General features: G+C 72.1%; 92 protein-coding genes, 2 tRNA genes and 4 pseudogenes (2 of these 98 only partly in view). 39 read left to right on the top strand and 59 right to left on the bottom strand.

Annotation, left to right across the window (positions count from 1 at the left end; genetic code table 11):
• On the top strand, window positions 1-667 hold the 3' portion of the coding sequence (locus AC02VZ_RS07105) for an acyl-CoA desaturase (RefSeq protein WP_476474858.1). Its footprint begins 347 nt before the window's first position; the window shows 667 of its 1,014 coding nt (coding positions 348-1,014); the start codon falls outside the window, past its left edge; its stop codon occupies window positions 665-667.
• A complete protein-coding gene (locus AC02VZ_RS07100) occupies window positions 664-1,338 on the top strand; it encodes a TetR/AcrR family transcriptional regulator (RefSeq protein WP_476474857.1) in 675 nt (224 codons plus the stop codon). Before AC02VZ_RS07105 ends, AC02VZ_RS07100 begins: the two co-directional genes overlap by 4 nt.
• A 16-nt stretch (window positions 1,339-1,354) precedes the next feature.
• Here the strand turns inward: AC02VZ_RS07100 and AC02VZ_RS07095 are convergent.
• Window positions 1,355-1,714: pseudogene (locus AC02VZ_RS07095) on the bottom strand (VOC family protein); the annotation flags it as partial.
• A gap of 4 nt (window positions 1,715-1,718) precedes the next feature.
• Complete coding sequence (locus AC02VZ_RS07090) at window positions 1,719-2,537, bottom strand: trans-aconitate 2-methyltransferase (protein ID WP_476474856.1); 819 nt, start codon at window positions 2,535-2,537, stop codon at window positions 1,719-1,721.
• Between the two features lie 114 nt (window positions 2,538-2,651).
• Here AC02VZ_RS07090 and tamR point away from each other — a divergent pair, with 114 nt between their 5' ends.
• Complete coding sequence (gene tamR, locus AC02VZ_RS07085) at window positions 2,652-3,149, top strand: MarR family transcriptional regulator TamR (protein ID WP_432057459.1); 498 nt, start codon at window positions 2,652-2,654, stop codon at window positions 3,147-3,149.
• Window positions 3,150-3,181: 32 nt separating this feature from the next.
• Here tamR and AC02VZ_RS07080 read toward each other — a convergent pair whose 3' ends face one another.
• On the bottom strand, window positions 3,182-3,952 hold the full coding sequence (locus AC02VZ_RS07080; protein ID WP_432057458.1) for a LuxR C-terminal-related transcriptional regulator: 771 nt from the start codon (window positions 3,950-3,952) through the stop codon (window positions 3,182-3,184).
• Window positions 3,953-4,242: 290 nt separating this feature from the next.
• Between AC02VZ_RS07080 and AC02VZ_RS07075 the strand changes: the two genes are divergently transcribed.
• Window positions 4,243-4,698, top strand: coding sequence for a GNAT family N-acetyltransferase (locus AC02VZ_RS07075; protein WP_362100818.1), 456 nt, complete (start codon window positions 4,243-4,245; stop codon window positions 4,696-4,698).
• A 7-nt stretch (window positions 4,699-4,705) separates the two neighbouring features.
• Here AC02VZ_RS07075 and galK read toward each other — a convergent pair whose 3' ends face one another.
• The 3 genes from galK to galT are packed head-to-tail and all read right to left on the bottom strand — an operon-like array spanning window position 4,706 to window position 7,886.
• The gene (gene galK / locus AC02VZ_RS07070; protein WP_476474855.1) at window positions 4,706-5,860 is read right to left on the bottom strand and encodes a galactokinase; all 1,155 of its coding nucleotides are present in this window, start codon (window positions 5,858-5,860) and stop codon (window positions 4,706-4,708) included.
• Window positions 5,860-6,828 carry a UDP-glucose 4-epimerase GalE gene (galE, locus tag AC02VZ_RS07065; RefSeq protein ID WP_432057455.1) on the bottom strand — a complete coding sequence of 323 codons (969 nt, stop codon included), beginning with the start codon at window positions 6,826-6,828 and terminating at the stop codon, window positions 5,860-5,862. Before galE ends, galK begins: the two co-directional genes overlap by 1 nt.
• The gene (gene galT, locus AC02VZ_RS07060; RefSeq protein ID WP_476474854.1) at window positions 6,825-7,886 is read right to left on the bottom strand and encodes a galactose-1-phosphate uridylyltransferase; all 1,062 of its coding nucleotides are present in this window, start codon (window positions 7,884-7,886) and stop codon (window positions 6,825-6,827) included. Before galT ends, galE begins: the two co-directional genes overlap by 4 nt.
• A gap of 201 nt (window positions 7,887-8,087) precedes the next feature.
• Between galT and AC02VZ_RS07055 the strand changes: the two genes are divergently transcribed.
• Window positions 8,088-9,776, top strand: coding sequence for a sodium:solute symporter family protein (locus AC02VZ_RS07055; protein ID WP_432057453.1), 1,689 nt, complete (start codon window positions 8,088-8,090; stop codon window positions 9,774-9,776).
• Between the two features lie 52 nt (window positions 9,777-9,828).
• On the top strand, window positions 9,829-10,218 hold the full coding sequence (locus tag AC02VZ_RS07050) for a hypothetical protein (RefSeq protein WP_476474853.1): 390 nt from the start codon (window positions 9,829-9,831) through the stop codon (window positions 10,216-10,218).
• A 275-nt stretch (window positions 10,219-10,493) separates the two neighbouring features.
• On the opposite strand, the gene AC02VZ_RS07045 is transcribed toward AC02VZ_RS07050, so the two are convergent.
• From AC02VZ_RS07045 to rsmI, 10 genes are all read right to left on the bottom strand, one after another.
• Window positions 10,494-11,192 (bottom strand): helix-turn-helix transcriptional regulator, encoded by a 699-nt coding sequence (locus AC02VZ_RS07045; RefSeq protein WP_476474852.1) that lies wholly within the window; start codon window positions 11,190-11,192, stop codon window positions 10,494-10,496.
• A 241-nt stretch (window positions 11,193-11,433) separates the two neighbouring features.
• The gene (locus AC02VZ_RS07040) at window positions 11,434-13,431 is read right to left on the bottom strand and encodes an outer membrane protein assembly factor BamB family protein (RefSeq protein ID WP_476474851.1); all 1,998 of its coding nucleotides are present in this window, start codon (window positions 13,429-13,431) and stop codon (window positions 11,434-11,436) included.
• 103 nt (window positions 13,432-13,534) lie between these two features.
• The gene (locus tag AC02VZ_RS07035; RefSeq protein ID WP_476474850.1) at window positions 13,535-15,328 is read right to left on the bottom strand and encodes an outer membrane protein assembly factor BamB family protein; all 1,794 of its coding nucleotides are present in this window, start codon (window positions 15,326-15,328) and stop codon (window positions 13,535-13,537) included.
• Window positions 15,329-15,561: 233 nt separating this feature from the next.
• A complete protein-coding gene (locus AC02VZ_RS07030; protein WP_476474849.1) occupies window positions 15,562-17,379 on the bottom strand; it encodes an ABC-F family ATP-binding cassette domain-containing protein in 1,818 nt (605 codons plus the stop codon).
• Window positions 17,380-17,588: 209 nt separating this feature from the next.
• Complete coding sequence (locus tag AC02VZ_RS07025) at window positions 17,589-18,491, bottom strand: 4-(cytidine 5'-diphospho)-2-C-methyl-D-erythritol kinase (protein WP_432057447.1); 903 nt, start codon at window positions 18,489-18,491, stop codon at window positions 17,589-17,591.
• Window positions 18,488-19,366, bottom strand: coding sequence for a 16S rRNA (adenine(1518)-N(6)/adenine(1519)-N(6))-dimethyltransferase RsmA (gene rsmA, locus AC02VZ_RS07020; RefSeq protein ID WP_432057446.1), 879 nt, complete (start codon window positions 19,364-19,366; stop codon window positions 18,488-18,490). Before rsmA ends, AC02VZ_RS07025 begins: the two co-directional genes overlap by 4 nt.
• Before the next feature lie 197 nt (window positions 19,367-19,563).
• Window positions 19,564-21,018, bottom strand: a complete 1,455-nt coding sequence (locus tag AC02VZ_RS07015; RefSeq protein WP_476474848.1) for a ubiquitin-like domain-containing protein — start codon at window positions 21,016-21,018, stop codon at window positions 19,564-19,566.
• A 123-nt stretch (window positions 21,019-21,141) separates the two neighbouring features.
• A complete protein-coding gene (locus tag AC02VZ_RS07010) occupies window positions 21,142-22,023 on the bottom strand; it encodes a TatD family hydrolase (RefSeq protein ID WP_476474847.1) in 882 nt (293 codons plus the stop codon).
• Window positions 22,024-22,157: 134 nt separating this feature from the next.
• The gene (locus AC02VZ_RS07005; RefSeq protein WP_476474846.1) at window positions 22,158-22,595 is read right to left on the bottom strand and encodes a hypothetical protein; all 438 of its coding nucleotides are present in this window, start codon (window positions 22,593-22,595) and stop codon (window positions 22,158-22,160) included.
• A 470-nt stretch (window positions 22,596-23,065) separates the two neighbouring features.
• Window positions 23,066-23,914, bottom strand: a complete 849-nt coding sequence (gene rsmI / locus AC02VZ_RS07000) for a 16S rRNA (cytidine(1402)-2'-O)-methyltransferase (RefSeq protein WP_476474845.1) — start codon at window positions 23,912-23,914, stop codon at window positions 23,066-23,068.
• A gap of 78 nt (window positions 23,915-23,992) precedes the next feature.
• Between rsmI and AC02VZ_RS06995 the strand changes: the two genes are divergently transcribed.
• From AC02VZ_RS06995 to AC02VZ_RS06985, 3 genes are all read left to right on the top strand, one after another.
• Window positions 23,993-25,738, top strand: coding sequence for a dolichyl-phosphate-mannose--protein mannosyltransferase (locus AC02VZ_RS06995; RefSeq protein WP_476474844.1), 1,746 nt, complete (start codon window positions 23,993-23,995; stop codon window positions 25,736-25,738).
• A gap of 625 nt (window positions 25,739-26,363) precedes the next feature.
• On the top strand, window positions 26,364-28,007 hold the full coding sequence (locus AC02VZ_RS06990; RefSeq protein WP_476474843.1) for a penicillin-binding transpeptidase domain-containing protein: 1,644 nt from the start codon (window positions 26,364-26,366) through the stop codon (window positions 28,005-28,007).
• A gap of 183 nt (window positions 28,008-28,190) precedes the next feature.
• Window positions 28,191-29,864, top strand: a complete 1,674-nt coding sequence (locus AC02VZ_RS06985) for a penicillin-binding transpeptidase domain-containing protein (RefSeq protein WP_432058814.1) — start codon at window positions 28,191-28,193, stop codon at window positions 29,862-29,864.
• Window positions 29,865-30,115: 251 nt separating this feature from the next.
• Here the strand turns inward: AC02VZ_RS06985 and AC02VZ_RS06980 are convergent, their stop codons facing one another.
• Window positions 30,116-30,478: an SsgA family sporulation/cell division regulator gene (locus AC02VZ_RS06980; RefSeq protein WP_432058813.1), complete on the bottom strand. Its 363-nt coding sequence runs from the start codon at window positions 30,476-30,478 to the stop codon at window positions 30,116-30,118.
• Window positions 30,479-30,828: 350 nt separating this feature from the next.
• Between AC02VZ_RS06980 and AC02VZ_RS06975 the strand changes: the two genes are divergently transcribed.
• A complete protein-coding gene (locus tag AC02VZ_RS06975) occupies window positions 30,829-31,989 on the top strand; it encodes a serine hydrolase domain-containing protein (RefSeq protein WP_432058824.1) in 1,161 nt (386 codons plus the stop codon).
• Between the two features lie 66 nt (window positions 31,990-32,055).
• Here the strand turns inward: AC02VZ_RS06975 and AC02VZ_RS06970 are convergent, their stop codons facing one another.
• The 5 genes from AC02VZ_RS06970 to AC02VZ_RS06950 form a co-directional block, all read right to left on the bottom strand.
• The gene (locus tag AC02VZ_RS06970; protein ID WP_432058812.1) at window positions 32,056-32,331 is read right to left on the bottom strand and encodes a DUF1876 domain-containing protein; all 276 of its coding nucleotides are present in this window, start codon (window positions 32,329-32,331) and stop codon (window positions 32,056-32,058) included.
• Between the two features lie 101 nt (window positions 32,332-32,432).
• Window positions 32,433-33,278: an EamA family transporter gene (locus tag AC02VZ_RS06965; RefSeq protein WP_476474842.1), complete on the bottom strand. Its 846-nt coding sequence runs from the start codon at window positions 33,276-33,278 to the stop codon at window positions 32,433-32,435.
• Window positions 33,275-33,796 carry a YbaK/EbsC family protein gene (locus AC02VZ_RS06960; protein WP_476474841.1) on the bottom strand — a complete coding sequence of 174 codons (522 nt, stop codon included), beginning with the start codon at window positions 33,794-33,796 and terminating at the stop codon, window positions 33,275-33,277. Before AC02VZ_RS06960 ends, AC02VZ_RS06965 begins: the two co-directional genes overlap by 4 nt.
• A 157-nt stretch (window positions 33,797-33,953) precedes the next feature.
• Complete coding sequence (locus AC02VZ_RS06955) at window positions 33,954-36,167, bottom strand: MMPL family transporter (RefSeq protein ID WP_476474840.1); 2,214 nt, start codon at window positions 36,165-36,167, stop codon at window positions 33,954-33,956.
• Between the two features lie 134 nt (window positions 36,168-36,301).
• A complete protein-coding gene (locus tag AC02VZ_RS06950) occupies window positions 36,302-36,901 on the bottom strand; it encodes a TetR/AcrR family transcriptional regulator (protein ID WP_432058392.1) in 600 nt (199 codons plus the stop codon).
• 213 nt (window positions 36,902-37,114) lie between these two features.
• Between AC02VZ_RS06950 and AC02VZ_RS06945 the strand changes: the two genes are divergently transcribed.
• On the top strand, window positions 37,115-40,411 hold the full coding sequence (locus AC02VZ_RS06945) for a S41 family peptidase (RefSeq protein ID WP_476474839.1): 3,297 nt from the start codon (window positions 37,115-37,117) through the stop codon (window positions 40,409-40,411).
• Between the two features lie 135 nt (window positions 40,412-40,546).
• Here the strand turns inward: AC02VZ_RS06945 and AC02VZ_RS06940 are convergent, their stop codons facing one another.
• From AC02VZ_RS06940 to AC02VZ_RS06925, 4 genes are all read right to left on the bottom strand, one after another.
• Complete coding sequence (locus AC02VZ_RS06940; protein WP_362100718.1) at window positions 40,547-40,726, bottom strand: hypothetical protein; 180 nt, start codon at window positions 40,724-40,726, stop codon at window positions 40,547-40,549.
• A 76-nt stretch (window positions 40,727-40,802) separates the two neighbouring features.
• Window positions 40,803-41,687 (bottom strand): SDR family oxidoreductase, encoded by an 885-nt coding sequence (locus AC02VZ_RS06935; protein WP_476474838.1) that lies wholly within the window; start codon window positions 41,685-41,687, stop codon window positions 40,803-40,805.
• On the bottom strand, window positions 41,684-42,790 hold the full coding sequence (locus AC02VZ_RS06930) for an alpha/beta fold hydrolase (RefSeq protein ID WP_476474837.1): 1,107 nt from the start codon (window positions 42,788-42,790) through the stop codon (window positions 41,684-41,686). The genes AC02VZ_RS06935 and AC02VZ_RS06930 overlap by 4 nt, the downstream gene beginning before the upstream one ends.
• The gene (locus AC02VZ_RS06925) at window positions 42,787-44,373 is read right to left on the bottom strand and encodes a flavin-containing monooxygenase (protein WP_476474836.1); all 1,587 of its coding nucleotides are present in this window, start codon (window positions 44,371-44,373) and stop codon (window positions 42,787-42,789) included. The genes AC02VZ_RS06930 and AC02VZ_RS06925 overlap by 4 nt, the downstream gene beginning before the upstream one ends.
• A gap of 311 nt (window positions 44,374-44,684) precedes the next feature.
• Here AC02VZ_RS06925 and AC02VZ_RS06920 point away from each other — a divergent pair, with 311 nt between their 5' ends.
• A complete protein-coding gene (locus AC02VZ_RS06920) occupies window positions 44,685-45,338 on the top strand; it encodes a MerR family transcriptional regulator (protein ID WP_432058419.1) in 654 nt (217 codons plus the stop codon).
• 151 nt (window positions 45,339-45,489) lie between these two features.
• Here AC02VZ_RS06920 and AC02VZ_RS06915 read toward each other — a convergent pair whose 3' ends face one another.
• Complete coding sequence (locus tag AC02VZ_RS06915) at window positions 45,490-46,293, bottom strand: exodeoxyribonuclease III (protein WP_432058397.1); 804 nt, start codon at window positions 46,291-46,293, stop codon at window positions 45,490-45,492.
• Window positions 46,294-46,384: 91 nt separating this feature from the next.
• Here AC02VZ_RS06915 and AC02VZ_RS06910 point away from each other — a divergent pair, with 91 nt between their 5' ends.
• The gene (locus tag AC02VZ_RS06910; RefSeq protein WP_432058398.1) at window positions 46,385-46,873 is read left to right on the top strand and encodes a GNAT family N-acetyltransferase; all 489 of its coding nucleotides are present in this window, start codon (window positions 46,385-46,387) and stop codon (window positions 46,871-46,873) included.
• Window positions 46,870-47,226 carry a hypothetical protein gene (locus AC02VZ_RS06905; protein WP_432058399.1) on the top strand — a complete coding sequence of 119 codons (357 nt, stop codon included), beginning with the start codon at window positions 46,870-46,872 and terminating at the stop codon, window positions 47,224-47,226. The genes AC02VZ_RS06910 and AC02VZ_RS06905 overlap by 4 nt, the downstream gene beginning before the upstream one ends.
• A gap of 132 nt (window positions 47,227-47,358) precedes the next feature.
• Here AC02VZ_RS06905 and AC02VZ_RS06900 read toward each other — a convergent pair whose 3' ends face one another.
• The 8 genes from AC02VZ_RS06900 to galU all read right to left on the bottom strand — a co-directional run bounded on the left by AC02VZ_RS06900 (window position 47,359) and on the right by galU (window position 53,742).
• Entirely contained in the window at window positions 47,359-47,658 is a 300-nt protein-coding gene (locus AC02VZ_RS06900) for a putative quinol monooxygenase (protein ID WP_476474835.1), read from the bottom strand.
• Between the two features lie 221 nt (window positions 47,659-47,879).
• Window positions 47,880-47,953, bottom strand: a tRNA-Ala gene (locus AC02VZ_RS06895).
• A gap of 82 nt (window positions 47,954-48,035) precedes the next feature.
• Window positions 48,036-49,436, bottom strand: coding sequence for a divisome protein SepX/GlpR (sepX, locus tag AC02VZ_RS06890; RefSeq protein WP_476474834.1), 1,401 nt, complete (start codon window positions 49,434-49,436; stop codon window positions 48,036-48,038).
• A 172-nt stretch (window positions 49,437-49,608) separates the two neighbouring features.
• On the bottom strand, window positions 49,609-50,292 hold the full coding sequence (locus AC02VZ_RS06885) for a GNAT family N-acetyltransferase (RefSeq protein ID WP_476474833.1): 684 nt from the start codon (window positions 50,290-50,292) through the stop codon (window positions 49,609-49,611).
• A 17-nt stretch (window positions 50,293-50,309) separates the two neighbouring features.
• A complete protein-coding gene (locus tag AC02VZ_RS06880) occupies window positions 50,310-50,852 on the bottom strand; it encodes a MogA/MoaB family molybdenum cofactor biosynthesis protein (protein ID WP_476474832.1) in 543 nt (180 codons plus the stop codon).
• Window positions 50,849-51,361, bottom strand: a complete 513-nt coding sequence (gene moaC / locus AC02VZ_RS06875; protein ID WP_432058404.1) for a cyclic pyranopterin monophosphate synthase MoaC — start codon at window positions 51,359-51,361, stop codon at window positions 50,849-50,851. Before moaC ends, AC02VZ_RS06880 begins: the two co-directional genes overlap by 4 nt.
• Window positions 51,362-51,511: 150 nt before the next feature.
• Entirely contained in the window at window positions 51,512-52,834 is a 1,323-nt protein-coding gene (gene glp, locus AC02VZ_RS06870) for a molybdotransferase-like divisome protein Glp (protein WP_476474831.1), read from the bottom strand.
• Window positions 52,831-53,742, bottom strand: coding sequence for a UTP--glucose-1-phosphate uridylyltransferase GalU (galU, locus tag AC02VZ_RS06865; RefSeq protein ID WP_432058406.1), 912 nt, complete (start codon window positions 53,740-53,742; stop codon window positions 52,831-52,833). The genes glp and galU overlap by 4 nt, the downstream gene beginning before the upstream one ends.
• A 92-nt stretch (window positions 53,743-53,834) precedes the next feature.
• Between galU and AC02VZ_RS06860 the strand changes: the two genes are divergently transcribed.
• On the top strand, window positions 53,835-54,449 hold the full coding sequence (locus AC02VZ_RS06860; protein ID WP_476474830.1) for a 5-formyltetrahydrofolate cyclo-ligase: 615 nt from the start codon (window positions 53,835-53,837) through the stop codon (window positions 54,447-54,449).
• 439 nt (window positions 54,450-54,888) lie between these two features.
• Here the strand turns inward: AC02VZ_RS06860 and AC02VZ_RS06855 are convergent, their stop codons facing one another.
• Window positions 54,889-57,789: a penicillin acylase family protein gene (locus AC02VZ_RS06855; RefSeq protein WP_476474829.1), complete on the bottom strand. Its 2,901-nt coding sequence runs from the start codon at window positions 57,787-57,789 to the stop codon at window positions 54,889-54,891.
• A gap of 253 nt (window positions 57,790-58,042) precedes the next feature.
• Here AC02VZ_RS06855 and AC02VZ_RS06850 point away from each other — a divergent pair, with 253 nt between their 5' ends.
• The 6 genes from AC02VZ_RS06850 to mscL all read left to right on the top strand — a co-directional run bounded on the left by AC02VZ_RS06850 (window position 58,043) and on the right by mscL (window position 64,660).
• Window positions 58,043-59,578 carry a potassium/proton antiporter gene (locus tag AC02VZ_RS06850; RefSeq protein WP_476474828.1) on the top strand — a complete coding sequence of 512 codons (1,536 nt, stop codon included), beginning with the start codon at window positions 58,043-58,045 and terminating at the stop codon, window positions 59,576-59,578.
• Between the two features lie 423 nt (window positions 59,579-60,001).
• Window positions 60,002-61,288: an MFS transporter gene (locus AC02VZ_RS06845; protein ID WP_476474827.1), complete on the top strand. Its 1,287-nt coding sequence runs from the start codon at window positions 60,002-60,004 to the stop codon at window positions 61,286-61,288.
• A gap of 67 nt (window positions 61,289-61,355) precedes the next feature.
• The gene (locus AC02VZ_RS06840) at window positions 61,356-61,691 is read left to right on the top strand and encodes an FmdB family zinc ribbon protein (protein ID WP_476474826.1); all 336 of its coding nucleotides are present in this window, start codon (window positions 61,356-61,358) and stop codon (window positions 61,689-61,691) included.
• A gap of 303 nt (window positions 61,692-61,994) precedes the next feature.
• Window positions 61,995-62,870 carry an S-methyl-5'-thioadenosine phosphorylase gene (locus AC02VZ_RS06835; RefSeq protein WP_476474825.1) on the top strand — a complete coding sequence of 292 codons (876 nt, stop codon included), beginning with the start codon at window positions 61,995-61,997 and terminating at the stop codon, window positions 62,868-62,870.
• 512 nt (window positions 62,871-63,382) lie between these two features.
• On the top strand, window positions 63,383-64,033 hold the full coding sequence (locus AC02VZ_RS06830) for an RcpC/CpaB family pilus assembly protein (protein ID WP_476474824.1): 651 nt from the start codon (window positions 63,383-63,385) through the stop codon (window positions 64,031-64,033).
• Between the two features lie 132 nt (window positions 64,034-64,165).
• Window positions 64,166-64,660 (top strand): large conductance mechanosensitive channel protein MscL, encoded by a 495-nt coding sequence (gene mscL / locus AC02VZ_RS06825; RefSeq protein WP_476474823.1) that lies wholly within the window; start codon window positions 64,166-64,168, stop codon window positions 64,658-64,660.
• A 40-nt stretch (window positions 64,661-64,700) separates the two neighbouring features.
• Here mscL and AC02VZ_RS06820 read toward each other — a convergent pair whose 3' ends face one another.
• On the bottom strand, window positions 64,701-64,883 hold the full coding sequence (locus AC02VZ_RS06820) for a hypothetical protein (protein WP_432058415.1): 183 nt from the start codon (window positions 64,881-64,883) through the stop codon (window positions 64,701-64,703).
• A 410-nt stretch (window positions 64,884-65,293) separates the two neighbouring features.
• Here AC02VZ_RS06820 and AC02VZ_RS06815 point away from each other — a divergent pair, with 410 nt between their 5' ends.
• From AC02VZ_RS06815 to AC02VZ_RS06805, 3 genes and pseudogenes are all read left to right on the top strand, one after another.
• The gene (locus AC02VZ_RS06815) at window positions 65,294-66,373 is read left to right on the top strand and encodes a P1 family peptidase (RefSeq protein ID WP_476474822.1); all 1,080 of its coding nucleotides are present in this window, start codon (window positions 65,294-65,296) and stop codon (window positions 66,371-66,373) included.
• A gap of 356 nt (window positions 66,374-66,729) precedes the next feature.
• Window positions 66,730-67,011 (top strand): annotated as a pseudogene (locus tag AC02VZ_RS06810) (hypothetical protein); the annotation flags it as partial.
• Between the two features lie 143 nt (window positions 67,012-67,154).
• Window positions 67,155-67,901 (top strand): DUF6227 family protein, encoded by a 747-nt coding sequence (locus tag AC02VZ_RS06805; RefSeq protein WP_476474821.1) that lies wholly within the window; start codon window positions 67,155-67,157, stop codon window positions 67,899-67,901.
• A 1,043-nt stretch (window positions 67,902-68,944) separates the two neighbouring features.
• Here AC02VZ_RS06805 and AC02VZ_RS06800 read toward each other — a convergent pair.
• From AC02VZ_RS06800 to AC02VZ_RS06785, 4 genes are all read right to left on the bottom strand, one after another.
• Window positions 68,945-71,200: a PTS fructose transporter subunit IIABC gene (locus tag AC02VZ_RS06800; RefSeq protein WP_476474820.1), complete on the bottom strand. Its 2,256-nt coding sequence runs from the start codon at window positions 71,198-71,200 to the stop codon at window positions 68,945-68,947.
• 229 nt (window positions 71,201-71,429) lie between these two features.
• Complete coding sequence (gene pfkB / locus AC02VZ_RS06795) at window positions 71,430-72,383, bottom strand: 1-phosphofructokinase (protein WP_476474819.1); 954 nt, start codon at window positions 72,381-72,383, stop codon at window positions 71,430-71,432.
• Entirely contained in the window at window positions 72,380-73,141 is a 762-nt protein-coding gene (locus AC02VZ_RS06790; protein ID WP_476474818.1) for a DeoR/GlpR family DNA-binding transcription regulator, read from the bottom strand. The genes pfkB and AC02VZ_RS06790 overlap by 4 nt, the downstream gene beginning before the upstream one ends.
• Window positions 73,142-73,805: 664 nt before the next feature.
• On the bottom strand, window positions 73,806-75,326 hold the full coding sequence (locus tag AC02VZ_RS06785; RefSeq protein ID WP_476474908.1) for an MFS transporter: 1,521 nt from the start codon (window positions 75,324-75,326) through the stop codon (window positions 73,806-73,808).
• A 494-nt stretch (window positions 75,327-75,820) separates the two neighbouring features.
• Here AC02VZ_RS06785 and AC02VZ_RS06780 point away from each other — a divergent pair, with 494 nt between their 5' ends.
• On the top strand, window positions 75,821-76,789 hold the full coding sequence (locus AC02VZ_RS06780) for a helix-turn-helix transcriptional regulator (protein ID WP_476474817.1): 969 nt from the start codon (window positions 75,821-75,823) through the stop codon (window positions 76,787-76,789).
• Window positions 76,790-77,106: 317 nt separating this feature from the next.
• Here the strand turns inward: AC02VZ_RS06780 and AC02VZ_RS06775 are convergent, their stop codons facing one another.
• Window positions 77,107-77,748: a TetR/AcrR family transcriptional regulator gene (locus AC02VZ_RS06775; RefSeq protein ID WP_476474907.1), complete on the bottom strand. Its 642-nt coding sequence runs from the start codon at window positions 77,746-77,748 to the stop codon at window positions 77,107-77,109.
• 1,137 nt (window positions 77,749-78,885) lie between these two features.
• Window positions 78,886-79,884, bottom strand: coding sequence for a sigma-70 family RNA polymerase sigma factor (locus tag AC02VZ_RS06770; protein ID WP_432056892.1), 999 nt, complete (start codon window positions 79,882-79,884; stop codon window positions 78,886-78,888).
• A gap of 202 nt (window positions 79,885-80,086) precedes the next feature.
• Between AC02VZ_RS06770 and AC02VZ_RS06765 the strand changes: the two are divergent.
• Window positions 80,087-80,293: pseudogene (locus tag AC02VZ_RS06765) on the top strand (N-acetyltransferase family protein); the annotation flags it as partial.
• A 395-nt stretch (window positions 80,294-80,688) separates the two neighbouring features.
• Here AC02VZ_RS06765 and AC02VZ_RS06760 read toward each other — a convergent pair.
• A complete protein-coding gene (locus AC02VZ_RS06760) occupies window positions 80,689-81,450 on the bottom strand; it encodes a dioxygenase family protein (RefSeq protein WP_432056901.1) in 762 nt (253 codons plus the stop codon).
• A 182-nt stretch (window positions 81,451-81,632) separates the two neighbouring features.
• Here AC02VZ_RS06760 and AC02VZ_RS06755 point away from each other — a divergent pair, with 182 nt between their 5' ends.
• Window positions 81,633-82,148 (top strand): MarR family winged helix-turn-helix transcriptional regulator, encoded by a 516-nt coding sequence (locus AC02VZ_RS06755; RefSeq protein ID WP_476474816.1) that lies wholly within the window; start codon window positions 81,633-81,635, stop codon window positions 82,146-82,148.
• Between the two features lie 261 nt (window positions 82,149-82,409).
• On the opposite strand, the gene AC02VZ_RS06750 is transcribed toward AC02VZ_RS06755, so the two are convergent.
• Together AC02VZ_RS06750 and AC02VZ_RS06745 are read right to left on the bottom strand one after the other, a co-directional pair.
• Window positions 82,410-83,948 (bottom strand): MFS transporter, encoded by a 1,539-nt coding sequence (locus tag AC02VZ_RS06750; protein ID WP_476474906.1) that lies wholly within the window; start codon window positions 83,946-83,948, stop codon window positions 82,410-82,412.
• Window positions 83,949-84,527: 579 nt separating this feature from the next.
• The gene (locus tag AC02VZ_RS06745; RefSeq protein ID WP_476474815.1) at window positions 84,528-85,172 is read right to left on the bottom strand and encodes a TetR/AcrR family transcriptional regulator; all 645 of its coding nucleotides are present in this window, start codon (window positions 85,170-85,172) and stop codon (window positions 84,528-84,530) included.
• Window positions 85,173-85,498: 326 nt separating this feature from the next.
• Between AC02VZ_RS06745 and AC02VZ_RS06740 the strand changes: the two genes are divergently transcribed.
• Entirely contained in the window at window positions 85,499-86,815 is a 1,317-nt protein-coding gene (locus AC02VZ_RS06740; protein ID WP_432056888.1) for a M6 family metalloprotease domain-containing protein, read from the top strand.
• 100 nt (window positions 86,816-86,915) lie between these two features.
• Window positions 86,916-86,991 (top strand) — tRNA-Arg (locus AC02VZ_RS06735).
• Between the two features lie 44 nt (window positions 86,992-87,035).
• Here AC02VZ_RS06735 and AC02VZ_RS06730 read toward each other — a convergent pair.
• Together AC02VZ_RS06730 and AC02VZ_RS06725 are read right to left on the bottom strand one after the other, a co-directional pair.
• Window positions 87,036-88,649, bottom strand: coding sequence for a site-specific integrase (locus AC02VZ_RS06730; RefSeq protein ID WP_476474814.1), 1,614 nt, complete (start codon window positions 88,647-88,649; stop codon window positions 87,036-87,038).
• Window positions 88,646-89,329 (bottom strand): helix-turn-helix domain-containing protein, encoded by a 684-nt coding sequence (locus AC02VZ_RS06725; protein ID WP_476474813.1) that lies wholly within the window; start codon window positions 89,327-89,329, stop codon window positions 88,646-88,648. The genes AC02VZ_RS06730 and AC02VZ_RS06725 overlap by 4 nt, the downstream gene beginning before the upstream one ends.
• 109 nt (window positions 89,330-89,438) lie before the next feature.
• On the opposite strand from AC02VZ_RS06725, the gene AC02VZ_RS06720 reads away from it, so the two are divergent.
• From AC02VZ_RS06720 to AC02VZ_RS06695, 6 genes are all read left to right on the top strand, one after another.
• Entirely contained in the window at window positions 89,439-89,654 is a 216-nt protein-coding gene (locus AC02VZ_RS06720) for a hypothetical protein (protein ID WP_241775932.1), read from the top strand.
• 233 nt (window positions 89,655-89,887) lie between these two features.
• A complete protein-coding gene (locus AC02VZ_RS06715; protein WP_476474812.1) occupies window positions 89,888-91,174 on the top strand; it encodes a DUF3631 domain-containing protein in 1,287 nt (428 codons plus the stop codon).
• A gap of 422 nt (window positions 91,175-91,596) precedes the next feature.
• On the top strand, window positions 91,597-92,448 hold the full coding sequence (locus tag AC02VZ_RS06710; protein ID WP_476474811.1) for a DUF2637 domain-containing protein: 852 nt from the start codon (window positions 91,597-91,599) through the stop codon (window positions 92,446-92,448).
• A gap of 406 nt (window positions 92,449-92,854) precedes the next feature.
• The gene (locus AC02VZ_RS06705) at window positions 92,855-93,415 is read left to right on the top strand and encodes a MobC family plasmid mobilization relaxosome protein (RefSeq protein ID WP_476474810.1); all 561 of its coding nucleotides are present in this window, start codon (window positions 92,855-92,857) and stop codon (window positions 93,413-93,415) included.
• Entirely contained in the window at window positions 93,412-95,127 is a 1,716-nt protein-coding gene (locus AC02VZ_RS06700) for a relaxase/mobilization nuclease domain-containing protein (RefSeq protein WP_476474809.1), read from the top strand. Before AC02VZ_RS06705 ends, AC02VZ_RS06700 begins: the two co-directional genes overlap by 4 nt.
• 240 nt (window positions 95,128-95,367) lie before the next feature.
• A complete protein-coding gene (locus tag AC02VZ_RS06695; RefSeq protein ID WP_476474808.1) occupies window positions 95,368-96,018 on the top strand; it encodes a DCL family protein in 651 nt (216 codons plus the stop codon).
• Between the two features lie 77 nt (window positions 96,019-96,095).
• Here AC02VZ_RS06695 and AC02VZ_RS06690 read toward each other — a convergent pair whose 3' ends face one another.
• The 6 genes from AC02VZ_RS06690 to AC02VZ_RS06665 all read right to left on the bottom strand — a co-directional run bounded on the left by AC02VZ_RS06690 (window position 96,096) and on the right by AC02VZ_RS06665 (window position 101,691).
• Window positions 96,096-97,268 (bottom strand): serine hydrolase domain-containing protein, encoded by a 1,173-nt coding sequence (locus AC02VZ_RS06690; protein ID WP_476474807.1) that lies wholly within the window; start codon window positions 97,266-97,268, stop codon window positions 96,096-96,098.
• Window positions 97,269-97,322: 54 nt separating this feature from the next.
• A complete protein-coding gene (locus tag AC02VZ_RS06685) occupies window positions 97,323-97,892 on the bottom strand; it encodes a 2OG-Fe(II) oxygenase (RefSeq protein ID WP_476474806.1) in 570 nt (189 codons plus the stop codon).
• On the bottom strand, window positions 97,889-99,268 hold the full coding sequence (gene cysS, locus AC02VZ_RS06680) for a cysteine--tRNA ligase (RefSeq protein ID WP_476474805.1): 1,380 nt from the start codon (window positions 99,266-99,268) through the stop codon (window positions 97,889-97,891). The genes AC02VZ_RS06685 and cysS overlap by 4 nt, the downstream gene beginning before the upstream one ends.
• A gap of 51 nt (window positions 99,269-99,319) precedes the next feature.
• Window positions 99,320-100,249: a hypothetical protein gene (locus tag AC02VZ_RS06675; RefSeq protein ID WP_476474804.1), complete on the bottom strand. Its 930-nt coding sequence runs from the start codon at window positions 100,247-100,249 to the stop codon at window positions 99,320-99,322.
• Window positions 100,250-100,262: 13 nt separating this feature from the next.
• Window positions 100,263-101,384: a sugar-transfer associated ATP-grasp domain-containing protein gene (locus AC02VZ_RS06670; RefSeq protein WP_476474803.1), complete on the bottom strand. Its 1,122-nt coding sequence runs from the start codon at window positions 101,382-101,384 to the stop codon at window positions 100,263-100,265.
• A 103-nt stretch (window positions 101,385-101,487) separates the two neighbouring features.
• Window positions 101,488-101,691, bottom strand: coding sequence for a hypothetical protein (locus tag AC02VZ_RS06665; RefSeq protein WP_476474802.1), 204 nt, complete (start codon window positions 101,689-101,691; stop codon window positions 101,488-101,490).
• Between the two features lie 431 nt (window positions 101,692-102,122).
• On the opposite strand from AC02VZ_RS06665, the gene AC02VZ_RS06660 reads away from it, so the two are divergent.
• A complete protein-coding gene (locus AC02VZ_RS06660) occupies window positions 102,123-103,451 on the top strand; it encodes a helix-turn-helix domain-containing protein (RefSeq protein WP_476474801.1) in 1,329 nt (442 codons plus the stop codon).
• A 186-nt stretch (window positions 103,452-103,637) separates the two neighbouring features.
• Here the strand turns inward: AC02VZ_RS06660 and AC02VZ_RS06655 are convergent, their stop codons facing one another.
• From AC02VZ_RS06655 to AC02VZ_RS06645, 3 genes and pseudogenes are all read right to left on the bottom strand, one after another.
• A complete protein-coding gene (locus AC02VZ_RS06655; RefSeq protein WP_476474800.1) occupies window positions 103,638-108,521 on the bottom strand; it encodes a hypothetical protein in 4,884 nt (1,627 codons plus the stop codon).
• Window positions 108,522-109,024: 503 nt separating this feature from the next.
• Window positions 109,025-109,350: pseudogene (locus tag AC02VZ_RS06650) on the bottom strand (helix-turn-helix domain-containing protein).
• Between the two features lie 385 nt (window positions 109,351-109,735).
• Window positions 109,736-110,023 (bottom strand): ScoMcrA-related endonuclease, encoded by a 288-nt coding sequence (locus tag AC02VZ_RS06645; RefSeq protein WP_432056878.1) that lies wholly within the window; start codon window positions 110,021-110,023, stop codon window positions 109,736-109,738.
• A 379-nt stretch (window positions 110,024-110,402) separates the two neighbouring features.
• Between AC02VZ_RS06645 and AC02VZ_RS06640 the strand changes: the two genes are divergently transcribed.
• Window positions 110,403-110,669 carry a hypothetical protein gene (locus tag AC02VZ_RS06640; protein WP_109381275.1) on the top strand — a complete coding sequence of 89 codons (267 nt, stop codon included), beginning with the start codon at window positions 110,403-110,405 and terminating at the stop codon, window positions 110,667-110,669.
• The gene (locus AC02VZ_RS06635; RefSeq protein WP_432056877.1) at window positions 110,666-111,112 is read left to right on the top strand and encodes a hypothetical protein; all 447 of its coding nucleotides are present in this window, start codon (window positions 110,666-110,668) and stop codon (window positions 111,110-111,112) included. The genes AC02VZ_RS06640 and AC02VZ_RS06635 overlap by 4 nt, the downstream gene beginning before the upstream one ends.
• A 266-nt stretch (window positions 111,113-111,378) precedes the next feature.
• Here AC02VZ_RS06635 and AC02VZ_RS06630 read toward each other — a convergent pair whose 3' ends face one another.
• Complete coding sequence (locus tag AC02VZ_RS06630) at window positions 111,379-112,002, bottom strand: DUF6000 family protein (RefSeq protein ID WP_476474799.1); 624 nt, start codon at window positions 112,000-112,002, stop codon at window positions 111,379-111,381.
• A gap of 560 nt (window positions 112,003-112,562) precedes the next feature.
• The gene (locus AC02VZ_RS06625; protein ID WP_432056875.1) at window positions 112,563-113,258 is read right to left on the bottom strand and encodes a DUF4190 domain-containing protein; all 696 of its coding nucleotides are present in this window, start codon (window positions 113,256-113,258) and stop codon (window positions 112,563-112,565) included.
• 658 nt (window positions 113,259-113,916) lie between these two features.
• On the opposite strand from AC02VZ_RS06625, the gene AC02VZ_RS06620 reads away from it, so the two are divergent.
• Window positions 113,917-115,343, top strand: the beginning of a protein-coding gene (locus AC02VZ_RS06620) for a helix-turn-helix transcriptional regulator (protein ID WP_476474798.1). Its footprint extends 1,543 nt past the window's final position; the window shows 1,427 of its 2,970 coding nt (coding positions 1-1,427); it begins with the start codon at window positions 113,917-113,919; its stop codon lies off the right edge, out of view.

Below are 115,343 nucleotides of genomic sequence, written 5' to 3'. Positions count from 1 at the left end.
GGTGCGGTGGGTGGCCGACCACCGCAAGCACCACAAGTTCTCCGACGCCGAGGGGGACCCGCACTCGCCGTGGAAGTACGGCGAGACGGTGCCGGCCCTGCTGAAGGGCCTGTGGTGGGCGCACATCGGCTGGATGTTCGACGAGGAGCAGACGCCGCAGGAGAAGTACGCGCCCGACCTGATCAAGGACCCGGCGCTGCGGGCGATCTCGCGGCAGTTCATCCTGTGGACGGCGGTGTCGCTGGCGCTGCCGGCGCTGATCGGCGGTCTGGTGACGATGTCGTGGTGGGGGGCGTTCACCGGGTTCTTCTGGGGGTCGCTCGTCCGGGTGGCGTTGCTGCACCACGTGACGTGGTCGATCAACTCGATCTGTCACGCGGTCGGCAAGCGGCCGTTCAGGTCGCGGGACCGTTCGGGCAACGTGTGGTGGCTGGCGGTGCTGTCGTGCGGTGAGTCCTGGCACAACCTGCACCACGCGGACCCGACGTCGGCACGGCACGGGGTGGAGCGGGGTCAGCTGGACTCCTCGGCCCGGCTGATCCGCTGGTTCGAGCTGGCGGGCTGGGCGTACGACGTGCGGTGGCCGTCACGCTCGCGTATCGATTCGCGCCGCACCAGTGCGGAAGGCGGCTCCCGGCGCGGGAAGGAGCCCGCCGAGGCGGCATGATGGTCGCTGTGGCCACCGACTCGAGCACTCCCAGCAATGACAAGCCGCGGCGGACGCGTCGCACCCGGATGACCGGTGCCGAGCGCCGCCAGCAGCTGCTGGAGATCGGCCGCACGCTGTTCGCGACGAAGGGCTTCGAGGGCACGTCGGTGGAGGAGATCGCGGCGAAGGCCGGGGTCTCCAAGCCGGTGGTGTACGAGCACTTCGGCGGCAAGGAGGGCCTGTACGCGGTGGTCGTGGACCGCGAGATGCGGCGCCTGCTGGACATGGTGACCGGTTCGCTGACGGCGGGGCATCCGCGGGAGCTGTGCGAGCAGGCGGCGTTCGCGCTGCTGGACTACATCGAGGAGTACACGGACGGGTTCCGCATCCTGGTGCGGGACTCCCCGATCCCGCAGTCCACGGGGTCGTTCGCCTCGCTGATCTCGGACATCGCCACCCAGGTGGAGGACATCCTGGGCCGCGAGTTCAAGAGCCGCGGGTTCGATCCGAAGCTGGCGCCGCTGTACGCGCAGGCGCTGGTGGGGATGGTGGCGCTGACGGGCCAGTGGTGGCTGGACGTGCGCCGGCCGAAGAAGGCGGAGGTGGCCGCGCACCTGGTGAACCTGGCGTGGCACGGGCTGGACGGCCTGGAGCCGAAGCCGCGGCTGATAGGTCACCGCAAGAGCTGAGGGGCGCCGGCGGTCGGCCGGCGCCTTCCAGGAATTCCAGCCTGTTGCCGACCGGCTCCTCGGAGGAGAAGCGGCGGTGGCCCGGGAGGCCGTCGTCCCAGGTGACCGTCGCGCCGTGGGCGGCCGGCCGGGCCGCGTAGGCGTGGATGGCCGTCACCCGCAGACCGGGGTGGGCCTTCCGCGCGGGCCGGAAGTCCTCCTCGATGCCCAGGTGGAGGCGGACGGCCCCCGCCTCGAACCAGCAGCCGCCGCGTGCCGCCGGGCCGGGCGGCTTCGGCGTCTCGGTCATCTCCAGGACGCCGGTGGAGAAGGCGCGCAGCAGGTTTTCGGAGCCGGGCGGGGCGGCGGGCTGCACGGGGTCGACGGCGGTGAGCATCTCGTCAGACCTCCTTCACGGCGACCGCGAAGATCCGGCGGAAGGGGAACGGGGTGCCGTGGGGGCCGGCCGGGTAGGCGGTCCGCAGGGCCGCCGCGTACTCGGCGACGAAGGCGTCGCGGGCCTGCGGGTCGTCGTCGAGGGCGGTGAGCACGGGCCGCAGGCCGGTGCCCTCGACCCAGTCGAGGACGGGGTCCTCGCCCCGGAGCAGGTGCAGGTACGTCGTCTCCCACACGTCGGCGGTGCAGCCGAGGCCGGTCAGGCGTTCCAGGTAGGCCTCGGGGCGGAGCACTGCGTCGTCGTGGCGCAGGACGCCGGACAGGCGGTCGTGCCACCGCGGGGATGCGGCGAGGGCGCGCATGAGGGCGTGGCTGGGGGCGTCGAAGTTGCCGGGCACCTGGAAGGCGAAGGTGCCGCCGGGGGTGAGGCCGTCGATCCAGTCGCCGAACCGGTCGGCGTGGCCGGGGACCCATTGCAGGGCGGCGTTGCTGACGATGAGGTCGCAGGGTTCCGCGGGGGTCCAGGCCCGGGCGTCGGCGTGGGCGAAGTCGAGGCGGCCGCCGCCCGGGGTGGGGCCGGCGTGGTCGGCACGGGCGCGGGCGAGCATCTCGGGCGAGGTGTCGTAGCCGGTGATGCGGGCGGCGGGCCGGCGGTCGGCGAGGAGTGCGGTGACGTTGCCGGGGCCGCAGCCGAGGTCGGCGATGCGGGGCGGGTCGGACGGGAGGTCCGGGACGCGGGCGAGGAGGTCGGTGAAGGGGCGGCTGCGGTGGCCGGCGTGGCGCAGGTACGGGTCGGGGTCCCAGGCGGGGGTCGTCGGGGTCACGGTGCCTCCCGGTGGCCGGTGGTCGGGTTCCCACCGTCCCCCACCCTACCTTTCGGCGTCAAGAAACTTGATATCAAGAGACTTCACGTCGACAGAACCACTACACTGATCGTCATGGAGGACGAGGTCGATCGGCTGGTCGCAGCGTGGCGCCGGGAGCGCCCGGACCTCGACGTGGAACCGCTCGAAGTGCTCAGCCGGGTGAGCAGGCTCGCCCGGCACCTGGACCGTGCCCGGCGGCTGGCGTTCGCCGAGCACGGCCTGGAGCCCTGGGAGTTCGACGTGCTGACCGCGCTGCGCCGCGCGGGGACCCCCTACCAGCTCTCCCCCGGGCAGCTCCTCACCCAGACCCTCGTCACCTCGGGCACCATGACCAACCGCATCGACCGGCTGGCCAAGAAGAGCCTGGTGGAGCGTCTGCCGGATCCGAGCGACCGGCGGGGTGTGCTGGTCCGGCTCACCGACGTGGGCCGTGACCGCGCCGATCAGGCCCTGGCGGGACTGCTGGCCCAGGAGCGTGCCATCCTCGCGGAGCTGTCCACCGCCCAGCGCGCCGAACTGGCGGCCCTGCTGCGGCAGCTGACCGCCCCGTTCGACAACATCCCCGGCTGACGGCGGCCCGTCGCGCGACCGGGGGTGCCCCGTCAGGCGCTGCTGCTCTCCTCCGGGACGCGGGCCGGCGGGCCCAGGTCGGCCGGGCCGACGCCCGCGCGGCGGGCCAGGGCGACGGCGGCGAGGGTGGAGTGGACGCCCAGTTTGCCGAGGACGTTCTGCATGTGGGTGCGCACGGTGTGCGGGGACAGGTACAGGCGCTCGGCGACCGCCTTGCGCCCCAGGCCGGCGACCATGCACCGCAGGACCTCCCGCTCGCGCGGGGTGAGGGACTCCACCAGCCGTTCGCTCTCGGTGCGGTGCTTGCGGGCCGCGGTCAGCTCGCGCAGCACGCCGGTGAGCAGCGCGGGCGGCAGGTGCGTCTCGTCGCGCAGCACGCCCCGCACCACGGTGAGCAGTCTGCTCAGCGAGCAGTCCTTGGCCACCCAGCCGGAGGCCCCGGCCTGGAGGGCGAGGGCGGCCCGGCGCGGGTCGTCCCTGTCGGCGAGGACGACGGTGCGGACCTGCGGGTGGGCCGCGCGCACGCCGCCGACCAGCGCGATGCCGTCCACGAGGCCGTCCTCGTCGCCGTCCTGCACGGGCACGGCGGGACGGCCGCCCGGTGCTCGGCCGCCCAGGTCGGCGTCGACGAGCAGCACGTCGAACCGGCGGCCCTCGGCGGCGGCGCGTTCCAGACAGCGCAGGGCGGCGGGACCGCTGCCCGCGGCGGACACGTCGACGTCGGGTTCCGCCGCCAGGGCCGCGGCGAGCGACTCGGCGAAGATGCGGTGGTCGTCGACGACCAGGACTCGGATGCGAACCACGAAACCCCCTTCCCCTGCCTCTCCGTAGAGCAGGGGATTACCCCGGCATCGGGAGACGACACCACCGGCACACGACGGGAAGCCCTCGCTTCCGTCGCGCGGGGACGCCGGACGGACCGCCGCGGGACCCGCCCGGCCGCTGCCGCGCGGTGACCGCACTGCCGCCCGGGCGTCCTGCCCGGCTGTCCCGCTCTCCGACCGGCACCGGCCCCCACCGGCGCTGTGCTTCAGAGTACGGGCGGGCGCCGGGAGCGGAAGGAGATTTGCAGAACTGGCGCTCCCGCGCGTTTATGGTGAGCCCCATGTTTCGTCTGGAGACAGAAGTCGACAAGGCACGACGTGATCTGCTCCGCAGACGGCTCAGGGACACCAACACGGCGGCCTCCCCGGTGCTGCGCGCGCTGCGCGGGACCCCCGGCGAACGCGCGTCGGCTTTGCACGTGTGGGTGATCGACTCCGACGACGCGCTGGCCGGCGGTCTGGTCGGCCACACCTGGGCGACGTGGCTGCACGTGACGTACCTCTGGGTCGACGCCCGGCACCGCGGGGCGGGCATCGGGTCCCGGATCCTGGCCGAGGCGGAACGCCTCGCGGTCACCGAACGGGGGGCCCGGCACGCGCGGGTGGAGACCTGGGACTTCCAGGCGCCGGACTTCTACCGCCGGCGCGGCTACGAGGTGGTGTGCGCGATCCCCGACTACCCGCCGGGAATCACCGAGTACACGCTGACCAAGCCCCTGCGCTGAGCGGGGGTCACCGCAGGCGGCGGGCCCCCTCGGAGGGGACCGCCTCGAAGGTGCGCGGCGCGGTGAAGCGGGCCGCGGCGAAGGCCTCCTCGACCGCCTTGGTGACGGCGGGGACGGTGTCCTCGTCGGTGAGGACGATGGCCGAGCCGCCGAAGCCGCCGCCGGTCATCCGGGCGCCGAGGGCGCCGGCGGACAGGGCGGTCTCGACGGTCAGGTCGAGTTCCGGGCTGGAGACGCGGAAGTCGTCGCGCAGCGAGGCGTGCCCCTCCACCAGGACGGGCCCGATGGCCCGGGTGTCGCCCGCCCGGAGCAGTTCCACCACGCGCCGCACCCGCTCGTTCTCCGTCACGACGTGGCGGACCAGCCGGCGCACCTCCTCCTCGTCGCCGAGGCGGGCGAGCGCCGCGTCCAGCTCGGCGTGCGGGATGTCGCGCAGCGCGTCGACGCCCAGCAGGGCGGCGCCCCGCTCGCAGCCCTCGCGGCGCCGGCCGTACTCGCCCTGGCTGTGGCTGTGCTCGACGCGGGTGTCGACGACGAGCAGGCGCATGCCCTCGGCGGCCAGGTCGAAGGGGATCTGCCGCCGGGTCAGGTCGCGGGTGTCGAGGAACAGCGCGTGGCCGGCCTCGCAGCAGGCGGACGCGGTCTGGTCCATGATGCCGACGGGGGCGCCGACGTAGGCGTTCTCCGCGCGCCGGCACAGCAGGGCGAGTTCGCCGCCGTCCAGGCCGAGGCCGTACAGGTCGTTCAGGGCGAGGGCGACGGACACCTCCAGGGCCGCCGAGGAGGACAGTCCGGCGCCCGGGGGGACCGTGGAGGACAGGTGGACGTCGGCGCCGGTGACCGGGTGGCCGGCCTCGCGCAGCGCCCAGACCACGCCGGCCGGGTAGGCGGTCCAGGCGCGGTCGGTGCCGGGGGCGAGGTCGTCGACGGCGATCTCGGTGACGGGTGCGCCGATGTCGGCCGAGTGCAGGCGCAGCAGGCCGTCGGTGCGGGGGGAGACGGCCGCCGTGGTGCGGTGGGGCAGGGCGAACGGCATGACGAAGCCGTCGTTGTAGTCGGTGTGCTCGCCGATCAGGTTGACCCGGCCGGGCGCCGCCCAGACGCCGTCCGGCTCGGCTCCGTACAGCTCGGTGAAGCGCTGCGTGACCTGCTCTGTCGCCATCACTGCTCCCTCGTCAGGTGCTGTGCGAACTCCCACGCGTCCCGGACGATCGCGGCGAGGTCGGTGCGGGTGGGGGTCCAGCCCAGCCGGGCGCGGGCGGTGTCGGCGGAGGCGACGAGGACCGCGGGGTCGCCGGGCCGGCGGGGGGCGACGACCTCGGGGACGGGGTGGCCGGTGACGCGGCGGACGGTCTCGACGACCTCGCGGACGGAGAAGCCGTTGCCGTTGCCGAGGTTGCACACCAGGTGCTCGCCGGGGACGGCGGCGTCCAGGGCGAGCAGGTGGGCCTCGGCGAGGTCGGCGACGTGGATGTAGTCGCGGACGCAGGTGCCGTCGGGGGTGGGGTAGTCGTCGCCGTAGACGGAGACGGCCTCGCGGCGGCCCTGGGCGACCTGGAGGACGAGGGGGATCAGGTGGGTCTCCGGCTGGTGCCGCTCGCCGTACGCGCCGTGGGCGCCGGCGACGTTGAAGTAGCGCAGCGAGACGGCGCCCAGGCCGTGGGCGGCGGCCTCGCCGGCGATCATGTGGTCGACGGCCAGCTTGGAGGCGCCGTAGGGGTTGGTGGGGCGGGTGGGCGCGGACTCGGTGAGGGGGAGCCGGTCGGGTTCGCCGTAGGTGGCCGCGGTGGAGGAGAACACCAGCCGCCGCACGCCCGCCTCGCGCATCGCGCCGAGCAGGGCCAGGGTGCCGCCGACGTTGTTGTCCCAGTACTTCTCGGGGCGGGTGACCGACTCGCCGACCTGGGAGAAGGCGGCGAAGTGCAGGACGGCGTCGTAGGAGGGGTCCAGCCACTTGGCGGCGTCGCGGATGTCGCCCTCGATGAAGGCCGCCCCCGCGGGGACCCCGGCGCGGAAGCCGGTGGAGAGGTCGTCGAGCACGACGACCTCGTGACCGGCCGTCAGCAGGTGGTCGGCGACGACGCTGCCGACGTATCCGGCGCCCCCGGTGACCAGGTACTTGCCGCTCATGAACTCGCTACCTCCCGCAGTCGCTGGGCCGCCCGTTCCGGCGGCACGTCGTTGATGAACACGTTCATGCCGGATTCGGAACCCGCGAGGAACTTCAGCTTGCCGGAGGTGCGGCGGACGGTGAAAAGCTCGAGGTGCAGGGCGAAGTCGTCGCGGGTGAGCCCGTCGGACTCCACCGGTCCGCGGAACGGCGCCTGGTGCCAGGCCGCGATGTACGGGGTGGGCGGTTCCGCCTCGCCAAAGATGCGGTCGAAGCGCCCCAGCAGTTCCAGGTAGAGGCGGGGGAATTCGGCGCGGGCGGCCTCGTCCAGGGCGAGCAGGTCGGGCACCCGGCGCTTGGGGTAGAGGTGCACCTCGTAGGGCCAGTGCGCGGCGTACGGCACGAAGGCGGCCCAGTGTTCACCCTCCAGGGCGACCCGCTCGCCGGCGAGTTCGCGGCGGAGCACCACGTCGAAGAGGTTCTCCCCGCCGGACGCCCGTTTGTGTGCGGCCACCTGGCGGAGCATCAGGGCGGTGCGGGGGGTGGTGAAGGGGTAGGCGTAGATCTGCCCGTGCGGGTGCTGGAGCGTGACCCCGATCTCGGCGCCCCGGTTCTCGAAGCAGAAGACCTGTTCGACGGAGGGCAGGTGCGACAGCTCGGCGGTCCGGTCGGTCCAGGCGTCCAGGACGAGCCGGGCCTGCCGCTCGCTCAGGTCGGCGAAGGAGGCGTCGTGGTCGGAGGTGAAGCAGACGACCTCGCAGCGCCCCGAGTCGCCGGCCAGGGACGGGAAGCGGTTCTCGAAGACGACCACGTCGTAGGAGCTGTCGGGGATCTCGCTGAGCCGGTCCCCGCGGGAGGGGCACAGGGGGCACTGGTCGGCGGGCGGGTGGTAGGTGCGGGCCTGGCGGTGGGAGGCGATGGCGACCCGGTCGCCGAGCAGGGGGTCGTGGCGGATCTCGGAGGTGGTGACGGTGGGGGCGAGGGGGCGGCGGTCGGGCGCGTCGCGCACGGTGGCGTCGCTGAGGTCGTAGTAGATGAGCTCACGACCGTCGGCCAGTCGGGTCGAGGTCTTCTTCACGCCGGACGCTCCATTCGGGCCGCTCGGATCAGGACGCCAGTCTCACCGTCTCTTCCAACAGAACCCAACGTACCAAAACACAACCCCTCAGACCTGCTCAACATCACAATCAAACAAAGACCACCATCAGAAGTGTTCATTTTCTGAACGCAGAGGCGTAGGTTCCGCCCCGTATCGGTTCGCGCAACGAAGCGAGTACTCATGCACACCCCCACATCCCCCGCCCTGCTCGCCGCCGAGCTGCGGCTGCCGACGAACTGGCTCGACTACACGATCCTCGGGATCTACTTCGTGGTCGTCCTCGGCATCGGCTTCGCCGCCCGCCACTCGGTGAAGACCAGCCTGGACTTCTTCCTCTCCGGACGGTCCCTGCCCGCCTGGATCACCGGCCTGGCGTTCATCGCCGCCAACCTGGGCGCCACCGAGATCCTCGGCATGGCCGCCAACAGCGCGCAGTACGGCGTCTACACCACGCACTGGTACTGGATCGGCGCCATCCCCGCCATGGTCTTCCTGGGCCTGGTGATGATGCCCTTCTACTACGGCAGCAAGGTCCGCTCGGTCCCCGAGTTCCTGCTGCTGCGCTTCGACAAGGGCGCCCACCTGCTCAGCGCGATCCTCTTCGCGGCCGCCGCGATCCTGATCGCCGGGGTGAACCTCTACGCCCTCGCCATCGTCGTGGAGGCCCTGCTGGGCTGGCCCCAGTGGGTGTCCATCGTCGTCGCCGGGTTCTTCGTGCTCGCCTACATCACCCTCGGCGGCCTCTCCTCGGCCATCTACAACGAGGTGCTGCAGTTCTTCGTCATCCTCGCCGCGCTCATCCCGATCACCGTGCTCGGACTGAAGAGCGTCGGCGGCTGGGACGGCCTGTCCGACTCCCTCACCGCGGCACGCGGCGACAACTTCATGACCGCCTGGGGCGGCACCGGCATCGGCAGCGACAACCCGCTGGGCGCCAACTGGCTGACCATCGTGCTCGGCCTCGGCTTCGTCCTCTCCTTCGGCTACTGGACGACCAACTTCGCCGAGGTGCAGCGCGCGCTGTCCGCGAAGAACCTCTCGGCGGCCCAGCGCACCCCGCTCATCGCCGCCTTCCCGAAGATCTTCATCGTCTTCCTGGTGATGATCCCGGGCCTGGTCGCCGCCGTCCTGGTCCCGAAGATCGGCACCGCCGGGTCGGACCTGCAGTACAACGACGCGATCCCCTACCTGATGCAGCAACTCCTGCCCAACGGCGTGCTCGGCATCGCGGTGACCGGTCTGCTGGCCGCGTTCATGGCGGGCATGGCGGCGAACGTGTCCTCGTTCAACACCGTCTTCACCGCCGACATCTGGCACCGGTACGTGGTCAAGGACCGCGAGGACGCCTACTACGTCCGCTTCGGCCGCCTGATCACCGCCATCGGGGTGCTCGCGTCCATCGGCACGGCCTTCCTGGCGTCCTCGTTCTCCAACATCATGGCCTACCTCCAGACGCTGTTCTCCTTCTTCAACGTGCCGATGTTCGTGGTGTTCATCATCGGCATGTTCTGGAAGCGCGCGTCGATGAAGTCCGGCTTCTGGGGACTGCTCGCCGGCACCACCGCCGCGATGGTGAACTACTTCGTGTTCTACAAGCAGGGCGTCATCGGCATCCCCACCGACCAGGGGGCCAACTTCGTCTCCGCGATCGCCGGCTTCGTCGCCGGCGGCGTGGTCATGGTGGCGGTGTCCCTCTTCACCGCGCCGAAGCCGGCCGCGGACCTGGAGGGCCTCGTCTACGGCACCCGTTCCCCGGGCATGGCGGAACCGCCGGCCGAGGGCGACGACGCCTGGTACCGCAAGCCCGCCCTGCTCGGCTGGGGCGCGGTGATCCTGGCCGCCGCCTGCTACATCCCGTTCTCGTTCTGATCACGTCCCGGCCGGGAAGGCGATCACGCCCGACCGGGGAGATGGAGAGACCATGTCCGAGCACTACTCCGACCGTGACCTGCAGCGGGAGATCTCCGAGCTGGAGGCCAAATCCACCACGGCCGCCCGCCTCTTCGACATCCGCCGCATCATCGGCGTCCTGTTCGTCGTGTACGGGATCATCGTCACGATCGCGGGCATCGTGGCGTCCGACGAGGACATCGACAAGGCGGAGGGCGTCAACATCAACCTGTGGACGGGGCTGGGGATGCTCGTCCTGGGCCTGCTGTTCCTGCTCTGGCTGAAGCTGCGGCCCACCGCCCCGCCCCCGCCGGACGTCCTGACGGACGACGACGGCACGCCCGACGGGACACCCGGCGGTGACCGGGGGGCCGGTGGGGCCGGCGGCCCCGGTGGACCCGGCGACTCCGGGAAGGGCTGAGCCGGCTCGTCGCGAGGGCGGGGCCGGCGGCGGACACGCCGGACCGGGCCCCGCCGTCGCCCTGCGGGGCCCGCCTCGCCGCGCGAGTCCCGCCTCACGGTGCGGGTCCCGCCTCGCCGTACGGGTCCCATATCGCGGTGCGCGTACCGCCTCGCCGTACGGGTCCCATATCGCGGTGCGCGTACCGCCTCGCCGTACGACTCCCGCCTCACGGTGGGAGTCCCGCCTCGCCGCGCGGGCCGACGGCCCGCCCCCGGCCGGTCGGCGGTGGCCGCTCACGGCTCCCGGGTCGGTGGGACGGCGGGACGCAGCGGTCCGGCCCGGTCCAGCAGGCCGGTGCGGGCCGCCAGTGCCGCCGCCTCCAGCCGGGAGCCCACCCCCAGCTTCATCAGGACCCGCTGGACGTGCGTCCGGGCCGTCGACGGGGCGATGCCCATGCCCGCCGCGATCTGCCGGGTGTCCTCGCCCTCCGCGACCCGGACCAGCACCTCCACCTCGCGCGGGGTCAGCATCCGCAGCAGCCGCTGCCCCTCGTCGTCCGGCTGCGCCGCCGGGTGGAGCAGTTCCCCGAACGCCCCCTGGAGCAGTTGCGGCGCCACCGCGGCCTCCCCGGCGCGCGCCTTCATGATCGCGCGCTCGACCGTCTCGATGCGCTCGTCGTGCCGCACGTAGCCGGACGCCCCGGACGCGAACGCCGCCGCGATCCCGCGCGGACTGGGCACCGGGCCCAGCACCAGCACCGCCACCTGCGGCCGTTCCCGCTTGATCTTCACCACCGGGTCGAAGATGCCCGGCTCGGCCGGTGCCGCCGTGCCCAGCACGCACACCTCCGGCGCCCGGCTGATCACCAGGTCCGCGGCCCCCGCCACGGGCGCCGCCGCGGCCAGCACCCGGTGCCCCCGCAGCTTCAGCGCCGAGGCCAGCGCCTCCGCCAGCAAGCGGTGGTCGTCGACCACCATCAGCCGCACTGCCATCCCACAACCCCCCACGTCCCCCACCGGACACCCACGCACACCCGCGACGCCCCCGCGCCCATCCCCTGGATGCCCCCGGAAGCTACACGCTTGTTCGACGTCGCGCTCCCCCTACCGGCGAGAATCGCCCCGGATCACCGAAATTCTCTCATTCGCAGGCGAAGGGCACCGGATGCGCGGTACGCGCACGGCCCCGCCCCTGAGCGGGGACGGGGCCGTGGGGGCGGAGGACCGGAACCGATCAGCCGGTTCCGAACGCGACCACCAGGTATTCCTTCCTGCTGCTCTCGTAGTCACTGGCGAACACGGCCGACATGTAGAGCCGTCCGTCCGCGAACAGGATCTCCGAGTACTCGGGCAGCATGCCCGTCTCGGCGTCGCGCACCGCCTTGTCCGCCGGGTTGCGCAGTAGCGTCGTCGACTTGAAGGAGCCGCCGTCGATGCTGACGATCTCGCCGCCCTTGTCGTACGGGGGCCGCTTGTAGGCGATGATGTTGGCGCCGTCCATGCGCAGCGGGGTCAGCGTGTAGCCGTCGCCCGCGTCGGCCCGCTCGCCGGTCTGCTTGCCGGTGGCCAGGTCGAAGGCGACGACCTCGTTGGTGTCGCTGTACTCGCCGCTTCCCTCGTGCTCCTCGGTCGCGATGTACAGCTTGTCCTTGCCGACGGCGAGCCCGGAGCACTTCTCGATCTTGGTGATGCCGTCGCAGCGGGCCGCGTAGTCGTCGCCGGGGGCGGAGATGCGGGCGCGCAGCTTGCCGGTCTTGTTGTCGACGGAGAAGAAGTCCGAGATGCCGCTGCCGTCGCCGGCCGAGTCGCCGACGTCGGCGGCCACGACCAGCGGGTCGGTGGACACCACGCTCGCGTACTCGATGCCCTCGCTCATCTTGTACTCGGTGACCACCTTGCCGGACTTGGGGTCGATGGTCTGGATGTGCAGCTGGCGCTGCGAGTACGGGCCGCACTTGCGCACGGCGACGAGCTTCGGGCCGCCTCCGTAGCCGGAGTCGTAGCAGGAGTCGGACGGCTTGGGCGCCCACCGCTGCTTGCCGTCGCTGATGTCCCAGGCGGCGCCGCCGCTGGTGCTGCCCGCGGCGACGGTGTCACCGCTGACGGTGACGTTGTTGAAGCTGATCGGCCGGGTGCCCGCCTTGGCGGTCTTGCTCCACAGCTCCTTGCCCTCGTCCAGGTCGATCGCCGCGACCTCGGTGCAGGACTGCGGCTCGGACTTGGTGGGCATCTCGGGCTTGTAGACGATCGCCGTCCTGTTGTCCTCGGTGGCGTGCTTGCTGGCCTCGCACACCGGACCGGGCAGCTCGATGGTCCACAGCTTGGTGCCCTTGTCGCGGTCGTAGCCGACGATCTCGGCGATGCCGCTCTTGGCGTACACCGTGTCGGTGAGCCAGGAGCCGGCGGTGACGATGGTGCTGCTGTCCTTGGGCGGCTTCGGCGACGGCACCTGGAACAGGACCTTGGAGGCGGGGTCGTCCGGGGCCTTCTCGGCGGAACCGGAGGTGCCGCCGCTCGTGCCGCCGGTGTCGCCGCCCTTGTCGTCCTCGCCGGCCTTGCCGTCCCGGTCGCCGCCGTCGTCCGCGGTGGTCTGCTTGTCGTCGTCCTTGACGTTCGCGTAGAGCACGCCGCCGCCGATGATCAGGGCGATGGCCGTGACCGCTGCGACGATGATCGCCAGCTGGGCGTTGACCTTGCGGCCGCCGCCCGGCGGCTGGGCCTGCGGCTGCATCGGCACGGTGGCGTGCGGGTAGCCGTAGCCGGGCTGACCGTACGGGCCGGGCTGCTGCGGCTGGCCGTAGGGCGTGGTCTGGCCGTAGCCGGCCGGCGGGGTCGGGTGCCCGTACGGGTTCGGCTGCCCGCCCGGGTAGCCGTAACCGGCCGGGGGCTGCTGCGGGTAGCCGTAACCGGGGCCCTGCGGAGGCGTCGGCGGGCCGGCCGGGGGCGGGGCCTGCGGGTAGCCGTAGCCGGGCTCGGGGGCCTGGGCCTTGGTGAGGTCCGGGCCGGCCGGGGCGGCGGGCGGCTGCGCCGGCGGGGCGGGCCGGGCGGCCGACTGGTCCGGCTGCTGCGGGGGCTGTGCCTGCTCCGGCTGCTCCGGCTGCGGGGCGTCCGCGGACGCTTCCGGTCGCGCCTGCGCGGAGGGCTGCTGGTCCGGCTGCGGCGCGGGGTCCTGCGGCGGGCCGAATCCCGGCTGCTGCGGGGGCTCGTTGGGCGGCTGGGGCGGCTGGGTCATGACGGGAACACCTCGGTGACGGGGACGGGCGACGGGGAAGTGACCGGACGGAGCGAGGGCGCCGGCCGCCGTCGGCCGACGCTCCTCACCGCTGTCACGCGCCTCACTTGCCGTAGGCGAGCATCAGCTTCTCCTTCGCGTCGTCATTGCCGGACAGCCGCGTGGTCGAGATGTAGAAGCGCCCGTCGACCCAGTCGACGGTCTTGTTGAAGAAGCCGTTCTCGATCCGTGCGACGCCCTGCGGGTTCTGCATCAGCTTGACCGGCTTGTGGCTGCTGCCGGTCAGGGGGATGGACACGACCTGGCCGCCCGCGTCGTAGGACGGGTCCACGTAGGCGATGAGCTTGCCGCCCTCGACCTTGACGGGCCGCATGGGCTCGGCCACGGGGGACTTCACCCGCCACTTCTCCTTGCCGGTGGCCAGGCTGACGGCGACGATCTCGTTGGCCCCGGTGCGGGCCTCGGTGGGCAGGTAGAGCGTGTCGGCGTCGGCGGCGACGCCCTCGCAGCCCTCCAGGTTCCGGGCGAGGATGGCCCAGCCGCACTGGGGGGCGAAGTCCTCGTCGAAGCCGACCTGGGAACGGAACTTCCCGGTGGACGTGAAGGTGGAGATGTTCCACGCCTTCTTGTCGTTGTTGGTGCTGTAGATGACCACCGGGTCGACGGAGTAGGCGCGCGAGATGCGCCAGCCCTTGTCGAACTTCTGGGTCCACTTCACCTTGCCGGTCTTCGGGTCCAGCTCGCGCAGCTGGTCGTGCGCGTTCTTGCCGCCGGCGCCGCACGAGGCGACCTGGAGCAGCTTCTCGCCGCCCGCGAAGGCGGTCGGGAAGCAGGCGTCGCCGTACTTCTTGCTGTCGAACAGCTTCTTGCCGCTGTTGACGTCGTACGCGGTGCCGGACTGCGAGCGGCCCACCATGAGGGTGTCGCCCGCCAGGGACATCTCGATGGAGGTGGCGCTGTCGAACAGGGCGCCGTCGGCGACCTCCTCGGACCAGCCCTTCTTGCCGGTCCTCAGGTCGACCTGCTGGAGCTGGTTGCACTTGGCGCGGCTGCTGCTGCCGCTCATGGAGGCCACGACGATCTTGTCGTCGTCCGTGGTGCCCTTGGTGACGGCGCAGATCTTCTCCGGGAAGGTCAGCGCCTCCCAGGCGGGGCTGCCGTCGGCGACCTTGTACGCGAACAGCTGCTTGTAGGCGGCCTTCACCGCCGTGTCGCCGGTGATCCACATGCCGGGGGCCTCGGCGCCGGAACCGGGGGCGTCGGGCGCCTCCTTGTACCAGAGCACCTTGGACTCGCCCGCCTGGCGGCCCTCGTTGAGATCCTCGGGGTCGGAGCCGCCGTCGCCGCTGCCGTCGCCGGGGTTGACCGGGTCGTCGGAGGCGGTGGGCTTCGGGTCGTCGCTCTTGCCGGCGACGGGCTTCTTGTCCTTGCCGCCGTCGTCACCGCCGACCAGGGCCCAGGTGGTGCCGCCGGCGACGAGCAGCGCCGCCACCGCGGCGGCGACGATCATGGCCGGTTTTCCCTTGAACGGGTTGCGCGAACCGCCCCCGCCGGGCGGGGTGCCGGGCGCCCCGGGGAACTGCGGCTGCGGGTAGCCGTAGCCGGGCTGGCCGTAGGGGCCGGGCTGCTGCGGCTGGCCGTAGGGGCCCTGCTGGTAGGGCCCGGGGGCGTAGGGACCGGGCTGCTGCCCGTAGGGGCCCGCCTGCTGCGGGGGCTGCTGCGGGTAGCCGTACCCGGGCTGCGGCGCACCGGACGGCGGTCCCTGCGGGGGCGGCGGCGTGGCGGGCTGCCCCGGCGGGGGCGGCGGCGTCCCGGGCGGGCCGAAGCCCCCTGCGGACTGCGGATCCTGCGGCGCTCCGAAGCCACCCTGCGGCGGCTGGTTGGGCGGCTGAGACATCAGCGCGTTCCCCCTTACTCACTGATTTTTAGCCACGCCCTGAGGTAGCGATGAACCCAGAGTCGTATTCAGACGTTTCTCAGACGGGCCCTTTCTATCACCCGGCACCGACACGTCACCGGGCCGCGTCCGCCCCTGTTCCCAAGGGAGGACCGGCCCGTGATGCCCCCGTTACGCGCCTTCACCGCCCCTTCACGACTCGCGCGCCCGTGCGCGCGCCCCGGGGCGCGCGGTCAGGCGTCCTCGGCGAGTTCCAGCCACCGCAGCTCCAGCTCCTCGCGCTGACCAGTCAGTTCCCGCAGCTCGGCGTCGAGTTCGGCCACTTTCGCGAAGTCGGTGGCGTGCTCGGCGATGGCCGCGTGCAGCGCGGTCTCCCGCTCGGACACCTTGTCCAGCCGGCGTTCGATCTTCTGCAGTTCCTTCTTGGCGGCGCGCTGGTCGGCGGCGCTGCGCTCCGGCGCCGTGGCCGGGGTCACGGCGGCCGGGGCGGCCGGCGCCGAGGCGGCGGCGGCCTCCTCCATCCGCCTGCGGCGCTCCAGGTACTCGTCGATGCCGCGCGGCAGCATCCGCAGGGTGCCGTCACCGAGGAGGGCGAAGACGCGGTCGGTGGTGCGCTCGATGAAGAACCGGTCGTGGGAGATGACGATCATCGAGCCGGGCCAGCCGTCGAGGAGGTCCTCCAGCTGGGTGAGGGTCTCGATGTCGAGGTCGTTGGTGGGCTCGTCGAGGAAGAGCACGTTGGGCTCGTCCATGAGCAGCCGCAGCAGCTGCAGGCGGCGCCGCTCACCGCCGGACAGGTCCCCGACGGGCGTCCACTGCTTCTCCTTGCCGAAGCCGAAGGTCTCGCACAGCTGCCCGGCGGTCATCTCGCGCCCCTTGCCGAGGTCGACGCGCTCGCGCACCTGCTGCACGGCCTGCAGGACCCGCCAGGTGGGGTCGAGTTCGGCGACCTCCTGGGAGAGGTAGGCCAGCTTGACGGTCCTGCCGACGCGGATGCTGCCGCCGGCGGGCTGCACGGTGCCCTCGCTGCGGGCGGCCTCGGTGAGCGCGCGCAGCAGGGACGTCTTGCCGGCGCCGTTGACGCCGACCAGGCCGACGCGGTCGCCGGGGCCGAGCTGCCAGGTGACGTGCTGGAGAAGCACCTTCGGTCCGGCCTGGACGGTGACGTCCTCCAGGTCGAAGACCGTCTTTCCCAGCCGTGAGGAGGCGAACTTCATCAGCTCGCCGGTGTCCCGGGGCGGGGGCACGTCCTTGATCAGCTCGTTGGCGGCCTCCACCCGGAAGCGCGGCTTCGACGTCCGCGCGGGGGCGCCACGGCGCAGCCAGGCCAGCTCCTTGCGGACCAGGTTCTGCCGCTTGGCCTCCTCGGTGGCGGCGATGCGCTCGCGTTCGGCGCGCGCGAAGACGTAGTCGGAGTAGCCGCCCTCGTACTCGTACACGTCGCCGCGCTGCACGTCCCACATGCGGGTGCAGACCTGGTCGAGGAACCAGCGGTCGTGGGTGACGCAGACGAGCGCGGAGCGGCGGGCGCGCAGGTGCTCGGCGAGCCAGGCGATGCCCTCCACGTCGAGGTGGTTGGTGGGCTCGTCGAGGACGATCAGATCCTGCTCCTCGATGAGCAGCTTGGCCAGCGCGATGCGCCGCCGCTCGCCGCCGGACAGCGGGCCGATGACGGTGTCCAGGCCCTTGGGGAAGCCGGGCAGGTCCAGCCCGCCGAACAGTCCGGTCAGCACGTCCCGGACCTTGGCGTTGCCGGCCCACTCGTGGTCGGCCAGGTCGCCGATGACCTCGTGGCGGACGGTGGCGGCGGGGTCGAGGGAGTCGTACTGGGTGAGCACGCCGATGCGCAGCCCGCCGGAGTGCGTCACCCGGCCGGTGTCGGCCTCCTCCAGCTTGGCGAGCATCCGGATGAGGGTGGTCTTGCCGTCTCCGTTGCGTCCGACGACCCCGATCCGGTCCCCTTCGGAGACGCCGAGCGACACCCCGTCGAGCAGCGCACGGGTGCCGTACACCTTGCTCACGTTCTCGACATTGACCAGGTTGACGGCCATTTCTCTCCTGCCCGGTGGATCGATCAGCTTTCCAGCGTAGGGCCTGGCGGGGGACGCTCCGCGCACGAGGTGACCGTCACTCGGTGTCATGACGTGATCGGAAAGAGGCGACTGCCTGGCGACTGCCTTGGTATCGGCAGCAGGACCCCGTCCAGGGGAGGAACCATGATCGACCTGACCGCCATGGACGCGCTCTGAGCCGCTCCCTCTCAGAGAACCGTCGCCCCGGGTACCGGTCCCGCCGCCGTGCGCACCGTGCGGCAGGTGTCCGAAGTGCGCAGCGCGTCGGCGATCGACTCCGCCGTGTCCGCGTCCCGCGCCAGGAACGCCGTGGTCGGCCCCGACCCCGAGACCAGCGAGGCCGCCGCTCCCGCCGCGTGCCCGGCCGCCAGCGTGTCGGCCAGTTCCGGGAACAGCGACAGCGCGGCCGGCTGGAGGTCGTTGGAGACGGCGGCGGCGAGCGCGTCGACGTCCCCCTTGGCGAGGGCGGCGAGCAGGTCCTGCGAGGCGGTGGGCTCGGGGATGTCCCGGCCCTCCGCCAGGCGGTCGAACTCGCGGAACACCGCCGGGGTGGACAGCCCGCGCGGGGCCATCGCGAACACCCAGTGGAAGGTGCCCCCGACCTCCAACTCCGTCAGCCGCTCGCCCCGCCCGGTCCCGAGGGCGGCCCCGCCGACCAGGCTGAACGGCACGTCGCTGCCCAACTCGGCGCAGATGCCGAGGAGTTCCTCGCGCGAGGCGCCCGTGCCCCACAGCGCGTCGCAGGCGAGCAGCGCGCCCGCGCCGTCCGCGCTGCCGCCCGCCATGCCGCCGGCGACGGGGATGTCCTTGGCGATGTGCAGGTGCACGTCGGCCGGGCGGCCGTAGCGCTCGGCGAGGGCGAGGGCGGCCCGGGCGGCCAGGTTGGTGCGGTCCAGGGGGACCTCGCCGGCGTCGGTGCCGGCGCAGGTCACGCGCGGGCCGCCGGGCGACTCGGTGGCGGTGACCTCGTCGTACAGGCCGACGGCGAGGAAGACGTTGGCCAGGTCGTGGAAGCCGTCGGGCCGGGCCGCGCCGACCGCGAGCTGGACGTTGACCTTGGCGGGGACACGGACGGTGACGCCTGCGCTCACGCGGCGGACTCCTTGCTCGGGGCGTGTTCGGCGATCCGCGCGAACTCCTCGACGGTCAGCGACTCCCCGCGCGCCTGCGGGGACACCCCGGCCGCGACCAGGGCGGCCTCGGCCGCCGCGGCAGAACCGGCCCACCCGGCGAGCGCGGCCCGCAGGGTCTTGCGGCGCTGCGCGAAGGCCGCGTCGACGACGGCGAAGACCTCGCGCCGGGAGGCGGTGGTCCTCGGCGGCTCGGCGCGGCGGACCAGGGACACCAGCCCGCTGTCGACGTTGGGCGCGGGCCAGAAGACGGTCCGCCCGATGGCGCCCGCCCGCTTGACCTCCGCGTACCAGTTGGCCTTGACCGAGGGCACGCCGTACACCTTCGAGCCGGGCGCGGCGGCGAGCCGGTCGGCGACCTCGGACTGGACCATGACGAGGGTGCGCTCGATGCTCGGGAACGTCTCCAGCATGTGCAGCAGCACCGGCACGGCGACGTTGTAGGGGAGGTTGGCGACCAGCGCCGTCGGAGCGGGACCGGGCAGCTCGGTGACGTGCATCGCGTCGGAGTGGACCAGCGCGAACCGGTCGGCGCGCTCGGGCATCCGGGCCTCGACGGTGGCGGGCAGGGCGGCGGCCAGGACGTCGTCGATCTCGACGGCGGTGACCCGGTCGGCGGCCTCCAGCAGCGCCAGGGTGAGCGAACCGAGCCCCGGGCCGACCTCGACGACCACGTCGTCGGGGCGCACCTCGGCGGTGCGGACGATGCGGCGGACGGTGTTGGCGTCGATGACGAAGTTCTGGCCGCGCTGCTTGGTCGGCCGTACACCGAGGGCCGCCGCGAGGTCGCGGACGTCGGCGGGGCCCAGGAGGGCGTCGGGGGTGGGGCTGGTCACGGGACAAGGGTACGGGGCGCCGGGACCGCCCCGGTCACGCGCGGGGACCGGGGCGGCGGCGGGGACGGGGGCGGGCCGGGGGTGCGCGGCGCACGGCACGGGGCGGGGGTGCGCGGCGGTGGCCGGGTGTGCGCGGCGCGGGAGGCCGACGGCCCACGGCCGGCTGTCGGCTGTCGGCTGTCGGGGCCCGCGGGCGTTCAGTCGAGCAGCCGGGGGCCGCAGTGCGGCCACGGGCTGGTGCCGCTGCGGGCGTACAGCTGCTGCGCGCGGTACGTCTGCTCCTCGGCCGGCGCGTCCTGGGGCCGGCCCCGGCCGCCCAGGCTCTGCCAGGTCCGGGTGTCGAACTGGTACAGCCCGCCGTACGTCCCGGAGGCGTCCACCGCGTCGGGCCGGCCGCCGGACTCGCAGAGCGCCAGCCTGTGCCAGGCGAGCCGTCCGGCCGGGGCGGGTGCCGGGCCGGTGCCGACCCGCACCTGCTGCGGGCGGGGTGCGCGGACCACCTCGGCGTGCAGCCTGCGCGGCTTCTGCCGGACCCCGTTGACCGTGCGGAGCGCGTACGTGACCCGGCGGACGCCCGGCCGGCCGGGCCGGTCGACGACCTCGGTGCCGCGCGGCAGGGAGCGGTCCTCGACCCGCACCTCGTCGAACGGGACGAGTTCGTCGCGGACCTCCCGGCCGTCGGTGATCCGCAGCACGGTGACCGTCTGGCCGTCGCGCGGGAAGCTGTCGGGGTCGACCGAGAGGGTGTCCTGGCCGCGCAGCCCGACCCCGGCCCGGTCGACGGCCTCGCGCACCGTCGCCGCGTCGGTGCGGATGGTGCGGGCCCGCCCGTCCGCCATGACCGTCACGGTCCGTTCGGTGCGCACCTCCAGGGCGAGGCCCTCCCGCCCGATCCGGCGGGAGCGCGAGGTGGACAGGCGGGCGCCCTCCGCGCGCACCCCGAGCTCGCGCAGCGCCCCCTCGACGGTGTCGGCGGTGGTCCACACCTCCCGGCGGCGGCCGTCCAGGGTGAGCACCAGGGGCCGGCCGTGGCGGACCTCGACCTCGTCGCCGTGGCCGAGTCCGGTGCCGGGCCCGGGGGTCACCACGTCGTGCGGGCCGACCCGTACGCCTTCCTCGGCGAGGAGTTCGGTGACGTCGTCGGCGAAGGTGTGCAGGGTGCGGGTCCGGCCGTCGACGTCGAGCCGGACCGCCTTGTCCTCGGCGACGAAGGCGGCCGTGCCCCCGGCCAGGAACGCGACGACGAGCGCCCGCGGCAACAGGCGGCGCAGGCTGTCCGCCCGGTCGGCGCAGCGGGCGCGGCGCCGGTGCGAGGAGCGGGGGCCGGGGGTGGGGCCGGGACTGCGAAGGGGGCCGGGGCCGGGGTTCGTGTCGGGTGCGGCACCGGGGCCGGGGGCGGTGTCGGCACCGGCGTCGGGCACGGTCTCGGACCAGGCGCCGGCAGCGGCCCCGGCTCCCGTGTCGGGAACGGTCCCGGACCAGGCGCCGGCGGCGGCCCCCGCCCCGGAGTCGAGCACGGTGGGCGGGCCGAACGGCGGCGGCCCGCCGGGGAGGCCGTACCCGACGGTCTCCGCGAGGTGCAGGGCGTCCCCGGGGATCGTCCGAGGGGCCGCGCCGTGCGCGGGGTGCGTCTCGAACCGCGCGTTGCTCACGCCGACACGCTCCAGGGTCAGAGGGCTCCGGTCGAACTCCCGCAACGTAGCCGAGCGCCGGTCACTCTCCCAAGCGACGCGACCACGGAACGTGTGCGCGAGGGCCGCTCCTCGATCGCCCGGTCAGTAGTCGAACGCGCGTGCCGTGTTGGCGCCGAGCGCGGCCGCCATCGTGTCCTCGTCGATCCCCCGTACGGCCGCCATGGCCCGCACGGTCACCGGCACCAGGTAGGGGGCGTTGGGCCGCCCCCGGTGGGGCACCGGGGTGAGGAAGGGGGCGTCGGTCTCGACCAGCACCAGGTCTAGCGGGGCGACGGCGAGGGCGTCGCGCAGGTTCTGGGCGTTCTTGAAGGTGACGTTGCCGGCGAAGGACATGAAGTACCCCGCGCGGGCGCAGATCCGCGCCATCTCCGCGTCCCCCGAGTAGCAGTGGAAGACGGTGCGCTCGGGGGCGCCCTCCTCCTTCAGCACGCGCAGGACGTCGGCGTGGGCGTCACGGTCGTGGATCACCAGGGTCTTGCCGTGCCGCTTGGCGATCTCGATGTGGGCGCGGAAGGACCGCTCCTGGGCCTCCTTGCCCTCCGGTCCGGTCCTGAAGTGGTCCAGCCCCGTCTCGCCGACGCCCTTGACCTGCGGCAGCGCGGCCAGCCGGTCGATCTCGGCGAGCGCCTCGTCCAGCGCCGCGTCGCCGCCGGGTGACCGCGCGCCCTGCCGGGACCAGCCGTCGGGGTCGCCGTGGACGATGCGCGGTGCCTCGTTGGGGTGGAGGGCCACGGTGGCGTGCACCGCGTCGTGCGCCGCCGCCGTCTCCGCCGCCCAGCGGGAGCCGTTGACGTCGCAGCCGACCTGCACGACCGTCTCCACGCCCACCGAGGCGGCCTTGGCGAGCGCCTCGTCCACGGTCCCGGACTGCATGTCGAGGTGGGTGTGGGAGTCCGCGACCGGCACCCGCAGCGGTTCGGGGAGCGGCGGGGCGGCGTTCTTGTCGGTGGCGTCGGCAGGCATGCCCCGATCCTACGGAAGGGCGCGCAGGTGCCGTCCGGGCCTCAGTCGGCGCCCCGGCTCGTCCGCAGTCGGCTCCCCGGCCGGGGTCTCAGTGGGCGCCCTGGCTCGGCCTCAGTGGGCGCTCCGGCCCGGCCTCAGTGAGCGCCCCGCAGGGAGCGCAGCAGGCCGGCCAGGTGCCAGGAGTGCTGCAGGTGCTCCCGGCGACGGGGTCCGGTGTCCGGCACCTCGGCGGGGCCGTCGGCCGGCGTCCGGGGGCCGACGGGGGCGGTCGTCCGGGGGCCGGTGCTCCGGGCGGAGGCGACGCGGGCGGACGCGACCCGGCCGGGGGGCAGGATCCGCACCAGGTGACCACCGCAGTTGCCGCACGTCGGCCGCCTCAGCGGAGAGGGCACGACGGCGCCGTTCGCGACGTAGACGAGCAGGTCCGCGCCGTCGGCCCGGGTGTGGTGCTCGATCTCGTACGTCTCCTCCCAGCCGAACCCGCACCGCATGCAGGCGAAGGAGTACGACTCGTTGACGACGGCGGTGGCACCTGCGCGCAGCCCGTGCGGCTGCCCTGCGTTCCCTGTCATGCCCGCTCCTGTCGGTCCGCTCGAGGGCCGGATCCGTTCCTGTCTCCAGTGGACTCCTCGGCGGCCCCGGAGGCACCCGGCCTGTGAACTGTTGGGAGCGATTTGGGCGTTCCTTGCCGGAACGACCGGTCCCCTTGGCCCGTCCGTGGGGCGACGGGGAGAAAACCGTGGGACGGGCGGCCCACCGGGCTGCCGGGGGTCATCGTCGGCTGCGGCCGGCCGCGAGTCACGGTCGGCCGCGGGCGGCCCGGGAGTCACCGCCGTTCGCGGACGGCCCGGGAGTCACGAGCGGCCCCGGGGTCACCGCTGTCCGCGGGCAGCCCGAAGGCACCGTCGTTCGCGGGCGGCCCCCCGGGCAGCCGGGAGTCACCGTCGGCTGCGGGCGGCCGCGAGTCACGGTCGGCCGCGGGCAGCCGGGAGTCACCGCCGTCCGCGCGCGGCCCCGCACCCCTGGGACGGACGACCGGCGGTCACCCGTCCGCCCGCTTGGCCGCCACCACCGCGTCGAACACCTCGCGCTTCGGCAGGCCCGCCTCCACCGCCACCGCCGCGATCGCCTCCTTGCGCCGCTCGCCGGCCTCCTCCCGCACCCGCACCCGGCGCACCAGCTCGTCGGCGTCCACGTCCCCGGGCCCCGGCTCGGGCGCCCCCTCCACGACGACGGTGATCTCGCCGCGCACGCCCTCGGCGGCCCACGCGGCCAGTTCGGCCAGCGGGCCGCGCCGGACCTCCTCGTAGGTCTTGGTCAGCTCGCGGCAGACGGCGGCCCGGCGGTCCGCGCCGAACACCTCGGCCATCGCGGCGAGGGTGTCGTCGAGGCGGTGCGGGGCCTCGAAGTAGACGAGGGTGCGCCGCTCCCCGGCGGCCTCCCGCAGCCGGCCCAGCCGCTCGCCGGCCTTGCGCGGCAGGAACCCCTCGAAGCAGAACCGGTCGACCGGCAGCCCCGACAGGGCGAGCGCGGTCAGCACGGCCGACGGCCCGGGCACCGCGGTGACCCGCACGTCCCGCTCGACGGCCGCGGCGACCAGCCGGTAGCCGGGGTCGGACACCGACGGCATGCCCGCGTCCGTCACCAGCAGCACGCGCGCCCCGCCCGTCAGCTCCTCGACCAGCTCGGGCGTGCGGGCGGACTCGTTGCCCTCGAAGTACGACACGACGCGCCCCCGGGGCGTGACGCCGAGCGCCTGGGTCAGCCGCCGCAGCCGCCGGGTGTCCTCGGCGGCGACGACGTCGGCGGCGGCGAGCTCCTCGGCGAGCCGGGGCGGGGCGTCGGAGACGTCGCCGATGGGAGTGCCTGCGAGTACGAGGGTTCCGGTCACTCCCCCATCCTCCCAGGGCCCGGCGCGGCCGGAGCCGGGCGACGGGACTCGCACCGCACGGTTCCCTACGATGGCGCGGTGACCAGTACCGCGTCCTCCACGGACACCCGGCAGGAGCAGGCGCCGCACGAGCAGCGGCCGTCGTGGCAGCACCGGCTGCGCCGTTTCGGCTACACGGCGTCGGGGCCCAGAGGCGACGTCCGCGACCAACTGGTCCCGCCGTACACCGAGCCCTCCGGGCGGCTCTGGTCGTCGCTGGGCGTGCCGCCGGACCGGGCACAGCGCCTCGTGCGCTGGTCGGGATGGGGCGGCCCGCTGCTGGTCACGCTGCTGGCGGGCGTCCTGCGGTTCTGGAACCTGGGCAGCCCCCGGGGCGTGATATTCGACGAGACGTACTACGCCAAGGACGCGTGGGCGCTGGTCCACCGCGGCTTCGAGGTCAACTGGGCGAAGAACGCCAACAGCCAGGTCCTGTCGTCCGGCGGGGACCTGCCCATCCCGACCGACGCGTCCTACGTGGTGCATCCGCCGGTCGGCAAGTACGTCATCGGGCTCGGCGAACTGATCTTCGGCTTCGACCCGTTCGGCTGGCGGTTCATGACCGCGCTGCTCGGCACGCTGTCGGTGCTGATGCTCTGCCGGATCGGGCGCCGGCTGTTCCGGTCCACGTTCCTGGGCTGCCTCGCGGGCGCGCTGATGGCCGTGGACGGGCTGCACTTCGTGATGAGCCGGACCGCGCTGCTCGACGGCGTGCTGATGTTCTTCGTGCTGGCCGCGTTCGGCTGCCTGCTCCTCGACCGGGACCGGGCCCGGGCGAAGCTCGCCGCCGCACTGCCCGTCGACGGGGACGGCCGGGTCCGCCCGAACGCCCGGATCGCCGAGGACACCCGGATCGGCTTCCGGCCGTGGCGGCTGGCGGCGGGGCTGATGCTGGGCCTCGCGATCGGCACGAAGTGGAACGGCCTGTACGTGATGGCCGCGTTCTGCGTGATGGCGGTGCTGTGGGACGTCGGCATGCGCAAGGTCGGGGGCGCCCACCACCCCTACCGGGCGGTGGTCCGCCGCGACCTGGGCTGGGCCTTCCTGTCGACGGTGCCGGTCGCCGTCGTCACCTACGTCGTCTCCTGGACCGGCTGGATCCTCTCCCCGTCCGACGGCACCGGCGGCTACTACCGCGACTGGGCGGTCAAGGACGGCCGCGACAGCGACTGGTCCTGGCTGTTCCCCGACTGGTGGCGCAGCCTGTGGCACTACGAGGCCCAGGTCTACGAGTTCCACGTCGGCCTGTCCTCGCCGCACACCTACGAGTCCAACCCGTGGAGCTGGCTGGTCACCGGCCGCCCGGTCTCCTACTTCTACGAGTCCCCGGCCCCCGGCACCGACGGCTGCCCGGCCGACGCGGCCGAGAAGTGCGCCCGCGAGGTCCTGGCGATCGGCACCCCGGTGCTGTGGTGGGTGGCCTGCCTGGCCCTCCTCTACGTCCTGTGGCGCTGGTTCTTCCGCCGCGACTGGCGCGCGGGCGCCATCGCCTGCGGCGTCGCCGCCGGCTACCTGCCCTGGTTCCTCTACCAGGAGCGCACCATCTTCTACTTCTACGCCATCGTCTTCCTGCCCTTCCTGTGCCTGGCCGTCGCCATGCTCCTGGGCGCCCTCGTCGGCCCACCCCGCTCCACCGACACCCGCCGCGTCGCGGGCGCCACGGCGGCGGGCGTGCTGACACTGCTGATCGCCTGGAATTTCATCTACTTCTGGCCCCTCTACACCGGCCAGGCCATCCCCATCGACGACTGGCGGGCACGGATGTGGCTGGACACGTGGGTGTGACTGCACCGGTGACCGGGCCGCTCCGACCCGTGCATCCCGCGGCGGCTGCCCGTGCCGGCGCGTCGTTCCGCGGCCTCGGCCTCTGCGACGAGGTGTGCCAGGCCGTCAGAACCCTTTCCGGTCCACTCGGTTCCGGGTGAGCCGCGTCGCGGTTGTGTGGAGGTGCTGCTGTGACAGCGCGTGCGCCCATGCCGGATCCGTCGGACAAGGACGCCGTCCGCGAGTGGATGAGGCGGATCCGGAACAGCCGCACCCACGGCGGACAGGAAGGACCGTCGACGCCGGAGGAGTTCTCCGCGCTCCAGCGCCGTCGGCTCCTGAGCGCCCTCGGGGAACCGCCGGAACCCGACCGGTGCCGGCACGACGTGGCCCGGGCGGTGAGCCCGCCGGACATCTGCGCACGCTGCTCGACGAGGCGGTGAACAAGGTCCGCGACATCGTCGACCTCTCGGATGGCACCGGCACGTCCGACGACCTGACGGCCCGCGAACCACCCCTTCCTCTTCGGCCACCGAACGGAAACAGTGGCGCCCCCGTCACGCACCGTGCGTAGAGTGCCAGGGCAGCGGGCCTCATGGACATGCCCACACGGCGTGGGGGGACCGGTGGGGAGGGGAGTCGCCCGATGGGCAAGGGGGTCAAGGTCGCCGTCGTCGGTGGGGTGTTCACGGCGATGGTCGGCGCGGCCGGGTACGGCGCGTACACCTTCGTGTCGGCGGTCGGCGGTGACGGCGGGCCGGGGACGTCGGCGGCGGCGCCGAGGTCGGGGCCGCCGGACGGGGCCGAGGTGAAGAAGGCGTCCGGCGCGTTCTTCGCGGCCTGGGAGAAGGGCGAGGCGGCGCAGGCGGCGGCGCTGACCGACAACGCGCAGGAGGCCGGCGCGCTGCTGGAGGCGTACGGGGAGGACGCCCGGATATCCGGGGTGAGGATCTCCCCGGGGAAGCCCGCCGGGACCACCGTGCCCTTCCGGGTCCGGGCGACCGTGACGTTCGAGGGAAGGTCGGCACCGCTGGAGTACGCGAGCGAACTGACGGTGGTGCGGGGGAAGTCGACCGGGCGGGCGCTGGTGGACTGGGAGCCGTCGGTGGTCCATCCGGACCTGCAGGAGGGCGACACCCTGATCACCGGGGAGTCGGAGCAGCCGCCCATCGAGGCGGTGGGCCGGAACGGCACGGTGCTCACGAAGGCCGACCACCCGTCGCTGGGCCCGATCCTCGCCACCCTGCGCGAGAAGTACGGCGACAAGGCGGGCGGCACCCCCGGTGTCGAGCTGGTGATCCGGCACGCCGGGGACGCCTCGGGCGGGACGCCCGCCGACACCCCGCTGGTGACCCTGAGGAAGGGCACGGCGGGCAAGCTCCGTACGACGCTCAGCGCGGCGGTGCAGGCGGCGGCGGAGAAGGCGGTGAAGCAGCACGCCGACGCCTCCGTGGTGGCCGTACGGCCGAGCACCGGCGAGGTGCTGGCCGTGGCCAACCACCGCGCGGACGGGTTCAACGCGGCCTTCCAGGGCCAGGTCGCCCCCGGCTCCACCATGAAGATCATCACGGCGGCCATGCTCATCGACCACGGCGTGACCACGATGAACGGCCCGGCGCCCTGCCCCGCCACCGCGACCTGGCAGAGCCAGACCTTCAAGAACATCACCGGGCTGCGGCCGAACGAGAACGCCACGCTCGCCGACAGCTTCCTGCGCTCCTGCAACACCGCCTTCATCAAGCTGATCGACGAGAAGCCGCTCACCGACGCCTCCCTCACCCGGGAGGCGCAGAACCGGTTCGGGCTGGGCCGGGACGACTGGACGACCGGCATCGCCTCCTTCGACGGCCGGGTCCCGGCGTCGGGCGGCCCGGACCGGGCGGCGAACGCCATCGGTCAGGGCCAGGTGCAGATGAACCCGCTGACCATGGCCTCGGTGACGGCCACCGCCATCACCGGCACCTTCCGGCAGCCGTACCTGGTCTCCCCCCGGCTGGACGGGCGCCGACTGGCGCGGGCCGAGGGCCTGTCGGCCGGGACCGCCGCCCAGCTCAAGCAGATGATGCGGCTCACCGCCACGCAGGGCACCGGGCAGAAGGCGATGGCCGGGCTCAGCGGTGACATCGGGGCGAAGACGGGCTCCGCGGAAGTCGACGGCAACGCCACGTCCGACAGCTGGTTCACCGGTTTCCGGGGCGACGTCGCGGCGGCGGCCATGGCCCAGCAGGGCGGGAACGGCGGCGACGCGGCCGGTCCGATTGTCGCAGCCGTGCTACGAGCGGCGGGCTGAGCGGGCCGGTCCCGCGCGGGGACTCTAGGGTGGGGCCGTCGTGTGTGCACTGGTCCGTCACGACGGCCACCAGGAGACGTCCTGGCGCACCCGAGCCCGGGCGGCGCGATGCCACGGGCCGGTGCCGGACACACACCCCAGGGGCTGCGGGGGGCCCGGCGAGCAGCGGAGGAACGGACAGCAGTGGGCAACAGGAAGCGCGTCGTCGAGCGACGGAAGACAAGACCCGCCGTGCTCGGCGGGATGATCGCCGTGGTGGTCGGTGGCGCCGGGGTCGGCGCCTACGCGCTGTTCGGGGGCGGTGCCGCCGCCGAGGACGGCACCCGCTCGGCGTCCGCGCAGCAGGCGGAGAAGGTGAAGACGGGCCCGCTGACCGCCGCCGAGATCACCGGGACGGCCGAGCGGTTCCTCACCGCCTGGCAGCAGGGCGAGGTAAGCGAGGCCGCCGCCCTCACCGACGACCCGGAGGCCGCCGCCGCCCTGCTCACCGGTTACGCCAAGGACGCCCGGGTCGGGGACGTCGTCCTCACCCCGTCCAAGCCGACCGGGGACAAGGTCCCCTTCTCCGTCAAGGGCACGGTGGAGCACGGGGACATCAGCAAGCCGCTCGCCTACGCGAGCGTGCTGACCGTCGTCCGCGGGGCCGCGGACGGCGAACCGCGGGTCGCCTGGCGGTCGTCGGTGGTGCACCCCGACCTCAAGGACGGCGACCGGCTGGTCACCGGCGAGTCGGGCACCCCGCCGGTCAAGGCGCTGGACCGGGACGGCGGCGAGCTGACCACCGCGAAGTACCCGAGCCTCGGCCTGGTGCTGGACGGGCTGCGCGAGAAGTACGGCAAGACGGCCGGCGGCACGGCGGGGATCGAACTGCGGGTGGTGCGCGGCAAGGCGTCCGAGAAGGCGGAACTGTCCGACAAGACGCTGCTGGCGCTGAGCGAGGGCACCCCGGGCACGGTGCAGACCACGCTGGATCCGAGGCTCCAGGCCGCCGCCGAGGAACAGGTCGCCGAGAAGCGCCGGGCGTCGGTGGTGCTGGTGCGCCCGTCGACCGGGGAGATCCTCGCGGCGGCGAACTCCTCACGGGGCTTCAACACCGCGTTCCAGGGCTCGCTGGCCCCCGGCTCGACGATGAAGGTCGTCACGGCCTCGATGCTGCTGGAGAAGAACCTGGCGGGCGTCGACGACAAGCACCCCTGCCCGAAGTACTTCAGCTACGGCGGCTGGAAGTTCCAGAACCTCGACAAGTTCCAGATCAAGGACGGCACGTTCCGGGCCAGCTTCGCCCGTTCCTGCAACACCGCGTTCATCAGCCAGGCGCCGGAGTTGAAGAACGACGACCTGACGAAGCAGGCCCAGCAGGTCTTCGGGCTGTCGAAGAACGACTGGCAGGTGGGGGTCGCCACCTTCGACGGCTCGGTGCCGGTGCAGTCGCAGGCGTCGATGGCGGCCTCCCTGATCGGCCAGGGCGGGGTCCGGATGAACCCGCTGAACATGGCGTCGGTGTCGGCCACGGTCAAGGCGGGCGTGTTCCGTCAGCCGTACCTGGTCTCGCCGGAGGTGGACGGCCGGACGCTGGCGAAGGCGGCGCGCACCATGTCGCCGGGGACGGCGGCACAGTTGAGGGACCTGATGGCGTACACGGCGACCTCCGGCACGGCGGCGGAGGCGATGGCCGGCGTTCCCGGTGACAAGGGCGCCAAGACCGGGTCGGCGGAAGTGGACGGGCAGAAGAAGCCCAACGGCTGGTTCACCGCGTACCGCGGGGACGTGGCGGGCGCGGCGGTCGTCCAGCAGGGCGGGCACGGCGGGTCGTCGGCGGGGCCGATCGTGGCGTCGCTGCTGAAGCTGGGCGGCTGATCCGGAAGGGGGCGGGACGGGCCGACCCGGTGAGCGCCGGGCGCGGGGCGCGGGACGCATGTCCCGCCGCTCGCCGCCCGGCGCGGTGTTCGGCCGCCCCCTTCCCTCCCGCGGAGTCTCGCGGGTTCTGAAGGGTTCTGACGGGTTCTGGCGGGCTGCCGCGGGGCAGCCGGGCACAGCTGCCGGCCCTCGTGGCGTCGGCCCTCGTGGCGTCGGACCTCATGGCGCCTCGCGGCGTCGGCCCTCGTGGCTCAGTGCGGGACCGGTTCCGCCGCGGTGGCGCGCGTGCGGTGCAGGAACCGGGCCAGGACCTTGTTCTCGAACTGCACCACCGACACCCCGCGCGCGGTGTGGAACTCGACCACGGTCTGCACCCGCCCGCAGGGCCACACCTGCACCTCGCCGTGGCTCACCGGCATCCGCAGACCCTGCTCCAACAGGTCCCGGGGCACCACGAACTCGCGCGGCCCGGACCCCGGGAGCACCACGCGGACGGAACGGGGGTCGGTCGCGGGGTCGTACCTGAGCACCACGGGGACGGCACCGCGGTCGCCCAGCAGGGGGTCCGCGTCCGTGACGATCTGGGCTCGCGCGTACTGCTCGACTACGGACATCGTGGGCCCTTTCGCCGTGCGGTTCCTCAGCTGTGCCGTGTGAACCCGTGTACCCACCCCCGTCCACTGTCCCACCAAAGAGTGGAATATGCCCGCCCGGTCCCGTTCCGTCCCCCTCCGGTTGCGGCCCGCCCCGCTCGGGGTCCCGGCCCGGTGCGTGAGGGGGCAGCGCCGGGGGGCCGTGCACGGGCCGTGCACATCGGGCCCGGCTCCGGGGCAACGGCGACGTAACGATCGCGGGGGACGGCGCCGGCCCTGGAATCGCAGGCGGGCGGCGGCCGTTGCACCCACTGTCACAGGTGAGCGAAGGGACGTCGGACGTGGACGCGGAACGGGACCCGGGCGCGGGTGTGGACGTGCACGGCACGGTGGCCGAGGGCTTCGAGCGGGTCGCCGAGGCGTTCGCCCGCAACGTCACCGCGCTGGGGGAACGGGGCGCCGCGCTCGCCGTGTACCGCGACGGGCACCGGATCGTCGACCTGTGGGCCGGGACGAAGGACGTCGACGGGACGGTTCCCCGGCAGCGGGACACGGCCCAGGTGGTGCGCTCGGCGACCAAGGGCGTCGCCGCGGCCGTCCTGCTGATGCTGCACGAACGCGGTGCCCTGGACCTGGACGCCCCGGTCGCCCACTACTGGCCGGAGTTCAAGGCCCACGGCAAGGAGGGCGTCCTCGTCCGGCACGTGCTGAACCACCGGGCCGGTCTCCCGGTCCTGGACCGGCCCCTCACCCCGGACGAGGCGTCCGACCCGTTCCGGGCCGACGAGGCCCTGGCCGCGCAGGCACCCGCCTGGGAGCCGGGCACCGACCACGGCTACCACGCGCTGACCTACGGCTGGCTGGCCGACGCCCTGGTCCGGCGGGTGACCGGCGGGGACACCGGCCGGTGGGTCGCCGCCGAGATCGCCGGCCCGCTCGGCGCGGACCTCTGGGTGGGGCTGCCCGCGGCACAGGCCCACCGGGTGGGCCGGGTCGGCCGGATCGAGGGACCCGAACCGGCCGGTGGGCTCCGCGCCCGCCCGAAGCCGGCGGTGACCGCGGCCCACGCCGACCCGTCCTCCCTCACCCGCCGGGCCTTCGCCGCCGTCACCCCGTCCCCCGACCAGAACGACCCGGCCTTCCACGCGGCCGTCCTGCCCGCCGCCAACGGCATCGCCACGGCGGACGGGCTGGCCCGCTTCCACGCCGCGCTGATCGGTCCCGTCGAGGGGACCCGCCTCCTCGGACCGGCCACGGTCGACCGGGCCCGCACGGAGGAGTCGGCGGGCCTCGACCGCGTGCTCCTCGTCGGCACCCGCTTCGGCCTCGGCTTCATGCTGCACGGCAGCGCCTCGCCGCTCCTCGGCCCCGGCTCCTTCGGCCACCCCGGCCGCGGCGGCCCGCTCGGCTTCGCCGACCCCGACTCCGGCATCGCGTTCGGCTACGTCACCAACGGCTTCCGCCGGTCGGTCACCGCCGACCCGAGGGCGCAGTCCCTCATCCGTGCGCTGCGCGCCTGCCTCGGCGCCTGAGCACCGCGCGACCGCCGTCCGTCCCGCGGCGGCGGACGGCGGCCGGACGCGTCGACGCGTCGCGGGTCAGACGTGGATCGGGTGCGAGATGCGTCCCGACGCCTCGTCGATCTCCCCGTGCGCCTTGGTCAGCAGTTGCATCGCCAGCTCGTTCAACGCCCGGGCACCGGCGATCTCCTCCCCCACCCGTGGCTGATTCGCGTCCGTGTGGTGCCGGATCGCGTGGCCGCGCGCCCGGACCTCCGAGCCGTCGGGCAGCCGGACCATCGCGACCGCGCGGGTGTGCTGGTCGTCCTCGCTGAACTCGAGCTCGACATGCCAGCCGACAACGGTGTGCGTCATGACGATCACCTCCGGAATCCCTAGTTCCAGGGTGCGCCCGCCACCGGGCACGCGCACCCGCCCGCGCCGGGCGTTCCCGGGACCGCGTCCCCGCCTCCGGACTACCCGGCCCGCAGCATCAGGCCGATCCCGGCCACCACCAGCGCGGCGGCGGCGATGCGCGGCGCCCCGAAACGCTCCTTGAAGACCACGGCGGCGATGGCCGCGCCGGCCAGGATCGACGACTCCCGCAACGCCGCCACCGGGGCGAGGGGGGCGCGGGTCTGTGCCCACAGGACGAGGCCGTACGCGGTGACCGACATCGCGGCGCCGAGGAGTCCGAGGGCGGCGTGCGGGCGCAGCCGGGCGGCGGTGGAGCCGCGCCACCGCCACAGCGCGTACGCGGGGATGACCGCGCCCTGGACCGTCATCAGCCAGGTCACGTAGCCGAGGGAGGAGCCGGAGGCGCGGACGCCGAGGCCGTCGACGACCGTGTAGAGGGCGATGGCCAGGCCGGTCGCCAGGGCCGCCCCGATCGCCGCCCGGTCCGGGGTGTGTCCGCGCAGTCCCCACAGGGCGACGCCGGTGAGCCCGGCGCAGGACAGGGCGATGCCGGCGGCGGCCCAGCCGTCGGGCACCTCGTGCGCGAACAGGGCCGCGAGGACGGTGACGACCAGCGGCGCGCTGCCCCGCGCGAGGGGGTAGGCCTGCCCGAAGTCGCCGAGTTCGAAGGACTTCATCAGCAGCGCGTAGTACACGATGTGGAGGACGGCGGAGCCCAGCAGCCACGGCCAGGCCCCGGCCGCCGGGACGGGCACGAAGGGCAGCAGCGCGAGGCCGATCAGCAGCCCGCCGCCGGAGATGAGGGCGAAGCCGACCAGCTTGTCGGTGATGCGGTGGGCGATGGCGTTCCAGCCGGCGTGGGTGACCGCGGCGACCAGGACGGCCGCCGCGACCAGGGGCGTCACGCGGTCCGCTCGCGCACGTCCACCAGGGTGCCGCCGGCGTGGGCGACGAGCGTCTCGGGTTCCATCGGGAAGACGGTGTACGGGGTGCCGGCCGCCGCCCAGACGACGTCGTGCTCCAGGAGGGAGCGGTCGGCGAGGACGCGGGTGCCGGACGTGCGGTGGCCGAAGGGCGGGACGCCGCCGATGGCGTAGCCGGTGGCCTCGCGGACGGCGTCCGCCGTGGCGCGGGTGACCTTTCCCGCGCCGAGTTCCCGCCGTACCGCGTCGAGGTCGACGCGGGAGGCGCCGTCCATGAGGACGAGCACGGGGACGCCGTCCGCGGCGAAGATCAGGGACTTGCAGATCTGGCTCAGTTCGCACCCGACGGCCGCCGCGGCCTCGGCGGCGGTGCGGGTGGCGTCGGGGAAGCGGCGGACCTCGCCGATCAGCTGCTCCAGGCCGCGGTCCCGCAGCGCCTGCGCGAAGCGGGGGTGGGCCACGGAGCCGGCGGGGGCGGGGCCGGTGGCGTCGGTGGTCATGCCGGGCACGGTAGCGGCCGGCGGGCCGGGCGGGCGACCGGGGGTCGCCGTGCCCGGCCCGCCGGCCGGTGGGAGCCGGTGAGGGCGCCCCCGTCCCCACGGGAACCCTCACCGGCTGGTGTGCGGCGGCCGTCGTGACGGCCGCGCGGAGGGGTGGTCAGGTCCTGACCAGCTCCTGGTCCTCGTCGCCCTTCTCCTTCTCGGAGCCGGTGCGCAGCCCGTCGCCCTCGACGTCGACGTTGGGCAGGATCCGGTCCAGCCAGGCCGGCAGCCACCAGGCGCGCTTGCCGAGCAGGGCCAGGACGGCCGGGACGATCGCCATGCGGACGACGAAGGCGTCGAAGAGGACGGCGATCGCGAGGCCGAAGCCGATCATCTTGACCATGGACTCGGTGGAGCCGATGAAACCGGAGAACACCGCGATCATGATCACCGCGGCGGCGGTGACCACCCGGGCGCCGTGCCGGAAGCCGGTGACGACGGCCTGGCCGGGCTCCTCCCCGTGGACGTACGCCTCGCGCATGCGGGTCACGAGGAAGACCTCGTAGTCCATGGCCAGGCCGAAGACCACGCCGACCATGAAGATCGGCATCATCGACATGACCGGGCCGGTCTCCTCCACGCCCATCAGGCCGGACAGCCAGCCCCACTGGAAGACCGCGACGACGGCGCCGAGTGCGGCCATCACCGACAGCAGGAAGCCGAGGGCCGCCTTCAGCGGGACGAGGATCGAGCGGAAGACCACGATCAGCAGGAGGAAGGCCAGGCCGACGACCAGGATCAGGTAGGGCACGAGGGCGTCGTTGAGCTTCTCCGACACGTCGATGTTCATCGCCGTGGCGCCGGTGACCAGGACCTCGGCGTCGGTGTCGGACCGCAGGTCCTTCCCGGCGTCCCGGATGTCGTGGACCAGGTCCTCGGTGGTCACGGAGGACGGCTTGGACTCGGGGATGACGGTGATGGTGGCGGTGTCGCCGGCCTTGTTGGGGGCGGCGGGGGCCACGGCCACGACGTTGTCGAGTGCCTCGATCCGCTTGCCGGTCTGCTCGAAGACGTCCTGGGCGTCGTCGCTGGCCTCGGCGTCGACCACGACCACGAGCGGGCCGTTGAAGCCGGGGCCGAAGCCCTCGGAGAGCAGGTCGTAGGCGCGGCGCTGGGTGGTGGACGTCGGCTGGGAGCCGTCGTCGGGCAGGCCCAGCTCCAGGGAGCCGGCGGGCACGGCGGCGGCGCCGAGGCCGACGACGCCGAGCAGCAGCACGGCGACGGGCCGGCGGATCACGAACCGCGCCCAGCGGGTGCCCATGTTCTCGCGCTGCGGCTTGTCGTCCGAGCGGCCTCCGCCGAGCAGCCGGCTCTTGGCGCCGGCCGGGCGGACCCGGCGTCCGGCGTAGCCGAGCAGGGCGGGGATCATGGTGAGGGCGATCAGCACGGCGATGGCGACCGTGCCGGCGGCGGCCACACCCATCTTGGTCAGCATCGGGATGTTGACCACGGACAGGCCGACCAGGGCGATGATCACGGTGAGGCCGGCGAAGACGACCGCGGAGCCCGCGGTGCCGACGGCCCGGCCGGCCGCCTCCTCGCGGTCGCGTCCGTCGGCGAGTTCGCCGCGGTAGCGGGAGACGATGAACAGGGCGTAGTCGATGCCGACCGCGAGGCCGATCATCGTGGCCAGGATGGACGTGGTGGAGCCCAGGTCGAGGGTGACGGCCAGCGCGGTGATGGCGGCGACGCCGATGCCGACGCCGATCAGCGCGGTGAGCAGCGGCAGTCCGGCCGCGAGCAGGGAGCCGAAGGTGATGACGAGGACGACCGCGGCGACACCGATGCCGATGACCTCGGCGGCCCCGGTCTCCGGGATCGCCTGGAGGGCGTCACCGCCGATCTCCACGGTCAGTCCGGCGTCGCGGGCGTCCTCGGCGGCGGCCAGCAGGGCGTCGCGGGAGGAGTCCTCCAGCTCGATGCCGGACACCTTGTAGGTGACCGAGGTGTAGGCGACGCTGCCGTCCTGGCTGACGCCGCCGCCCTGGTAGGGGTCGGTGACGCGGGCGACCTCGGAGCCGCCGGACAGCTCCTCGACGGTGTCCCCGACGGTCGCCTTGTGGGCGGCGTCGGTCACCTTCTCGCCGTCGGGCGCCTTGAAGACGACGCGTGCGGTCGCTCCGTCGGCACTGGTGCCGGGGAAGCGTTCCTCGAGCAGGTCGAACGCCTTCTGGGCCTCGGTGCCGGGGATGGAGAACGAACTGTTCCCGGCCACCGGCGCGCCGGCCGCGCCGACGCCGGCGAGGGCGAGCAGGGCGACCCAGATCAGGGCGACGAAGTGCCGTCGCCGGAAGGACAGTCGACCGAGTCGATAGAGGAATGTGGCCACGAGGGGGGTCTCCCGGTCAGTCGTGGTTCTTTCAGGGCAGGGAGGTACGGCCCGACGACGAGAGCGGAGGCGTCAGGTACTGGCTGACCGGGGGTGCGGTCAGTGAAGGGGACGGCGGCCTGGGCGACCGCCGGTCAGCGTGGGGAGACGCCGAGGGCGGGCAGGACCACGGCGTCGATGTACGAGGCCAGGAACTCCCGCGTGGGGGGCAGGTCGTCGATGAGCGTCCGCGTGGCGAACGCGCCGACCATCATGTGCACCATGTACGACAGGGCCGGGTTGTCGGATCTGATCTCACCCCGGTCGATCGCCCGCCGGACGATCCGCCGGAACTCCTCGACCTCGGGCTCCACCAGCAGTTCCTTGAACGCCTGGCGCAGGTCCTCGTTCGCCTGGACGGCCATGGACAGCGCCCGCATCAGGGCGGCGTTCTGTTCCATGGCGCAGTCGTCCTCGCGGGCGAGGATCGCGTGCAGGTCGCCCCGGAGGGAGCCGGTGTCGACGTCCGCCAGGCCCGCCGGCTTCTGCGCCCGCATCGCCCTCACGACCAGCTCGGGCTTGCCGCCCCACTGGCGGTAGAGCGTGGCCTTGCTGGACCGGGTGCGGGCGGCGACGGCGTCCATGGTGAGGGCGTCGTATCCGACCTCACGGAGCAGGTCGAGCACGGCCGCGTACAGCTCGGCCTCGCGCTCGGGCGTGATCCGGCTGCGACGCGGGGCCGTCGTCTCGGTCATCCCGCTCCCCCTTCCGTTCCTGTCACCGTGTGAACGACACGGTTTCGTACACGTGACGACGATACAACGGACCTTAAGGAAACGAGACCGTTTCGTACGTGTTCTCCGTCACGGCTCCCCCCTCCGCGTCTCGGCGCGTCATCACCACCCCCACCCGAATGCCCCGGATCGGCCGACTTGCTCCTGCCCACCCCCCGGAAAAGCATGGGGAGGGTGACCTACCTGCGCCTGCCGCACCTCAACGGCGACCTGCTGTGCTTCGTGGCCGAGGACGACCTGTGGATCGCCCCGCTGGACCGGCCCGGCCGGGCCTGGCGGCTCACCGTGGACCGCACCAAGCTGGGCCACCCGCGCTTCTCCCCGGACGGCCGGCACATCGCGTACACCAGCTGGCACAGCCTCGACCCCGAGGTGCACGTGATCCCGGTGGACGGCGGACCCGGCACCCGGCTGACCTACTGGGGCAGCGACGACACCCGGGTCTGCGGCTGGGAACCGCCCGACGAGGACGGCAACGCCGGGATCCTCGCCGTCGCCTCGCACGGCGAACCGTTCTCCTACTTCACCTGGGCCTACAAGCTCCCCTGCGACGGCAGCCCCGGCCGCAAGCTGCCCTGGGGACCGGTGAGCGACATCCAGGTCGCCGAGATCGACGGCGAACGCAGGTCGCTGCTGCTCACCGGCACCCCGCCGCACGAGCCCGCCTCCTGGAAGCGCTACCGCGGCGGCGCCACCGGCCGGCTGTGGCTGCACGGCACCCGGCTCCTCGACGGCGTCGACGGGCACCTGCACTCCCCCCTGTTCGTCGCCGGCCGGATCGCCTTCCTCTCCGACCACGAGGGCGTCGGCAACCTCTACTCCTGCGCCCACGACGGCACCGACCTGCGCCGCCACACCGACCACGACACCTTCTACGCCCGGCACGCCGCGAGCGACGGCACCCGGATCGTCTACCAGTGCGCCGGCGACCTGTGGATGGTGGACGACCTGTCCCCCGGCGCCGTCCCGCACCGCCTCGACGTACGTCTGAGCGGCCCGCGCGCCGGACGCCGCCGCCACCAGGTGCCCGCCGCGCAGCACCTGGACGGCCTCTCCGTCGACGAGACCGGCCGGGCCAGCGCCGTGGTGATCCGCGGCAGCCTGTACTGGCTCACCCACCGCGACGGCCCCGCCCGCACCCTCACCGACACCCCGGGCGTACGGGTTCGGCTCCCGGAGATGCTCGGCGCGAGCGGGCGGGTCGCCTACGTGACGGACGCCGAGGGCGAGGACGCCGTCGAGATCGCCTCGCTGCCCCGGGCCACCGGCCAGCGTCCCGTCCGGCGGCTCGCCGCGGGACGGCTGGGCCGGGTCCTGGAACTCGTCGCGGACCCGGAGGGCGGGCGGCTCGCCGTCGCCGCCCACGACGGACGGCTGCTCCTGCTCAACACCGGCGTGGACGGCGGCGAGGGCAGTGGGGACGCTGAGGACAGTGAGGGCAGTGGGGGCGGCGCAGGGGTCACCGAGCTGATCCGCTCCCTCAACGGCCCGGTGCGCGACCTCGCCTTCTCCCCCGACGGAGCGTGGCTGACCTGGTCCCACCCCGGCATCGGCCGGTCGCTGCGGCAGATCAAACTGGCCCGGCTCGCGGACCGGCTGATCGTCGACGTCACCAACGGCCGCTTCGAGGACGAGAGTCCGGTGTTCACCCGGGACGGCCGCTACCTGGCCTTCCTGTCCTGGCGCGGCTTCGACCCCGTCTACGACGTGCACACCGGCGACCTGTCCTTCCCGCTCGGCTGCCGCCCCTACCTCGTCCCGCTGTCCTCGGCGACCCCCTCACCGTTCGCGCTGAACCCGGAGGGCCGCCCGGCCGCCGGCGGACTGGACCCCGTGGAGCGCGAGGACGCGGCGGAGGGCGAGAACGGCACCGTGACCGTGGAGACCGAGGGGCTGGAGAGCCGGGTCACCCCCTTCCCGGTGGCCGCGTCCAAGTACTCGGCACTGCACCCGGTCGCCGGGTGCGGGCTGGTGTGGCTGCGCTGGCCGATCTCCGGGGCGCTCGGCGAGACGTTCGCCAACCCGGACGACACCAGCGGCCGTCCCACCCTGGAGCACTTCGACATCGGCAAGGCCCGCAGGACCGAACTCGTCGACCACCTCGACGTGTTCGCGGTCAGCGGCGACGGCACCCGGCTGGTCGTGGCCGACGAGGGCGACCTGCGCGCGGTGCCCGCCACCGAACCCGGCGACAGCGACTCCACCGTGTGGATCGACGCCCGCCGCATCCTGCACCAGGTCGACCCGGCGGCGGAGTGGCGGCAGGCGTACGAGGAGGCCGGGCGGCTGATCCGCGCCTACTTCTGGGACCCGGGGATGTGCGGCATCGACTGGGACGCCGTCCTGGCGCAGTACCGGCCCCTGGTCGAACGGGTCGCCTCCCCCGACGACTTCGCCGACCTGCTGCGCGAGGTGCTCGGCGAACTCGGCACCTCCCACGCCTACGTGACCGCCGCCCGGCGCAACGAGGGCCCCCCGCACTACCAGCGCCGCCAGGGCCTGCTGGGCGCCAACCTGGTGCCGCGCGAGAAGGGCTGGACGGTCCGGCGGATCCTGCCCGGCGACGCCTCCGACTCCCGCGCCCGCTCCCCGCTGGCCGGGACCGGCATCCGCGAGGGCGCGGTCCTCACCCACGTCGACGGCCGCCCCGTGGACCCGGTGACCGGCCCCTTCCCGCTGCTCGCGGGCGCCGGCGGCACCACCGTGGAGCTGACCTTCGCGCCCGCCGGGGGCGAAGGGCCCCCGCGCCGGGTCGCCGTGGTCCCGCTGGTCGACGAACGGCCGCTGCGCTACCAGGACTGGGTCACCAAACGCCGCCAGGTCGTGCGGGAGTTGAGCGACGGCCGGTGCGGCTACCTGCACATCCCCGACATGGGCGGCTCCGGCTGGGCCCAGTTCAACCGCGACCTGCGCATGGAGGTGTCCCGGCCGGCCCTCATCGTGGACGTGCGCGGCAACGCCGGCGGCCACATCAGCGAACTCGTCGTGGAGAAGCTGACCCGCACCATCCTCGGCTGGGACCTCACCCGCGACGCCCAGCCGGTGTCGTACGCCTCCAACGCGCCGCGCGGGCCGGTGGTGGCCCTCGCCGACGAGGCGACCAGCTCCGACGGCGACATGATCACCGCCGCGTTCAAGCTGCTGCGGCTCGGCCCGGTGGTCGGCCAGCGCACCTGGGGCGGGGTCGTCGGCATGACCGGACGGCACCGGCTCGGCGACGGCACGGTGATCACGGTGCCGATGAACGCGGCCTGGTTCGACGCCTACGGCTGGTCGGTGGAGAACCACGGCGTCGCGCCCGACCTGGAGGCGCTGCGCACCCCGCTGGACTGGGCGGAGGGCCGGTACGCCCAGCTCGACGACGCCGTCCGACTGGCCCTGGAACTCCTGGAGTCCGAGCCGCCGGCCACACCCCCCGCCCGCCGCGACCTGCCGGACCGCTCCCGGCCGAAGCTGCCGCCGAGGGCGTGACGGAGCACGAGCCGCCGGGGCGCGGGAAGCACCCGCCCCGGCCGCGGTGGACGGTGACGTCCCGTCCGGGCACACGGAGAAGGGGCGCCTCCCTCGGGGCGCCCCTTCCCGCGTCACTCCGCCTCGCGCGGTCCGTCAGACCTCGCGGTCGCGGTCCATCCGCTCCTCGGGCTCCTGCCGGCGGCGCGGGTTGTCCATGTCGTCCTCACGGCGACGACCGCGGTTCTGCAGCTGCTCCTTGCCCTGCTGGGCCTTCTGCTTGGCCTGCTGCTGGAACTGCTCGGACTTCTCCTGGAACTGGTCCTTCATACCCATGTGGGTTCACTCCCGTGGGGGGTGAGGGGATCTGGCCCGACCAGATTCACACGGGCGGTGACCCTGCGCATGTCGATCACCTACGCTGCGTGACACGGTGCTGTTCGTCGGCGCTGCCGCCCGCTCCGACCAGCCCCGTCCGCATCCCGTCGAGCCGGTCCGCGAAGCGCCGCATCTCCCGCCGGCCGACGGTCCCGATCACTCCGGGCAGGTAGCCGCGCACGCCCTGCATCCCGCACAGCCACCACTGCCCGTAGACGTGCGCGGAACGGCGCTCGATCCCGGCCACGATCCGGTCGACGGCGGGGCCGAGCGGGTACGTCTTGTTCGTCGGCCACGGCAGCCGCTGCCGCAACTCCCGCATGACGTCCTCCTGATCGGCCCCGCGCACCATGTCGGTGTCCGTCCACGACAGGTACGCCACGCCGACCTTCACCCCGCGGTGCCCGACCTCGGCGCGCAGGCTGTGCGCGTACGCCTCCACACCGGACTTGGAGGCGCAGTAGGCCGACATCATGGGCGCCGGGGTGATCGCGGCGAGGGAGGCGATCTGGAGCAGGTAGCCGCGGGACTCGGTCAGCAGCGGCAGGAAGGCGCGGGCGGTGACCGCCGAGCCGATGAGGTTGACCTCGATCACCCGCCGCCAGGCCTCCGGGTCGGAGTCGGCGAACGGACCACCCGTCGCCACACCGGCGTTGGCGACCACGATGTCGACCCGGCCGAACCGTTCCCTCACCTCGGCCGCCACCCGGGTCATCGCCTCCTGGTCGGTGACGTCGGCGTACCAGTGGTCGCTGTCGCTGTGCAGGCGGGAGGAGACGTCCTTGAGCGCGTCCGGCTCCAGGCCGACCAGCGCCACCCGCACCCCGCGCGCGGACAGCTTGCGGGCCAGCAACTCGCCCACGCCGCGCGCCGCTCCGGTGACGACGGCGACCCGTCCTTCGAGACTGACCCTGCTCATGCGGTGTCCTCCACTGGTGCTGCGGATGCGGTGGGTGCGGTACGGGGGGCGGGTACGGCGGGGGCGGCGGGGGCGGGCGAGGCCTCCGACCTCTCCGCCGCGGACGGCCGTTCGGCCGTGACCGGGACCGCCGTCCCCTGGACCGCCGTCGCCGGGTGCGCCGTCGCCGCCGGGGCCTGGGCCTCGGCGGCCGGTGGACCGGCGGTCAGGTGGGCGGCCACCAGGGCGCGGATCATCCCGGTGACCACGTCCGGCGCCTCGACCGGCGTCATGTGGCCGATGCCGGGCAGTTCGGTGACCCCGAGGCAGTGCGGCAGCGCGGCGGCCAGCGACCGGGCGTGCACGGGCGGGGTGAGCCGGTCGGCACGGCCCACGAGCACCTCCGCCGGCACCCTCAACTCCGGTACGCGGTCGTCGAGGTCGAGCAGGTCGAGGACGTGGGACCAGGCGTGCCGCACCTGCCGGGGGCAGGCGTGCACGACGCGGGCGCAGGCGTCGACCATGTCGGGCGCCGAACCGGGGCCCATCGTCCCGTACTTGAGGATGCGGCGGGCCATCGGCGTCACCGGGCCGAGCGGCAGCCGGGAGCCGAGGACGCGCCGGGTCAGCGCGGTCCGCAGCCGGCCGGGACGCAGGGGCAGCACGGTCGACTCGGCGACCAGGCGCGCACTGCCCGTGCTGCACAGCAGGACGGCCGCCGCGTGGGCGGCGAGCGCGGGCCGGGAGGCGGCGGCCAGGACGGTCATCGCGCCCATGGAGTGCCCGGCGACGACGGCCCGTTCGCCGGGTGCGAGGGTCGCGGTGAGCACGGCCTCCAGGTCGTCGGCGAGCGCGTCGGCGCTGCAGGTGGCACTCGCCGGGCTGCGGCCGTGACCGCGCTGGTCGTAGACGACGACCCGGTGGTCGGCGGCGAGGGCGCGGACCTGCGCCGCCCAGAAGGCGGTGGAGCAGGTCCAGCCGTGGGCCAGGACGACCGCGGGCGCCCCGTCGGGCCCGTGCGTCTCGACGTGCAGCCGGGAGCCGTCGGCGGAGACGACGGTCAGTTCCCGGACGGGGGCGGGCGGGGCGTACGGCCCGGCCGTGACGTGCGCGGGCCGGCTCACGCGTCCACCTCCGTGGCGCCGTCGGCGCGGGAGCCACCGGACGCGTCGGAGGTTCCGGCCGGGCCGGCGGCGGACGCCGTGGACGCTCCGGCCGGGGCGGCGGACGCCGTGGCGGAGGCCCGCAGCACCGCGTACTCGGCGAGGTCGACCCGCCGGGTCTCGCGGCGGAACTCGCCGGTGGTGCCCGGCCAGATGGTGGTGTTGCGGCCGCTCGCGTCGAGGTACCAGCTGGTGCAGCCGCCGGTGTTCCACACCGTGCGCTTCATCCGCTCCTGCACCCGGTGGTTCCAGGCGCGCACCGCGCTGGGCCGGGCGTCGAGGGCGACCCGGCCGCCCAGGACGTCGAGCTGGCGCAGGTAGTCGGCCAGGTAGTTCAGCTGGGACTCGATCATCAGGATCATGGAGGAGTTCCCGAGCCCGGTGTTCGGCCCGATGATCGTCATCCAGTTGGGGAAGCCGGCCGCCGCCGCGCCGCGCAGCGCCTGCATGCCGCCCTTCCAGGTCTCGGCGAGGGTCTTCCCCTCGGCGCCGACGACCCGTTCGGCGATGGGCATGTCGGTGACGTGGAAGCCGGTGCCGAACACGATCGCGTCGACCTCGGCCTCGCTCCCGTCGGCGGCGACCACGGTGGAGCCGCGCACCTCCCGCAGCCCGCTCGCGACGACGTCGACGTTGGGCTCGGCGAGCGCCGGGTAGTAGGTGCTCGACAGCAGGATCCGCTTGCACCCGATGCGGTAGTCGGGGGTGAGCTTGGCGCGCAGGGCCGGATCCTTGATGGCGCGGCCCATGTTGCGCTTGGCCAGCTGCTCCACGAAGCCGAGCTGGCCGGGGTGCTTGGTGAACGCCTGCACCTGCAGCTCCCGTACACCCCAGAGCAGTCCGCGCCGCAGCTGCGTGGTGAAGGGCAGCGTGCGGTGCAGGGCCCGCTCGGCGGCGCCGATCGGCCGGTCGACGCGGGGCAGCACCCAGGCGGGGGTGCGCTGGAAGAGGGTGAGCCGGGAGACCAGCGGCTGGATCGAGGGCACGATCTGGATGGCGGAGGCCCCGGTGCCGACCATCGCGACCCGCTTGCCGCGCAGGTCGTAGTCGTGGTCCCAGCGGGCGGAGTGGAACACCTTGCCGGGGAAGGTGTCGAGCCCGGGGATGTCCGGGACCTTGGGCTCGGACAGGGGTCCGGTGGCGGAGACGACGACGTCGGCGCTGAGGCTGCCGCTGCTGGTCTCGATGTCCCAGCGCAGCCGCTCGGCGTCCCACACCATCCGCTTCACCTCCGAGTCGAAGCGGAGGTGGGGGCGCAGGCCGAACGCGTCGGTCACGTGCTCCAGGTAGGCACGGATGTGCTCCTGGCCGGAGAAGGAGCGGGGCCAGTCGGGGTTGGGCGCGAAGGAGAAGGAGTACAGGTGCGACGGCACGTCGCAGGCACAGCCGGGGTAACTGTTGTCGCGCCAGGTGCCGCCGACGCTGCCCGCCCGCTCCAGGACGACGAAGTCGGTGATCCCCTCGCGCCGCAGCCGCACGGCGGCCCCCAGGCCGCCGAACCCCGACCCGACCACCGCGACCCGTACATGCTCGTGCTCGGCCATCCCGAAGCCTCCACGCATCGCTCAGAACCCTGCCAGTGAACACTGGCGCAATGGGGAGCGTAGGGCAGACCCGTACTGATGGGTAGGGGGCGGAGAGGGAAAGTTACCGCCGGTAGGGGAACGCTCCCTCGGGCGGGCCGCCGGGTGGGATCAGGACCTAGGCTGCTGATGTGGCAGAAGACGGCACGGCATCCGGTGAGCGGCGCGAGGAGCACGGGCGGAACGCGGAACACGACCGGCCCGAGGGGCGCGAGGAGGGGCGCGAGGGGCATGGACGGCGCGCAGGGCACGAGGAGCGGCGCGAGTACCGCATGGAGGAGCTGGCCCGGCTGGCGGGCATCACCGTGCGCACCCTGCGCTTCTACCGCGAACGCAAGCTGATCCCGCCGCCCCGCCGCGAGGGCCGCATCGCCTGGTACGACGACCACCACCTGGCCCGCCTGCGCACCATCACGGCCCTGCTGGAACGCGGCCACACCCTCAACGGCATAGCCGAACTCGCCGAGGCCTTCGACCACGGCCGGGACGTCGGCGAACTCCTCGGCGTGGGCGCCCCCACCGAGGAGACCCCGGTCCGTCTCACCCCCGAGGAACTCGCCGACCGCTTCGCCGGACAGGTCACCCCGGAGAACCTGGCGGCCGCCCTGGAACTGGGCTACCTGGGCACCGACGGCCAGGAGATCGTCCACATCAGCCGCCGCCTGCTGGACGTCTCCTCCGCCCTGGTCCGCGAGGGCATCCCGCTGGCCGAGGTCCTGCACGCCGCCGCGGTGGTCCGCACCCACGCCGACGCCCTGGCCGACCTCTTCGCCGACCTCGTCCAGCGCCACGCCCCCGAGGAGGCCCTGGACCGCCTGCGCCCGCTGGCCCGCAGCGTCGTCGACTCGGAACTCTCCCTGGCGCTCGACCGGCGGCGGCGCAAGCAGCCGGGGACCGGCGGGACCGGGCAGCCTCCGGCGCCGTAGAGCATGGCCACCGGGGGACGTCAGGCCCCGTAGACCACGGTCACCGGGGGCGTCAGGCCCCGTAGACCACGGTCACCGGGCAGCCTCCGGCGCCGTGGACCACGGTCACCGGGAACCCTCCGGCGCCGTGGACCACGGTCACCGGGGAACGTCAGGCCCCGTAGACCACGGTCACCGGCGCGTGGTCCGACCAGCGCTCGGCGTGCGTGGCGGCCCGCTCCACGTACGCCTTGAGCGCACGGCCGGCGAGCCCGGGGGTCGCCATCTGGTAGTCGATGCGCCAGCCGCTGTCGTTGTCGAACGCCCGCCCCCGGTACGACCACCACGAGTACGGCCCGTCGACGTCCGGGTGCAGCGCCCGCACGACGTCGACGTACCCGCCGTCGTCCGGGTCGAGGACGCGGGACAGCCACTCCCGTTCCTCGGGCAGGAAGCCCGAGTTCTTGGTGTTGCCCCGCCAGTTCTTCAGGTCGGCCTGCTGGTGGGCGATGTTCCAGTCGCCGCACACCACGACCTCGCGCCCCTCGGCCGCGGCCCGCTCCCGCAGCACCTTGAGGTGGGCGCGGAACTCGCCCATGAAGCGCAGCTTCTCCTCCTGCCGCTCGGTGCCGACCTCGCCGGAGGGCAGGTACAGGGAGGCGACGGTCACACCGGGCAGGTCCGCCTCGACGTACCGCCCGCTGCCGTCGAACTCGGCCGAGCCGAACCCGATCCGCACCCGGTCCGGCTCCCGCCGGGTGTACAGCGAGACCCCGGCCCGTCCCTTCGCCGCCGCGGGCGCGTGCACGACGTGCCACCCCTCGGGCTCCCGCACCTGCTCGGGCAGCTGGTGCGGTTCCGCGCGCACCTCCTGCAGGCACACCACATCGGCGGAGGTCCCGGCCAGCCACTCCACGAAGCCCTTCTTCGCGGCGGCACGCAGACCATTGACGTTGACAGAGGTCACAGTGAGCACCCGGGCACGATACCGCTACCCTGGACAAGGTCCAATTCCGGACCGAATTCCTGCTGCCGCTCACCCCGGGTCGTGTTTTACCGTGCTCGACATGAACATCCGCCCAGTCCCCTACGACCACCCCGACGCCGTGAAGCTGGACGCCGAGGTACAGGCCGAATACGACATCCGCTACGGCGACGGCGGCGACGCCACCCCCATGGACCCGGCGGACTTCACACCCCCGAACGGCACCTACCTGATCGTCTACGACGACGACGGCGTCCCCGTCGCCTCCGGCGGCTGGCGCGTGCAGGACGCCAACGGCGAGGGCAACCGGGACGGCGACGCGGAACTCAAGCGCATGTACGTGATCGAGTCCATGCGCGGGCGCGGCCTGGCCCGCCGCGTGCTGGCCGCCCTGGAGGCCGACGCCCGCGCCGCCGGCCGCGTCCGCATGGTCCTGGAGACCGGCACCAAGCAGCCGGAGGCCATCGCCCTGTACACCTCCAGCGGCTACGAGCCCTGCGAGCCGTTCGGCTACTACCGGTTCCACCAGGAGAGCCGCTGCTACGCCAAAGCCCTGCAGTCCCCCACGTGACGGCGGCCCGGCCTCCGGCCGAGCGCGCCCTCGCCCGCTCGTACACCACCGGTGACGGCAGCACCCGGTTCGGCGTCGACGCCCTGACGGTCACCCACCCGCCGGACGGTCACCCGGTGCTGACCTACCACCTCACCGTGGACCGCCTCGACCGGCCCGACCGGCCGTGCGAGCGCTGGGCGTTCACCCTTCCCCTGTCCGACCGCTCCGTCACGGACGTCCTCACCTCCCCGTCCCCGGACCCGGCCCGCCTGGCCCAACTGGTCCACCTGGTCCGGGCCTTGCTGGAGGAGTGGTGGGACACCAGGGCCCACGACCGGCGGTCGGCGCGGATGGGGCAGCGGCTCGACTGAGACGGGGTGGGGCCGGGGGCGGGAGGGGGCCGCGGATGCAGCGCCCGTGCGACCCGAGGGCCTCCCGGGCGGCCGAGGGGGCCGGCTCGGTCGGCCAACGCGCACCGGGTCAGGGCCCTTTGCCCCGCCGGATCACCGGTCCCGGCGCCGTACGGGCGCGCTCGGGTGCACCTCACGCTCGACGCGCGGCAGAATCTCGGGCAGGTAGATCCCCTGAATCGCCTCTCCGGCGTCGTGGGCCTCCCAGTGCTCCCGACTCGCCCAGCGCTCGACCAGGACGAACCGTGCGGGATCCGCCTCCGACTGGTACGCCTCCCAGCTGACGCAGCCGTCCTCCGCGAGACACAGCGGACGCATCCGGGCCAACGCGTCGGCGACGGGGGCGACGTCGTCGGGCTCAAGAACGCGCACGATGACCACGAGGTCGAACATCACCACTCCTCGCTCCGTGCCGGCCGTGACCGGACCACCCGCACCGTGCCCTCGCGGCGACGACGGCGACGGCGACGGGTAAAGACAGTCCCACCCGCCGGGCGCCGGGCACGCCGGCCGGCATCCCGGCCCGCAGGATCGGGAGCTGGTCACCGCACTTCGCCGCCGTACGACATGTCGAAGCCCCGGCCGGGAGATCCCGGCCGGGGCTTCGAGCTGCGTGGACCTGAGGGGATTTGAACCCCTGGCCCCCTCGATGCGAACGAGGTGCGCTACCGGACTGCGCCACAGGCCCTTGCAACGAGTGAAACTTTAGCACCCCGATCCGGCTGCTCGGAAATCCGTTGCCGGTGGGCCGCGGACGCCGGGGGCCGGGCCTACTCGTTGGCGGCTCGGGGCCGCTCGCCGTCCTCGTACTGGTCGAAGAGCGGGGTGCGGCCGCGCTCGCGGGCGCGGCGCGCCGAGGCGGCGCGACGGGCGTCGGTGCGGCCGTCGCCGTCGGGCCGCTCGTCGGCGTCGGTCTCGGCCTCGTCGGGTTCGGCGGCGGCCGGGGTCTCCTGCGGGCCGGGGGCGACGGCGCTGGAGCGGGCCGAGCTCCAGGTGTCCGGGGCGCCGAGGTCCACGTCGCTGGTGGCGCGCGGGGCGACGGGCGCGGTGACGTAGGTGGGGAGCGGGACGGGGACCGGGTCCCAGCTGTCGCTGCCCTGGCCCGGGAGCCGCTGCCGCTCGCGCTGCTGGTCGACCCACTCGGCGTGGTCGGTCTGCTCGACGAGCGCGCGCCGGTCGGCCGCCAGGGCGGAGAGACCCGGGTCGGTCTCGGCGCCCGCCTCCGGTCCTTCCGGTTCGTCGGGGTCGGCCTCGGCGGGGGTGGGGCGGCGGCGCGGCCGGGGCTCGCGCTCGCGCAGCCGCTGCGCGGCGGCCTCGGCCTGGCGGCGGTCCATCTGGTAGGCGAACCGGCGGCGTTCCTGGGACCGCAGGTGGGCGATGTACGCGCTGAGCAGCACGGCGGGGATGCCGGGCGCCCACAGGAAGGCCAGCCCGCCCACGGCGGCGACGATCGCGCCGAGGGTGAAGGCGAGGAAGAGCACCGTGGTGGTGCGGCGACGGCGTGCGAGCACCTTCGAGCGCCGGGCGCGCGCGGCGGCCTGCGCCGCCTGGGCCCGCCGGGCGCGCTGGGCCGCCTGGGCGGCGCGGCTGGCGTCCTGGGCGGCGCGGGTGGCGTCGGCCGGACGGTCGTGATCGTGCGGGTCGTCGTGGGTGGGGCGGTCCGGGTGGTCCGTCCCGCCCGCGTGGCTCGCCGGGCCCTCCCGGCTCTCCCGGCGGGCGGGCGGGACGAGTCCGGGGTGCGCGCCGGGGGCCGGCCGGCGTCGGCCGTGGCCGTCCGCCCGGTCCGCCTCGTCCGCCCGGTCCGCCGCGTCTTCCGCGTTCTCGTGGCCGGTGCCGTCCGCGTACGCGTGCGGAGGCCGCGCGGCCGGTTCCGGGAAGGTCACCCGGGTCTGCGGGCGGGTCCTGGACACGGCGAAGGCCCGGACGTCCACCGAGTCGGTGATCGCGTCCGGGTCGTGGACGTGCTGCTCCTCCTCGTCGGAGGAGCGCGCCCGGTCCTTGGCGTACCGGCGCTCCATGCCCGCCCGTCCGGACAGCAATCGGATGGCGGTGCTGAAGCGCTCCGTCGGACGGGCCTCGTTCAGCTCGTCCTGCCTACGGAGCCACATCGGCACCAAGTAGGCGGCCCAGGCCCCGACGATGACTGCGTAGATGAGGCCGCTGCTGCTCACGCCTCACACGGTAGAGGGGTTTACGCGGGGCCATCCGCCAATTGAGCCGGTGTGTCGCACGATCTGGCTGATATTTCGAACTTTTCTTGTGACCGATGCGATCAGCGGACCGCTCGACCCGGGAATTCTGAGCCGCGAGGCTGTCACCACTCGATCAAATTCGAACATTTATTCAATTACCGGGGTGGTACCGGATGCCGGGACGGTGTCTGCCGCTCTCCGCGCCGGCCTCGGATCCTCCTGACCCGCCCTCCGGCCTCTCCTGCCGCTCCCGTGACCGGCGCCAACGCGCCAGCAGGCCCTCGGGGACCTCCTCCGCGGTGAGGGCGAAGACGAGGTGGTCGCGCCAGGCACCGTCGATGTGCAGATAACGGGGGCGCAGTCCCTCCTCACGGAATCCGAGCTTTTCCACGACCCGGCGGCTCGGTCCGTTCTCCGGCCGAATGCAGATCTCCAGACGGTGCAGGCCGACGGTGCGGAAACAGTGGTCGGCGGCCATCGCCACGGCCGTCGGCATCACGCCGCGCCCCGCCACGGCCTCGTCCACCCAGTACCCCACGTGCCCGGAGCACATGGAGCCCCAGGTGATGCCGGCGACGGTCAACTGGCCCGCCAGGCGGCCCTGGTACTCGATGACGAAGGGCAGCATGCGCCCGGCGTTCGCCTCGGTCCGCAGGTGCCGGACCATCTGACGGTAGGTCGGCCGGTGGACGACGGGACCGGAGGGCGTGGGCGGCGGGATGGTCGCCTCCCAGGGCCGCAGCCAGTCCCGGTTGCGCCGGTTGACCTCACGCCAGGCCCGCTGGTCGCGCAGCTTTATCGGCCGGAGGACGACGTCGCCGTCCACCAGCTCCACGGGCCAGGCGGGGCGGTTCAGCGCGCACCCCCGCTCCGGGCGTCGGGGCGCTCGTGGTCACCACCGCGCAGCTGGTCGACGGCGTGCCGCAGCAGGGGCTCCAGGACGGCGAGGCCGTCCTTCACCCCGCCGGTGGACCCGGGCAGGTTGACGATCAGCGTGCGGCCGGCGACGCCCGCGAGCCCGCGGGAGAGCGCGGCCGTCGGCACCTTCTCCCGGCCGTACGCGCGGACGGCCTCCGCGATGCCGGGCACCTCGCGGTCGATGACCCGCCGGGTGGCCTCGGGGGTGCGGTCGGTGGGCGAGATGCCGGTGCCGCCGGTGGTCACGACGACGTCGTAGCCGGTGTCGGCGGCGGCACGCAGCGCGGCCTCCACCGGGTCGCCGTCGGGGACGACCTGCGGGCCGTCGACGGTGAAGCCGAGGCGGCGCAGGCCGTCGGCGATCAGCGGCCCGCCCCGGTCCTCGTAGACGCCGGAGGCGGCCCGGTTGGAGGCGGTGACGACCAGCGCCCGGTACGGCGCGGGCGCCGTGTCGCCGGCCGGTGCGCCGGGGGTCATGCCCTGCTCCAGTCGCCGGACGTGCCGCCCGTCTTCTCCTCGACCCGCACGTCCGTGATGACCGCCTCCTTGTCGACCGCCTTGACCATGTCGATCACGGTGAGCGCGGCGACGGAGACCGCGGTGAGCGCCTCCATCTCGACGCCCGTGCGGTCCGTCGTCCTCACCGTCGCCGCGATCCGGACGGCGTCGTCCGCGACCGACAGGTCCAGTGTCACACCGGACACCGACAGGGGGTGGCAGAGCGGGATCAGGTCGGGGGTGCGTTTGGCGCCCATGATGCCCGCGATGCGCGCGGTGGCCAGGGCGTCCCCCTTCGGGACGCCCTCCCCGCGCAGCAGCTCGACCACGCGCGGCGAGACGAGGACGCGGCCGGTGGCGCGGGCGGTGCGGGCGGTGACGTCCTTGCCGGACACGTCGACCATGCGGGCGGCGCCCGCCTCGTCGATGTGCGTCAGACGGCGCTGCTCGGAGGGTCCGGGGGTGTCCCCCCGGGAAGGCACGGTCATGATCGTGTGGCGCTCCCGGTCCGGGCCCGTCGCGGTGCGGCGCACGGGCCTGCTGTGCGCGACACGGTACCGCCAACCCGGGACGGCCGGCCGAGCAGGAGCCCCCGGGCCGCGGCGATCGGCCAGGCGGCACCCTCCCGGTCCCGGCCGTCAGCCGAGCAGCACCACCTCGGCCGTGGTGCCCGGTTCGAGGGCTTCGACGTCCTCGGGGACGACGATCAGCGCGTTGGCCCGGGCCAGCGCGGCCACCAGGTGCGATCCGGCGCCGCCGACCGGGGTCACGGCGCCGTCGGCGTAGCGGCCGCGCAGGAACTGGCGGCGGCCCTTGGGCGAGGTCAGGGGGCGGTCGGCGGTGAGGGTCGCGCTCGTCCGGGGCCGGTGCACGTCGGTGAGGCCCATCAGGGTGCGGATGGCGGGGCGGACGAACAGCTCGAAGGAGACGTAGGAGGAGACCGGGTTGCCGGGGAGCGCGAGCAGCGGGGTGTGGTCGGGGCCGATGGAGCCGAAGCCCTGCGGCTTGCCGGGCTGCATGGCGAGCCGGCGGAAGTCGATGCCGCTGCCCGGTTCGTCCTCGTCGGCGACGGACGACAGGGCTTCCTTGACCACGTCGTACGCGCCCACGCTCACGCCGCCGGTGGTGACCATGAGGTCGGCCCGCACCAGCTGGTCCTCGATGGTGTCCCGCAGCATGGCCGCGTCGTCGGTGACGGCCCCCACCCGGTAGGCGATGGCTCCGGCGTCCCGCGCGGCGGCGGTGAGGGCGAAGCTGTTGGAGTCGTAGATCTGCCCGGGGCTCAGCTCCTCGCCGGGCTGGACGAGTTCGCTGCCGGTGGAGAGCACGACCACGCGCGGGCGCGGGCGCACCCGGACGGTGCCCCGGCCGATGGCCGCGAGCAGGGAGATCTGGGGCGGGCCGAGCACGGTGCCGGCGGTCAGGGCCCGGTCCCCGGCCTTGACGTCGCTGCCCCGGGTGCGCACGTGGGCTCCGGCCGGGGCCGCCCGGTGGACGCGGACCTGCCCCGCGGCGCCCTCGGGGGCGAGGCTGCGGGCCCGCATCCCGGTGGCGGGGCCGCCGCCGAGCCCGCCGTCGGTCCACTCGACGGGGACGACGGTCTCCGCGCCCGGCGGGAGCGGCGCCCCGGTCATGATGCGGGCGGCCTGGCCGGGGCCGACGTGGATCAGGTCGGCCTGGCCGGCGGCGACGTCACCGACGACCTCCAGGGCCGCCGGGTACTCCTCGCTCGCGCCGGCGACGTCCGCGACCCGCACCGCGTACCCGTCCATGGAGCTGTTGTCGAACGGGGGCAGGGACACCGGCACCGTGACGTCCTCGACCAGGACGCAGCCCTGGGCGTCGAGGAGGTGCAGCTCGATGGGTTCGAGCGGCCGGACGGTGGTGAGGATGTCGTCCAGGTGCTCGTCCACCGACCAGAGGTGGTCCGGGCCTGCGGTGCGGGGCGCGGCAGTGCTCAACGTTGCTGCATCTCCTCGGTGACGAAACGGCGGAGCCAGGTCCGGAAGTCCGGGCCCAGGTCCTCACGTTCGCACGCGAGTCGGACGATGGCACGCAGGTAGTCGCCGCGGTCGCCGGTGTCATAGCGGCGTCCCCGGAAGACGACGCCGTGCACCGGGCCGCCGACCCCTTCGTCCGCCGCGAGCTGCTGGAGGGCGTCGGTGAGCTGGATCTCGCCGCCGCGGCCGGGCTCGGTCTTGCGCAGTATCTCGAAGACGGCCGGGTCGAGCACGTAGCGGCCGATGATGGCGAAGTTGGACGGCGCGTCGGCGGCGTCGGGCTTCTCGACCAGACCGCTGACCCGGACCACGTCGGCGTCGGCGGTGGCCTCGACGGCGGCGGAGCCGTAGAGGTGGATCTGCTCGGGCGCCACCTCCATCAGGGCGATGACGCTCCCGCCGTGCTGCGCCTGCACGTCGATCATGCGCTGGAGCAGGGGGTCGCGCGGGTCGATCAGGTCGTCGCCGAGGAGGACGGCGAAGGGCTCGTCGCCCACGTGCGGGGCGGCGCACAGCACGGCGTGTCCCAGACCCTTGGGGTCGCCCTGGCGGACGTAGTGCATGGTCGCCAGGTCGCTGGACTCCTGGACCTTGGCCAGGCGGTCGGCGTCGCCCTTCTTCTCCAGGGCGGACTCCAGTTCGTAGTTGCGGTCGAAGTGGTCCTCCAGGGGGCGCTTGTTGCGGCCCGTGACCATGAGGACGTCGTCGAGGCCCGCGGTGACGGCCTCTTCGACCACGTACTGGATCGCCGGCTTGTCGACGACCGGGAGCATCTCCTTGGGAGTGGCCTTGGTGGCCGGCAGGAACCGGGTGCCGAGGCCTGCTGCCGGGATGACAGCCTTGCTGATCCGAGGGTGTGACTGAGACATGGCGGTCACACTATCCGGTGCGTTTGCGGGGAATCTGCAGCTCCGGTTACTTCCTGCTCATATGAACATATTGGAACAGGACAGGGACAACCTTGAGATACAACCGTCGCGCGAACGACCCTGACAAACGCTCCCTACGACGGGACATCCTCACGGCGAGGAACGGGTTGACGGCCGATGACCTCCGGGTGTCGGCGTCCGCGCTCGCCCGGCAGGCCCTCGGCCTGCGGGAACTGGAGCAGGCGCGCACCGTGGCCGCGTACGTCTCCGTCGGGAGCGAGCCGGGGACGCTCGCGCTGCTCGACGCGCTGCGCGCGCGGGGCGTGCGCGTGCTGCTCCCCGCGCTCCTGCCCGACAACGACCTGGACTGGGGCCGCTACGAGGGACCGGACTCCCTGGCGCCGGTCCGGCACGGCGGACGCATGACCCTGCTCGAACCGGCGGGCGACCGCCTCGGCGCGGACGCCGTCACCGAGGCGGACGTGGTGCTGCTGCCGGGACTCGCCGTCGACACGCGCGGCATGCGGCTGGGCCGCGGCGGCGGCTCCTACGACCGGGTCCTCGCCCGCCTGGAACGCGCCGGCGCCCGTCCGGCGCTCGTGGTGCTGCTGTACGACGGTGAGGTGGTCCCCCGGGTGCCCGAGGAGCCGCACGACCGCCCGGTGCGCGCGGCGGTGACGCCGTCGGGGGTACGGCGCTTCGGCTGAGGGCGGGAGTGGGGGCGGTGTGGGCGAGGACGCGCACGGTGGCGCCCGCTGCGGGGCCCCGGGGCGCGGCGACGGCGCGGCGCGGGGCCGGACAACGGTGGGGCGCGTCGGGGCCGTTGGCGCGGGGCGGGGGGTGGGGCGCGGGGTGGGGAGCGGCGCGGCAGGACGACGGTGGGGCGCGTCGGGGCGGTCGGCGCCGGCTCGGCCCGGGGCTTCGTCGGTCGGGGCGGTGAGCGGAGCAGGCCAGGTGGGTCCGGCCCGCACCCGTGAAGGGTGTCGGGATGCGGAGGCCGGCGGTCGGCGGTCGGCGGCCGGCCCGGAGACGGGTGAGCGGTCGCCGCGCGGAGAGTGCGCGGCGACCGCTCCTCCGGTCAGCCGGTCAGTGGGTCACCCGGTGCCGCCCGGGGGGCGTCGGGGCCCGGCGTCGCCGGAGCCGGACTCAGGGCTCCAGCTTCAGCGTGTTCTCGGTCCTCTCGTCGACCGCCTTGCCCGTGTACGCCCACGGCAGCAGCTCGCCCTTGGCCCACTTGTCGGTCTGGTCGACGTAGTGGGAGCTGTAGGCGTGGCCGGAGGCGCCGGTGAGGTTGATCCACCGGGACTTGTCGAAGTCGTCGAGGTTGACCACCATCCGCATCGACGGGACCCAGATCACCCCGTAGCCGCCGGCGGCGTTCCAGCCGGTCGCGTTGACGGTGGCCTCGCCGCCGCTGAGCTTCCACGGGCCCCGGTTCAGGGCCTTGCGCAGGAAGGTGGGGCCCTCGGTGCCGAGCGTCTGGTTCTCGAGGAACAGCCGGTGCAGCCGGCCCCAGCTCCAGCTGTCGATGTCCTTGCCCAGCTTGGCGGTCAGCTCCCAGCGGGCGTCGATCATGGCCCGCTTGAACAGGTCGTCCCGGTTCTTGTCGGCGCCCGGGCGGGTGCCCCGCTCGGGGGTGGTCCACCAGTCACTGTCCTGGTCCTTCTTGAGGGTGGTGACCACCTCGAACCAGCGGTCGCCGCCGTCGGGCTGCGCCTGGTCGGCCGCGCGCCGGCCGCACTCGCGCACCTTCTCCGCCTCGTCCGCGGGACCGGTGGTGTTGACCGGGTCGACCCACAGGCACTGGCCCTCGACCCGCAGCTCCTTGGGCAGCTTGTGCCCGAAGGCCAGCTTCAGGATGTTGCGCCACACGGAGTTGAAGTAGGCCGCGGCGGCCGAGTCGGCGTCCTGGGTGTAGTCCCAGCCCTCCAGCAGCTTCTGCGCCTCACGGACGTCCGGGTCCCCGGTGTCGATCTTGAGCAGGTCGGGCACCAGGCTGCGGGCGATCTCGCTGTGGTTGTCCAGCTGCATCTGCCGCATGTCGTTCGTGGAGATCTTGCCGCCGTCCTTGATCTTCAGCTGGATCAGGTCGTTGATCCGCTGGCTGCGCGCGCCGTACCCCCAGTCGGTGGTCAGGGTGTACGGGTAGGCGTCGGGGTCGACGACGGCCTGGTTGGCGGTGACGATGTAGCCGCGCTCGGGGTCGAACTCGTAGGGCAGGGCGTCCTGTTCGATCCAGCCGGTCCACTTGTAGTCCGGGTCCCAGCCGGGTGCCGGGACGGACCCGTCGTGCTGCTTCGCGCGGGTGGGGATCTTCCCGGGCAGGGTGTAGCCGATGTGGCCGTCGGTGTCGGCGTAGACGAGGTTCTGCGACGGCACCTCGAAGAGGGTGGCCGCCTCGCGGAAGTCGTCCCAGTTCTTGGCGCGGTTCATCGCGAAGACGGCGTCCATGGTGCGGCCGGCGTCCAGCGCGGTCCAGCGCAGCGACACTCCGTAGCCGTCGCCCCGGTCGGGTGCGGCGGCGGCGACGGTGGCCTTCTTGCCGGTCCGCACCAGCTCGTCGGAGCGGTCGGAGAGCAGGGGTCCGTTGCCGGTCTCCCGGACGACGATCTTCCGGTCCTTCCCGCCGGCGACCCGGATGGTCTCCTCGCGGGTCTCGAAGGGCACCACCTTGCCGTCGTGCTGGTAGCCCTCGCCGGTGATCTTCTCCAGGTAGAGGTCGGTGACGTCGACGCCGGAGTTGGTCAGGCCCCAGGCGATGTCCCCGTTGTGGCCGATGACCACGCCGGGCATGCCCGCGAAGGTGTAGCCGGAGACGTCGTACCGGCACGTGGCGGAGACGCTGCGGCAGTGCAGGCCCATCTGGTACCAGACGGAAGGCAGGGAGGCCGACAGGTGCGGGTCGTTGGCCAGCAGCGGCTTGCCGGTGACGGTGTGGCGGCCATGGACCACCCAGGAGTTGGAGCCGATGCCGTCGCCGTTGACGCCGACCGCGGTGGGCAGGTCCTTCAGGACGTCCTGGAGGCCGGCGAGCTGACCTTCGAGGCCCGAGCCGTCGCCCCCGGTTCCCTGCGCGCCGCCCACGCCGGTGCCGTCCGCAGTGCCCGTCCCGGTGCCGTCGCCCGTGCCGGTGCCCGTTCCCGTGCCGGTGCCTGTGCCGTCGGGAGTGCCGCCGAGGCCCGACCCGGACCCCGTGCCCGTTCCGGTGCCCGTGCCGTCGCCGCCCGCGCCCTGGCCGGACCCGGCCTGGCCGGTCCCGCTCTGCTCGAAGGCGCCGGTGAGCTCGTTGAACTGGCCCTCCGCGATGACCGGCTTGTTCCGGTTGTAGGGGTACTTCGGATACAGGTCGGCGATCTGCTTCGGGCCGAGGCGGCTGGTCATCAGGGCCCGGTCGATCTCGTCCTGCATGTTCCCGCGCAGGTCCCAGGCCATCGCCTTCAGCCACGCCACCGAGTCCACCGGCGTCCAGGGCCCGGGCTTGTAGTCGTTGGTGAAGCCCAGCGCCGCGTACTCGAGGGAGAGTTCCTTGCCGTCCTTGCCGTCGAGGTAGGCGTTGACGCCCTTGGCGTACGCGTCGAGGTACTTCTTCGTCGCGGGGGACAGCTTCTTCTCGTACTCCTCCTTCGCGATCCGGTCCCAGCCCAGGGTGCGCAGGAAGGCGTCGGTGTCGACCTGACTCTCGCCGAACATCTCCGACAGCCGGCCGGAGGTCATGTGGCGGCGCACGTCCATCTCGTAGAACCGGTCCTGCGCCTGGACGTAGCCCTGCGCCATGAACAGGTCCTCGTCGGAGTCCGCGTAGATCTGCGGGATCCCGTTGCCGTCACGCTTGACGTCGACGGGGCCGGACAGGCCCTTCAGCGTGACGGTGCCCTCGGTCTGCGGGAACGAGGCGCGCACGGTGCTGATGGACCAGTACGCCGCGTAGACGACACCACCGATCAGTGCCAGCACCAGCACGAGCGCCATGAGGCGGAGTTTGCGCCCCTTCTTCCGGCCGGGCGTGCCGGCCTGCTGACCCGTGGAGGCGGTGGTGTCGGTGGGCATCGCTGTCCTTGCTGTCCTAACGCGAGCGGCAGGTCGGGCTGTGCTTTTAGCTGAGCGCTGGAGCAACGATAGGCGCAGGGCCCCGCGCCACTTGACGCAAGGTCGGGAACCAGCCCGGACGGACGTTCGATCTTGCCGTGACCGGCGTCAAGAACGCGTCAAGACTTAGGTAAGGTAACGAAGTGATGTGCCGTGGCCCCGGGGCCAGGGCCGGGCCGGGTCCCGGTGCGCGACCCAGGCGGGCCCACGCGCGGTGCGCACGCGTCACGGAAGGGATCGGCCGCTGACTGTCCACCACCTCAACCAGCTGTTGCTCGTCTGCTCGCTCGTGCTGCTCGTGGCCGTCGCGGCGGTCCGGATCTCCTCGCGCAGCGGCCTGCCCAGCCTGCTCGTCTACCTGGGCATCGGCATCGCCCTGGGCCAGGACGGCCTCGGCGGCATCCGGTTCGACAACGCCGAGCTGACGCAGGTCATCGGGTACGCGGCCCTGGTCGTGATCCTGGCCGAGGGCGGCCTGAGCACGAAGTGGTCGGAGTGCAGACCCGCGCTGCCCGCCGCCACCGCGCTCGCGCTGGCGGGCGTCGCGGTGAGCGTGGGGGTCACCGCGACGGCCGCGCACTTCCTGGTCGGGCTGGAGTGGCGGCAGGCACTGATCATCGGGGCGGTGGTGTCCTCGACGGACGCGGCGGCCGTGTTCTCGGTGCTGCGCAGGATCCCCCTCCCCCGCCGGGTGACGGGCACCCTGGAGGCCGAGTCCGGCTTCAACGACGCCCCCGTGGTCATCCTCGTCGTCGCCTTCTCCACGTCCGGACCGGTCGAGCACTGGTACGTCCTGATCGGCGAGATAGCGCTGGAGCTGGCCATCGGCGCCGCCATCGGGCTCGCCGTGGGCTGGCTCGGCTCCTGGGGCCTGCGCCACGTCGCCCTCCCCGCCTCCGGGCTCTACCCGATCGCCGTCATGGCCATCGCCGTCGCCGCCTACGCCACCGGCGCCCTCGCCCACGGCAGCGGCTTCCTCGCCGTCTACCTGGCCTCGATGGTGCTGGGCAACTCGGGCCTGCCGCACTGGCCCGCCACCCGCGGCTTCGCCGAGGGGCTCGGCTGGATCGCCCAGATCGGCATGTTCGTGCTGCTGGGCCTGCTCGTCTCGCCGCACGAGATGGGCGACGACATCGTGCCCGCCCTGCTCATCGGGCTGGCCCTGACGATGGTGGCCCGGCCGCTGAGCGTGGTGCTGTGCCTGCTGCCCTTCCGGGTGCCCTGGCAGGAACAGACCCTGATGTCGTGGGCGGGACTGCGCGGGGCGGTGCCCATCATCCTGGCCACCATCCCGATGGTGCAGGAGGTCGACGGCAGCCGCCGCATCTTCAACATCGTCTTCGTCCTGGTCGTCGTCTACACCCTGGTCCAGGGGCCGACCCTGCCGTGGCTGGCCGGCCGGCTGCGCCTGGGCAGCGGCCCGGAGGCCGCCGACCTCGGCATCGAGTCGGCACCCCTGGAGCGGCTCCGCGGCCACCTGTTGTCCTTCACGATCCCGGAGGGGTCACGGATGCACGGCGTCGAGGTGGCGGAACTGCGCCTGCCGGCCGGTTCCGCCGTCACCCTGGTCGTCCGCGACGGCACGTCGTTCGTGCCCCTGCCGGCGACCGTGCTGCGACGCGGCGACGAACTCCTCGTCGTCGCCACCGACCCGGTGCGCGACGCCGCCGAACGCCGGCTCCGGGCGATCGGCCGCGGCGGCAAGCTGGCCGGCTGGCTGGGGACGGACGGTTCGCGGGTGGTGGGGTGACGGGGCGACGGGGGCGGGGTGGCGGGGGGCGTTGTGGCGGGGTGACGGGGCGGTGGGGGTGACGGGGGACGGGCGGGGGTGACGGGGGACGGGCGGGGGTGACGGGGGACGGGCGGGGGTGACGGCCGGTGGCCGGTGGCCGAGGGGTGACGGGGTGGCGGGCAGGGACGGCCGCCTCGGTATTCACAGGCATACCGCCTGGTGGTGCTCCTTTTCACAGGCATCGCACCCTCGTCAGCCTGTACCATGCAGGCGAGACCCCAGATCGAACCAACTCTGCCTGATGCAGAGCTGGCGCGACCGTATGGCGGCCGGCACGCCCTGAGCTGTGGCACCGGTATCTACCGCAGTCAGCGCAAGAGGACAGCTCTCGGCGCGCCCCCTGTCGGGCCTGCGCTACCAGGCGGCAGAAAGGCACGGGCCGTGGCATCCACGGTCACCTCGTCGGAGAAGTCGGCGGCCACCTCCCGCCCGGGATACGGCCAACTGCTGCGCACCCGCGGTGCCTGGACCTTCCTGGTCCCCGGTTTCGCGGCCCGCCAGCCGTTCGCCATGCTCACCCTCTCCATCGTGCTGCTGGTGCAGCACACCACCGGCTCCTACGGAGCGGCCGGTGCCGTCGCCGCCGTCACCGGCGTGTCGATGGCTCTCTTCGCCCCCTACAGCGGACGGCTCGCCGACCGGTACGGGCAGCGCGCCGTCCTCGTCCCCGGGGTGCTGGCGCACACCCTGTCCGGGGTGACCCTGACCGCCCTGGCCCTGGCCGACGCCCCGCTGTGGGCGCTGTTCGCCGCCGCGGTGCCCACGGGCGCCTCGGTGCCGCAGGTCGGGCCCATGGTCCGGGCCCGGTGGGGCGTGAAGCTCAAAGACTCCCCGCTGATGAACACGGCGGCGGCTTTCGAGTCGGTCACCGACGAGTTCACCTTCGTCGTCGGCCCCCTGCTGGCCACCGCCCTGTGCACGACCGTCGACCCGGCCGCCGGACTGCTCGCCGAGGCGACTCTCACCCTGGTCGGCGGCCTGCTGTTCGCCGCCCAGAAGGGCACCCAGCCGGAGGTCGCCGCCGACCGGCGCACGCGGGTGAAGCACGCGTCCGCGCTGACCGTGCCCGGCGTGCGAGTGCTGATCGTGATGTTCGTCGGCATCGGTTCCGTGTTCGGCGGCATGCAGGTGTCGCTGGCCGCGTTCTCCGAGTCCATCGACCGGCCCGCCCTCAACGGCGTCCTCTACGGCGTCTTCGCCGCGGGCAACATGCTCGCCGGCATCGCCTGCGGGGCCATCGCCTGGAAGACCGCGCCCCAGCGCCGGCTCCTGATCGGCTACACGGCGCTCGCCCTGACCGCGTCCGCCCTGTGGACCGCCCACTCGGCGCTGCTGCTGGCCGCGCTCGGCCTCCTGGTCGGCATGTCCATCGCGCCCTCCCTGATCACCGGTTACACCCTGGTGGACGATCTCGTCCCGGCGGGTGCCCGCACCGAGGCCTTCACCTGGCTCACCGGTGCCGTCGCCCTCGGTCAGGCCGCCGCGGTGACCGTCGCCGGTCAGCTGGAGGACCGGCTGTGGGACGGCGCCGGGTTCCTGGTGCCGATGGGGGGCACGCTGCTCGCCCTGATCACCCTTCTGGCCCTGCGGTCACGGCTGGTCCCGCCCCCGCGCGGACGCACCGTCGCACGTGGCGTGGGTCACCGCGCGCCCGTCGCAGTGGACTGATCCCACGGAATACGTCACTATGGACCGTCGTTAGCACTCATCGAGTGAGAGTGCCAGGAGGAAGACAGTGCCGACCTACCAGTACCAGTGCACCGAGTGCGGCGAGGGCCTCGAGGCGGTGCAGAAGTTCACCGATGACGCTCTCACCGAGTGCCCGAACTGCCAGGGCCGCCTGAAGAAGGTGTTCTCCGCGGTGGGCATCGTCTTCAAGGGCTCCGGCTTCTACCGCAACGACAGCCGCGGCTCCTCGTCGAGCAGCTCGCCGGCGTCGAAGTCGTCGTCGTCCGACTCGTCGTCGTCCAACTCGTCCTCGTCGTCTTCCTCCTCGTCCTCCGCGACGTCCGGCTCGGGCGCGAGCTCGTCGTCCGGCTCCGGCAGCTCGACGAGCACGACCGCCGCGTAGCGCCCGCTCCGGCTCACCTGCCACTGACCCCGTCGCCCTTGGGCGGCGGGGTTTCGGCGTTCTTGGGCGGCGGGGTTTCGGTGTGGGGAGCGGGGTGGGGCGGGGTGGGCGTCGAGTGCAGGCGCGGCCAGGTGGTCGAGGTGAGGGCTGGGTGCCTGGAGGTGGGCCGGCTCGGGGGGCGCGGTCGGGGCAGCCGGTGCGGGGGGCGGTCCGGTGGGTCCGTTCGGCGGGGCCGCCCGGAGGGGCGGTTCGTAGGGCTGGTGGGCCGGTTCGGGGGGCCGGTGGGCCGTTAGGGTGCGGGCCATGGTGAACAAGGCGAACGCTCCTCGGCCGGCCACCGCACCGGCCGCCACGGCGGACATCGGCGTGATCGGCGGCTCCGGTTTCTACTCCTTCCTCGACGACGTGACCGAGATCGAGGTCGACACCCCCTACGGGGCGCCCAGCGACTCCCTCTTCCTCGGTGAGGTCGCCGGCCGACGGGTCGCGTTCCTCCCCCGTCACGGACGCGGGCACCACCTGCCGCCCCACCGCATCAACTACCGGGCCAACCTGTGGGCGCTGCGTTCCGTGGGCGTGCGCCAGGTGCTCGGCCCCTGCGCGGTGGGCGGCCTGCGCCCCGAGTACGGACCGGGCACGCTGCTGGTCCCGGACCAGCTCGTCGACCGGACGAAGTCCCGCGTGGGCACCTACTTCGACGGGCTTCCGCTCCCCGACGGGACCGTCCCGAACGTGGTGCACGTGTCGCTGGCCGACCCCTACTGCCCCACCGGCCGGGCCGCTGCCCTGAAGTCGGCCCACGGGCGGGACTGGGCGCCGGTGGACGGCGGAACACTGGTGGTCGTGGAGGGGCCGCGCTTCTCCACCCGCGCGGAGTCGCTGTGGCACCAGGCGCAGGGCTGGTCCGTGGTGGGCATGACCGGTCACCCCGAGGCGGCCCTCGCCCGCGAGCTGGAGCTCTGCTACACCTCCCTGACCCTCGTCACCGACCTCGACGCCGGCGCCGAGACCGGTGAGGGCGTCTCCCACGACGAGGTCCTTCGGGTGTTCGCGGCCAACGTGGACCGGTTGCGGGGCGTGCTCTTCGACACCGTGGCAGCGCTCCCGGCGGCGGACGAACGCGAGTGCCGCTGCGCCTCCGCGCTCGGTGGGATGGACCCCGGGATCGCTTTGCCGTAGGGCGGGGAGTGGGGGTGGGAATGGGCGGGCCTGGTGCGCGGAGGGGTGCGCCTCGGCTCGGGGTGGTGGGTCTTGCGCGGGGCGGTGCGCTACAGCGCGGTGACGGCCCGTGCGGGGCGGAGGCTCTCCTTCGGGTGACGGACTTTTCCACAGGGCCCTGCCCGTCCACAGGCCCCGGCGAGCTTCGGCGACAGACGCCATCGTGGGGATCGCAAGCCAGCCGATCCCTCGTCACAGGTGGTGGTCCCGTGTCGTCGTCCGTGTGGTCGTCCGTGTCGAACCGTCGTCCCCCGTCCTCGCCCCTGTCCGCGTCCCCGCCCCGTCCCCCGTCCCCGTCCCTGTCCGCGTCCCCGTCCAGTTCCTTGTTCGCCACGTCCTCTCCCGCCGGCCCTTACCCCCCTTCCGGCCCGCCCGTATCCAGGCCCCGCCCTCGTCCCGCTCCTCCCGGTTCTCCTGCCGCTCCTTCCGGCCCCTCCGGACCGACTGCCGTTCCCGCGCCAGCGCCTCCGGGTGTGGGCGCCCCCTTCGGGCAGGCCCGCGGCCTCGACGGGCCGACCAGTGCCGAGGTACCGCCGACGTGCCAGGTGCCGCACTTCGCCCCGGTGCGCGTGCGAGCCGGACTGCTCCACGCGAGCAGGCTCACCGCGCACCGCCGGAGGGCCGTGGCGGCGGGCCTCGCCGTCACGGCTGCCGCGCTCGTGGCCGCCGGGCCGCGGGAGACCGACCGGTCCCGGGGCCACTCGGACGCCTCGGACGCCGCCCGCCCGGCCGCCGCGGCGAAGGCCCGGGACGCGGTGCGCACACGCGGCGCGGGGACGTACGTGACGGCGCCCGTGCGGATCGCCGACGCCGCGACGGTACGTCTGCTGCGGCCGGGCGACCGGGTCGACGTGATCGCGGCCGACGAACGCGCCACCGGCGGTGCGACCGGCGGCGCGGCCCGTGTGATCGCACGTGGGGCGCGCGTCACGGACGTACCCGGCCCTCCGGACGACGCCGGCGACGCGGGCGTCAGGACGGGCGGGCCCACCCCCGCCGACGAGGCCGTGGTGGGCGACGGGATGCACGGCGGGGCCCTCGTGGTGCTCTCGGTGCCGCGCGCCACGGCAGCCGAACTCGTCGGCGCGAGCGCCACCGCACGGCTGGCGGTGACTCTGTGCTGAACAGTGCCTTTTCGAGCACCGCGTCCGTTTCGGATCCCTCGTACGAGCGACCCGATTGGACAGGCCGACACGGCGTTGACGTAGGTTGCGGAGCGTTTTGTTCCCACCGCGTACGCGAGAAGAGGCACCGAGTTGAGCGAGCAGAAGGACACCAGCATCTGGCAGGGCTTCAAGGCCTTCCTGATGCGCGGCAACGTCGTCGACCTGGCCGTTGCCGTGGTGATCGGCGCCGCCTTCACGAACATCGTCAACGCGGTCGTGAAAGGTGTCATCAACCCGCTCGTCGGAGCGTTCGGCACACAGAACCTGGACAGCTACAGCTCGTGCCTGAAGGGCCCCTGCGAGGGGAGCGGCGACGCCGCGACGGGTGTCAGGATCCTGTGGGGCTCGGTCCTCGGGGCCACCTTGCAGTTCGTGATCACGGCGGCGGTGGTCTACTTCCTGATGGTGCTGCCCATGGCCAAGTACCTGGCCCGCGTCGAGGCCCGCAGGAAGGCCAAGGAGGGCACGCAGGAAGTGCTGGAGGTCTCCGAGCTGGAGGTCCTGAAGGAGATCCGCGACGCCCTGGTGTCGCAGCGGGGTTCGGCCCCAGGCTCGGCCCCGGGCTCGGGTACCGGCGAACGCTGAGCACACGCGCCGAAAGGCGCGCCGGAGCCGGGGGATCGGGTCAGATGTGGTGGGGCGGCTTCTCGTCGAGGAAGCGCTTCAGGTCCGCCGCGCTGTCACCGGACGGCCGCTCTCCCCACCCGCGGTCCGTGTCGTCGGAGGACTGCTGGTCCAACGGGTCGTCGAAGACCAGCGCGGGCTTCGACTCGCTCGGTTCGGCGTCGGGGGTGCGGGCAGTGCTCATACGTCCAGGGTACGACCGCGGTCGTCCGCGCCCGCCCCTCCTGTGCTGCGCCCCTCCGCCACCGCCCGGCCCCGGGCTGCCCCGCCTTCGTTCACCCGGACCCGACCCCCGCGGGCACCGGGCCGGGCAGGGCCCGGCCGAGTGGACGCCGGAGGCCCGAGCCGACACGCACTGCGGGCGGTGCCTCAAAGCCGACGTGCACAGCGGCAGCGGGTCGGAGCCGACGTGCACGGCGATGGTGGGTCGGAGCCGGCACCAGATGCGAGTGAGCCGCCAGGAGATACGCGCAAGCCTGCACGCGGCGCGGGTGATCGACGCGCAGTGTGGGTGCTTGAAGCTCGGTGGGGGGATCGACGCGCGGTGCGGGTGAGCCGCAGGGCCGGGCGGGGCCGCTGCTCCAGACTGGCGGAATGACAGTTGACGCTCTGACGGATGTGACCGGCCTGCGCGTCGGGCACGCCACGCACACCGGCAACGGCGCACTCACCGGAGCCACGGTCGTCCTCGCACCGGAGGACGGGGCAGTGGCCGCCGTGGACGTGCGCGGTGGCGGCCCCGGGACCAAGGAGACCGACGCCCTCGACCCGCGCAACCTCGTGCAGAAGGTACAGGCCGTCGTCCTGACCGGGGGCAGCGCCTACGGGCTCGACGCGGCGTCCGGGGTGATGGCCTGGCTGGAGGAACGCGGACGCGGGGTGCGTGTGGGGCCCGACCCCGCGCATGTCGTGCCGGTCGTGCCGGCGGCGTGCGTGTTCGACCTGGGCCGGGGCGGCGACTTCCGGGCCCGCCCGGACGCGGCCACGGGACGCGCCGCGGTCGAGGCCGCGTCCGCGACCGAGCCCGGGGCCCCGGTTCCGCAGGGGTGCGTGGGCGCGGGTACGGGCGCGGTGGTCGGGCAGCTGAAGGGCGGGATCGGTACCGCCTCGACGGTCCTGGAGTCCGGTGTCACCGTCGCGGCCCTGGTGGTCGCCAACGCGGCGGGGTCGGTGGTCGATCCGGAAACGGGGGTGCTGTACGGGGAGTTGTTCGCCGGGCGGGTGCGCTACCCGGACGCCGAGGTCCACCGAGCCGCACTCCGGCGGCTCGAGGAGCTGGTCGAGCGCAGTGCTCCTCCCCCGCTCAACACGACGCTGGCCGTCGTGGCCACCGACGCGGCCCTGACCAAGGCGCAGGCCCAGAAGCTGGCCGGCACGTCCCACGACGGCATCGCCCGCGCCGTGCGGCCGGTCCACCTGCTCAGCGACGGCGACACGGTGTTCACCCTGGCCACGGGTGCACGCCAGCTCGACCCCGCCGACCCCCTGGCGCTCAACGACCTCCTGGCGGCGGGCGCGGACACGGTCACCCGCGCCATCGTGCGAGCGGTCCACCAGGCCGAGTCCGTGGACGGCCCGGGCGGCGCGTGGCCGTCGTACGGGGAGTTGTACGGAAGGGGGAGGGGAGAGGACGGCGATGAGGGCAAGGGCGGTGGTGGTCCCGACGGGAGGTGAAGGGCTTCCGGGGCCTCATGGCCGCCGCCTCCCCCTCCGCACAGCCGGCATCGGCCACCGCTGCGCGCCGAGTCCGCCGACGTGCACAGTCGCCCGGCGTCCCCCGCCCCGGCCGCTACCTGCACTGGCGGGGCAGGGCTCGGGGAGACGTGACGGGGGCAGCGCGGTGACCGACTGACGCATGACCGACTGGCGCCGCAGGATGCGGAGTTGAACTCCCTCGCAGACCTGCCGTCAGCAACGGAGGCGCGCCCCATGCCGAGCGACAGCCGAGGGCCGAGAGCCGCCAGCGGGGTGAGGGCCGCCAGCGGAGTGAGGGGGCGGGGTGGGAGAAGGAGGGGTGGGAGGGGGGAGGGGGGAGGGGGCCGTTCGGCCGGCAGGGCACCGGTCACGGGTGCGTCGGGCTGGCGGACATGTGGGGCGGACAGGGCGACACGCCCGGCAAGTGGTTCTTCGACCACTCCCTCCCCGGTGACTTGGTGCTCGTGAAGAACTCGCCCGACAGGTCGGTCGCACCGGACAACGGCCTCAACGGCTGGAACATGGCATGGGGCAGGTGGATCGCGGGCAGCGCGGTCCGACGGCGCGCCGCACCGTCGATCCGTCGCCCCAGCCCCCGGTCGGGCGGCAAGTTTTGACGTCCTTTCGGGCCGGGTAGGAATTTCTCGCGCGGCCCGCCCGTTTTCCCGGCGTACGTTTTCTCGGTTCCCGGACATGATGTCCGACCGAGGGGCTACGGTATGCACCCACAAGGTGACATGCAGCAACGCCGGGAGAAACCTTGAGCGTTCCGTACGAGGCGGCAGCGTACGAACCGTCCGACTCGCCCGAGTCTCCGGAGGAGCACCTCGCGCGGCTCCTCGGTCGCGCCCTGAACTCGTTCGAGTTGCCGGACGAGACGTTGGCCCGGCTCGACTTCGCGCTGGCCCATGACGGCTCACTGCACTCCGCGCACCACAGCGCGGGCCTGCACCGGGAGACGTACCGCCACACCTGGTTGCTCGCCGACGGTTCCGCGCTCACGCTGTGGGAGCTGGTGCACAACACGGCGCGCGACGGGGAGCCCCAGCACGAGGTGTATGTGGACGAGGAGGAGTTGCGGACCGCCACCGCGCGTTTGCCGTTGCCTCCGGACACCCCGGAGTTCGAGCTTCCGGTGGTGGTGCAGCTTCCCGAGATGCCCCTGCCCCGGCCGGCCTACGTGTCGGACGACTCCGCGGACCACGCGCGCCGTTTACTGCGCCGGGCGGAGAACGCGGACCGGCCGGACGCGCGGACGGCGGCCCTGCTGAGGACGGCCTTCGCGCACCAGATCACGCAGGCGTTCGGCCGTCCGTCGTACTCGGGCCGGTCGGGCCTGTGTTTCGCGCTGTACGAGCACGCGTTCCTGCTGCGTGACGGCGCGGAGATCTCCCTCTGGGAGGTCGAGCACACGGCCACGCCCGACGGGCGGCACATGTGCGAGGTGTACGTGACCGAGGATGCCGCCCGCGACGCGATGGAGCGCCGGGCCGCGCAGGTGTCCTAGAACCGGCGAGGGTCGTGGGGGCCCCGTGCATCGCCGATGCCGTGGCGCCGGGCAAGTTGTCCCGCGGAGCCCGCTTCGCCCTCCCGGGGGACCGGCCCACGGGTTCCCGGACCCCGCCTCGCCCCTCTCGTCTCGCGAGGTCGACGGACGCCTTCACGGAAGCTGCCGAGCCCTTCCGCGGGAGGGCCGTCGTCATGCGCCGCGTTCGCAGAGCCCGCCTCACCACTCCCCCGCGCCCAGCTCGCCACTCCCCTGCGCCTGGCTCGCCACTCCCGTGCGCCCGCCCGCCTCGCCACTCCCGTGCGCCAGCCTCGCCACTCCCCTGCGCCCGCCCGGCTCGCCACTCATGTGCGCCAGCCCCGGCTCACCACCCCTGTGCACCCGGCTCCCGCCGACGGCAGGTCGGGCGTGCTCAGCGGCCGTCGTCGGCGAGGCGTCGCACCAAGCCCGCGAAGGCGGCGCGTTCCGCCGGGCTGAGGGTGACGGCCTCCGCCCGCGGACCGGTCTGCCGCTGGCGGGGAATCGTCGGCAGCGGCTGCCGCTTCCCACGGCGGCCGGCAACGGCGGGGGGCAGGTGAGGCGGCTGCGGGCTGCCGCCCTTGACCCAGCGGCCCAGCCTTGCCGGGATCCACGTGCGCTGCTGTCCCGCTCCCGCTCCCGTTCCCGCTCCGGCGGAAAGGCCGCGCCGGGCGTTACCGGCACTACCGGCCCTGCTGGCACTACTGGCACTACGTCCGCGACGGCCGTGCCGGGCGCGGCGGCACAGGACGGTGGCCAGGCCGGCTGCGCAGCTCACGGTGGCCACGGCCGCCAGGGACAGGACAGTCGTGCTCCTCAGGGCAGTCGTACCGCTCACGGCGTTCGTGCTCGTCAGGGCAGTCGGGCCCGCCGCCTTCAAGGTCGCGTCGTGCTCAGGCATGCGGCCCAGTACACACCACGGTCCGGGGCTGGGGACCCCGGACCGTGATGAAGGTGATCTATCTCGCACTAGGCATGAATGCCCCAGACCACCCGGATGGCCGCATGCCGGTACGCCGCGTGGTTCAGGCGGCCACGGGCTGCCCGGCGGGGGCCGACGAGGCGGCCTCGCCCTGGCCGCCCGCACCGTCGGCGCCTGCCGTGACCGGCTTGCGCAGGCCCTTGAGGAGGATCACCAGGGACGCCGTGACGACCACGCCCGCGGCGATGGCGACCAGGTAGAGCAGCGGGTTGCCGATGAGCGGGACCACGAAGATGCCGCCGTGCGGGGCCCGCAGGGTCGCGCCGAACGCCATGGACAGGGCGCCCGTCACGGCACCGCCCACCATGGAGGCGGGGATGACGCGCAGCGGGTCGGCCGCGGCGAACGGGATCGCACCCTCGGAGATGAACGAGGCGCCCAGGACCCAGGCCGCCTTGCCGTTCTCCCGCTCGGTCCGGTTGAACAGCTTGCCGCGCACCGTCGTGGCCAGCGCCATCGCCAGCGGCGGGACCATGCCGGCCGCCATGACCGCGGCCATGATCTTCATGGCGGAGTCGCTGGGGCTGGCGACCGCGATACCGGCGGTGGCGAAGGTGTAGGCGACCTTGTTGACGGGACCGCCGAGGTCGAAGCACATCATCAGACCGAGAAGGGTGCCGAGCAGGATGGCGTTGGTGCCGGTGAGACCGTTGAGCCAGTCGGTCATGGCCTTCTGCGCCTCGGCGATGGGCTTGCCGATCACCACGAACATCAGGAAGCCGACCACCGCCGAGGAGATCAGCGGGATCACCACCACCGGCATGATCCCGCGCAGGGCCGCCGGGATCCGCACCCGCTGGATGCCGATCACCACCGCACCGGCGATGAGACCGGCCGCGAGACCGCCGAGGAAGCCGGCGTTGATGGTGAGGGAGATCGCGCCGCCGACGAAGCCGGGCACCAGGCCGGGCCGGTCGGCCATGCCGTAGGCGATGTAACCGGCCAGGACGGGGACGAGGAAGCCGAAGGCCACGCCACCGATCTGGAAGAGCAGCGCGCCCCAGCTCGCCGCCTCGGTCCACAGGAAGTGCTCCATCACCGACGGCGCCTCGTTGATCTCGTAGCCGCCGATGGCGAACCCGAGGGCGATGAGGAGGCCGCCCGCGGCGACGAAGGGCACCATGTAACTGACGCCGGACATCAGCCACTTGCGCAGCTTGGTGCCGTAGCCGTCACCCGATGCGGCGCCGCGTTCGACGGGCGTGCCGCCGCCCGCCGCGGGGGCTGTGACCTCTCCGCGCTCGGCCTTCTCCCGGACCTCGGTGATCAGTTCGGCGGGGCGGTTGATGCCCGCCTTGACCCCGGTGTCGACGGTGGGCTTGCCGGCGAAGCGTTCCTTCTCCCGGACGGGGACGTCGTGGGCGAAGATCACGCCGTCGGCCGCCTCGATGACCGCCGGGTCGAGCCGGGTGAAGCCCGCCGACCCCTGGGTCTCGACGGTGACCTCCACGCCCGCCTCGCGGCCCGCGTTCTCCAGGGACTCGGCGGCCATGTAGGTGTGGGCGATACCGGTGGGGCAGGACGTGACGGCGACGATCCGGAAGGGTCGCCGCCGGGACGCCCCGGCGTCACCGCCGGCGGCGGTCCCGGCAACGGCCCCTGCGTCGGCGTCGGCGTCGGCGTCGGCACCGGCGGATGCCGTACCGGTGGGGCCGGTGGGTGTCGTGGTGGCGGCGTCGGTTCCCTCGGCCGGGCCGGTGGTGCCCTTCGGGTCCTGGTCGCTGCCCGTGGCGGCACCGGCGGAGGCCGCCGCCGGTGCCGCCACGGAGTGGGTGGTTCCTGGGGTTCCGCCGGGCTGTGCGGTGCCCTCCTGCTGCGGGGAGCCGGCGTCGGCTGCCGGGGCCGTGGCGGCCGGGGACGCGTCGCCACGGATGAGTGCCGCCGCGCCCGCCGGGTCGGTGACCTCGCGCAGGGCGGTGGTGAACTCGGTGTTCATCAACTGCCGGGCCAGCGACGACAGGATGGTCAGGTGGTCGTCGTCCGCACCCGCCGGGGCGGCGATGAGGAAGATCAGGTCGGCGGGGCCGTCCGCCGCACCGAAGTCGATACCGCCGGCGCTGCGCCCGAAGGCCAGCGTCGGCTCGGTGACGTGTGCGCTGCGGCAGTGCGGGATGCCGATACCTCCGTCGAGGCCGGTGGGCATCTGGGCCTCACGGGCGGCCACGTCGGCGAGGAAGCCGTCCAGGTCGGTCACCCGGCCCAGGGTCACCATGCGCTCCGCGAGGGCACGGGCCGCCGCTTCCTTGGTGTCGGCGGACAGGTCGAGGTCGACCAGGTCCGCGGTGATCATGTCGCTCATCGCGGGCTCCTTCGCACGCATATCGCCCGGGAGGTGCTGTGGGCGGGGAGGGGGACGGGGATGCGGTGGGGGGAGGCAAGAACGGGGGGACGGGGATCGCTCGTGGACGCCACCGGCGGCAGGGGCCGGACGGACGGCTGGACGGGCTGGACGGACCGGACGAACGGCAGGACGGACCGGACGGACGCCCGGACAGGTCGAATGGGCCGGACCGGCAGGTCGAGGTGCGTCATGTACATGTGACCGGCTCCTTCAACGCACGGTCGACCGGGATGTCCGGGGTGACCGTCACGGCCGACGGATCGAGGTCGCTCGGGGCCGGCATCGCACTGCCCGGGGTCTGGACGGCCGCCGCTCCGTGGGCGACGGCCGAGGCGAGGGCCTCCGGCCCGCGTCCGCCGGCGATGAGGAACCCGGCGAGCGAGGAGTCGCCCGCGCCGACGTTGCTGCGGACGGACTCCACGCGGGCGGTGCCGAACCAGGTGCCGTCCGCGTCGACCAGCAACTGCCCGTCGGCGCCGAGGCTGGCGAGCACCGCCTGGGCGCCCATCTCCCGCAGTTCGCCGGCGGCCTTGGCCGCGTCGCCCACGGTGGCGAGGGGGCGGCCGACGGCTTCCGCGAGTTCCTCCGCGTTGGGCTTCACGACGTCCGGGCGTCCGCTCAGCGCCGCCGTCAGGGCCGGACCGGAGGTGTCCAGGGCGATGCGCACGCCGGCCGAGTGCGCCCGGGTGACCACCTCGGCGTACCAGCCGGGATCGAGGCCGCGCGGCAGGCTGCCGCAGCAGGCGATCCAGTCCGCGCCCGCGGACTGCCGGTACACGGTGCGCAGCAGCAACTCCTGCTCCACCGCGCTCAGTTCCGGGCCGGGCGCGTTGATCTTGGTGAGTACGCCGTCCGACTCGGCCAGGGCGATGTTGGACCTGGTGGGGCCCTCGACGGGGACCGGCGCGACCTCGATGCCCTGGGCGTCGAGCAGTTGGGCGACGAGGGCGCCGGGCGCCCCGCCCAGTGGGAGCACGGCCACGGTGCGCCTGCCGGCCGCGGCCACGGCCCGGGAGACGTTGACGCCCTTGCCCCCCGGGTCCACGCGTTCGCCGGTGGCCCGGACGACCTCGCCGCGGTCGAGCGAGGGCACCTCGTAGGTGCGGTCCAGGGAGGGGTTGGGGGTGACGGTGAGGATCATGCGCGTACCACTTCCGTGCCGCCGCGTTCGATCGCGAGGGCGTCGTCCGGGCTCAGCCCGCTGTCGGTGATCAACAGGTCCACGTCGCCGAGTTCGCCGAAGCGGGCGAAGTGTTCCTGTCCGTGCTTGGAGGAGTCGGCGAGGAGCACCACCCGGCGGGCGGCGGCCATGGCCGCACGCTTCACCGCGGCCTCGGCCAGGTCCGGCGTGGTCAGTCCGTGCTCGGGAGAGAAGCCGTTGGCCGCCACGAACAGCACGTCGGCGCGGATCTCGCCGTAGGCGCGCAGAGCCCAGGCGTCCACGGCCGCGCGGGTGCGGTGCCGTACGCGTCCGCCGACGAGGTGGAGTTGAAGGCCGGGGTGGTCGGCGAGGCGGGCCGCGATGGGGAGGCTGTGGGTGACGACGGTGAGGGACAGTTCCACCGGAAGCGCGCCGACGAGCCGGGCGATCGTGGATCCGGCGTCGACGATGACCGTGCCGTCGGCGGGGATCTCGACCAGGGCGGCCTTGGCGATGCGGTCCTTCTCGTCGGCGGCGGTCGTCTCGCGTTCGGCGAGGTCCGGTTCGAAGTCGAGCCGTCCGACGGGGATGGCTCCGCCGTGCACCCGGCGGACCAGACCCGCCCGGTCGAGCGTCTTCAGGTCCCGCCGGATCGTCTCCGCGGTCACCTGGAACTCCTCGGCCAGGGACACCACGTCGACCCGGCCGCTTTCCCGGGCCAGACGCATGATCGCCTGCTGACGCTCCGGTGCGTACATGCCCACTCACCTCCGAACCGTGCCCGAACGTGTGGTTTCGCTTTCAAGCGTAAGCCCGAGTGTGCGGGAAGTAAACACCTTCGGGCACACCCGGGCATGAACGGACTTCTGTCGGCGCCCGGATCGCCGGAAGGTGGGAGGTGGCGGACGCCGGAAGGTGGGAGGTGGAGGACCCCGGACGGCGGAAGGCGGGAGGTGGAGGACGGCGGCGGACGGCCGGGGGGCTTGCCGATCGGGCACCGGCCCGGCTCAGTCACCGGCCCCGGTTCAGTCGGTCACCGGCCCCGGCTGAGCCCGACGCAGACCACGGGGCAGCCCGACGTAGCCCAGGGGGCAGCCAGCCCGACGTAGGCCAGGGGGCAGCCCGGCGCAGGCACGGCTCCGGCCGAGGTCCCGACCGGACGACGCCGTAGGGCCGGGCTGCCCCTTGGGTGCCCGGCCCTACGGCCGACTCTCTTCGTGGTGCGCCCCGGTCCCTCCTGCTCCCGATCCCTCCCGCCCCCGGTCACTCCCGCTTCCGGTCCGTCCCGCTCGGGCCCCCGGCCTCTTCTCCCGCTCCGGCCCGCCCCTTACTCTCGGCGCCGGAGGCGTGCTCCAGCCTCCCGGGACCGAAGGCACGCCCCGGCCTCTCAGGTCAGGACGCGCACTCCGGATCGATCCTGCGTCAGGACACGTACTCCCGCTCCCGTTCCTCCGTCGGCAGTCCGTCGGCCCCCGGCTTCACCGCGACCCCGTCGGCACGGCCACCGTCACCGGAGTCGGGCGCGCCGGCGGCAGGCACCCCGCTCTTCTCCGCTGCTCCCTCTCTGTGCTGGGCGGGCCGCCCGGGCAGTGCGAACATCAGCAGGAAGATCAGGCCCAGCACGGCGGCCACCCAGCCCAGGGCGTACTCGAACCCGTCGACGAAGGCGGGCCCGACCTCGGCAGGCGCGAGTGGTTCGTCGATCACGCCGAAGAAGACCACCGAGACCAGGCCGAGGCCGAGCGCATTGCCCATCTGCTGCACCGTGTTGATCAGGCCGGACGCCGATCCCGCGTGGGCGTGCGGCACCTCCGAGAGCACCGCGTCCGTCAACGGAGCGACGATCAGCCCCATGCCGACGCCCATGACGACCAGCGGCAGCGCCATCTGCCAGGGGGAGATGCCCAGGCCGTAGCGCGCGGACTCCCAGAGGTAGAGCAGCACACCGGCGGCCATCACCAGCGCTCCCGCCTGGAGCACCTTCCGCCCGAAGCGCGGCACCAGCAGCTGCACCGACATCCCGGCCGCCACCGAGACGGCGATGGAGAACGGCACCCCGGTCAGGCCCGCCCGCAGGACGCTCCAGCCCAGCCCGACCTGCATGTAGAGCGTCCACACCAGGAAGAAGACCCCGAGGCCGACGCCGAACACCGTCTGGACGGCGATGCCCGCGGCGAAACTCCTGACCCGGAACAGGGACACCTCGATCAGCGGGGAACCGTCCCGCGCCCCCTTGCCCCGCTCGTACGCCACCAGCAGGGCCAGCACCACCGGCGCGCCCGCCATCGACAGGTACCCCCACAGCGGCCAGCCCAGTTCGCGACCGCGGGTGAGCGGGTAGAGCAGCATCAACAGGCCCAGCGTCACCAGTCCGACGCCCACGAGGTCCAGTTTCAGGGCCCGCGGGGCCTTCGACTCGGTGATGTAGCGGCTGCCGAGCAGCAGTGCCGCGATGCCGACGGGCAGGTTGATCAGGAAGATCGGCCGCCACTCGAGACCGAACAGGTTCCACTCGGTGAGCAGCGCGCCGAGCAGGGGCCCGGACACCGCGCCGAGGCCCACGATCGCGCCGAACAGCCCGAAGACCTTGCCGCGTTCGTGTGCTGGGAAGGTGGCGTGCACGATCGCCAGCACCTGCGGCACCATCATCGCCGCCGTCGCGCCCTGCAGGATGCGGGAGGCGACCAGCATGTCCGGGTTCACGGCGAACCCGCACAGGGCCGAGGCGACGGTGAAACCGCCGACGCCGAGGAGGAAGACCCGCTTGCGGCCGTGGATGTCGCCCAGCCGCCCACCGGTGATCAGGCCGGCGGCGAAGGCGAGCGCGTAGCCCGCGGTGATCCACTGGATCTGGCTGAAGGTGGCGCCCTCGTCCCGCTGGATGGTCGGGATGGCGATGTTGACGATGGTGACGTCCACGAGGTCCATGAAGGCGGCGGTCATCACGATCGCCAGCGCGAACCAGCGCCGCCGGTCGCCGGAAGCGGGGGCCGGGGTGGCCACCGCCGGGTCCGCGGGTGACGCGACGGCCGGCGCGGGTACCGGGGACGGTTCTGGAGCCGACGGGCCCGGGCTGCGGCCGGGGCCGGGGCCGCGGTGCACCGCGTCCGGCCGCCGGGTGCCCGTGGCGTCGCCCGGGCGCCTGCCCGACCCATTACCGACGTCCTTGCCGACGTCCTTGCCGGCGTCCTTGCCGGGGTCATGGGCAGAGTCACTGGCGGAGCCGGATCGGGAGCCATTGCGGGAGCGGGAGCCGTTGCCGGATCGGGAGCCATTGCGGGAGCGGGAGCCGTTGCGGGAGCGGGAGGTGGGGTCCGAAGCGGGGCCGGAGTCGGCGCCCGGATCGGTGCCGGAGGTGGAGTCCGTGTAGGTCATGTCCCGAAGTTATGAGCCATGTAGGTCAGATCAGGTCCTACTCCTGAGGCATCGTGGAACGCATGACGACGGACACCCCGGCCCGGCTGCTGACCCTCCTCTCCCTCCTCCAGACACCTCGCGAGTGGCCCGGTGGCGAGCTCGCCCAGCGCCTCGGGGTGTCCCGCCGAACGGTCCGGCGCGACATCGACCGGCTGCGCGAACTCGGCTATCCCGTCCAGGCGACCCTGGGCTCCGAGGGCGGCTACCGCCTCGTCGCCGGCAAGGCGATGCCGCCAATGGTGCTCGACGACGAGGAGGCGGTGGCCATCGCGGTCGGCCTGCGCGCGGGCGCCGGACACGCCTTGGAAGGCGTCGAGGAGGCGTCCGTACGGGCGCTGGCGAAACTGGAGCAGGTCCTGCCCGGACGACTGCGCCACCGCGTCAGCACCCTCCAAGCCGCCACCACACCCCTGACCAGCGGCGACGGTGCGAACATCGCACCCGAGACGCTGACCGTCATCGCATCCACGGTGGCCGGGCACGAACGCCTCCGCTTCGCCTACCGGGCGGCCGACGGCACCGAGTCCCGGCGCCTGACCGAGCCCTACCGGCTGGTGTCGACCGGACGGCGCTGGTACCTCGTGGCGTACGACCTCGACCGCGCCGACTGGCGCACGTTCCGCGTCGACCGGGTGAGCGAGCCCTTCGCGACGGGGGCACGCTTCGCTCCGCGTGAGCTGCCCACCGGCAGCGCGGCGGAGTACCTGCGCCAGTCGATGCACCGTCAGCAGGAGTCCTACAACCTCGACGTCACCTTCGCGGCCCCGGCCGACGTCGTCGCACCACAACTGCCGCCCTGGCTGGGCACGCCCGAACCGCAGGACGAGCACAGCTGCCGACTGCGCGCCACGGTCGGAGACGTGAAGGAGTGGACGGCGGTCCGCCTGTTGCTCCTCGGCCACGACTTCACCGTGCACGGGCCGCCGGAACTGATCGAGTGCGTACGGAACTTGGGGGTGCGCATGACCAGGGCAGCGGGCAGCGGGTGACATCCCGGCTGCACCGGCCCGCGGTGACGGCGGTGACGGCTCCCAGGGCAGCCTCGACTGAGGCGACCTCGGCATCACGCCGTGCCGCAGTCGGTGCGCACGGCGCCGGCCACGGCGTGCGCGACCGGGACAACCACCACCTGGCCGCCGATCCGGCATCCGTCGGGCCGTACAACCCGCACAACCGCACAGCCGCACAGCCGCACAGCCGCACAGCCGCACAGCCGACGTGCTGACGCACCGTGGAGCCACACGGCCACGCGCAGCCGCCGGGCCGTCGCGGTGTCGGGCCGTCGGGCCGTCGGGCCGTCGGGCCGTCAGTCGACGCCGGCTGCGATGTCGTCCCAGGGGAAGTGGCGCAGCGCGGCCAGGTTGGCGACCGCCAGTTCGGCGGGCCCCTGGCTGCCCTCGGCCGGGCCGTCACCGGCCGCCCAGCCCTCCGTGGCCGTGCGTACGGCAGCACCGGCGACGGCAGCGGCGAACCGGAGCCGCGTCCGGACGGCAACGTTGCCGCCCTCCGCGGGACTCAGCCCACCGGGCGTCTTCGCCTCCCGACGTGCGGCCGCCCGTTCCGCCAACACATCGGCCAGCGCCCGGTCGGAGGCCTGGCAGACCTCCGCCCACACCCTGCGCAGCACCGGGTCGGCGCCGGCCAGCCGGATCAGCGTGCGCATCCACTCCCACGAGGCCGCCGACACCCCGACGCCCGGCGTCAGCGTGTGCCGGACGGCGCCCTCCAGCGCCTGCGGCACGGACGCCTCGGACGGAGCCGCCCGCACCGCCTCCACCCAGCGCCCGGCACCGGTCTCGTAGAGCGGCGCGATGGCCTCCTCCTTGGTGGCGAAGTACCGGTAGAACGTCCGCGGGGCGATCCCTGCCGCGTGGGCGATGTCCTCGGCCCGGGTGGCCCGCAGACCCTGCCGGACGAAGAGGCCGGCGGCCGCACGGGCGATCGTCATGCGGGTCTCGGCCTTCCGCCGCTCGGTCAGCGAGGGCGAGGACACCGACGGGGACAGCAACGAGGAGGCCGCAGGGGAGACAGACGAGGACGGGGACGGGGAGGGGGACTGGGACGGGGAGACCGCCGGGGACGAAGGCGAGGACGGGGAGGCCGCCGGGGTGGTCGAAGCGGGCGGGGGTGCGTTCGACGCCGGTGGAACCGGGCTCGGGGAGGACGGGGGCGTCGGGGTGGTGCTGCTCACGCCCGGCAGGCTATGCCCATGTGGCACAATCTGCCATCTGGCGGGCCACCCCGGGGTTCAGGTTCGGGGTGGCCCGCTCTCCACGCCCGCCCACACATCCCCCATGACGCCGCCTGCGCCGCCATGACGCCCACCACCGCACCACGGCTGAGACGCGGCCGGTGTCCAGGGCCGTCGGCAGATCACAGGGCGTCACACGCCGAAGAAGCCGGGCCCGGCGCCCGGGGGGAGGGCGCCGAGCCCGGCTGGGGACGTCCCGGCGCCGGGGGGTGTGCGCCGGGACGAGGCTCATCGGTTGGTGCGGCGCACCGCGCGGGCGGGTGGTCGTGCGACGCGCGGTGGGTCGTGCAGTGGTGCGCGGGCCCTGTGACGTGGTGGCTTCGTGGCCGTGCGGTGGTTGGTTCCTGATGCCTGCCTGGTGCTCGCTCGCGGCGCGGTTCCTGGTGAGTGAGGCGTCGCGGCGGCCCACTCGGCGGGGCATCGTGCCGTTCGGTGCGCAGTACGTGGACGTGGATCGTGCTCGGAGCGTGCTGGAATCGGGCCGCGCGGCCGTGCATGCCTGCGCCGTGCATACGCGCGTCGTACGTGGGTCCTGTCGTACGTCGCACGTGGGTCATGCGTCGTACGTGGGTCGGGTCGGGTCGGGTCGTGCGTGCGGGGCGTCGTACGAGGATCGGGTGTCGTGGTTCGCGGTCGTCGTGCCGACGGTTGGGCGGGCCCGGTGGCCTGCTCGGGTGTCTTTTGCCCGGCGCTCCAGGGGTTGAAGCGGCGCGGAACCGCCATTGTTTGCGCGGTCTTCCGCCACTCTGTGCGCCCGGCGGCACCGGCCCGGGGAACGGGCCGGCCGCCGAGGGAGGGTCTCGCCGCCGGGGCGGGACCCCGGTGACCGAGGGGTCAGGCCACCGCGTCGAAGCCGGTGTCGCGGGCCAGCTTCTTCAGCTCCAGGAGCGCGTGCTTCTCGATCTGACGGATCCGCTCACGGGTCAGTCCGTGCTCCTTGCCGACTTCGGTCAGCGTGCGCTCACGGCCGTCCTCGATGCCGTACCGCATCTTGATGATGGACGCCGTGCGCTGGTCGAGGCGGCCGATCAGGTCGTCCAGCTCCTCGCTGCGCAGCAGGGTCAGCACCGACTGCTCGGGCGACACCGCGGAGGTGTCCTCCAGGAGGTCACCGAACTGGGTCTCGCCCTCGTCGTCCACCGACATGTTCAGCGAGACCGGGTCACGGGCCCAGTCGAGCACGTCGGTGACGCGCTCCGGCGTGGAGCCGAGTTCCGCGGCGATCTCCGTGGGCTCCGGGTCGCGGCCGTGCTCGCGGTTGAACTCGCGCTGCACGCGCCGGATCCGGCCCAGCTCCTCCACGAGGTGGACGGGCAGGCGGATGGTGCGGGACTGGTCGGCTATCGAGCGCGTGATGGCCTGGCGGATCCACCACGTGGCGTAGGTCGAGAACTTGAAGCCCTTGCGGTAGTCGAACTTCTCGACCGCGCGCACCAGACCGGCGTTGCCCTCCTGGATCAGGTCGAGAAGGGGCAGGCCACTGCGCGGGTAGCGGCGCGCGACGGCGACCACCAGGCGGAGGTTGGAGCGGATGAAGACGTCCTTGGCCCGCTCACTGTCGTCGACCAGGGCCTGGAGCTCCTCGGGGGTGGCTCCGACCTTGTTCTCCTCCTGGCCGTCCAGGATCTGTCGCGCGAACACACCCGCTTCGATGATCTGGGAAAGCTCGACCTCCTTGGCGGCGTCGAGCAGCGGCGTGCGCGCGATCTCGTCGAGGTACATGCCGACCAGGTCGCGGTCGGCGATCTCGCCGCCCTGGGCGCGAACACTGCTTGCCGCGGCGACCGTCTCGCCGTTGGCGGACTGACGACGGGCGACGGCACGGGTTGCCATGCGAGCTCCCTTGCGATGGTGAGGTCAGCGGGTGGTACGGATGCTCGGCACTGTCCTCGTAGGTCTCTCGGGTCTCTTCGGACTCTGCTCGGGTGCCCTGCATCCGTAGGAAACAACGACTGGAATCAGGACAGAATTCCCAACCTGCCCTTCGATTTTTCTGATCATGCAGTACCCTGTCGGCCGCCCCGCGTAAGGCGTGATGCCGCCGAAAGGGACAGAGGCCCAGGTCAGACCGGGCACGGAGGAGGATCTGCGGGCTCTCACCGACCTGTACGACCACTACGTCGGTGAGACGGCGATCACATGCGACACGGCACCCTTCACTCCGGTGGAGCGGCGACCCCGGCTGCTCTCCCACCCTGTAGACGGCCCGTACCGGTTGATGGTTGCCACGGGTGTCGACTCGGACACAGGTCCGGGGCCGGGCCCAGGACCCAGGGACGAGCCAGAGACCGGGGTCGGACCCGAGTCCGGGTCCGAGGCCGGATCCGGGTACGGGTCCGAGTCCGGAGCGCACACCGGTTGAGGACCGGGCGCAGGCCCGGACGCCGGACTCCGCTCCACCGGACCGGTCGGCACCCTCGGCTGCGCCACGTCCAGCCCGTACCGCACCCGGCCGACGTACGCGACCTACGCGACCTACGCAACCTACGCGGAGACCACGGCGCTCGGGGCGCCGGGCGCCGGCCGGCGCGGCATCGGCTCGCCCCTCCACCGGGCCCTTGTCGACGCCCTGGAGGGTGAGGCCTCGCGCGCCCCTCGCGCCCCGCCCGCCCCTCGTCGCGCCGCGCGACCGACCGCTCAGCCGAACTGCACCGAGCGCTTCGCCAGCCCCATCCAGAACCCGTCGATCACGGACTTCTGTTCCCCGAGCTCCCCCGCGGCGTCCGCGGCGCCCATGGTCACGAAGAGCGGGGCGAAGTGCTCGGTGCGCGGGTGGGCGAGCAGCCCCGCCGGGGACTTGCGGGTGAAGTCGAGCAGCGCGTCCACGTCACGCGCGTCGAGGGCCTCCCGGCCCCAGGCGTCGAACTCCGCCGACCAGCCCGGGATGCCTCCCTGGCGCAGCGCGGCCAGGTTGTGAGTGAAGAACCCCGAGCCGATGATCAGCACGCCCTCGTCGCGCAGCGGTGCCAGGCGGCGCCCGATCTCCATCAGCTTCACCGGGTCCAGGGTCGGCATCGAAACCTGGAGGACCGGAATGTCGGCCTCCGGGAACATCTCGACCAGCGGGACGTACGCGCCGTGGTCGAGCCCGCGGTCGGGCACGTCCGTCACGGGCATGCCGGGGCCGCGCAGCAGCTTGCGGACCGACTCGGCCAGCGCCGGAGCCCCCGGGGCTCCGTAGGTGACCTGGTAGTAGTGCTCCGGGAAGCCCCAGAAGTCGTAGACGAGGGGGACGGTCTCGGTGGCGCCGAGCGCGAGCGGGGCCTCCTCCCAGTGGGCGGAGACGATCAGGATCGCCTTGGGGCGGGGCAGGTCGGCGGACCAGGCGGCGAGCTCTCCCGGCCATACGGGGTCGTCGGCCAGGGGCGGGGCACCGTGGCTCAGGTAGAGGGCGGGCATGCGGTCCGGTGTGGCGGCGGCGGTCATGACGACGACTCCTTTCGGCGGCAGTAGGGGGCATCGACGCGCAGCGCTCGCTCGGGATCGGCGCACCCTGCACAATTGCTTTAAGTCTCAACTTCCAAGCACGACTGTACACACAGTTCGTTTAATCTTCAAGGAAGAAGGCGTACAGTGGACTCATGACGACGGCACCCCGACCGGCACACGCCGAGGAACCCCGCTGGCTGAGCGACGACGAGCAGAGCGTCTGGCGCTCCTACATCGACGCCACCACGCTCCTGGAGGACCATCTCGACCGTCAGCTCCAGCGCGACGCGGGCATGCCGCACGTGTACTACGGGCTGCTGGTCAAGCTCGCCGAGGCGCCGGAGCGCCGGCTGCGGATGACCGAGCTGGCCATGGCCGCCAAGATCACCCGGTCCCGCCTCTCGCACGCCATAGCCCGGCTGGAACGGAACGGCTGGGTCCGGCGCGAGGACTGCCCCTCCGACAAGCGCGGCCAGTTCGCCGTGCTGACGGACGCTGGCCTCGAAGTGCTGGCCCGGCACGCCCCCGGCCACGTGGAGGCCGTCCGACAGGCGGTCTTCGACCGGCTCACCCCGGAACAGCAGAAGTCCCTCGGCGAGATCATGGAGATCATCGCCGAGGGACTGCAGCCGACCGGAACGGGAGCCGACCTGCCCTGGCTGCGGTAACACCCGCCCGCCGTCTGCGGTGAAGCTCCCCCCTCCGCCAGCGGTGACGCCTGCTCCGCCGCCCGTGGTGACGCCCGCCCGCCGCCCGTGACGACGGCGGACGGGACGCTGACCACGCCCTGGGGGAACGGTGCCAGGACCTCTGCACGTCAGTGCCGGTACGTCAGCACATGTGAGGGCCCGCCCACGTCCCGCGCAGGTCAGCGCACGTGAGTGCCCGCCCAGGTCAGCGCATGTGCGTACACGCCCGGGTCACGCACGTCAGTGCGTGACGGCCGGTACGGACGCCTCCGCCCCCGCCTCGTCCCCGCCCGTCGCACCGGCCCGGACGCTCGCACCCTCGCCGGAACCGGACGAGGAGGCCGCCGCCGAAGAAGCCGTGGATGAGGAGGGCACGGACGAGGAGGCCGCCGCCGCGGTGCCGCCGGGACGGCCGGCGTTGACGAGGACCGTAGCGATGGCCGCAGCCGCCACCAGGATGCCGACGGCGAACCAGATCGCGCTGGTGTAACCCTCCACCTGGCCCTGGAGCTGGATCAGTTGCTGCTCGGCCCGGCTGCCCGCCCCGCCGATGCGGTCGGCGACGTAGGCCGTGGTCGCCGAGGCGGCGATCGTGTTCAGCAGGGCCGTACCGATCGCACCGCCCACCTGCTGCGAGGTGTTGACCATCGCGGAGGCGACTCCGGAGTCCCGGGGCTCGACGCCGAGCGTGGCCAGGGACATCGCGGGCATGAACGCCGTACCCATGCCGAGGCCGAGCAGCAGCATGGCGGGCAGCAGCAGGGCCGCGTACGACGAACCGATCTCCAGCCGTGTCAGCAGCAGCATGCCGACGGCGGCGACGAGGAAGCCGGGACCCATCAGCAGTCGGGGCGCGACCCGGGTCATCAGCCGGGCGCCGATCTGCGTGGAGCCGGTGACCATGCCCGCGATCATCGGGAGGAAGGCGAAGCCCGTCCTGACCGGCGAGTAGCCCTTCACGACCTGCAGGTAGTACGTCAGGAAGAGGAACAGCCCGAACATCGCGATGATCGCCAGGCCGAGCGAGAGGTAGACCCCACCACGATTGCGCTCGGTCACCACGCGCAGCGGCAGCAGCGGTGCCCGGACCCGGGACTCGACGAGCACGAACGCGATGAGCAGGACGGCAGAGGCGACGAACATGCCGACCGTCACACCGTCGCTCCAGCCGTTCGACTCGGCCCGGGTGAAGCCGTAGACGAGCGCGACCAGGCCCAGCGTGGAGAGCGCCACGCCCGGGATGTCGAGCGGCGAACGGTTGCGGCCCCCGGCCGGTTCACGGATGACGAGGTACGCGCCGGCGGCGGCGATCACGGCGAACGGGATGTTCACGAAGAACGTCCAGCGCCAGTCCAGGTACTCGGTGAGGAAGCCGCCGAGGATCAGACCGACGGCTCCGCCACCACCGGCGATCGCCCCGTAGATGCCGAACGCCTTGGCGCGCTCCTTGCCGTCCGTGAACATCACCGCGAGCAGGGACAGCGCGGCCGGTGCGAGCAGTGCGCCGAACACGCCCTGCAGGGCACGGGCACCGAACATCATCGCCTCGTTGGTGGCCGCACCGCCGAGCGCGGAGGCCGCGGCGAACCCGCCCAGTCCGAGCACGAAGGCCCGCTTGCGGCCCCACAGGTCGGCGATCCGGCCACCGAAGAGGAGCAGTCCGCCGAAGGCGAGGGCGTAGGCGGTCACGACCCACTGGCGGTTGCCGTCCGAGATGCCCAGGTCCTGCTGGGCGGAGGGCAGCGCGATGTTCACGATGGTGGCGTCCAGGACGACCATCAGCTGGGCGAGCGCGATGAAGACCAGCGCCTTCCACCGGTTCGTATCGGGCGCCTCCGGATCGGACCGCAGACGAGGTGTCCCCTCTGTTGCTGCTGTTGCTGTTGCCGCTGATGCCACTGGAACTGCTGACGATACTGACGATGCTGACGTTGATTCAGACATGGGGGTACCCACTTCGGAACGTCGTGAGGAAACAAAGGGACAGATGAGACGGAAGAGAAAGAGAGAGAAGGGAGAGAGGACAAGGAGGGGGCAAAGAGGCACGGATGGATGAACCCACCGCGACCCTCGCGAACCCCGAAGCCGGTCGGGAAAAGGGTGTCGTCGGCCGGCGACGCGTCGCCCGGAGCACAGCTGTGAGCAGGACACCGGGACGACCGCGGGAACCGGGACAGCCGCGGGAACGACGCCGTCGCCTATCGCACGCACGAAGACGCCGAACGCGCCGGGAAGGGCGGAAAGCGGAAAGGATCAGAGGGGGAGCGGTCTCACGCCTGGCGTGGTGGCGGGACGGCTCGAAGACTCCTCGGAACGACTCGGACGGAGTGGGTAGGGGTCGGGGTCACTGGCCACGACTCAGGAAACGCGCAGAACCTCCACGGTCACGGCCGTGCCGGGCAGGACGCCGGGCGCGGGGGCCCGCATCCCGTCCAGGAACAGCTGCAGGTGACGGTGGACGAAACGGTCGGCGCTCATGCAGGCCGTACCGGCCGGGGGCCGGCTCAACTGCGCGATGCCGACCAGCAGATCGCCGAATTCCACGTCCGCACGGAGCTGTCCGGCCGCCTTGGCGCGGTCCATGAGCTGTGCGACGAGGTCCTCGACGCGCCGGCGCGCATCCTCCAGGTCGGGGTGGTGCTGGTCGAAGGTGCTCGAGATCATCGGGCACAGCGCGCTGATCCGCTCGTCGGCGGAGGTGTGCGCGAACCGCTCCAGTGCCTCGAAGGCATCCCCGGTCTCGGCGAGCTCCTGCTCGGCCGCCCGCGCCGTACGGTCCATCACGGAGCAGACGACCTCGCGCATCAGCGCGTCGCGGTCGGGGAAGTTGCGGTACACCGTGGCATTGCCGACGCCGGCCCGGCGGGCGACGTCGTCCAGCGGCACGTCGGGGCCGTGCTCGACGAACATCTCCCGGGCGGCGGCGACGATCCGCTCCCGGTTGCGCACGGCGTCGGCACGCGGCCGGGGCGTCCTGCGCTGTGCGGGTTCGGCGGTCTGCACGATGCACTCCTGACAGTCGAATCGGATCCGCGATCCGGGGACTGATTCCCCGCTTCACGCGAACACAGGTCTAAACGGGGAGACACTCCCCGGTTATTTCCCACCCGAGGAACCTTCTCCTGTGACCTGAGTCACACTCCCCTCGATCCTCTCCTCACGCGTCGCACCGGCCCGCATCCCACCCTCCTTCCGGCCCTGCAAGCTCCCCTGACCTCGAAAAACACACAATCGGCCCTGTCGACGGGCGCCCACGCACCCCACAACGCAGGGTGATCGGGAGGGTGCAGTCGGAAACCGGCGGCTGCCATGGGGAACGGAGGTCCTGCATGCAGCCGCAGCCGAGCAGCCGTCGGATATCGCCGCGCCGCCTGGCCGCCCTGGCCTCCGTCACCGCCCTGACCCTCGCCGTCGGCACCTCGGCCGGCAACGGCAACCTCTCCCCCGGCACCTCCGCCGCGGGCGCCGGCCCCAGCGCACCGTCCCCCTCCTCCGCCCACGGGCCGTGCCTGATCGGCAGCTCCCGCGACGTCCAGATGTCCGAGGGCATCCCCACGGGCCCGGGGTACGCCCGCTCCACCGGCACCGTCCGCGCCCTCACCCTGATGATCGACTTCCCGGACGCCGTCGGCGAGGGCGACGCCCTGGACCGCTACCAGGAGTTCTTCCCCCAGACCCAGGAATGGTTCCGCACCAGCTCCTACGGCCGCCTGGACTACCGCACCGACATCCCCATCCCCGACTGGCTGCGCATGCCCAAGTCGTTCCGCGCCTACGGGATAGAACGCGGCGCCCCCTTCGACCCCGGCTACCGCAGACTGGTGCGGGACATCGTCGAAGCCGCCGATCCCCGGGTGGACTTCCGGTCCTACGACATGGTCAACGTCCTCGTCACCCCCAACGCCGGCCCGTCCGCCCTGGACACCGTCCTGTCCGTGACCTTCGCCGGCAACACCGAGGCCCCGACCGCCGACGGCGTTCCCGTCGCCAACGCGTCCTTCGTCTACTCCCGCCAGGACGACGGCTCCGGCTCCTACGACCGGACCGGCTACCGGGTCCTGCCGCACGAGAACGGCCACGTCTTCGGCCTCCCCGACCTCTACACCGCCGACGGCGGCGGCGCGGTCGGCCACTGGGACATCATGAGCGAGGACTGGGGCGCCAACAACGACCTGCTCGCCTGGCACAAGTGGAAACTCGGCTGGCTCGACACCGACCAGGTCCACTGCGCCGCCGCTCCCGGAACCCGGGACTACGTCCTCACCCCCCTGGCGGACACCGGCGGCCCGAAACTCGCCTTCGTCCCCCTCGACGAACGGTCCGGCTACGCCGTCGAGGTCCGCACCCAGGCCGGCAACGACGAGGCCGTCTGCCGCCCCGGCGTCCTCATCTACAAGGTCGACGCCGACGTGGACACCGGCATGGGCCCCATCACCGTCTACGACTCCCTCCGGGACAGCGGAGGCTGCACCCGCAGCCCCAACGTCCACGCCGAACTCTCCGACGCCACCTTCATCCCGGGCGAGTCCTTCGTCGACCGCCAGGAAGGCATCCGCGTGACCGTCCTGGAGGCCACCGCACCGAACGGCTCCGACCCCGCCGACGGCACCCCCCACACCCACCGCGTCCGCATCACCCGCGAGTAGTCCCGCCCCCGCCCCGACCACCACACCCGCCGACCTCGATCCGGTACCCTGACGCCTGTGGTCCTCCACGACCACGGGGCCGCCGCACGCGGCCCGGACTGCCTTCGTAGCTCAGGGGATAGAGCACCGCTCTCCTAAAGCGGGTGTCGCAGGTTCGAATCCTGCCGGGGGCACCATGTAGTACCGCTCTGACCTGGGGTTTATCCCCCAGGGAGGGGTCTCACTCGGCCTCGGACGTCCCGTCCGGGGCCGTTTGCGTGAGCGCTGCGTGAGCGGACGGGGCGGCAGCCCCCGAAATATCCCCCACCCGATCAGCACCATCCGGCACGTCGCGAGGGGCTCGTGCACGCGGGACGAGACGGGCCGCAGCCTCGGCGATCGCAAGATCCGCCTCGGGAAGCAGACTCGTGTACGTGTCCGCTGTGATGGTGATCGAGGAGTGGCCGAGCATCTCCTGGATGTCCTTCAGATCGGCGCCGGCCGCGTGCGCGAGGGTCGCCGCACCGTGGCGCAGGTCGTGGAGCCGGACCGGCGGAAGGCCGATCTCCTCGTACAGCTCGATGAAGCGGCGGGTGACATTGGCCGGGTGGAGCAGTTCCCCGTTCTCGCGCGTGAAGACGCGGCCGGTCTCCACCCAGGCGGTCCCCCACTTCTCGCGCTCCTCGTCCTGCCGAGCACGATGCTGACGCAGGACCTCGACCGTGTCCGCGTCCAGGGCGATGGTGCGCGCACCCGCGTTTGTCTTGGGGTCGTCCTCGTAGACCTCCCAGCCGTCGACAACGAGCTGCTTGGCGACGGTGAGGAGACCCGCGTCCAGGTGGGTGTCGGTCCACTTCTGCCCGCACGCCTCCCCACGACGGAGTCCGCGGAACGCGATGAGGTGGAACAGGGCGTACAGGCGGTCGTCTGCCGCGTGGTCGAGGAAGCGGCCGGTGTGTTCCGGCGTCCAGACCATGACGGGCGAGGACTTCTCGCCGGTGCGCTGCCAGTGCAGGACCCGTTCCTCGGTCCACACGAGCGCCTTGGGTCGCTTGCCCGCTTCCAGTTCGACGTGCGCGGCCGGATTGAAGGTGATCATCTGCTGCGCGATCGCGGAGTTCAGAGCCGCGCGCAGGGTGGAGCGAACGCGCTGGCGCGTCGCCGGCCCGACGATGCGGCGGTACGGCTCCATGTCGGCGATGGCCGCCTTCATTACCTTGCGGCGGGCGCGCGGCTCGCGCCCCTTCCACGGGATGCGGGCCAGGTCCTCGAACGCCTTGCGCCGGGCGGCGTTGCCCTCTGCGATCTCGACGTTGTCCTCCGCGATGGCCTCGAACATCTCCGAGAGATGAGAGACGCGAAGGCGGTCGAGTCGCAGGTGACCGATGCGCGGCTTGAGGTGGACCCGGATGTTGCTCTCGTCGCGGCTGATGGCGCTCTGCCGCCCCTTCTTGCCGGCCAGCCACATGTCCAGCCACTCACCGACGGTGAGGCGGCTGATCAGGTCCAAGCCGTGGCTGAGGCGGCGCCGGGTCGACTCGATGTTCGGCAGCGGCGCCTTCTCAGCGGCCACGGCCTCCAGAAGCTCGGCAATCCGGGTCAGGGCCTCGGGGTCGTCGGACTCGGCGAGCCCCAGGAGGGCTCGCACGTGGTCGAGGTCGGCCTGGGCTTCCTTGAGGGTCTCGTAGCCGGCGCGGCTGAAGGAGCGACGGGTGCCGTCCTCACGGGGCGGGAGTTCCTGACGTATGGAGTAGGAGCCGTGCTTGCGGCTGGAGAGCTTGGGGCAGTTCTTGCCGAGCGGTTTGCCGGTCTTGGGGTCGCGGCAGTAGCAGCGGCGGTGGGTGGAGCCCTTCAAAGGCGTTCCTCCGGGGTGGCGTTGGGGTCGGTTTCGGGCGGGTCGACGTCGCCCAGTGCGGGTGGCAGGTCGGGTGGGGTGGCTCCCTCGTCGCGGATATCGCGGCGGAGGTGGCGGAGGTTGTACTTGGCGGAGATGGCCTGGTCGGCGTATTCGGTCCGCCTCCGTTCGGCTTCTTCCTGCTGGGCGCGGCTGGTGGCCGTTTTGGCGGCGAACCGTGCCCGTTCTTCCTCTTCGAGCGCGGCGAGCGCGGTGCGCGTGAGTCTGGCGTGAAGCTCGAAGTCGGGGACCATGCCCGCGTCGCGCTCGGGAACCTCCTGTTCGCCGGTGAAGCGCCGTAGGGCGTCCCAAGTGGGGACGAGCCTCTGGAATGGGAGTTCCTGGGTCTGATCGACGTACCCGACCGGGAAGATCAGGCAGACCGGGTACGTCTCCAGAGCTGCGGCCAACACGATGACGTCCACCAGCGGCAGGGTGGCACGGCGTCCGGACTCCATGTTGGCGATCACGTTGCGCGGGATCGGGTGCCCGAGCCGCTCGCACTGGTCGGCCAGGTCCTGTGCGCTCCATCCCATCTCCTTTCTGCGTCGCCGGACCTCTCCGGCCACGTTGGCCTTGATCCGGTCCCCCCACTCCGGGAAGTCGTCGTCCTCTTCATCATCGAAACTGTGTTGTGTCATGCAGACACAGTAGCTCGCTCACGATGGTTCCTAGCCGCCTGGAGCCGGACGTGTTGGGCATGTTCGCCGAGGGCTGTGACGAAAGGAGTGCTGCGTGCGCGATGAGGCGATGGCCGAGCAGGCGAGGGGCATGACTCGCGAGGAACTGCTGGCCCTTCCAGTTGCCGTTGACCTGGACACGGGCAACCGCGCGCTGGGGCTCGGGCGGAGCAAGGGCTATGAGCTGGCCAAGCGGGGCGAGTACCCGTGCAAGGTCCTGCGCCTGGGCAAGGCGTACCGCGTGGTGACCGCCGATCTGCTCAATCTGCTGGGGCTGGCCGCGTGAGGGCCGGACAACATAGCAGGCCGTTCTGCGCTGAGCTGACACAGAAGCGCTGGACTGTGGCCAGGCGTGGACGTACTGTCCGTGTTCCCTCGCGGCGGCCTGACGCCCGCGAGAAGGGAATGGGCCCCCGGCGGTGCGACGCCGGAGGCCCGAGCAACCCCGAACGGCCCTGGAAGAACCAACCCGGCGGCAAGGGCGTGCGAGCCCGCCACCGCCAGACGAGGAGCTGCCCTGTGGAACACCCCGAACCCCAGCCCTATTCCGACCCCGACAAGCCCGCGTGGCCGCCGGTCGCCGTGCCCGGACAGCCCGGCCTGACCACAGCCGAGCCCGGCCAGGCCGCCGGCGATCCGGCGCAGCCCTCACCGCCCGCCGAGCGGTGTCCCGAAACGGAACAGCCGGATCCGGAGCCGACGCACGGATCGGAGCTCCTCGGCGAACTCCGTCGGCAGATATCGAAGTTCGTGATCCTGCCCTCCGAGCAGGCGCTCGACGCGGTCACCTTGTGGGTGGCGGCGACGCATCTGCAGCCCGCTTGGCAGCACGCCCCGCGCCTCGCGGTGGTCGGTCCGGCGAAGCGGTGCGGCAAGTCACGTCTCCTTGACGTGCTGACCGAGACGGTCCACGAGCCGATGCTCACGATCAACACCACGCCGGCGGCGGTTTTCCGCTCGATCACCGAGGAGCCGCCCACGCTCCTCGTGGACGAGGCGGACACGATCTTCGGCACGCCGAAGCAGGCGGAGAAGAACGAGGAGATGCGCGGGCTACTGAACGCCGGCCACCAGCGCAACCGGTACGTGACCCGGGTGGTCGGCAACGACCACACGCCCCACCGGTTCGCCACCTTCGCCATGGCGGCCATCGCCGGGATCGGCGACCTGCCCGACACGATCATGGACCGGTCGGTCGTCATCCGCATGCGCCGGCGGGCGGAAGGCGAGACCGTCCGCCCCTTCCGGTCGCGGCGGGATATCCCCGCCCTGCATGGCCTGCGCGACCGGATAGCCGCCTGGACGGGACCCCTGGTGGACGAGGCCGCCGACCTGGAACCGGCGATGCCGGTCGAGGACCGGGCCGCTGACACCTGGGAACCACTCGTCATCGTCGCCGACCTCGCCGCCGGCACCTGGCCGCGCCGCGCCCGTACCGCGTGCCAACAGATGGTCGCCGCCGAGACGGCCGCCGAGGAGGACCACCCCAGCGGGGCCCGCATCCTGGCCGACATCCGGCGAGTCTTCGTCTCCCAGCGCGAGGTGGACAGCCTCTCCACGGAGGAGCTGATCCACCACCTGCGCCAAGACCCGGAGAGCCCGTGGGCCGAGTGGGGGCGCAGCGGGCTGAGCCCGCGTGACCTCGGCTCGATGCTCCGGCAGTTCGGCATCAAACCAGGAAACGTCCGCATGGCCGACGGAACCCAGCGCAAGGGCTACATGCGCAACAAGTTCCTCGACCCCTGGCGCCGCTACTGCCCGACCGTCCACCCGGTCGACGCCGCACCCACCCTCCCGCAGGGCTGACACCGCCCCGCCCCCGCTGGTTGCCGTCCTTGCCGTCCCTGCCGTGATCGCGCAGGTCAGAGGGCATACGCGCAAGACGGCAACCGGGCCCAAGACGGCAACACGATCACCGTCGCCCGCGCAGGCCGCCAAGACGTCGCCCGCATCCGTCTCGTGCCGTCCCACTCGTACGCGCCGTATCGCCGCAGGTCATCGGCCGTGAGGCCAAGACGGAAGGCCGACCCGAGCCGTCCTCGCCAGGGCGCGGCCAAGACGGACCCCGGCCGGGCCTGCCGTACCGGCCCTGACCTGCGCTTGCAACGGCCAAGACGCCCAAGACGCATCACGCCACCACAGAAGCCTCCCGCTTGATTCTCCTCCCCCGCCTTCGACAACTACGCCTCCGGCGACCTGGCAGCAGGCCAAGCGAGGTGCAGCCGACGATGACCGGGCACACCGCCGAGCGGTCTGTGCTCATCGCGGCTGGATTCGTCATCCTCCTTCTGACCGCCGGAGCGTTCTGGCTCTCCTACGCACACCTGGCCGACGTTGCCGGCCAGCACGGCCTCGACGGCTCCCCGGCCCGCCGCTGGGCGTGGCCCGCCACCCTCGACGCGTTCATCGTCGCGGGTGAACTGCTCATGCTCCGGGCAAGCCTGCGCCAGGTCACCGACTTGTGGGCCATCGCCGTGACCGCCATCGGGTCGGTCGGATCCATCGCGCTCAACGTGGCGGGCGTGAGCGGAACGAGCGACGCCCGCACTGTGCACTGGCTCGACTACGTGGTCGCCGCAGTCCCGCCGACCGCCGCGCTCCTTGCCTTCGGCGTCCTGATGAGGCAGATCCACCAGCTCGTCGAGCGGCCCGACGGCCATCGAAATCTCGCGTCCGTCCCAGAGTCGATGCCCCCGGCCAACGTGGTCGTCCCGTCGGCCGCTCCTGGCAAAGGCAAGGATCGCGGCGACGGGCCAGCGGAGCACCCCGACCCCGACCGTCTGGCCGACACCGCGACCCCACCGGGCGGTGAGGGCACCAGCAAGCCCCCCAAGCCGAGCGGAGCACGGCCTCGGCGTACCGGGCGTCCGCAGGACATCTCCGATGACGAGATCCGGGTCATCGCGCGCGAGGTAATGGCCCGCACGGGAGCCGCTTCCCCCACCGAGGTCGGCGAAGAGATCCGCGTCAACCGCGGTCGCAAGGTTGGCAACGGCCGCGTGAAGAACGTCTGCGACGAGCTGAACGCCCGAAAGGCCGAGCCGGGCCCCGCGGTCGCAGTCGGCAGCAGCACCGGCTGACCCTCCCGCAACGACGCCCTCCGGTGGCACTGGAAGTACTTCCGGTGCCACCGAAACCTGGCTGGCCCCCACACCAAACTCGCCGGAATTCCGCCCCGGCTATCCGACCGCCGCCCGCAGTGCCCACTCCTCCACAGCTGTGGACAGCCAACTACCAGCTGCACGTCGCCCGGCCTTCCATGCCGGCCTACCTGCCCTTTCTGCCTCATCCGGAGAACTCTCCATGCCGCGCCACACGCACGACGCGCACGATGCCGAAGTCGTCCCGGACGAACTGTCCGTGCCGACGAAGTCCCCTACGCTGCTGAATCGTTTGCGGCAGGCGTTCGGACGGACGGCTCCTGGCGGAGCCAGTAGTACCCCGAGTCCGACTCAAGGCCGGTCTTCGGGGATCTCCGCCCCGGGGGTGGCGGAGACGGCCCGACGCCAGGGGGCGCCGGACCGGGAGGTCGGGGCCGAGGGCGGCCCCGACCCGGACGAGCTCCACGCCGTCCAGCAGCAGATCCTCCGCCCCGCACCTGCCGCCGGACCGTCGGCCGGTGAGCGAGAGGTGCAGAGCGTGCAGCCGGCGATCCGCCGTTTCACCGGCACCAAGCGGACTGTCCGTGTCGGCCCGCTGCGGTTCACCGGTGACGAGCACGCCGGCCTCCAGGAGGCCGCTGTCGAGCACGGCTACAAGGGGGAATCCGGCTTCGCGGCCGACATCGTCCTTGCCTTCATCACCGGTCGGTTCACCGCGAACCTGTCGCTGTCCGAGGACCGGCGCCGTACCCACATGTTCCGCGCACGGGTGCTGCGCGAGCTCAACCGCATCGGCGTCAACGTCAACCAGATCGCCCGCGCCCTCAACAGCGACCTCACCCCACCCGACATCCGCCACCGTCTCGACGAGCTCCACCGCCTGCTGGAACTGATCGCCGAGGCCCTGCGCGAACCCGCCGACTCCAGGAAGGACCTGGCCGCGTGATCGCCGCCATCAAACCGGCCGGGTCCAACACCCGTGGTCTGCTCGCCTACCTCTACGGCCCCGGCCGCCACGACGAGCACACCGACCCGCACATCGTCGCCGGCTTCGCCATGCTCGGCATGCCCGACCCCGGCCGCAACCCCGACGCCACCCTCACCCAGCTCGCCCGCCACCTCGACGAGCCCGTCCATCTTCGGAACAGCGAGTTCGGCAAGAAGGTCACCGACCACGTCTGGCACTGCCCCGTCCGCACCGCCCCCGAAGACCGCCACCTCTCCGACACCGAGTGGGCCGACATCGCCCAGCGGATCGTCGAAGCCGCCGGCATCGCCCCACTCGGCGACGACCTGGCGTGCCGGTGGATCGCCGTACGTCACGCGGACGACCACATCCACATTCTCGCCACCACCGTCCGTGAGGACGGCCGCCGCCCCAGGCTCCACGACAGCGGCGTCCGCGTCGGCGACGCCTGCCACCAGATCGAGACCGACTACGGCCTGCGCCAACTGAAGAAGGGCGACCGCACTGCCGGACGCCGGCCCACCCAGGCCGAGATGCACAAGGCCCAGCGCCTCGGCTGGGAGCAGACCAGCCGCGACTGGCTCCAGGACCGCATCCGGGCCGCCATCCCCCACGCCAGCGACACGGAGGAACTCCTCTCCTACCTCGAAGCCATGGGCATCGCGGTCAAACCCCGCCGCGGACCGTCCGGAGACCTCCTCGGCTACGCCGTCGGCCGCCCCGGCGACCTCAACAAGGACGGCGAACAGATCTTCCACCCCGGCGGAAAGATCGCCCCCGACCTCACCCTCCCCAAGCTCAAGGCCCGCCTGGAGACCACCGCGCCGGAGGAGCACCCCACCGCCCGCCGCGACCAGCCCGCCACCCCCTGGCACCAGGCCACCGGCGCCCTCGACACCCTCCACCAGGGGATGGCCGACGACACTCACGCCCAGGCCCGCATCACCGCGCTCGGTGACCTCATCGAAGCCGCCGCCCAGAGGGCACCCGACTCCCTCCAGGCCGAACTCCGAGCAGCCTCAAGGGTGTTCGCCCGTGCTCAGCGCTCCCAGATCCGCGCCGAGAACCAGGCCGCCACGACCCTGCGCAAGGCGGCCCGGGACCTCGCTCACACCGCCACCGGTCCCGACGGCAGCGCCCTGGCGACCCTGCTCGCTGCCCTCGTCTGGGCCACGATCGTCGCCGCCCGCTGGCACGAGGCGAAGAACCACGCCCACCAGGCTGAGGCAGCCCGTCAGACCCTCCACCACCTCCAGACCGCCGCCGACCGGGCCCTCACGCCCGTCGTCGGTGACCTCGCCACCCGCCGGCCGAACGATCAGGCCAGCCGGACCCTGGCCCACGACGTGCGGGCCGCCGTCCCCGACCACGCCGACCGCATCCTCACCGATCCCGCCTGGCCTGCCCTCGCCACCGTCCTCGCCGACGCCGAAGCCGGCGGCCACAAACCCCACCAGCTCCTCAAGGAGGCCGCAGCCCAACGCGAGCTCACCACCGCCCGCCAACCCGCCCGCGTCCTGATCACCCGCATCCAGCACACCAGCCGCAACCCCGCCCCCAACCCCCGCGCCGAAGCCGCCCGCCGCCGCTCGACCATGGCGCTCGCGCCCAGCGGACACCAGGCCCGAACCCCCCAGCCCACCACTGCACCCACGACGCCCGTTGAGCAACGGCATCGACGGGGCCGATAGGCACACCCGGCCACCCAAACAAGTGGACGAGGAGTGATGGGTGGGCAGATGCCCCCTTTGCGTCCACGCTGATCACGGCAGGCGCGCGACCGCGTTCACCTACCTCAACGACCAGATCAGGACTAGGGACGCTTCCTTTGGACGACTCACACCGCAGGCTGCCGTTGTCGGCGTAGCGTCGATCCAGCTGCTGAGGTGCGTTGCGCGGCTGAGCCGGAAGATGAACGGAAGGATCGGGGCGTGGCTGAGTTCTGGATTGGGCATCGCCGGTACCGGACGAAGGGGGAAGCACAAGAGGCTGTACGCGAGGTGCTGTACCGGTACACGGTGGGGAGCATCGTGGACCAGGAAGAGGATCACCTGCTGCTCCTGGACCTCCTCAACATGCACCACGAAGCAGAGGACAAGATCGGTCCGGGTGTTGAAGCCTTCGCGATCGCCCCGCCGCAGCGCGGTCCGTATCCCGGCTTCGAAGTGATTCGCACGGACGGGAGTCGCATCGACTTCTCGTACCAGACGTGCCTGAAGCCGCCGACCTACCGTCAGCAGGTCCTGAATGTGATGCGGGACGAGGTCAAGTCGACCATCAACGCCTACTTCGAGTCCCGGAAGGCGGCTGGCTCTCTGATCTCGGACCAGTCCGGCACGCCGTTGGTGACCACCAACACCGCCGTGAGCTACTTCCGGGGCCCCTCGTTCGTGGACATCGCCGAGGAGTTCGCAGAGACAGCTGGAGGGTGGGAAGCGATCGAGCTGACTCCGTCCACTGAGCCCGGGCTCGGACGGTTCAAGGAGCGCGATTTGGCCGAGCGCTGGTTCACCCACCATCAAGAGCGCGCCATGCTCGGTCTTCTGTCAACGCAGGAGAACCAGCGCCGTCCTCGCAGGTGAATCCCTATCCCTGTCCTCGACCTCGTCCAGCGGCGTGGTCGCGGACAGGGACACGGCCGCGAAGGCATCACGTGAGACTAAGCCACCGACTTCCGTACCGCTTCGGCAAGCGCAGCCGCGCGTACGTCGCTGGCACCGCTGATGATGTGGTTCATCGCGTAGCCGAAGGCGATGCCGTGCTCGGGGTCGGCGAAGGCGAGTGAGCCGCCGCGGCCTGTGTGGCCGAAGGCGCTCGGGCCGGTCATGAGGTTGCCCTCGGTGGGGAGCATGTATCCGGTGCTGAATCGGCTGGGGATCACCATCACTTGGTCAATCCCATTGGCCTGCTCCTCCGTCACGGACGCGAGGGTCTGCGGGGTGAGCAGGCGTACGCCGTCGACTTCGCCGATCAGTGCGGCGTACATGCGGGCCAGTGAGCGTGCGGTGCCGATGCCGTTGGAGGACGGGAGTTCGGCGGCCTGCACCTCGGGGGAGTCGAAGTCGATCGCGGCCGGGTCAGTGACCGCGAAGGCCCGGTTGCTGAAGGAGTTCGGGTCGCGCCAGGCGGCGACCTGTTCGCGGAGTTCCTTGGGAACCTCCTCGGCGGGCACGGTGGTGAGGTCGACGGCCGGGCGCTGGTACGCCATGCGGCTGACTCGGTCGCGTTCGTTCGCCGGCAGGCCGATGTAGAAGTCCAGACCGAGGGGTTGCGCGATCTCGTCGGCGAAGAAGCGGCCTGGAGAGCGGCCGGAGACTCGGCGGATCACCTCGCCTACCAGCCAGCCCCAGGTCCGGCCGTGGTACCCGTGTGCAGTGCCCGGAGTCCACAGCGGGCGCTGGGCCGCGAGCGCTGCTGCCATGGGATCCCAGGCCAACGCCTCGGCCAGCGGAAGCGGCTCGTCCAGGGCGACCAAGCCGGCCTGGTGGGACAAGAGCCAGCGGACGGGGATGTCCGCCTTGCCGTTCGCCGCGAACTCCGGCCAGTACTTCGCCACCGGTGCGTCGAGGTCGAGCATGCCGCGCTCGACCAGCATGTGCACTGCGGTCGCGGTGACCCCCTTGGTCGCCGAGTAGACCAGCTGCAAGGTGTCCCGTTCCCACGGACGGCCGGTGTCAGCATCGGCGACGCCACCCCAGATATCGACCACCGGCTGGCCGTGCCAGTAGACGCACACGGCCGCGCCGATGTCCCCGTGCTGGGTGAAGTTCGCTGCGAACGCCTCGCGGACCAGTTCGAATCCGGGCGCTACCTCACCGTTGATCGTCGTCATACCGTTCATCCTGGCAGCCGCGCTGCCCCAGCTGACAGGGGAACTGGCCTCTGCTCAGAGGCGATCGGCGTCGACGCGTACGACGAGGGTGACGCGTTCGCCCCTCGTGATCGGCCGTACGCCGTGGATGTGGTCGCGGGTAGCCGGGAAGGCGACCAGGCTGCCGCAGGGTGGCTTGATCTCCTGGGTGGGGTTCTCGAAGAACAGCTCGCCTCCGCCGTAGGAGTCCGGCGTGTTGAGCCAGACCACGAGGGTGAGGTCGCCGCCGACGACGGGCTGTCCGTTGGTCCGAGCCCGCTCGCGCTCGATGTCGGTGACCTCGTCGTGGTGGGCGACGAAGCCGACGCCGGGGCCGTAGCGGTAGACGACCGCCGGCTGAGTGGGTATGCGCTTCGGGACGATCTCGAAGTGGCTGCGCAGGTGGGCAGCGCAGTGGGAGATGACCGCCTCCTCCAGGTGCGTCGGGATCTCGACGTATTCGCTCTTGCGCAGCGATTCGTCGATGACGCCCTGGTAGGTGCGGGGGCGGGCGGTGTGGCTCTTCACGTGGTCCATCAGCGCTCCGCAGAGGCTGAGAGGGATGGCGCTCTCTACGACGAGCGGTAAGCGGCTCTTCCAGGTCATGTGGTGCTCTCCTTCCACCAACGGGTGCCTTCGGGCGAGTCCTCAAGGACGACGCCCTGCTGGGTGAGCTGGTCACGGATCGCGTCGGCCTCGGCGAACTTCCTCGCCGCACGGAGCCGGTCGCGTTCCTTCACGAGTTCGTCGACGGCGGCGTCGCTCTGGGCAGCGCCGGGGATGTCGAAGGTTCCGAAAAGGTTGTTCACGTCCTCGATCAGCCGCAGGGCGGCCGGGCCGGCCGGCTCCTCCATGCGGTTCTGCTCGCGGATGTACTGGAACAGGACGGCGAGGGCACCAGGGGTGTCAAAGTCGTCGTCCAGGCGCTCGCGCATCTCCTTCCAGGCGTCCGTCGCCCGTGCGGCGTTCGCCGGGCTGTCGGTGTGCGCGGGGTCGATGGTCCGGGCGAAGTTCTCGATCCGGCGGCGTGCCCCTCGGGCCTGCTCCAGGGTGGAGTCGTTCAGCTCCATCGAGGAGCGGTAGTGCTGGGAGAGGAAGGCGTGCCGCAGGGTGCGGAAGTCCGTCCGGGCGAGGGCGTCGCGGATGGTGAGGAAGTTGCCGGTGCTCTTCGACATCTTTTCGCCGTCGACCCGCAGCAGACCGGTGTGCATCCAGTAGCGGGCCAGGGGCTCGATGCCGGAGGCGGCTTCCATCTGGGCCACCTCGGCCTCGTGGTGCGGGAAGATGAGGTCGACGGCGCCGCCGTGCAGGTCGTACGAGGGCCCGAAGAAGGTCTCCGTGATCGCGGTGTCCTCGATGTGCCAGCCCGGCCGGCCCGGGCCCAGGTCGGTCTCCCAGAACGGCTCGCCGTCCTTGCGGCCCTTCCACAGGGCGAAGTCGCCCGGGTTGCGCTTCTTCGAGTTGTCGTCGATCCGCGACACCGAGTCCTCGGGACGGAGATCGGTGCGGCCGGAGAGCTTGCCGTACGCGGGGAACGACGCCAGGTCGAAGTACCAGCCGTCATCGAGCTTGTAGGCGTGGCCACGCTCGATCAGCCGCTTGATCTGGTCCACGATCGCGTCGATGTGGTCGTGGGCCCGTGCGTGGACATCGACACGGGTGTTCCCCAGCGCGGCCATGTCCTCCAGGTACTGCTTCTCGAAGAGGGCCGCGATCTCCTCCGGCGGGACGCTCTGCTCCGCCGACCGCCGGATGATCTTGTCGTCGACGTCGGTGATGTTCTGGAGGTACGTGACCTTGTACCCGCTCGCCTCCAGGTACCGGGCGATGAAGTCGAACTGCGTGTACGTCTTCGCGTGCCCGACGTGGCTGGGGCCGTACACCGTGGGTCCGCACACGAACATCCGCACCTCGGCCTCCCGCTCGGGGCGGAACTCCTCGACCTGGCCGGTCAGCGTGTTGTGGACCTTGATCGACATCATGCCTCCTGTGTAAGCGGATCACGCAGCGTACTGACGCCCGGACATAAGCGTCTAACTGGAACCGCCGCTCTCGCCGAAGGGGACGAACCGCGGGGACGGCAGGGTGGCGAAGATCGCCGCCTCCTCCCCGAGAAGGTGGTGGTTGGCCTGCTGGTACGCCTTCCGTACGGCCTCGATCGCCCCGGGGCTGAGGTCCATCCCGACCACGCGGCAGAACTCGCTCAGGGCCTCGCACCGCCGCTCCAGGTCGACCATCGACAGCGGGTCACACTGCTGGGCCTCGATCAGCAGGTTCTCCTGCTCGCTGCTGATCAGGCCGAGTGCGCCGAGGGAGTACAGCTTCCACTTCATGTTCGGCAGCAGCTGGCCCGAGCGGGCGTACATCCAGTCCACGACCTCGTCCAGCGCCCCGGAGAGGACGAAGTGGCCCGTGGGCACTCCGACCCGCCGCGCCATGCGCAGCGGGATCTCGCGCACGTCCCAGGTGATCCGGTTGTGCAGCCGGTAGGTCTCGCCCTCCAGGCGCTGGAGCTGCTCGCGCGTCTTGTGGGAGATCAGCGCCCCGAAGGCTTCTTCGCGGTCGAACAGCGGCTCGCCCTTGTTCCCGTAGGCGTCGCACTTGTCGCTGTTCCACGTCGTTCGGGGGTCGGCCTCGTACTGGAAGAGGAGCTGGTGGACGTTGACCTCCATGCGTCCCCAGGGGACCGGCAGGTGGAAGCTGAACTCCGGGATCCAGGCGGGGAGCCGGTCGCGGACCAGGGCGTACGTGTCCGCCGGCCTCGCCCTCCACTCGTCCTCCTTGATCGGGACGTCGAGGATGACGGCCAGATCGAAGTCGGAGTCGGTACTGAATCGGGTGACGTTGCGGGGCGCGACCGCCGAGGAGGACAGGACGTAGAGCGCCTGGACCTCAGGCATCGTCTTGAGTGTGTCGAGCAGACCTCCGGCTGCGGCGCGGGCCTGCATTCTCAGGTTTTCCACGGGAACTCCTTGGTCAGATGATCGGGCGATCCATCACGGAGCGGAGCGCGGGAACGAGCTCCAGCGCGACGCCACCATGGGTGCGCTGGATATGTGCGAGGGAAGGGCTGCTGTTGCCCTCGATGACCACAGGGCCGCCGGGCGTGAGAGCGATGTCCCAGCCGATGAAGGGCACCTGCGGGAACAAGCGGGCACAGCGTTCGGCCAGCTCTCGGACCTCCGCCATGCGGGAGATCCGGTGGTCGGCGAACTGCACCGAGCTGACGCCGTGCCGGGTGTGGGCGTTCAGGTACCGGTCGTAGCCATGGCGGTCGAGTCGCCCGTCGGGGTGGACTCGGATCTGCATGCCGCTGGCGGCCGAGTTGTCCGTGGTGCTCTCGGCGCCGCCAAGCTTCAACATCACGTACAGGACCTCGGCGGCACCGCCCCGCAGCAGCGTGATCACGCGGAACGTGTTGAGGGCGTACGGGTTCAGCACGTCCAAGTCGGGATGCTGCGGAACGTGCTGCTCCACCAGCCACGTGCCCCACCGCTGCGCGTAGGCCGGGAGGTCGAAGTCGTCCTCACCAGGCCGCACGATCACGATGCCGGACCCACCGCTGGAGTACCGGGAGGGCTTGACCACCACACGACCGAGTCCGGAAGCGTGGCCGAGGACCTCCGTCAGCCGCACCACATCACCAGCGGACGTCACACCCGCGCGGCGGTCACCGCTCGCGATCAGCGCGGGCTGCGGGATGCCGGCCGAGGCGAGGATCCTCTTGCAGGACGTCTTGTCGTCCAGGTCGATCGCGTCCCGGTTCACTCGGGGAAGGAGCCGATGGAACAGGGCCGTCTCCGGCAGGAACGAGCAGGCGCTCTCGACGGACACCTCACGCCTGTAGCTGCCGTAGCGGAAGTAGTGGAACGGCAGGCAGCGCCACCGCGCGGAGACCTTGACCAAGTCGCTGGCGATGCGGGCCAGGCTCTTCCTGTCCTCTGCGCGCAACATCGCGGGAAGGTGCTCATGCCGCAACTGCCATACCTGGTAAGGGAGAAACCGCGCGCCGGACACGCGAGGAACAACCTGGGTGCGGAACCACTCCTCGGTCAGGGCCTGGCGGTGGTTGAATCCGCGGTTCGCGGTGCGTCTCATGGTGCTCCTCCCGTTTCTCAGTGGTCCGGGGTCCCGGCGATGGCCAAGGTGACGACGAGCGCACTGACGACGATCACGTAGGCCACGACAGCGAGGCGCTGCCTCATCGGGCGGGCCCGACGTTGTCGGCCGCGGTCGACCAGGCGATGCCGTTCGCGGGCTGGATGTGGGCGATGCGGATGAGCCGGCCGCCGTGCCTCTCGTGGACGACGGCCGTCAACTCCCCTTCACCCCGGCTCGCGATGTCGCGGACCATGCGGTGAAGGAGGGGGTGGTCCTCCCGGCCTTCGGCGTCGACCGGATTCACTGCTCGGACTCCTCGCGGTCGCTCGTTCCGCGACGGAGGAATCTCTCCCACCCGGATTCGGCGCGGGCTCGGAGGGCCGGGCTCGGACCGGCCGGCGGCTCGGGAACCGTGTGCTGTCGTCCGCTGTCGCCGGGCGTACGGACGGGCAGAGGCTGGCTCATCACGATCTCCTCGGGGGTATGCAGCCCGCCACCCACGCGAGGGACGTCGATGACGGGCTGCGGTCCTGGGAGCCGTCCGGAGCGGGGCGGGGGAGCCGGTTAACCCGGGTGCTCAGCTCCGAACGGCGTGAGGCCCAGTGAACGGCCGTGGACCACGGGCCCGGAACGTTTCCAGGGGGTTCCTCCAGCGAGAGAAACCCCCGTTTCTCGCACCCACGGGGAGTAGCCTCCTGACTACCAACCTGAGGGGAGGGTGGGATGTCTGACCCGATGGCTCTGCACCCACTGACCTACGTGCGAGAAGGCAAGGGCTGGGGCAAGGCCGAGTTAGCCCGGCTCATGCGCGAACGCGGGGCCGAATTGGGCGTACCGCTGGCCACCAACCGGACGACGGTCTGGAAGTGGGAGCAGGGGCAGGCGCCTGACACGGACGCGCAACGGGTGCTCGCCGACCTGCTGGGCGTCCCCGAGGAACACGTACGCTCGGTGCCCTGGCCTCGATGGCTGCCGGCGTGGGAGTCGACAGCCCTGGCGGCCCCGTGGACTCCGGCCGGCACCGTGAAGGTATTCGCTGATCTGGTCAGGAGCGGCCACATGGATCGTCGGGGCTTCCTGTCCATCACCGGCGGTGCGCTGACGGGAGTCGCCGCCAACTGGGCAGCCGCACCAGAGGCGTTCGCCTCGGCAATCGACGGCGACCGCGTCACCGACGCCATGGTGACCACCATCGAAGCGCGCGTAAACACCCTCCGCACCCTCGACGACCAGATGGGCGGCGCCCGCCTCCTGGACCAGGCCACCAGCGACCTCGCGCTGATCACCAGCCTCCTCGACCACGGGCGCTACACCGACGCCGTCGAACACCGCCTGTACGCCACGGCCGCCCGCGTGTCGTACCTCGCCGGATGGATGGCCTACGACAAGGGTCTCCGCTCCCTCGGCCAGCGCTACTACGTCGGCGCCCTCCGCAGCGCCCACAGCGCGAAGGACGACGGCTTCGGCGCCTTCATCCTTGCCGAGATGGGCGTCCACATCTCCGACTCCGGCGACACGGCCGCACGCGTGAAGCTCATCGACACCGCCATCGGCAACGCCCCCTCGGCCCTCCCGCCGGCAGCGGCCTCATACCTCTACCTCCACCAAGCCGAAGCCCTCTCCCGAGACACCCAGCACGAAGCCGCCGGCAAGTCCCTCAACCGCGCCTACGACCTGTGGGGCGCCCACCACGAAGGCGACCGCCCCGACTGGCTCGGCTGGTACGGCGAGGCCCAGCTCAAATCCACCGAAGGCAAGATCATGCTGCGTTCCGGCTTCCCTGAGCGGGCGACCAGCGCCCTCGCCGTGGCGGTGGACCAAGCGGTGCCGCGCGACCGGGCGGTGCGTTCCGGTCGCCTCGCGACGGCACGGCTGGCCGCCCGGGATCTGGACGGCGCTCTGGACGCTGCCAACGTCGGCCTTGAGCTGCTGGAGAACCGAGTCCGCTCCGACCGGGCACACGTCCGGCTGACCAAGTTCAGCCGCTACCTCGAACCGCATGCCAGGGTGCCGGCCGTACGGGCGTTCCGCGATCGCCTCTCGGCTCTGCCCGCTTCGGTCTGACAGCACGAGGTCTCGCATGCCCCGACCGTGGTGGAGCCGTCGATCTTCGGCAGGAATCGTGCACCCGCGGTGCAGTCGTGCGCGAAATGCCCATCAGTGACCCACCGCCCGAGCTGATCCGCGATGCAGTCAGTCCTCAACTAAGGAGGCCGATGACGTCATGTCGGCGAGCCCCGCACCGTGAGGTCACTCTTCGATTAGTTGCAAGGTGGCTGCCCGATGGTCACCTGCTGCTGCCAGCCCATCGACGAGGCGTCGCCACCGTGCAATGTGATCCGGCAGCATTGCATCGCGTGAGTGCAGTGTCTTGAGCCAGTCGGTGACGTACCAGCATTTGTTGGCGATGACGCCATAGTTGCCGTCGACCAATTGCTCCGCCAATGTGAGCCCTGTGTCCCGCTGCCATTCAAGCGGAGCGCACTTGCCAAGTTTCGCGAGTGCGTCGAGGGCCTTGGGTTCCTGCCGGGCGATCCTTACCCAACGAGCGACAAGGCCCTCAAGGTTGTCGGGGTGCAGCCAGCCTTCTCGGGCGCGGGCTAGGGTCGCGTCGATGTCGGTGTCGCTCATGTCGATCTCAGGTGCAGGCAGTAGCGCCCCCAGAGCGTAGTCGCCCCAATGGTGGTCGGTGCGTAGTTCGTTGCCGTCGCCGATGGCATCGAGGGCGGCCTCCATGACGACAAACCAAATGTCCAGAAGGGACGGGCGTAGGCCATCGTCATAGGTGAACAACACGGTGAGGTCATGGAGAAAACCGTGCAAGGCACGACCGTTGGCGGCGAAGCGCTGCGCGTGTGCCTTGAGTGGCTCGGTGTTACCCCTGATCGCCAGGTCAACGATGACACGAGCGCCCTGCCTACTGTGTCGGTTCTCGTACCCTTCCCTCGCCCAGTGGTCGGCGGCGCGCGCATGGGCGTCGAGCAGGACCTTGGTCAGTCCGTCGGCCTGATCCGCCACGCAGCTGTCGCTGAGGGACGCCGAACCGGCGGCGATAAGTGGCGGGATCAGTGACGTCAGATATAGCCGCTCCGTCTCGACCTCGGGCAACGTCTGCTCGTAGGGACCGTCGAGCCGGGGACGGCCGCGTGAACCAACTACTGGGTCCCAATCTCCCAAGCGGCAGTCCTCTAGTCCCGCCCGCACGACGTTGAGCGCTACTTGGTGGCGGCACGGGCTCGACTGCTGGTCAGCGTCGCACGGGGCACCCCAGACACGTTCGACAGCCAGGGCAAACGCGATGCGTACCTCGTCGAAGTGGTTCGTGGTGCAGCGGTCCAAGGCGCCGATGATTGCCTGACGATCGAGGTCGACGTCATCAGATGCCACGGCCAAGAGTGCCGGCAGTCCAGTCGCCGCAGATCGATCAGCACCCACCGAGTAGAAGGAAGAAGAGACATACTCAGCCCGACTCGGTTCGGCGATCGCCTCGATCAAGACATCCGTCGCCCAACGCAAGTCGTCAACCGGAACCTGGACCCGTCCGCGGGCGTGTGCGACGGCTGCGGCAGCAGCGACGGCAGCAATCGGGTCAAGGCGGTTGAGAACAGGACTGGGTGGGGCGTCGCCCAGGGATCGCGCCAAGGCGATGTCAGCCAGAAGAGTGTCAACCGGGGCAACGCGATCGGCGGATCTGGCGTAGGTGTTCTGCAAGCGCAACGCCTGGCCGGCACGGTCGAACATCTCAGCTTCGGGCTGCATGCGAGTCGCCAGCGGCTCGGGGTGCTGATACTGCACGATCAAGTTGCCAGACTCATCAGTTTCCGGATGAAAATTCTCCGGACTGAACGTCGCCGCCCATCCCCGTACTGAGGTGAGCATCCGATCAGCATCCGCACCGCCCTGGGAGTCAGCGACCAGTTCCTCGGCACGACGGATGAGTTCCTCGCCTGTGGCCGCGAGCTCGTTGAGCCGGTTCTGATCACCGGAGAGGGTCGCTCGGATGGTGAGTTCGGCGGCGACGTCACGCAGATTGCTTCGACGGCGAGAGCGCCCCACAAGGTCAGGTTCGTCCGGGCCTTGTACGTACAGCACTCCTTCACCAGCGACTCGCGCGAATTCCAGATGCCATACGTCTGGGTCCCGCATCCAAGGATCCAGCAGATCACCCGCCTGCTCCAGATGCCGCACAAGGAACCCGACCACGAGGCCAGGCATGGCCAGGTTGTTGCAGTCACGCAACAGCAACTGCATAACCTGAGCCATCGGAATATCAGCGATGGCCACAAGCTGGTCCGCGAGGCGCTCAACCGCGAGCAGCGCACTCATGCACGGGTACGGGCCGACTGACGACCCTCGATACCAGGCCCATACGTGTTCGTCCCCGACGCAGTGCCTGACACCGACCCCCGGCAAATCCAGATCCACGCCGGTCAGCTCATCTTCGGGAATCTGAACGTGGCTATCGCGGTCTCCAACCCGGATGGCCGCCGCGTGGTCGAGCATCCGATTGATCAACGCCAGCGTCGGCACGGTGCGGGCTTTCAGCAGCTGCCAGAAGGGGCCGTGGTACCACCCTGCCATCCGTTCAGTGATGCCTCCACGAGCACGGTGGTGCCGGATGCCATCATCAAACGGGTACGAACGAAACCCGCCGTATTTAGCCGCCTCGGAGTCGTACCGTTCGATGTAATAGGACTCAGCAAAGACCAAGAGCAGATCCGGCTGATACCTAGCCATGCCTGTCACGGGCCAGAAATTCTCCACGACAGGGTCGAGACGCGCACCACCGTCGTCAGCAATTCCCCTGAGGAACGCCTCGGCCCGTGCATCGAGATCTGGGCCAAGCAGTGCCAATGCTTCCACAGCAAATTCGTCCCAATGCTCTGGCTCGGCTGCGAGGATGCGGTCCCTCACCGTCTGCCGAATTGGGATGGATACACCCACCTCAGCTCTCACCAGTCCGCGCAGCCAGGCCAGCACCAGTTCGCGGATGGCGCGACTCATGTCATAGGTAGCCCGGGAGCTGTCATCGGAGTCGGCATCGTGTTCGCGGCAGAAGGTCAACTCGACCAGCGGCGCAAGCACCACCGGGTCGCCGACGTCATGAGACGCGTAGCGCTGCATGGCCAACCGAATCGTTGTACGCAATCCGGCTTGCCGGTCCTTCTGCAACTCGGGCCATGCCCGGCCGAGGACCTCGCCGGCTGTACCGAGGGTGAGCACTGCCTCCCACGGCACATCCGACCACCGCTCGCCGTGGTCAACCGCGATCTGATCAAAGACGGCACGCAGGTGTGCAAGTGACCGCCTGACGTCAGCAGTAGTGAGTAGCTGGGCCTGGCATGCGACACGTGCGGCACGTAGCGCCCAGCGCGGCGCATCGGCAGCTGAGAGGAGATCGAAGCCGTCCGTGACGAGCAGCCGCACCATTGCCATGTCTCGCACGAGATCGCTGGCAAATCGATCGGACGGGTTCCAGGCACTGGTCGCATTCAGCGGCGCCAGCAAACCGTCGGAACGCAGGGAAGGCAACGCGGCTGAATCAGGTGGCGCAGAGTTCTCGTGCGGAAGCAGCTGGCGCCTGGCCAGTGCACGAAGAGATTGATCACGAGCGTCAGGGGAGGGCCCTCCTGCCACCACCATCTCTCCGCGGCGCACCAAGTGCCCCCAGACGGCAGCGAACAGGTCGGCCTCCGACGCCACTCCTTGAGGGGCCGCCACGCTCGGACCTGCACGCAGCAACATGTCAACCAGACCTGGCCTGCCTAGCAACCACTGCGCCCGCTCGTCACTGGCCCACCGCTGCAATTGCGGAAAGACCTCAACCAACTGCGTGATCTCAACCGAGGTCAGCCGAGGGACCTCATGCTCACGAACGAGGTTCTCGATGACCTCGCCGTGCCGCTCCACACTTTCCGCTGCCTGCATGAGGACATCACGTGCGGCTCCGGAACCATCAGTGCGGGTTACCGCCACTACGCCAAGCCCGGCGGTCATGGCCGCCCGTGCAAGGTCGGAGAGCAACCGGGCACGGCCTTCCAGCACCGACTCCGCGCCATCAACGACCAGAAGGCGCCCCGTACCGACCGCCGAGGCACCAAGCACCACTGCGAGGCGGGCACCGAGCAGCGTCTCGAATTCCACCAGGGTCGCGGGAATCTCTCGCAGGTTCAGCACTGTGACTGCGACCCCGTCGGCTCGTAGCTGGCCGGCGGTACGCAAGGCCAGAGCCGACTTGCCAGCATCAGGCTCACCGTGAACGATCAGTGCGGTCGCCTGCGATGCGACCGCTCTTGCTTCGGCAGCCAGGGCGCTTCCGGCCTCGACGCGCTCCAACTCAAGGTTCTCGCCAGCGCCGGTCAACCGGAACCGTACGAGATTCTCAGCCGTCTCCGACAAGGCGTCGAGGACACGCCACGCTGCGGGGTAGGACGGGGAGCGGTCAAGAGCCGCAGCCCCGGAAAGCTGCCTTCGCAGCATGCTCTCGGTGACAGTGGCCGCTGCCGGGGCGTACCCCTGAGAGAGCCTGCCCAGCGCTTCGAACAGTGCGTCGGCACCCTCTACGGAGGAGTCGGGAACGATACCCCTCAGACGCCCCACGACCGCTGTGCGGTCGGACTCGTCGACTCCCTCCAGCCTCAGCTCCCACAACCAGAGCACGTGCAGGACTCGCCAGGTCAGCTCCGCGTCAGGTGTCTCGGTACGTACCTTCGGGCTGGCAGCCGCCTTAGCGATCAACGCATCCAGATGAGTCAATCGCGTGCGAACAGCGTTGCTCGTACGGCCCGCCTGTTCTACGGCTGCGCGGAACGACTCCTCATCGGGCTGCCCATGAGCGATCACAGCCAGCTCACGCACCTGTTGTACGGCCGGATTGGGACTGGCCACTGCAACTGCCAGGCGCCAGCGTCCCGTACTGGCCTCGTCCCAATGGTCGGTAACAACCCGCAGGTAGGACACAAGTAGGTCCGCTGTGGAATCGTCGCTGGTTACGAAGCTCGGGGCCCTACGCACTCCGATCGACAACCGCCGCTGCGCTCCGTCGGCTGTGTTGCCGACGACGATCAGGTCGTCTACGGCACTGAAATGACTGTCCTGAAAGCGCACTTCCACCGGCGTCACTTCGTCGCCCAAAGCCGGTACTGGATCGCCTAGGAGAAGGTGAGCCAGTAGGACAGCACCGAAACGGTGCTCCAAGACCGTGCCACCGCCACCAGTCGAGTACGGGCTGGCCACCTGTTCCGCTCCGTCGCGCCCCACCATCTCTGCATCATATGGCGCACCACTGACATCGCAGATGGGTACGGCGATAGGAGGTAGTCCCGCCTTCAGTCAACTGCCACGCGACGGTAGGGGCGCCCTCTCGGGCTGGAGAACGGCTGGTCACACGACCGAATGCGTGCGCGATGCGTGCGCGGACGGAGCGGCATACGGTGTCAGGGAGCAGGGGTGGGCGTAAGGCCAGGTGGCGCTGACCTGCACGGACAGCACCACCCGGCATGCCGGCATGGATGATCACTCCCGATCACAGATTCGATCCCACTCCTAAAGCGGGTGTCGCAGGTTCGAATCCTGCCGGGGGCACCAGCCAAACGGCCCCGGACCGATCATGGTCCGGGGCCTTTGGCGGTTCGGTTTCAGGCGGCGTGCGGGGTGAAGGTGGCACGGGAGTCGCCCTCGTCGATGGCCAGGTTCAGGGTGCCGTCCAGGGCCTTGGCCAGGTGCCGCAGCAGCGGGAGCGTCGGCACGGTGTCGTCTCCCTCCATCCAGGACACCTGAGGCTGCGTCATCCCGGCCCGCCCGGCCGGCTCTGCCTGGGACAGGTGCCGAGTTCGATCCTGCGGTCGTGGACCGCCTGCCCGAGGTCGCCGGCCAGCCGCGCGTCGACGTACTCCTGGGCGTACTCCACCGCCTCACTCGCAAGCTGCCGGGCCCGGCGCGTCCTCCATGTGCTGTGCTTCATCAACCCTCCTCGCGCCGCTCGTAGGTGTGCTCGGCCCGGCCGTGCTCGGTCTCGCAGACCTGCTGGCCTGGTGCGCACGCTCGACTTCCGCGACCTCACGCATCCCCGTCTTACGGAACACCGCCAGCAGAACGATCCGCTGCCCGGAGCGAGCCGGTACGGGAGGCGCACGGCCTCGGGCACCGGGCTCGTTCGCCGCGATGACCGAGAACATCTGTCGCGGACGGCACAACTCACGGTTCAACGCATTCCGGTCGCAACGGACCAGCATTGATCAGCCCACGTCGCAGTGGCCCTCCTGCCTTCCGGTGAGCCACTTGCAGCACCGTTTCCTCGTGCTGAGGTCGCAGATTCGGCGGCCTTCGATGTCGGGTGCCGTCAGGGATCAGCCCGCCGTACGGACCACAACGTCAAATCCGAGGTCGCTCAACAGCTTGGCAGCGTGGTCCTTGCCGCCGGAGAACTCGTCGCGTCCCAGAGGATCCCGTCCGGGCAGATAGCCATGTGCCGCCCCCACGATGGCCTTTGAGTCGTACTCCTTGCCATCGATCTCGAGCAGGTAGCTACGTGACGGTCCGAATCCGTATCTCTCCAGGAACGCATCCCGACCGAGCCGGTCGTACTCCGCAACAGCCTGCAGGATCGCAGATCGAGTGATTTCGTTCAGCGTCATGCTGGGAAGGTAGACGAAGCCACCGACATACGGGACCGTGCCCGCCGGGGAAGAGCCCTCCGGCGGTCGTCCGACCGACCGTGGGCGCAGACTCCGCCGGTGACGACACCGAACCGTGATCAGCTGAGTATCGACGGGCGTTCCTGCACCGTCGCGGTCGACGGCCAGGACGTGGGCGAGTACGCGGCCGCTGTGGATGTTCACGCCGTGCCTCACGACCTGTCGCGGGTCGTGCTGCATCTGCGCCCGATCGGGACGTGGCCGGCCGGGCCGGAGTCCTCGCCCGGGTGGAGGGCGGCATCACGGGCACCCCTGCTCTTCGGAGCCGGCTTCTTCGAGGAGTCAAGCCACGCCACACAGAGCGTGGCATACTCGAAGTATGGCAACCAGGAAGATCACCATCACCGTGCCGGAAGAGCTGGTGGAGTCGATCAAGGAGCGCGTCGACGCACGCGGGGTGTCCGGCTACATCGCGGCCGCCGCCGCCCACCAGGACGCCATGGACCGACTGCGCGAGTTGGCCGACCGGCTCGAGGAAGAGCACGGCGCCGTGACGGACGACGAGCAGCAGGCAGCACTGGAGCGCATCGCCGCCATCGACGGCTGGCATGACGAGCAGCGATCGGCTTCGGACGAGGCCGCGTGAGCCGCACTGCCCGAGTGAAGCTGCACCGGCCGCGCCGGCGCGTCTTCGTGTTCGACTCCGAAGCCCTCTCCAAGGCGGTCCAGGGCGACCGGGAGATGGCCGCGCTGATCAAGACGGCCCCGCGGCTCGACATCCCGATCGTCACCTCGGCGCTCACGATCCTGGAAGCCTGGGACCCGCGCGAAGCGTCGCGGCAGGCACTGTGGAACTGGGCGCTGTCCCGGATCCGCGTCGTGCACACGGACGACCAGGTGATCGCCATGGCGCGCGACATGCTGAGGGCAGCCGGCCTGCACGGGCACAAGTACGCCATCGACGCCGTTCTGGCGGCTGTGGCCGGGCGGGAAGCCGCATCGGGAGCCCAGGCAACCGTCTTCACCTCCGACGCCGACGACATGAATCAACTCCTCGCGGGCCGCTCCGTGCGAGTCGAGAAGGTGTGACGGGACGCCTGCACTTCACTCCGGCCGGTCGCCGGCCCCAAGCAACCCATGGCCTTCGCCGGACGGCATCGACCGGCACAGATTCAGCACACACGAGGCCGTCGAACTCCGCGAACACGTGAGAACCGCTGAGAAGTCCTTCCCGGGTCGGCCCCTCGGCGTTTCAGGGTTCCTGTCACACGTGCGCCGGCAGAGTCCATACGGAGCCCACATCGCTGATGGCTCCACTGGCCGGGCGATGGTGGTGACTGCCCACAGCGAGGAACTCAGATCAGCCTGTCGGGGCAGTGCCTGGCAGCCTCATCAGCGAAAGCGCAGAGTGTGCCGATGAAGTCTCGGTACCTGTCGGGGGCCTCGCGGTCCTTGCTGGGCGGCCCGTCGATCCACTGCTGCCAGAGTCCGTCAGGCGCGAGGAACCGGGTCGCGTGGTCAGCACCGAGTTCGGCGTCGAGCAACAGCAGCGCGCCGATGGCCGCTGTCTGGTCGTAGTAGAGGTCGGGGCGCCGCAGGTAGCGGTCGAGGTACTCGACCAAGAGGTCGGCATCAGCCCTGGTGCGGAAGACGGCCAGAGCGACGCAGTATGCCTGCCCCGCGTAGGGCCCTTCACTGGCGAGCAGGAGTTCACCGAGACGATCCCGGAACTCGGATCTGCCCGCCGCGGCGACGAGCCAGGCCGCCGTCTTGCGCTCGCGCCACCCTCGGTCGAGCAACGTGTCCAGTTCACGAGGACTGATCTCACCGGCAGCCTGGCCCAGCTCCCGGAGGAACTTGGTACGGTCGCGTTCGCTCATCCCAAGAAGACTGCCGCCGAGTTTGAGATACCGCCGGCCGGGCGTGACGTAGCGGCGGACCAGCTTGAGCGACTCTTCCTCATGGTCTGCACGGCGCACGGCGGCATCCTCGTATGGACGAAGCTGCAATACCAGCGAATTGGCAGGTCGGACGCCTACCCCTACGTTCTTCTCGGTGCGTTGCAGGACGCGAGTCTGCGGGCGCGTACGACGTGTTCTCCGCCCGCCTGACACGCGGGGTGGAGTGGAGAGGTTTCTGGCCCTGTCGCTCGCTCACGGAAGTCACACGCTGAAGGCCGACAGGCTGTCACGAGGAGCGTCGCACAGGCGGTCGCGGGTCAGGGCGCGTGCAGCACAGCCACGGGGCGAGCGGATGGACCTGACGCCGATCACGCTTCTCGAACCAACGTCCCGGGGTGAGACGACAGTTGCCGGGCACAGCCGGTCCGAACCCTGGCACGGGCGGCCCGAGAGGCCGGCTGGTCGTGGCGGAGGTCAGGTGGCCGAGGATCCTCACCGGCCTCGAGCGTGGGCTGGTGAGGCACGGGCTGCCGACGACCTCGACCAGCCCGTGCCTCACCAGTTGCGCGCCCCATGAACCGAGCAAGCCGCGGGCCGCGACCGAGGTCGCGGTGGCCGGCATCGCGCGACGTCAGCGGTCAGAAGTTGGTTCGGGACGCTTTGACGGTCTTGCACTCGAGCTTCGCTGCGTCCTTGATCTCGTCCGCGTTCACCAGCGCACCAGCGTTCTTGTCGGTGAACTTCTGGCCCGGGGCGATGTTCTCGGCGGTCGACATGAAGTCGTTGACCTTCTTGCCGTCGGCCAGGACCTCGCCCTCGACGAGGTACGAGTATCGGCGGTCGCCGTTGTTGACGTAGTCGACGTGGATGGCCAACTCCTTGATGCCCAGGTCGCCGGTGATGACGTCGCACTTGGTGATCTTGAAGTCCTTCATGACCTCGGACTCCTCGGTACCGCCGGTCTTGGAGTCACCGTCGCCGACGGTGGCGGAGTCGTACGACTTGTCCAGCTCCTCGCCGGCCTTGTCGACGGCGGAGAAGAACAGGGCGTTCATGGCGAAGAACATCATGATCGCTGCGACCGACGTGATGAGGCCGGTGATGCCGGCGGCCTTGCCCTTGCCGACCTTGCCCGCCTTGGAGAGGCCGATGGCGCCGAAGATGATCCCGAGGACGGCGAGCGGCCAGACCACCACGTTGAGGACAGGGATGAAGCTGACCACGACGGCGACGATTCCGAGGACGAGTGCGGTGGTGGCCAGGCCGTTGCTGCCGGGCTGCCGGGGTTCGCCGTATCCGGCCTGCTGGGGCTGGGGCGGGTACTGCTGGCTCATGGTCCCCCCTGGGACGTGCGTTGTGACGTGTGAGTGGGTGACTTGTGGAGCTGCTGTGCGGTTGCCTCGATCCGGCGCAATTCACCCGATCGTGGCGAACTGACCGTGGCGAACTGACGGGGGCGGCCAGGTGTGCTGTGTCGGGTGTCCTCGCAGGGTGGCGGGCGCATCTCGGCTCCTGCCCGCATGCCCCGACCGGGGTCGGAAGCGATACTGGGAGCAGCCGCGGGACGACGTCTGCCCTGGGCCGGGGCTGCCGGGATCGCGCGGTCGGCCACCGCGGTGGCGCCTTCGCCGCCGCCGGAAGGGGCGTCGCCATGAGCCGCTTCGTCAGTTTGGACGGGTGCTGTCCTGTCCGGGATTCTTGGTCCTTGTCGTTCGGTTGTGTCGACCTCCTCGGTGGGGTTCCGTTCGGGTCGGAGACGGAGTGGTCCGCTGGTACGCGCCGGGCTGCCGCAACCTCGTCGTCCCGTTCGCGTGTGCGCTGCTTGACGGGCACCGTCCCGTCGTGTCCGAGCCTTCCGGTGCGCGGGCGGCGGTGGGGGCGGGGAGCGAGGGGCCCGGGGGCGGCTGCGGCGGGGCTCGGCCGGGTGGGGGCGGGGGCCGCCGGCTGCGGCCGGAGGGCGCCGAGGTGCCCGGGCACCGGGAGGTGAGGGGCGTGGGCGCGGTTGACGGCACGGCCCGGGGGGCCGCCGTCGGGGCGGGCACCGATCCGCTGGGCGATCCGTACCTGCGGACGCGGTTCGCGCTTCCCTCCCGGCCGGCCACCTTCCTGCGGCGGCAGCGGCTCGTCGCGCACCTGGACCAGGCCCTGCGGACGCCGCTGACGGTGGTCAACGGGGCGGCCGGGGCGGGCAAGACCCTCCTGACGGCCGACTGGGCGGCGGGGCTCGGGCTGCCGGTCGCCTGGCTCACCGTGGAGGCCGGGGATCACCGGCCCGGTGTGTTCTGGGCCTACGTCTTCGAGTCCCTGCGCGCGTCGGGAGTGCGGGCGGCCCATGCGGTCGGGGCGCCCGCGGACGCGAGCGGCGTGGGGCACGGGCTGCTGGCCTCGCTGGCCGCCGGACTGAACGCCCGCGACCGCCCCGTGGTCCTGGTGCTCGACGAATACGACCGGATGACCGCTACCGAGGTCGCGGAGCAACTGGAGTTCGTCCTCCGCCACTCCGGGCCGGGACTGCGCCTCGTGCTCGTCACGCGCACCGAGCCGCTGCTCCCGCTGCACCGCTACCGGGCCGCCGACGAGGTGACCGAAATCCGCGGCGCCGAGCTGGCGTTCACCCCGGACGAGGCCCGCGCGCTGCTGCGCCTGCACGGGCTGCACCTTCCCGCGCCCGCCGCCTCGGCCCTGGTGAACCGCACCCGGGGCTGGGCCGCCGGGCTGCGGCTGTCCGCTCTGGCGGCCCGGGAGAGCACCGATCCCGAGCGGTACCTGAAGGAGTTCGAGGCGGACCACAGCACGGTCGCGGACTTCCTGCTGGCGGAGGTCCTGAACGGGCGGACCGAGGAGACGCAGGACCTGCTGCTGCGGGTCAGCGTGCTGGACCGTTTCTGCCCGGACCTGGCCGACGCCCTGACGGGCCGGACCGACGCCGAGCGTCTCCTCGCCGGGCTGCACCGGGAGAACGCGTTCATCGAGCGGCTGGAACACTCCTGGTACCGCCTCCACCCGCTGTTCCGGGAGATCCTCCTGGCCCACCTGCGCGAACGCCTGCCGGGGGTGGAGGCGGAGCTGCACCTCAGGGCCGCGCGGTGGCTGCGCCGTTCCGGATTCCTCCCGGAGACGCTCGCCCACGGCGCCGCGGGCGGCGACTTCGACCTGGCCGCCGGCGCCCTGGTCGACGATCTCGCCATCGGTCAGCTGTTCACGGGCCTGCGCTCGGACGGCCTGGCCCAGCTTTTCGCCGGCATGGGGCCGGAAGCGAGGAGCCCGGCGAGCGACCTCGTGCGGGCGGCCGGCGCCCTGGCCCGACGCGACCTCGACCACGGTCTGGGCAGGCTGCGACGGGCCCGGGAACAGCTTTCCGGAGCCGAGGACTCCCCCGGCCTGGCGGCGGCCCGGCTCAGCTGCACACTGCTGGAGAC

The sequence above is a fragment of the Streptomyces sp. 3-6 genome (genome assembly GCF_056323165.1).
The sequence above is the reverse complement of the archived record's forward strand: the minus strand, read 5'-3'. Positions and strand labels throughout refer to the sequence as shown.

Coding starts and splice junctions, on each gene's coding strand:
- AC02VZ_RS06925 (WP_476474836.1), bottom strand. CDS start 44,373: ATGGCCGAGCACGAGCATGTACGGGTCGCGGTGGTCGGGTCGGGGTTC.
- AC02VZ_RS06685 (WP_476474806.1), bottom strand. CDS start 97,892: ATGACCTGGAAGAGCCGCTTACCGCTCGTCGTAGAGAGCGCCATCCCT.
- AC02VZ_RS07100 (WP_476474857.1), top strand. CDS start 664: ATGATGGTCGCTGTGGCCACCGACTCGAGCACTCCCAGCAATGACAAG.
- galK (WP_476474855.1), bottom strand. CDS start 5,860: ATGGCGACAGAGCAGGTCACGCAGCGCTTCACCGAGCTGTACGGAGCC.
- AC02VZ_RS06910 (WP_432058398.1), top strand. CDS start 46,385: ATGAACATCCGCCCAGTCCCCTACGACCACCCCGACGCCGTGAAGCTG.
- AC02VZ_RS06640 (WP_109381275.1), top strand. CDS start 110,403: ATGGCAACCAGGAAGATCACCATCACCGTGCCGGAAGAGCTGGTGGAG.
- AC02VZ_RS06625 (WP_432056875.1), bottom strand. CDS start 113,258: ATGAGCCAGCAGTACCCGCCCCAGCCCCAGCAGGCCGGATACGGCGAA.
- AC02VZ_RS06990 (WP_476474843.1), top strand. CDS start 26,364: ATGGGCAAGGGGGTCAAGGTCGCCGTCGTCGGTGGGGTGTTCACGGCG.
- AC02VZ_RS06780 (WP_476474817.1), top strand. CDS start 75,821: ATGACGACGGACACCCCGGCCCGGCTGCTGACCCTCCTCTCCCTCCTC.
- AC02VZ_RS06940 (WP_362100718.1), bottom strand. CDS start 40,726: ATGGGTATGAAGGACCAGTTCCAGGAGAAGTCCGAGCAGTTCCAGCAG.
- AC02VZ_RS06800 (WP_476474820.1), bottom strand. CDS start 71,200: ATGAGCGACATGATCACCGCGGACCTGGTCGACCTCGACCTGTCCGCC.
- galU (WP_432058406.1), bottom strand. CDS start 53,742: ATGTCTCAGTCACACCCTCGGATCAGCAAGGCTGTCATCCCGGCAGCA.
- AC02VZ_RS07040 (WP_476474851.1), bottom strand. CDS start 13,431: ATGACCCAGCCGCCCCAGCCGCCCAACGAGCCCCCGCAGCAGCCGGGA.
- AC02VZ_RS06690 (WP_476474807.1), bottom strand. CDS start 97,268: ATGACGACGATCAACGGTGAGGTAGCGCCCGGATTCGAACTGGTCCGC.
- AC02VZ_RS06880 (WP_476474832.1), bottom strand. CDS start 50,852: ATGACCCCCGGCGCACCGGCCGGCGACACGGCGCCCGCGCCGTACCGG.
- AC02VZ_RS06790 (WP_476474818.1), bottom strand. CDS start 73,141: ATGTACGCACCGGAGCGTCAGCAGGCGATCATGCGTCTGGCCCGGGAA.
- AC02VZ_RS06855 (WP_476474829.1), bottom strand. CDS start 57,789: ATGCCCACCGACACCACCGCCTCCACGGGTCAGCAGGCCGGCACGCCC.
- AC02VZ_RS06755 (WP_476474816.1), top strand. CDS start 81,633: ATGACGACGGCACCCCGACCGGCACACGCCGAGGAACCCCGCTGGCTG.
- AC02VZ_RS06980 (WP_432058813.1), bottom strand. CDS start 30,478: ATGTCCGTAGTCGAGCAGTACGCGCGAGCCCAGATCGTCACGGACGCG.
- AC02VZ_RS06645 (WP_432056878.1), bottom strand. CDS start 110,023: ATGACGCTGAACGAAATCACTCGATCTGCGATCCTGCAGGCTGTTGCG.
- AC02VZ_RS06835 (WP_476474825.1), top strand. CDS start 61,995: ATGGTGAACAAGGCGAACGCTCCTCGGCCGGCCACCGCACCGGCCGCC.
- AC02VZ_RS07055 (WP_432057453.1), top strand. CDS start 8,088: ATGCACACCCCCACATCCCCCGCCCTGCTCGCCGCCGAGCTGCGGCTG.
- AC02VZ_RS07030 (WP_476474849.1), bottom strand. CDS start 17,379: ATGGCCGTCAACCTGGTCAATGTCGAGAACGTGAGCAAGGTGTACGGC.
- AC02VZ_RS06670 (WP_476474803.1), bottom strand. CDS start 101,384: ATGAGACGCACCGCGAACCGCGGATTCAACCACCGCCAGGCCCTGACC.
- AC02VZ_RS07050 (WP_476474853.1), top strand. CDS start 9,829: ATGTCCGAGCACTACTCCGACCGTGACCTGCAGCGGGAGATCTCCGAG.
- AC02VZ_RS06960 (WP_476474841.1), bottom strand. CDS start 33,796: ATGACCACCGACGCCACCGGCCCCGCCCCCGCCGGCTCCGTGGCCCAC.
- AC02VZ_RS07045 (WP_476474852.1), bottom strand. CDS start 11,192: ATGGCAGTGCGGCTGATGGTGGTCGACGACCACCGCTTGCTGGCGGAG.
- tamR (WP_432057459.1), top strand. CDS start 2,652: ATGGAGGACGAGGTCGATCGGCTGGTCGCAGCGTGGCGCCGGGAGCGC.
- AC02VZ_RS06740 (WP_432056888.1), top strand. CDS start 85,499: ATGCAGCCGCAGCCGAGCAGCCGTCGGATATCGCCGCGCCGCCTGGCC.
- AC02VZ_RS06950 (WP_432058392.1), bottom strand. CDS start 36,901: ATGACCGAGACGACGGCCCCGCGTCGCAGCCGGATCACGCCCGAGCGC.
- galE (WP_432057455.1), bottom strand. CDS start 6,828: ATGAGCGGCAAGTACCTGGTCACCGGGGGCGCCGGATACGTCGGCAGC.
- AC02VZ_RS06720 (WP_241775932.1), top strand. CDS start 89,439: ATGGCCGAGCAGGCGAGGGGCATGACTCGCGAGGAACTGCTGGCCCTT.
- AC02VZ_RS06900 (WP_476474835.1), bottom strand. CDS start 47,658: ATGTTCGACCTCGTGGTCATCGTGCGCGTTCTTGAGCCCGACGACGTC.
- AC02VZ_RS07010 (WP_476474847.1), bottom strand. CDS start 22,023: ATGCCTGCCGACGCCACCGACAAGAACGCCGCCCCGCCGCTCCCCGAA.
- AC02VZ_RS06750 (WP_476474906.1), bottom strand. CDS start 83,948: ATGGTCGTCCTGGACGCCACCATCGTGAACATCGCGCTGCCCTCCGCC.
- AC02VZ_RS06935 (WP_476474838.1), bottom strand. CDS start 41,687: ATGAGCAGGGTCAGTCTCGAAGGACGGGTCGCCGTCGTCACCGGAGCG.
- AC02VZ_RS06815 (WP_476474822.1), top strand. CDS start 65,294: ATGACAGTTGACGCTCTGACGGATGTGACCGGCCTGCGCGTCGGGCAC.
- AC02VZ_RS07005 (WP_476474846.1), bottom strand. CDS start 22,595: ATGACAGGGAACGCAGGGCAGCCGCACGGGCTGCGCGCAGGTGCCACC.
- AC02VZ_RS06770 (WP_432056892.1), bottom strand. CDS start 79,884: ATGGCAACCCGTGCCGTCGCCCGTCGTCAGTCCGCCAACGGCGAGACG.
- AC02VZ_RS06660 (WP_476474801.1), top strand. CDS start 102,123: ATGGCTCTGCACCCACTGACCTACGTGCGAGAAGGCAAGGGCTGGGGC.
- AC02VZ_RS06920 (WP_432058419.1), top strand. CDS start 44,685: ATGGAGGAGCTGGCCCGGCTGGCGGGCATCACCGTGCGCACCCTGCGC.
- pfkB (WP_476474819.1), bottom strand. CDS start 72,383: ATGATCCTCACCGTCACCCCCAACCCCTCCCTGGACCGCACCTACGAG.
- AC02VZ_RS06820 (WP_432058415.1), bottom strand. CDS start 64,883: ATGAGCACTGCCCGCACCCCCGACGCCGAACCGAGCGAGTCGAAGCCC.
- AC02VZ_RS06760 (WP_432056901.1), bottom strand. CDS start 81,450: ATGCCCGCCCTCTACCTGAGCCACGGTGCCCCGCCCCTGGCCGACGAC.
- AC02VZ_RS07035 (WP_476474850.1), bottom strand. CDS start 15,328: ATGTCTCAGCCGCCCAACCAGCCGCCGCAGGGTGGCTTCGGAGCGCCG.
- AC02VZ_RS07075 (WP_362100818.1), top strand. CDS start 4,243: ATGGTGAGCCCCATGTTTCGTCTGGAGACAGAAGTCGACAAGGCACGA.
- AC02VZ_RS06785 (WP_476474908.1), bottom strand. CDS start 75,326: ATGACCGCCGCCTTCATGGACCTCGTGGACGTCACCATCGTCAACATC.
- AC02VZ_RS06970 (WP_432058812.1), bottom strand. CDS start 32,331: ATGACGCACACCGTTGTCGGCTGGCATGTCGAGCTCGAGTTCAGCGAG.
- AC02VZ_RS06725 (WP_476474813.1), bottom strand. CDS start 89,329: ATGACACAACACAGTTTCGATGATGAAGAGGACGACGACTTCCCGGAG.
- AC02VZ_RS06775 (WP_476474907.1), bottom strand. CDS start 77,748: ATGACGATCGCCCGTGCGGCCGCCGGCCTCTTCGTCCGGCAGGGTCTG.
- AC02VZ_RS06710 (WP_476474811.1), top strand. CDS start 91,597: ATGACCGGGCACACCGCCGAGCGGTCTGTGCTCATCGCGGCTGGATTC.
- moaC (WP_432058404.1), bottom strand. CDS start 51,361: ATGACCGTGCCTTCCCGGGGGGACACCCCCGGACCCTCCGAGCAGCGC.
- cysS (WP_476474805.1), bottom strand. CDS start 99,268: ATGATGTCGATCAAGGTCCACAACACGCTGACCGGCCAGGTCGAGGAG.